The organism is Metaclostridioides mangenotii (assembly GCF_018917235.1).
Lineage (GTDB): Bacteria > Bacillota > Clostridia > Peptostreptococcales > Peptostreptococcaceae > Metaclostridioides.
The window spans coordinates 1-115,343 of record NZ_JAHLOF010000003.1 but is presented as its reverse complement, the minus strand read 5'-3'; the positions used below and the strand labels follow the sequence as shown (position 1 = coordinate 115,343).

Below are 115,343 nucleotides of genomic sequence, written 5' to 3'. Positions count from 1 at the left end.
GACTTTATAATAAAAGAAATATGGGGGCCATACACAAATGAGAGTCAGACACTTAGAGTTAATATGGCAAATATTAGACGTAAAATAGAATCAAATCCTGGAGAACCAAAATATATTCTAACTGAGATGGGTGTTGGTTATAGAATGGTAGATGAAATTTAATTTTATAAGAAATTTCAGAAGAGTACAATAATATCAAACTAAATTGAAATGAGGGAGAGATGTTATGAAGAATACAGTTATTGAAAAGTTTAAAAAGGGTGAAAAGAGTATAGGAACTTTTACACAACTTAAAAGTGCAACTGCGGTTGAGGCATTAGGTTATACTGATTTTGATTTTGTAGTAATTGATACTGAGCACACTCCTGTTGGAATTGAAAGTGCTGTTGAATATGTAGCTGCTGCACAAAATGCAGGGTTAACTCCAATGGTAAGAGTTAGTGGTATCTCAAGGGGCCCAATTCTTAGATTACTAGATGCTGGAGCTCAAGCTCTTGTAGTTCCGTGTATTGAAACAGTTGATGAAGTTAAGGAAATTGTTCAATATGCTAAATACACACCAATTGGATCTAGAGGATTTTGTCCAACAAGAGACGGAGGGTGGGGGTTTGCAGAACATGCATCTTCTGGAATTGAAAAATATATGAATTATTGTAATGAAAACACTCTATTAATACCACAGTGTGAAACTTTAGGCTGTCTAGAAAATATTGAAGAAATTGTTAAAATTGATGGTGTTGATGGAATTTTGATAGGGCCTTTTGATCTGTCAATTGCATTGAATAAACCTGCGCAGTTTGATGACTCTGATGTAAAAGGAGCTATTAATCGCATACTTAAGGCATGTAAAGATGCTGGAAAGATAGCTTTTATTTTTAGTGGAAATGTCGATGATGCAAATAATTACCTTGAAGAAGGTTTTGATTGTGTTGGAGTAGGTCTTGATCCAGTAGTTTACATTAATGCTTATAGAGATATAATCAAGAAATTAAAGTTATAGTTTAAGGGTACTAAAAATAAATTATTGCTTAATCTACAAATTAGTTGAAATTTATAGGGATAAAGGAGAAAACATGAAAACTAAAAAGATTTTATTTTTATTATTAACTATTTTGGTTACGGTAGGATTGACAGCATGTGCAAATAAAAAAGTTAATCCTAAAGAGGCAACTGAGGTTTTGATAAATTCAATGGTTTATCAGAAAAACGATGATATAGCTAAATATAAAGAGGTATTTAATGAAGATGCCACCAAATCTAAAAAGCAAGCAGAAGATGTGTTTGTAGAAAGCGTTAGCTCTTCATTATCTACTATGGGAATAATTGAAGGAAATAATGAAAAAGAAATAAAAGAGCTATGGAATGTTATGATGAATCAGGTAAAGGAAAAGACTTCGTACACAGTAGAAGTAGTAAAAGAGGATAATACTAATCCTGAACTAGAAGTTAAAATTAAAGGTCTTGATAGTGATAAATTAATGCAAGAATTTCAAAGTAAAATGACAGCAGAAGTTCAAAAAGATCCTGAAATAGCCAAAGATAAATTAAAACTTGGAAAGTTGTTTTTGGTTACTTTTAAAACAGTAGTACAGGGTGCAGTTGCTAGTGAAAATGAGGTAACCATTCCAGTTAAATTAGAACCTAATAAGGATGACGAAAGTAAGTGGCAAATTATTGATAAGAATAAAACAACTACAAAAATCTCCACGGCATTCTTTGATGGAAGATAATATAATAAATACTATTCAAAAAGACGTCTTTATGGTGTCTTTTTTATTTTTGTTTTCAGTAAAGGTGTTCATATGAACACCTTTTTATTATGTTATATTATAAGTTAGATGATTAGATATTTTATGTAGATATGTAAAAAATGGTTAATTAATATGATTTTAGACATAATAATTTATACATATTCTTTATTAAAACGTATGTTAAATAGGAGGCTAGAACACATGAATAAGAATAAAGCTCTAATTATAGTAGATTATCAATATGATTTTGTAGCAGATAATGGTGCATTAACAGTTGGAAAGGCAGCTCAAGATATACAGGAATATTTAGAGAACTTAGCAGATGGTTATGCTGAGGAAGATATATTTTTTACATTTGACGATCACGATATTGATGATTGGAAAAATAAAAAAACCCCGGAGTCTGAAGTTTTTAATGAGCATTGTATTAATGGTACTAATGGATATCAGATATATGGAAATATAAAAGGCAAAGATAATGTTCAAAACCATGTTAATAAAAAAGCGTATTGTCCAGACAAAAGTTTTTTGAAAAAAATAATAGACAATTATCAAAATATAACAGTTGTAGGTGTAGTAACAGATATTTGTGTGTTTCAAACAGTGATAGGTTTATACACTGTAGCAGTTAATTCTGGTAAACGTATAAATTTAAGTGTTGATTCAAATGCTTGTGCTTCATTTAATACAGAGCGAGAAAAATGGTCTATAGATTATATGAAAGAAGTACTTGGAATTAGTATTGTATAAACTATTCCCTATATTGTAGATTTTATTTTTAAAAGAATTAAAATTAATAATTATGAAATTTAAAAGTATCCCTTTATAAATAAAAGTACATTTACAAAGTGTATAAAATATTATATATTTATAACAAAATGAAGTGTAAGAATTTGACATACGGAATTAATAACTTGTTATATTAATAAATTTAGCGTATGTGAGGGGATATTTTATGGAAGAAATTATAATGGGATGTTGTGGCTGTATATGTAACGATTGTGTTTCATATCCAGATTCTTGTAAAGGATGTACTGTGATCAAAGGTAATGTAAGTTGGGCCTTATACTTAGGATTTGATAAATGTCCACTTTACAAGTGTTGTTATGATGAAAAGAATTTAAATAACTGTGGTCACTGTAATCAATATCCATGTGACATGTATAATGAACTTAAAGAGCCGAGTATGAATGATGCAAAGTATAACCTAGAATTGCATAAAGTAATTACAAAAGAGGAAAAAGTTAAAAATGTAAATTGACAAAACTGTACATAAATACCTTTTTTGCAGTTAAGTTTGTTATTTTGGAAAGTCTACCAATTCTATACATAATTTCTCCTGATCATTAGAGTCAAAAAAATTAATAATTAAAATTTATAAGCTGATCATAACAAAGATAAAATATATTACAATTAAATGAGCAAATAATAACACTGTAGATAATAATTGGGAAAGTGTGTATAATTAAGAGGTAGAATTTATAGAAAAGGTGATGGCATGAGTAAAAAAAAGTCTAAAAAGTCTAAAAAGTCTAAGAAAAATAAGAAAAATTATAAAAATAATAACACGGTAAATGCAAAAAAGGACGTTAAAGAAAAGGAAGTAGATCCATTAAATATTATTATCGCTAGATCACATATTGTTGTTGCTATTATATTATTAGTGTGTGCGGCACTAACATTTACTGATATCATTCCATTTAGTGTAATTGCAATCATAATGCTAGTTTCTCTTGTATTTCAACAGTGTCTTGTAGGTTACGGTTCATACAAACAGAAAAATTACTACAGAGTAGTTTACTCGATAGCTATGGTTGTTTTAATTATTGTTGCGTACCTGTTTATTACAGGAAAATTAGAATTGAGTTTTTTAAATAGATTTAATTTATTTAAAAAAAGTAATTAAATTAGTAAGACTCTTATAAAGAATATAATTATATAGATATGACTATATAGTATAGAACATTTTATTAGGATGGTGAATGCTATAGATGGGAAATTCATTGTTAAATGAGCTCAATGATGAGCAAAAATTAGCAGTACAACATGTGAATGGTCCCTGTTTAGTTGTAGCAGGGCCAGGTTCAGGTAAGACTAGAGTTATTTCACATAGATTAATAAATTTAGTACTAAATGAAAATATATCTCCAAAGAAGGTTTTGGCAATAAGTTTTACAAAGGCCTCTTCTACAGAGATGAAAAATAGGACCATATCTCTTAGCAACGATCACAGAATGAGCAGGATAAGTTTCGGAACTTTTCATTCTGTGTTTTTTAGGATATTAAGATATTTTGAAGGTTACGACTTAAATAGTTTGATAGATGATAAAACTAAATTGATGACAATAAAAAATATAATGAAAACTTTAAATATTGAGGATGCAGACAATAATGATGTTATTGGTGACGTTATAAAAGAAATATCTTATGTGAAAAATGAACTTATGAATCCTAGAGATTTTAAATCTAATGTAGTTGAAATAGATGACTTTGAAAAATTATATAATATGTATGAAAATATTAAATATGATATTAATAAAATAGATTTTGATGATATGCTTATAAAGACATATGAACTTTTAAAAAGAGATATAAACGCTCTAAATATGGTTAGGGATAAGTACAAATTCATTCTTGTGGATGAATTTCAAGATATAAATAAAGTTCAATTTGAAGTTATGAAACTTATATGTAATCCAGACAACAATATATTTGTAGTTGGCGATGAAGATCAAAGCATATATGGATTTAGAGGTGCAAGACCAGACTTTTTAATAGAGTTTGAGAAGTATTTTGGTAAGAGTGAAAAGATAGTTTTAGATTCCAATTACAGGTCGTATAGTGAGATATTGGAGGTTTCAAACAAACTTATCGAAAAAAATAAAAACAGATATGAAAAAGTAATAATATCAAAACTCGGATCTGGTGGAAATGTCAAATACATAAGTGCAAAGGATTCTGATGACGAGGCAAATATAATTATTAATGAAATTGTTAGAGATGTAGAGAATAGAAAAGCAAATTATAATGATTATGCAATAATTTATAGAAATAATATACAATCTAGGGCTTTTGTAGACATTCTTATAGATAGGAGGATAAATTTTTCTGTAAAGGATGTTCCAGTAACGATTTACGATCACTGGGCCTGTAGAGATCTAATTTCTTATTTAAAAATCGGTATAGAAAAAAGTAGCAATGAAGATTGGGTTAGGATAATAAACAAGCCTTTTAGATATATTTCTAGGGATAGTATAAACAAAGTCAAGAATGATGAAGATTTTTTATTTGCTCTCATAAATAAATGTGACCTTCACAAAAAGCAAGTAGAAACATTGGAAGATCTTGATATAGATATGAATTACATAAAGGGGTTAAGTCCTGAGTATGCTATATCATATATTCGAGAGACTCTAGATTATGACAGATATATACTTGACTACTGTACTAACAAAAAGATCAAAGTAAAGGATATAATGAATATTTTAATAGATTTTAGTGACTCAGCTAAAAATTACAAGACAACAGAGGAATTTTTAAATCACATAGAAGAAGTTAAATTAGAAATATCAAAAAAAGATAAATATGATAGCAATGGGATTATGCTCACAACCATGCACAGCGCAAAAGGTCTTGAGTTTAAGTATGTATATATTGTTGGAGTTGATGAGAAGACTATTCCATATAGCGATGAAAAAGAAAGGGATCCTGTTGAATTAGAAAAGCATATTGAAGAGGAAAGAAGGTTATTATACGTTGGTATTACTAGAGCGAAACAAAACGTATGTATAAGTTATCCTACATTTAAACACAACAAAAAAGTACAAGAGTCTATGTTTATTGAAGAAACTAAGATCTAATATAAATAAAAATAATTTCAAAAAAATCATTGACAAAGACAGATTATGAGAGTATAATCATATTAATAATTTAATAAATAAATTCAGAGAAGAAGAAAGTAACTAATATGGATTTTCAGCGAGTTGGGATTTTGGTGTGAGCCCAATAATGATATGTTATGTGAAGAGAGCTTCGGAGAAGATTATCAGAAAACAGTATGATAATAGGTAGCCCGCCTTAAGGGATTGAGAGGATAAGTAATTACTTATCAAGAAGAGTGGTAACGCGGATATATTCGTCTCTTAGTCATTTGACTAAGGGACTTTTTTAATACAAAAAATCACTATCTAATGTCGAATGGCTGAACATTTTCTTGAAGTATATTTTACTTATCAATAAGAGTGGTAACGCGGTAAATTCGTCTCTTAGTCGTATGGCTAAGGGACTTTTTTGTATTCAAAAAGAAGTAAATCCTAGTAGAATAAGTTTATTAATAAAACAGCAATAATAAGAAATTTAAGAAAAATATAAAATAAAAGATGAGAGGGGAAGCAATTATGAAAGGATTAAAAAAATTATTAAGTTTAGGTTTAGTGTTAGCGCTTACAGTAGGAGGAGTAGTAGGATGTTCATCTAAATCAAGTGCGAGTAAGTTAGATCAAATAAAAGAAAATGGTAAGTTAGTAGTTGGGTTAAATCCTGACTATCCACCATTTGAGTTTCCAAAGGTTGAAAATGGAAAAGATGAAGTCGCTGGTTTTGACGTAGAACTAGCAAACAAGATATCTAAAGAAATAGGTGTAGATGTAGAAATTAAAAAAATGGGATTTGATGGTCTTATAGGCGCTTTAAATGCTAATAAGATAGACATAATACTTTCAGGTATGTCACCAACAGATGAAAGAAAGAAGAGTGTTGATTTCTCAGATCTTTACTATGTAACTCAAAATGCAGTCATAGTAAGAGAAGGTGACGAAAATAAAGTAAAAACAGAAGATGATTTAAAGAAACTTAATGCTGGTGTTCAAAAAGGAACAATACAAGAAGAGTATGTAAGAGATACTTTAAAAATGGAAAATATGAAGTCTTTAACTAATGTTCCAGATCTAGTATTAGACCTTAAAAATGGAAAAATAGATGCAATTGTTGTAAATGAGACTGTTGGTATGATAAACACTAAACAGTACGACGGAATTAAGTTAGCTACTTCAGGATTAGGTGATAACGTAGAAGAAGGTATGGCAGCAGCTATAAAGAAAGATGATAACAACAAAGAGTATTTAGAACTAATAAATAAAGTAATAAAAGATTTAAAAGATAGCGGAGAAATAGATAAGATGTTAGAAGACGCTACTAATTTAGCTGCTAAGGGCGGCTCAAACTAATATTAACAATAAGTAGGAGATGTAATTATGAATTTTAGTTTTTTAAGTAAGTACTACCCGATGTTTATCGAAGGTACTATGACAACAATTTCAATATCTTTTGTAGCATTATTCTTTGGTGTATTTATAGGTTTGATTGTATGTCTAGCCAAAATATCAAAAAATAAACTTTTTAATATTTTAGCATCAATATATGTTGAAGTTATAAGAGGAACACCTGTAATGGTTCAAATATCTATAGTATACTTTGGATTGCCTCAGATCGGAATAGATTTTCCAAGTGAATTCGCAGCAGCAGCATTTACACTATCTGTAAATTCAGGTGCATATGTAGCTGAGATCTTAAGATCTGGAATTCAGGCAGTTGACAAAGGACAGATGGAAGCTAGTAGATCTCTTGGCCTTAACTACTGGAGTACGATGAGATATATTATAGTTCCTCAAGCTATCAAAAATGTATTACCAGCTTTAGCTAATGAGTTTATAAGTCTTGTAAAAGAATCTTCTATAATTTCTATAATAGGAGTTGTAGAGTTAATGTTCGTAGCAAGTATGGTTAGAAATACATCGTATATTGCGTTAGAGCCATTTATAGTTGTAGCAGCTATTTACTTTGTCTTAACATTTACACTGTCAAGGCTTGTAGGACTTCTGGAAAAGAAAATGTCTGTATCTAATTAGCATCTAATCTAATTAGTTTTAAATAATAAAGAATTATAAGGGAAAGTGATAATATGATTAGTATAAAAAATTTAGATAAAAGTTTTGGTAATGTTAAAGTATTAAAAAATATAAATCTAGAGATAAAAAAAGGCGAAATAGTCGTAATAATTGGACCAAGTGGATCTGGAAAAAGTACTCTTCTTAGATGCATGAATCTACTAGAAGTTCCTACTGGGGGACAAATTATATTTGAAGGTGAAAATATAGTAGATAAAAGTACAGATATAGATAAAATAAGACAAAGAATTGGTATGGTTTTCCAAAACTTTAACTTATTTCCGCATAAGACAATAATGAACAATATAAAATTAGCTCCTGTTAAGCTTAAAAAGTTAACGGAAAAAGAAGCGAATGATAAAGCAGAGTATTTAATAACTAGAGTTGGACTTAATGATAAAAAAGATGCTTATCCATCACAATTGTCAGGAGGACAAAAGCAAAGAATAGCAATAGCAAGATCACTTGCGATGGAGCCTGATATGATGTTATTTGATGAGCCTACATCAGCACTAGATCCTGAGATGGTAGGTGAAGTTCTAGATGTTATAAAAGAGCTTGCAGAAGAAGGAATGACTATGGCTATAGTAACTCATGAGATGGGATTTGCTAAAGAAGTAGCAGATAGAGTTATATTTATCGATCAAGGTAAAATACTAGAAGACGGAAGTCCGGAAGAAGTATTTAATAATCCTAAAAACGATAGAACAAAAGACTTTTTAAGAAAAGTACTTTCTTAGATAAAACTAAAAATTATTCTAAATAGATACAAATAAGAGCTATTCCAAGATATTGGGGTAGCTTTTTTTGTAAAAAAGATGTAAGTATTATTTATAGTAGTCTTTTTAAATATACGTGAGAGAAATAACATGAATATACTTTGAAAATTGCAAGAAGAATAGTCGCAAATTTCAAAATAACAAATTGGGTAATGTATTTACAATAAAGAAGTTATTAAAGTATATATTCGATGATATTAGGGGATTATTATATAGTAACAATTATAATAGAAAAACATTATTGATTATCATAAACAAATTATATAGCTTACGATGTAAATATTTATTAGACAAGTTTTACGGAAATGTTCGAATTTCTAAAAAAGTGCTATTAAGTAATACATAACGAATTGAAAATAATATAATTATAATACTAATTTTATTTATTCAAAAAACGAAAAAAGAGCTTGGGGTAAGCTCTTTTTTCTACGTTAGATTAATTCCCGTAATTAATCTTATTATAATAAATATAAAATATATCTTTATAAAAAGGGGATTGGGAATAGATATATTAACTAACTAGGGTTACCAGGGGGATAACCTTATTACATTATAATAAAAAAGGACAAAAAATGCAATGATATTAGCAATTTATTCTTAAAAATATTATTTTTCTTAAAACTAATGATAATATGCTAAAGGATTACTAATTTTGTGAACAAATTATCTTTTTATAATCTATAGTGTAAAAGCATATTAAAAATGATATAATAAAAAGATATGATTTATTGTAAATTGAACGAATTTATGAATATATTGTATTAAAATTGTTCGTATTTTATTATACTTCTGAATTTTTTAAACATTTGATTAATTAATATAAATATAAATATAAAATATTAAAGTAGGTGAAATATATTATGGATATATATCTAGATAACAGTTCTACGACAAAACCATATCCTCAAGTAGTAAATAAGATGGTTCAAGCTTTAGAAGTTGATTATGCAAACCCATCTGCTGCTCATAGTAAGGGAGTAGAAGTAGAAAAGGAAATTAAAAATATTAGACAGACTATTGCAAGATCTGTAGGAGCAAATGACAAAGAAATTTATTTTACATCTGGAGGAACTGAGAGTAACAATACTGTTATAAGGGGTGTAGCTTATTTAAACAAAAAGAGAAAAAATCATATTATTTCTACTAATATAGAGCATCCATCAGTTTTAAACACTTTAAAGGATTTAGAAGATGATGGATTTGAAGTTACGTATTTAGAAGTCGGCAAAAACGGAGTAATAGATTTTGAAGAGTTAAAAAAAGCAATAAAACCGACTACGTGTTTAGTGACAATAATGCATGTAAATAATGAAATCGGAAGTATACAGCCAATAAAAGAAATAGGTAAGTACCTTAAGAGTTTGGAAGAAAAAATATACTACCATGTTGATGCAATACAGTCTTTTGGTAAGATAGATTTTAAACCATCAAAATACAGTATAGATTTTATGAGTGTAAGTGGTCATAAATTCCACGGACCAAAAGGCATAGGATTTATGTATGTCAAATCAAACAGCAGAATGAAACCAATTCTGTTTGGAGGCGGACAAGAATCTGGAGTTAGATCAGGCACTGAAAATGTTCCAGGTATATATGGTATAGGAAAAGCTGTTGAAGTTTTATTTGAAGATTTGAACGGTAATATAGAAAAGATAAACTATTTAAAAGAACTCCTTAAGAAAGAAATACTTGAAAATATAGACAATGTAAAAGTCAACTCATCGGAAGACGGAGTTTGTCATATATTAAATGTATCTTTTATTGGAGCAAAAGGAGAGGTACTACTTCACTACCTAGAGCAAAAAGGAGTTTATGTATCGACAGGATCTGCTTGTTCTGCAAAGAAAAAAGGGAGCCATGTTTTAAATGCTATAGGGTTATCTCCTAAAGAAGTGGAAGGAACAATTAGATTTAGTTTGTCCGAACTGAATACAGAAGCTGAAATACTAGAAGCAGCAAAGATAATAAAAGAATCGGTAGATGATTTACGAAGTATAATGAATAGATAGTAGACAAAGATAATAATGTAATAAAAAAGTTAGAGAGACAATAGATGGGGTGTTAATAGTGTACAATATTTTAATAGTAAAATACGGAGAAATAGGCGTTAAAGGAAAAAACAGATACATCTTTGAAAATAAATTAATAAAAAATATAAAAAATATGTTAAAGCCAATTGGCAAATTTAATGTATATAAAGAATACGGAAGAATATATGTAGATTTAGAAGATTACGATTATGAAGAAATAATTGAAGAAGTTAGAAAAGTATTTGGGATAGTTGGAGTTTGCCCAGCAATAAGAGCAGAGAAAGACTACGATAAATTAAAAGAAATTGCTCTCGTGATGTTAGAAGAAAAGATTTCAGAGGGATATAGATCATTTAAGGTTGATTCAAGAAGAGGGGATAAGAACTTTAAATTGACATCTCAAGAAATGAGCGTAGATATAGGTGGATATTTACTTGCAAAGATAGATGGCAAAATAAAAGTTGATGTCAGAAATCCAGAAGTTAAAATATCATGTGAGTACAGAGAGAATCATACTATGGTGTACAGTGATACTATACCTGGATATGGAGGATTGCCACTTGGAACTAACGGAAAGGCAATGTCTTTATTATCAGGAGGGATTGATAGTCCAGTTGCAACATGGATGGTTGCCAAGAGAGGAATGGATGTTGAGGCAGTACATTTCCATAGTTATCCTTTTACAAATGAAAGATCTCAGGAAAAAGTAAGAGATTTAACAAAGATTCTTGCTAAGTACTGCGGTAGAGTAAGACTTCATAAGGTAAATATACTTGAAATACAAAAAGAAATAGCTACTCATTGCAATGATTCCGATACTACTATCTTATCAAGAAGATTTATGATGAGAATTGCTCAGGAGCTTGCAGAGAAAAGATACTGTGATGCTCTTATAACAGGAGAGAGTATAGGGCAAGTTGCTTCGCAGACTATTCACGGTCTTACTTGTACCAATGCTGTTGTAGATTTACCTGTATTTAGACCGCTTATCGCAATGGATAAATCTGATATAGTTGATATAGCGGAGAAGATTGGTACTTTTGAAACTTCTGTAATTCCAGAAGAAGATTGTTGTAGTTTGTTTGCTCCGAAGAAGCCTACAACTAAACCAAAGCTTGATAAAATTGAGGCAGAAGAGAGTAAGCTTGATGTTGAAAAGTTAATCCAAGACGCAATTGATAATGTTGAGGTTGAGGATATTGAATTTTAATTTGTAAATTCATAAAGCATGTATCTAGGAATAGATATATGCTTTTTTCTGTTGTATAATATATTAAACTAATCCCCTATATATCTAAAAATAGAGAATTGTTATTTAATGAATTATTAAAAGTTAATATAAATTAAAAAAGCAGTTTAGTGGGAGACAAGGTCTCATTCACTAAACTGCTTTTTAATTTATATTAACTTTTAAATTTAATAAAAAATATATTTTAAGTTTACTATTTATGCATTGTAAACTTCTACGCCAAACTGAGATATAATTTGACTTGCTTTCTTGATATCTTCCTTAGTTGCATCCGGAACTCCTTTGAGTTCATAATCTATGCCTAAGTTCTCCCACTTATGGATTCCCATAGTGTGGTAGGGAAGTAGTTCGACTCTTTCCACATTAGACAGTGACGAAACAAATTTCCCAAGGGCCTCCAAGTTTTCAGTAGTATCAGTTATTCCTGGAACAAGCACTTGCTTGATCCAAACGGGTATACCACGTTTATCTAAGTGTTTTGCAAGATTGATGGCTTTGTTGATACTAACACCAGTAAGATCTTTAGATTCTTTATCTATCATATGTTTTAGATCAAGTAATACAAGATCTGTATTGTCTAATATCGGATCTATAACATTAATATCTACAAATCCAGATGTATCTAGGCATGTATGGATAGAGTTTTCTTTTGCCTTCTTAAATAACTCATTTAAAAAATCAAGTTGTAATGTGGGTTCTCCTCCAGAAGCAGTGATTCCGCCTCCAGAGAATTTTCTGTATGATGAGTATTTAAGGGCATCTGTAATTATTTCATCAGCTGTGTATTCTTTGCCAAGACTTGGGTTCCATGTATCTCTATTATGGCAGTACTTACATCTCAATGGGCAACCTTGAAAAAATACTATATATCTTATTCCTGGTCCGTCAACTGTACCAAATGTTTCTATAGAATGAACTCTTCCTGTAGTCATAATTAGCTCATTTTTCCGTGGAATGTTCTGTTTATAACGTCTAGTTGTTGTTCTCTTGTAAGTTTAATAAAGTTAACGGCATATCCTGAAACTCTTATTGTAAGTTGTGGATATTCTTCTGGATGTTCCATAGCATCTTCTAAAGTAGCTTTGTCAAATACATTTACGTTTAAGTGATGAGCTTTTTGATCAAAATATCCATCTAACATTGAAGATAGATTTGATATTCTCTCATCCATATTTTTACCTAAGGCACCCGGTATTATTGAGAATGTATTTGATATACCATCTTGAGAGTACTCATATGGTAATTTTGCAACAGAAGATAATGATGCTAATGCACCACTTGTATCTCTACCATGCATTGGGTTAGCCCCTGGAGCAAATGGAGAACCAGCTTTTCTTCCGTCTGGAGTGTTACCAGTCTTTTTACCATACACAACATTAGATGTTATAGTAAGTATAGATTGTGTAGGGAAGGCATTTCTGTAAGTTTTATTTTTCTTGATTTTATTCATAAAGCTTTCTACTAAATAAACAGCTATATCATCTACTCTGTCGTCATTGTTTCCATATTTAGGATAGTCGCCTTCGATTTCAAAATCTACAGCTAGTCCATTTTCGTTTCTTATTGTTTTAACTTTCGCATGTTTTATAGCTGATAAAGAGTCAGCGCAAACTGATAATCCAGCCATTCCGCAAGCCATAGTTCTTAATACATCTCTATCATGAAGAGCCATTTCTAATGATTCATAAGAATATTTATCGTGCATATAGTGTATTACGTTTAGAGTATTTACATATAATGTAGCTAACCAATCTGCAAATGGCTCAAATCTTTCCATAACTACATCGTAATCTAAGTATTCTGAAGTTATTGGTTCAAATCTTGGGCCTACTTGCATGCCTGATAATTCGTCTTTACCACCATTTATAGCGTAAAGTAGAGTTTTTGCTAAGTTAACCCTTGCTCCAAAGAACTGCATTTGTTTACCAATCTTCATTGCAGATACACAACAAGCAATACCGTAATCGTCACCCCAGTATGTTCTCATAAGATCGTCATTTTCGTATTGTACTGAACTTGTGTCTATTGAGACTTTAGAGCAGAAATCTTTAAATCCTTTTGGTAAATTAGTTGACCATAGTACAGTTAAGTTTGGTTCTGGTGATGGTCCTAATGTATAAAGAGTGTTTAAAACTCTGAATGAATTTTTAGTTACTAAAGTTCGTCCATCAACTCCCATACCTCCAACACACTCTGTAACCCATGTTGGATCTCCAGAGAATAGGTTGTTGTAATCAGGTGTTCTTAAGAATTTGACCATTCTTAACTTCATAACAAAGTGATCCATTAGCTCTTGGGCTTCGTCTTCTGTTATTGTTCCGTTTTTTAAATCTCTTTCTAAGTATATATCTAAGAAAGATGATGTTCTACCAAGAGACATGGCAGCACCATTTTGGTCTTTCACTGCAGCTAGATATCCAAAGTATAACCATTGAACAGCTTCTTTTGAATTTATAGCTGGCTTAGATATATCGAATCCATAAGATTTTGCCATATCTTTTAATTTATTTAACGCACTTATTTGTTCACTTATTTCTTCTCTTAATCTTATTACTTCTTCATCTATACAAGATACTTCTAAAGATTTTTTTTGATCTTCCTTATCCTCTATAAGTATGTCAACTCCGTAAAGAGCAACTCTCCTGTAGTCACCTATAATTCTCCCTCTACCATAAGCATCAGGAAGACCAGTGATTATACCAGATTTTCTGGCCAATTTCATTTCTGGAGTGTAGGCATCAAAAACTCCTTGATTGTGAGTTTTTCTGTACTTAGTAAATATTTCTTTTACTTTTGGATCAAGAGTGTAACCAAAAGCTTCACAAGAACTTTCTACCATTCTTATACCACCATACGGCATAACAGCTCTTTTAAGTGGAGCATCAGTTTGTAAACCAACAATTTTTTCAAACTCTTGGTGTATATATCCAGGTTCATAAGCATCGATTGCTGATATAGTATCAGTGTCTACATCTAATGTACCATTATTATCTCTTTCTTTTTTGAATAAGGCTGTAACTTCATTCCATAGCTTTTTAGTGTTATCTGTTACTCCAGCTAAAAATTTATCATCACCTTCATAAGGGGTATAATTTAACTGAATAAATTCTCTAACATCTACTTCTTTGTTCCATCTTCCTTGTGTAAATCCTTGCCATGCACTCATGTAAATTGCCTCCTTAGATTCTATATTAAAGATACTAGAAAACACGAATTATATTTTTATATATTCTTAAAATGATCCGCAATTAATGAGAATGAATTTCATTTCGTTAGAATTTTCAAATAAATTATTTAAATTGAAAACTTAAGAATAATATTGTAATAATGTGTTATCAGAAAAGTATCTTTTGTTATCTAAGTAAATTATACCATATATTTTATTTGTTTAAACATATTTTATATAAACTTTAATAATGTAAACGCTATCATAAAAATGTAAACGCTATCATAAAATATAAAATACACATACATTGTGAAATTTTACGAAAAATTGAATTTTAGGGGTGATTATTTGTTTTTAACTGTTATTTTTTTTATGATAGGATTTGTATTAATTACCAAAGGAGCAGACATTTTTATCAATTGTACAGTTGAAATAGGTAGGAGAACAAATATTTCAGAAATTGTTTTAGGGGCGACAATTGTGAGTTTTGCCACAACGCTACCAGAGTTTACTGTCTCTTTATTTGCATCGATGGACGGCCATACTACTATGAGCTTAGGAAATGCTGTAGGGTCTATTATATGTAACACGGGTTTAGCATTGGGATTAGTTGTACTTATTAGTCCTTTTAAAGTAGATCGAAATATGTTTTTTCATAGAGCTGTTTTACTTATAGTTTCTTTAGTGGTTTTTCTTGTTTTAGGAATAGATGGAGAGATTAGTAAAGGTGATTCGGCAGTATTACTTTTAATATTTATTTACTATATGTACAGTAACTATAAAGGAATTAAAAATTCTAATGAAAGTAATAATAAAGAGCTTTTCGGAAGGTATTCTAGACATCTAAAGAGAAGCGAAGAAAGAAAATATGGTGGTTTTCATATAAGAGATATAATAAGGATAGGAAGTTTATTTATTGTTGGATTAATAATGATGATTATTGGCTCTAGGTTACTTATAAACAATGGAGTAAAAATCGCAACATTTATGGGAATTCCTCAGGCAATAGTAAGTTTAACTGTTATAGCATTAGGCACTTCGCTACCTGAACTTGTATCATCTCTTACAGCAATTAGAAAAAATCATCACTCAATTTCCGTAGGTAATATAATTGGAGCAAATACATTAAATTTACTTTGTGTAATAGGGGTATCGGCTATCCCAAATAGTCTACCTATATTATCTCAAAATAGACTTTTGGATTTTCCTTTTATGATATTACTTCTTATGATATTAGTAATTCCTACTTTATTAAAGCATAAATTGTATAGAATACAGGGTATTGCTATGCTTGGTACTTATATTGTATATCTCGGAACTTTGTATGCTATGTATATTATCTAACCTATCTACATAAAATATCAATTGCACAATACTATATTAAAGTATATAATGGATAGGTTAAGATAATTTATAACGGAGAGGAATAATATATGAATATAACAAAATTTGAAGATTTACAAATAAGTGAAGGGATAAAAAAAGCTATTTCTGAAATGGGATTTGAGGAGCCATCTCCTATTCAGGCTCAATCTATACCTGCTGTTCTAGCAGGGCAAGATATAATTGGACAAGCCCAAACTGGTACGGGAAAAACTGCGGCTTTTAGTATTCCAATTTTAGAGATGATCGATCCTAATGATAGAAGCTTACAGGCAGTTGTGCTTTGCCCAACAAGAGAGCTTGCGATACAAGTTTCTACAGAGATTAGAAAACTAGCTAAATACTGTCCTGGAATTAAGGCTTTACCAATTTACGGTGGTCAGGCCATAGATAGACAGATAAAATCGTTGAAATCTGGGGTTCAAATAATTATTGGAACACCAGGACGTACTATAGACCATATAAATCGTAGAACACTTAAAATGGACAATGTAAAAATGGTTGTTCTAGATGAAGCGGATGAAATGCTAGATATGGGATTTAGAGAAGATATAGAGATGATTCTTAGTAAAACACCTGAAGATAGACAGACAACTTTCTTTTCAGCGACTATGCCAAAAGGTATATTAGATCTAACGAAGAGATATCAAAAAGATCCAACTCATATCAAAGTTGTAAGAAGAGAACTTACAGTTCCAAATATTAAGCAGTACTATATAGAAACTAGAGCGGCAAATAAATTAGAGATATTATGCAGATTGGTAGATGTATATAATCCTAAACTTTCAGTAGTATTTTGTAATACAAAGAGAAAAGCAGATGAGTTAGTTGGTGATCTACAAGCAAGAGGATATTTTGCTGATGCTCTTCATGGTGATTTAAAACAAGCTCAAAGAGATATAGTAATGGATAAATTTAGACATGGCACTATAGATATTCTTGTTGCAACTGACGTTGCTGCTAGAGGAATCGATGTAGATGATGTCGAATGTGTATTTAACTACGATTTACCTCAAGACGAAGAATACTATGTTCATAGAATAGGTAGAACTGGTAGAGCGGGACGTGAGGGGATGTCATTTAGTTTCGTATTTGGTAAAGAAGTAAGAAAAATGAAGGATATAGAGAGATACACTAAATCTAAGCTAGTAAAACACAGCATACCTTCTATATCTGATGTTGAAGAGAAGAAAGTAAGTGCTTTCTTTAAAGAAGTAAATGAAACTTTAGAAAAAGGAAATTTAACTAAGCAATTGCAGTGGATTGAAGAGTATTGCGAGAATGTTGATTACTCAACTGTAGATGTGGCAGCTGCTCTTCTTAAATTATCTTTAGGAGAAGAGTTAAAAGAAGAGATAATAGAAGAAAAGCCAAGAAGAGAACGTGGAGAAAGATCACGTGGAGATAAAAAAGTTGCTGCTCAAAGTGGTATGATTAGACTATTCATAAATGTTGGTAGAAACCAAAGAGTTCAAGCTAAAGATATCGTTGGAGCTATAGCTGGAGAAGCTGGTATCCCAGGAAGATTAGTTGGATCGATCGACATATATGACAAGTATACTTTTGTTGAAGTACCAAAGAAAAATGCAATAACTGTACTTGAAAAAATGAAAGATATCAAGATAAAAGGTAATAAAATAAATATAGAAAAAGCAAATAAAAGAGATAACAAAAAAGATTACAAGGATTCCAAAAAAGAAGTTAAAAAAAGATACTAAGATAAATATTAATCTAAGAAACTAAATAAAAATAAATTAAAGTAAACTCGTAGCATTTGTTAACAGACATTTTAATATAGGGTCGATACCCGTTTATAAATATAGTAATTTTTAAGAGACAAAACTAGTCATTTTTCACTGAAGGATAAACAACTAGCTTATAGAACTGATTAAAAGTTACTATATTTTTATTTTAAGGAGGGGTATCGATGTTCACATATTCTTTTCAAGATAAGAATCTTTTTATAGAGTTTGATTGCTCGGAGCTTGATCATCATATTGCTAGTGAGATCAGAGAAGAGCTAGATGGGTTATTGAATGCCAATCAAGTCATGAATATCGTGTTTGATTTCGAAAAAATCAATTTTATGGATTCTTCAGGTATAGGAGTAATAATTGGAAGGTATAAAAAAATATCAAATGAAGGCGGAAAAGTTTCTGTTATAAATATTAATGATAGAGTAAAAAAAATCTTTGATCTGTCTGGGTTAAATAAAATTATTAGCATTTATGAAACGTATGAAGAAGCAGTAAGTTCTTTGTAAGGAGGAGTGGGTTATGAGTAATATTATGGAAGTAAAATTTTCTGCTAAATCTGAAAACGAAAGTTTGGCACGAGTTATAGTAGCATCATTTGCAGCAAAGCTGGATCCTACCCTAGATGAACTAGTTGATATAAAAACAGCCGTTTCAGAAGCTGTTACGAATTCGATTATTCATGGCTATGAAGAAGACGAAAATAAGTTTGTGTATTTAAGATGTGAAATTGATGGAGATACGATAAAAATTACAATTGAAGATGAAGGCTACGGTATAGAAAATCTTGAACAAGCTATGGAACCACTCTATACATCTAAACCAGAGCTTGATAGATCCGGTATGGGATTTACTGTTATGAAAAGCTTTATGGATGATGTGAATGTTAGTTCTATTAAAGGACGAGGAACTAGGATTGAAATGGCTAAAAAGGTAAATGCCTAAATAAAGTCCAAAGAGAATTGAGGTTTTATTATGGGGACAACTGCTACGAGAGAAGAAAAAAAGGGACTTCTTAGCCATGAAGAAACTCTTGAATTAATTGAGAGAGTTCAAAATGGAGATGAAGAAGCTAAAGAAATATTAATTTCAAGTAATTTAGGTTTAGTTAGAAGTGTGGTTTCGAAGTTTTTAAATATTGGGTACGATAGAGACGATTTGTTCCAACTTGGATCTATAGGATTAATTAAATCGATTTACAAATTTGATCCTAAATTTAATGTAAAGTTTTCTACATATGCTGTTCCGATGATTTTAGGTGAAATTAAAAGATATTTAAGAGATGACGGTATGATTAAAGTTTCTAGATCTCTTAAACAAATTGCTGTAAAAGCAAAAATGCAGAGTGAATTAATGACAAAGAAATTGGGTCGCGAACCTAGTGTTGAAGAACTCGCACAAAACTTAGATGTGGAAAAAGAAGAATTAGTTATGGCTCTTGAAGCAAATTTTAATGTTGAGTACTTGCATGGAGTCATACATGAAGAAGAAGGCGCACCTATATGCTTAATTGATAAGATAAGTATGCAAGGTGAGTGTGAAGAAGAAAAGGCAATAGACAATATACTTTTAAAAGATATTTTAAATAAATTAGAAAAACGAGAGAGACAAATTATTGTACTAAGGTATTTTGAAGATATGACTCAGAGTGAAATAGGTCAAATGCTTAATATATCTCAGGTACAAGTTTCAAGAATAGAAAAAAAAGTACTTTTAAAACTCAAGGAGTACATAAGTTAATATTTATAGTTAAAACTCTTAATTCTAGATTATAGAAATTAAGGGTTTATTTTTTTGTTTTTTACAGATAATAGTTGAGAGAGGTGTTTATATGGAAAATAAAAAATATAATGAAATTTACCTTGATGATAAAAAATATCAAGAGTATGTAGAAGAAATAGGTCCCAAACCTACTTATGTAAAAAACTATATAAATGCATTTGTTGTAGGGGGACTAATTTGTATTTTAGGACAGATAATAAATAATATTTGGGCTAACACTTTTGGATTGGATAAGCTAGCAGCAGCTACTTCGACGTCTATTACCCTAATATTTATAGGTGCGTTTTTAACGGGTCTAGGAGTCTACGATTTATTAGGAAAAAGAGCTGGAGCTGGTTCGATTGTTCCAATTACAGGATTTGCAAATTCAATAGTTTCACCTGCAATGGAGCATAAGCAAGAAGGATATGTAATGGGTGTAGGTGCAAACTTATTTAAAGTTGCTGGTCCAGTACTCGTTTATGGTATAGGCTCATCAATTCTATGTGGTTTTATTTACTATATTTTTTTAATGTTCAAATAAATTAAAAAAAATTTGTAAATTATTATTATTAATTAGTTGAAATAATTAAGGGTTAAATACTTAAAATGTTATTTTAAAGGTGTGGTGTTATGAAAAATAAGAGAATAGGTAGTAGAACAGTTAAATTAGAAAACATGCCGACAATAATATCAGCATCATCAATTGTCGGAAAAAAAGAGGGAGAAGGACCTTTAAATGAGTATTTTGATCTTATACTAACTGATGACATGTATGGAGAGGATAGTTGGGAAAAGGCAGAGAGCAAAATGCTTAAAACATCTATGGAGAATACAGTTAAAAGATCTGGAAAAAATCTTACTGATGTTGAGTACATGTTTGCGGGAGATTTGATAAATCAGATTACACCAGCATCTTTTGCAGCTAGAGAGTTAGACATACCATTTTTAGGAATTTATGGTGCGTGTTCAACAATGTCTGAAGGCATAAGTTTGGCTTCTATGATAGTTGATGGAGGTTTCTCAGATCTAGTACTCGCAGGAACGTCAAGTCACTATTGTACTGCAGAGAGACAGTTTAGGTTTCCTCTTGAATTAGGTAATCAAAAACCTATGACAGCTCAATGGACTGTAACTGGCTCTGGAAGTGTTTTAATAGCTCCAAGTGGAGAAGGGCCGAAGGTAAAGTATATAACTATAGGAAAAGTTGTTGACAAAGGTATCAAAGATGGAAATAATATGGGTGCAGCGATGGCCCCATCAGCGATAGATACAATATATTCATATTTTAAAGACACAAATGATGATCCAGATAGCTTTGATGTAATAGCAACTGGTGATTTAGGAACTTTTGGTAAAAAAATATTAGTAGATATATTAAAAGATAAAGGTGTAGATATTTCTAAAAAACATATAGACTGTGGTATTGAAATATTTGATTTAGAAAAACAGGATGTTCACTGTGGTGGTAGTGGATGTGGATGTTCAGCTACAGTGTTTACAGGTTATATTTATCAAAAGTTAAAAAATAAAGAATTCAATAAAGTAATGTTAGTGTCGACTGGAGCACTATTATCTCCTACAAGTACACTGCAGAAAGAGACTATACCATGTGTTGCACATGCTGTGGTAGTAGTAAATGAATAGGAAGTGATGTTATGTTGATGGAGTATTTAAGAGTATTTTTTGTAGGTGGGATAATCTGTTTAATTGCACAAATTCTGATGGATCAATTTAAGGTACAATCTCCTTATGTATTAGTAAGTTATGTTACAAGTGGTGTTGTTTTAAGCTTTTTAGGTATATACGGGCCACTAGTTAAATATGGAGCGGCTGGAGCAACAGTACCTATTATAGGTTTTGGGCATACGTTAGCGGAAGGTGTTAAAAAGGCAATTGATACGGATGGATTTATAGGAATATTTACTGGTGGTACTATAGCTACAGCAGGAGGTATAGCAGCAGCTATATTTTTCGGATATACAATGGCAGTTTTATTTAAATCAAAACCTAAACCATAGTTATTTAATTGAGCTATTTTAAATAAAATTTATTCTAAATGATTGTGTATATCGTTTACTTTTAGAAGAGCATTTTGTTTAAAAATAGCTCTTTTTTGTCGTTAATATACTCCCAAAATATCATTTTCTAAGATTTTTAGAACTTTTTAGTTATAAAAACACTACATTAGTTTCATTTTGATATTTAAATTGCAGTGATATAATAATTATAATTATTATTTTAGTTAACTAATGACAAAATTATTTTGAACAAAGACTAATCGATCCTTCAGTTATTCAGTAAGAGTAATGCATTAGACTTTTATTAAAAATAAGGGAGTGAACTAAATGGCTAATACAAATGGGACTAATAAAAATAATGTCTATGGTTGGTACATAGCAATATTAAGTGCATTTATAGGTTGCATGCTTTCAGCAGGGTTTCCGCAATTTTCTATGGCAGTAAGTTATCTGTCAGATAAGATGCAAGTTTCACAAGAAGTATTATTAATAGGTGATACAGTAAAGACTATAGCTGTTGTTATTTCTATGATGATATCGGGATTTTGTTTCAAAGCGCTAGGAGCTAAAAAAACTATAACGCTTGGAATGTTACTCACTGTAGTTCCACAATCAATTTTTCCTTACAACGATTCAGTAGTTATCTTCTTTCTACTAAAATTTATTCAAGGATTCACATCAATAATTTTTCCAGTATTTTTACTAATGATTATGGATTGGGTAAAAGATACCCAAACAGGAATAGCTACAGCAGCGTTTAATGGTATCTTTTACGGCGGTGGTGGTATTGGTGCTACATTTGCCGGGTTTGTTATCAATAAATGGGGTTGGGTAGCTTCATTCCACGCAATTACAATAACTACAACTGCAATATGCTTACTTTGGATTTTTACTGTTAAAGAGAGAAAACATTCTGCAAGTGAGATAGCAAAAGAGGAAGTAGTTGTAGTTAAACTTCATGACCAAAGTAAAGATAAAAAAAGTGTATCTATCGCAGATTTGTTAAAAATACCGGCAGTATATTGTTTGATACTTGCATTTATACCTACGACATTTGCAGTTCAAGCTATTTCGGTAGATTTACCTCTTTATGGAAATTTTCTAGGGTATGGTGAAATTCAAAATGGTAGTCTAGGAGTAGCAGTTACAATCGGAATGATAACAGCCTGTTTAATTTCAGGTAAATGTTCAGATTACTTTGCATCTAAGAGCAAGAATAAAGCTATAGGAAGAATAGGTGTGTTGATGGCTGGATCAATAATTATAGTTGCATCAATTTTAGTATTACTAATATCATCTTCAGGAAGCTTTGGCGTACTTTATGCAGCAGTACTGTTCTTCTCTTTTGGTGCTTCTTGGGGACTTGGAGTTTTTTATTCAGTACTTCCCGATATATTTAACGAAGATACACTTACAATATCAACAGGGTTTATAGGAGGATTTGGAGATATGATGATGCCTATTGCACCATTTATTGTTGGAGTTATGTTCGGTGTTAAAGGTTTGTGGACAATAGGTTGGGGTGTATGTGCTGCACTTGCTTTAATAGGTGTGTTAGCTTGTCTAACTCTAATCAAGATACTATCAAAAAATAAAGGTGAATCAATCGCGTAATTATGGCGATTCCGATTAATTTGTGTAGTTGTTTGTATATATAAATATAGAGCAGTTTTTATATTAGTTTGATCGGAATTGCTATAAATATATAAAAGTAATCTTAAAATTAATTAAAAGAAGGAAGGAGTATTATTATGGGAAGATTTTTGAATGTAGGGATAATACAAATGCCAGTAAATGAAGATACTGTAGTTAATTTAAAGTATATTGAACAAAAAACAAATGAATTAATGTCAGCTTATCATAAACCGGAGCTGATAGTTGGAGTAGAATGTATGGAGAGTTTCACAGCTCAATACATTCCAGGACCAATGACAGAGTTTTTCAGTAATATAGCGAAAAAACATGGGATATATTTTATACCTGGTAGTATGTATGAAAAACATAATGATTTACCAAAAGGAAAATTCTATAATTCAGCACCTATTTTTAACCCTAAAGGTGAACTTGTAGATGTATATCGTAAAATGGCTCCATGGAGACCTGCAGAGGATATTACAGAACCCGGTAAAAGATATGTTGTATTTGATATCCCAGAAAAAAATACAAAGGTTGGAGTTCAAATTTGTTATGATTTAAATTTCCCAGAGATTTCGAGAAATGAAACATTAATGGGAGCAGAAGTACTTGTCAAATTGACCCTTGATCCTCAAGAACTTTATGGATTAAATAAAAATGTACATTTTACACGTGCATTAGAGAATCAAGCATACTTAGTTTCTACAAATGCTGTAGGATTTTTCAATGGAGCTCATCTATATGGAAATTCATTAATTGTAAATCCAGAAGGACATTTATTATGGGAAGCAGGTCAAACCGAATCAGTATGTACAGTAACACTAGACTTAGATTTAGTAAAAAGAACTAGAGAGTACGGAACTATATTTATGGATCATTATTTACAGCATTTAAGAGATTATAACTTCCCGATGCCATATGCAGATGATGTAACTAAAGCGCCTCTATTTAAAACTCTCAGAAGAACTCCTACAAGTATATATAAATATGAAGAAGATGTAAAACAAATTGGAGTTTGCGAAATTGGAAATAGGAATCAGATAGATATAGATTTTGAACAACTAGAAAAAAATTTAGCAGAATTTTTAGAAAAGTAGATTATTTTATTTGAGTTAGATATTAATAATACTTTACATGCCTTGGTTTTTAATTTTTAAGAAATCTCAAGAATTATTATATAAATTCTTGAGATTATTTATGTATATATTCTGATTCGTAATTAAACATAATTTAACAACTATGTTTAATAGTCCTTTATAAAATTATATTAATATAATTGTGGAGGTGTTAAGTAAAATAATTATTTTTTAAAATAGCAATGAAAGAAAATTAAGAACTTTTTTGAAGTAACAATTTTAATAGTTGAGTTCTATTTGATACTCCTAATTTGTTATATATATTCACAATATGTTTTTTTAGAGTATTAACAGAAATATAAAGTCTTTCTGAGATTTCGCTGTTAGTTAAATTATCAAGCATGAGTTTTAATACTTCAGATTCACGTCTAGTTAAGTTATATTGAGTTGAAAGATTATTAGTCAGACAATTTCTTTGGGTATAAAGAAATTTATTTTTTGATATTTTAGGTACATAAAAAGTTTTGTATAAGCATAGTGATAAATGTGTTTTTAAAGTTTCTAGAATAAAGATATCTCTCTCTGAATAGTCCCCAAATTCCTTTGAGTTATAAAAAGATACAACGCCCATAAACTGATTATTATGCGATAAGATTAGTTGAACACAGTAATGGAGATCTTTAGTTTTGTAGTACTTTTGGTAGTATTCCGTATTAATTCTGATTTCTTCTAACATAAAATCTGTTTCTTTATAAACCATACATCGACCAGATATCATGATATCTTTTAAGTAGTCTAAATCCTGTCCATTTAAAAGATACTCTTCAAGATCTTCCATTGTGAGACTACCATGATTCATTGGGTACGAAAGAAAACCATCTTCGTTATAGTCTGATAGAAAAAAACAAGTTGCAGTACTAGGAATTAATAGGTTAATCTGTTCTAGAAATATTTTTTCAACTTCTTGATGATTTTCTGCTAAGTTAATTTTGTAAATAATATCATTTAGCAGTATCCATTCATTAGTAGTAAGCATTTTGGACATATAATCACTTCCTGAATTTTTCATTTATTATAGCATAAATCATAATAAACTTAAATGATAGTTGCATTACAGATAAAAATTTAAATAATTTTCTATAGATTACAGTGTAAAATTTTCTCGGTTATATTATATATAATTAAACATAAAGAAGGAAATTAGTTAAAAAAATAAAAGACACTCAAAAGAGTGCCTTTTACTTTTTTATTATTCAGTAACTCCACCAGTACCGCCAGTGCCACCGCCAGCTTCTCCGCCACCAGTACCACCAGTGCCGCCACCAGTACCACCAGTGCCACCACCAGTACCACCAGTGCCGCCACCAGTACCACCAGTTTCGCCGCCACCAGTGCCACCGCCGCCAGTACCACCAGTGCCACCGCCACCAGTACCACCTGTATTACCATCACCATTACCAGTTGGTGGATTTCCACCATCTCCATCGCCATTTCCATTACCTTGACCATTATCTTGATTTTCTTCATTATCAGGTCTATTTTGGTTAGTTTGTGGAGGAGAAGGTTGAGAGCTATATCTTGATGGTGCCGTACCTTCAATAAATGCAGCTTTCGATCCAGTAGATTGTCTACCGCCATCAGTTAAATTAATCTTAGCGAAGTATATTTTATCTGGAACTTCGAAATCTGCAACATCTAAGTTTTTGTGTACTTTAGTCATAACTTTTGACCATAAAGATGCAGCTGTCCCACTACCGCCGCCAACTTTTCTACGAGGAATAGATTTTTTATTTTCATCCATACGTGAGTCATCACCTATATACGTAGCTCCAACGTAGTAAGGTGTATAGCCAACAAACCATACGTCCTTAGTATTATTTGTTGTACCAGTTTTACCTGCAGCAGGCATACCATTAGATATAGCTGCTTTCTTACCACCACCTTCATTAATAACTCCCATTAGCATATCAGTCATTACATAGGCAACTTCAGGTTCAACTACCTTATGCTCAGCAGGAGTATTTTTAACTAGAAGCTGTCCATCGAAAGTAGTGATTGTAGTAAATACAGTAGGCTCTATATATACTCCGCCATTAGCAAGAGTACCGTATGCTGCTGCCATTTCTAACGGAGAAATACCTTTAGTCATACCACCTAGTGTTAGAGCAGAGAACTGTCTGTCTCTTGCATCAACTTTACTGTCTTTTACAGTCGTAATACCAAAATTTTTCAAGTAGTCAATCATAATATCGATACATTCTTCTTTTGTATCTCCAAGCATCTCAGCAGTCTTAACTGCTATTGTGTTTGATGAAAATTCTAATGCTTTACGGACACTCATAGAACCTTTACCAGATGTTGTTGTCTTTGGACTCCATCCATCATGGTCAAACTTGTATCCACCTTGCTGGTCACTAAGTTTAGTTGATTGAGTAATTTCAAGAGTATCTATTGCAGGTGTATATACAGATAGAGGTTTTATAGTGGATCCGGGTTGTTGAGGAATTGTAGCTCTGTTTAAAGCTTTCCTATTCTTAATATTTCTACCACCTATTAAGCCTCTTATTTCACCATTTTTATAATCTAGTATTACCATACCTGATTGAGGTTGAATTACACCATCTTCACCGACTATATTGTTAGGGAAGTTGCTTTTTTTATCATATTCTTCTTCTATAGACTCTTGTATTTTAGGGTCTATAGTAGTGTTTATTGTAAGACCACCATTATAGTATAAGTTTTTAGCTTCATCTTCAGTATTACCTTGATCTATAAGAGCTTGTACAACTTCTGATTCTATATAGTCTTCAACAGAGTTTGCAACACTTTCTTTTTTATCAGGAAGTTTTATTTTTATTTCCTCTGCTATAGCTTCGTTGTATTGGGCTTGAGTTATTTTGTTAAGAGAAAGCATTTTATCAAGAACAACTTTTTGTCTAGCTTTAGCATCAGGGTTATTTATTGCTTTTCTAACAACCATTGTTCCAGCTTTTAATTGTTTGTATTCGTCACTTGATATGAGATCCCAACTATCTAACTTTTCAACCATATCAAAATCAACTTGTGTTGGATCATCCAAATCATCATCAGGAGTATTTATAAATAACAATAATTTGTTTTCTAAATCAGACTTAGTTTCGTTTCCATCTAATTTTGAAGTCTTATATGCTGAGAATCTAGATGGATTTTTAGTTGATCCAGCAAGTAATGCTGATTCAGCTAATGTAAGATCTGCTGCTGACTTATCAAAATATCCTCTTGCTCCAGCTTCCGCGCCTGATAACCCTTTACCTACGAAGAATGTATTTAAGTAAATCTCAAGTATCTTATCTTTTTTAACAGTTTTACTCATTTCATATGCATAGTAGATATCCTTTATTTTACGAGGAAGACTTTGTTCACTTGTTGTCAGCAACATCTTTGATACCTGCATAGGTATTGTACTACCACCTTGTTTAGTGCCTGTTATGGTCTTTAGTACAGATCTCGATAAACCTTTTATGTCTACTCCGTTATGATCATAAAAACGCTCATCTTCAATAGATATTACAGCATCTTGCAAGTGTTTTGAGATCTGGTCTATCGCAACTGGAGTTCTTTTATTTATGCTTGGAGCAATAGCCAAATTTTCTCCATTTGCATATTTAATTGTTGTAGATTGATGAGTTTGTTTATCAAGAAGAGCTTCTGTAACAGGTTGAACATCTCTTAATGATGCAAAAACCAAACCTGCAGTTGAAGCAGCACCTACAACAAATAAAACTAAGAATACTATACCTGCTATTCTTAGATTTCTAAATTTATCTCTCTTTTTAGGCTTTTTAGGCTTAGATTTCTTTTTTAATTCACTAGAGTTGCCTCCACTGTTGGAAGAAGAACTTACTTTTTTTCTTCTTATCTTGTTTTGGCTATTCTCATTATCATTGTTCATAAGTTTAACCTCCTTACTTAATCCAATATTATAACATAAACGGGAGTATAGTTGTGTATTATATCAGAAAAAATGACTTCACTGTAACATTTAGTAAAACGTACATTAAGATTTTACCATATATTAGTCATAAATTTATATAATTATTTTTTCCAAAAATTACTTTAAATACACCTTTTAAACAAAAATTCATATTTAATACATATAAATAAATATAGGGGGTGATTTTATGGCCAGAAAATCTAATTTAAAAGATAAAAGCATTAGAAAACTGATTTTAGTATTTATAATGATTTTTATATTATCAGTGTTAATCGGTAGCTTTATATACATAGATAAAACACTTAGACCGACAATTACAGTACTTGCAGAGACAAAAGCTTTAGAACTAGCGAATAGATCTATTAACCAGGCAGTTGCTGAATTAGTAGAAGGAAAAATTAATTACGAAGATCTAATGGATGTGCAGTTAGATAACGAGGGTAAAATAACAATGATACAGGCAAATACTATTATGATGAATGAATTAGCATCTGCTGTTGCACTAGAGATTCAGGATGAACTTAAAAAAGGAAAAACATCAAGTGCTTATATTCCAATAGGGACTGCACTTGGAAGTCCTATTCTCGCAAAATATGGTCCTAAATTGGAAATTTCAACCGAGCCAATAGGAACTATATCTGTAAACTTTAAAACTAAATTTGAATCATCGGGAATTAACCAAACTAGACACAGAATTTATCTTGAAGCTAAAACACAAGTAAAAGTTATTATTCCATTAATAACATCGACAAAAGAAATTAAAGCACAAATACCAATATGTGAGACTATAATAGTTGGTGATGTTCCGGATAGTTATGTAAATATACCAGATCAAGATATAAAAGAAGTGATTCCTAGCAACCCTGGTAGCTCTAGTAATACAAAAAACAATACAAAAAATAATTAATTTTTTAATTATATAATTTACAAAAATATAAAAAAATAAAAATTTATATAACAAAATAGTATTAAAAATCCAAAAAAACAAATAATACTATTAAAGAATAAATTTTTGTATTTTTTCATACCAACAAAAAATTAAAGGAATTGTCTCAATGATAATATTACATTGAGACAATTCCTTATAAAAAATTAAATTAATAAGTTATAACTTTACTACAACATCCACTTGATATAAAGGCCATAACCGACAGATGGATCATTTTCAACTGCATGTGAGACGGCACCAATTATTTTATCATCTTGTACTATTGGAGTTCCACTCATACCTTGAACAATACCACCAGTTTGCCTTAAAAGGTCTTTATCAGTAACTTTAATTTTAAAGCTTTTACATTTAGGTTCATCTTGATTTTCAATACTCAAAATTTCTATATCGTATTTTTTAGCCCTGTTATTTTTAGTTCCTAAAATAATTTGAGCTTTACCAGGTTTAACTTCATTTAATTCAGCTACCTTATACTGCTTAAATTTGGACATGTCAAAATTATCTATATTTCCTTTTATACCAAATTCAGTATTTTCATGAAAGTTACCTATTATATCAAGTCTTTTTGCATTTATACAACCAACTTTGCCCTTTGCTGATCTTTCTATTTTAATATCTTTAGTAGTTGATACAGATCCATCCTTTATTGGAATTTTTCTAGAGTTGTATATGCTAATAGGATGTCCGACTGCACCAAATCTAAAAGTTTTTGGATCTATATAAGTTAATGTTGCGAAACCAGAAAGCAAATTGTTAAAACTGGTTTCCTCTAGTACTTCTCTCGTACAGCTAGTTGTAATAATTTGACCTCCTCTGTTCACAGTTAGATCAATTTCTTTACCATTAGGTAAAGAAGAGAGAATTGTTTCAAAATTTTTATATCCATCAAAATTTTTATTGTCTATCTGCATCAAAATATCTCCTGTTTTTATTGAAGAACCTTCTACAGTGTCACTGACAATTAAGTCTTTCAACTCGGCATCAATTTGAAGAACATTTCCTATAGGTATTAAGAAATCTGGTTCACTTTTTTCTGGATTTTCTGCATAAATAAAATTATTTGAGAAAAAATATAGTAAAAATAGTAATGTAAAAATTATTAAGGTTTTTACTTTAGTTGAAATCTTATAACTACTTAACATATAACACCTTCTCTCTTAAAAATTTTTAAGTCAAAATTAATAAGATGCCTTGATATTATATTGTGCAGGATTGAATTTTTAATCCTTGGTAAACTGACACAGTAAATCCGTTGATTTCATAAAAAGAAAAAATATAAAGAATGAATATGTGTTTTAATTGAATACAGAAAATTAGATATTGATAAAGCACGAATATCAAAGAAAGGATAAAAAATGAAAAATTACAAATTGCTAGTTACTGCCATTATTGCTATTGGTATTATACTATTGGGAACATCAAATCCTTATGTAAAATTTGATAAAGTTACCAACTTAATCAATAGAGGAGTTTCGTCAAATAAAGAAATCTTAATTTATATCGATCCAGGACATCAAGAAAAAGGTGATAGTAATTTAGAACCAATTGCACCAGGTTCTCCCAATAAAAAACCAAAAGTGTCATCTGGAGCAACTGGAGTTGCTACAAAAAAACCTGAATATGTTTTAAATCTAGAAGCATCTACAGTTTTAAAAAACATTCTTGAAAGTAAAGGTTTTAAAGTTAAAATGACGAGAGAAGCCCATGATGTAAACATAAGCAATGCGGAAAGAGCAACTCTAGCAAATAAAGATAAAGCAGATATGGTTATTAGGATACATGCAGATAGTTTAGATAACTCAGGAAAAACAGGAACATCAATTTTAATACCTCAGGAAAATGGAAAATATACTTCATCTATATACGAATCTAGTTACAAATGCGCGGAGCTTATAAAATCTAGTATGGAAAAATCTAATATTCAAGTTAATGGAATTTTTCAAAGGGATGATTTAACAGGATTTAACTGGTCGCAAGTTCCTGTAGTTTTAGTAGAAATGGGATTTTTAAGCAACTATAATGAGGATCAAATGATGTCAAATCCTAAATATCAGAGAAAATTGATGCAGAGTATAGCTGATGGTATAGAGAAAAATTTTAAAACAGATAATAAGCAAAATAAAAACTAAAGAATGTTTAAAATAACCCCTGATAAGTAATGTAAGAATTTTTACGATTAATGACTAAATTTCGTAGTTCTTACATTATTTTTATTTAAAACACCGGTATAGCTTGAATAAAATCGAAAATAACTATAATATAGAATAGTAAAATTTTTTAGAGGGGTGTTAAAATTGCTAGTAGCAGAAAATATCAACCATGGATTTGGAGCGAGAACAATACTTGAAAATGTATCATTTAGACTTAGAAAAGGCGAACACATTGCTTTAGTAGGTGCAAATGGTGAGGGTAAATCAAGTTTTTTAAATATAATTACAAATAAATTAATGCCTGATGCAGGTGAGATAAGATGGTCTTCTAGAGCTACTGTAGGCTATCTAGATCAACATACAGTACTTAGTAAAGGTAAAACTATTAGAGAAGCGCTTAGAGAGGCATTTAAGAATATGTACGATCTAGAAAAAGAAATGATAGATATATATGACAAGATGGGTGAAGCTACTGATGATGAGATGGCAAAATACTTAGAAGATACGGCTGAGATCCAAACAATTCTTGAAAACAGTGGTTTTTATATAATAGATGCAAAGATACAAGAAGTAGCAAATGGGCTTGGATTAGGCGAAATTGGGCTTGATAAAGATGTTACAGATTTAAGTGGAGGACAGAGAACAAAAGTTTTGCTTACAAAACTTCTGTTAGAAAATCCTACTATACTTGTACTTGACGAGCCGACAAATTACTTAGATGAGGATCATATAACTTGGTTAACAAAATATTTACAAGAATACGAAAATAGTTTTGTGCTTGTATCACATGATATAGATTTTATAAATAATACTTGTAATGTCATATATCATCTAGAAAATGCAGAGCTTAATAGATATAAAGGAAACTACGATGAGTTTGTAAGGCTTAATGAGATTAAAAAACGACAAGAGGAGCAAGCTTATGATAAGCAAGTTGAAGAACGAAAAAGATTGGAAGATTTCGTCGCTAGAAATAAAGCAAGAGTAGCTACACGTGGAATGGCAAATAGTAGACAAAAACAGCTTGATAAAATGGATATACTCGAAAGACCAAGAGAAAAAGTTAAACCTACTTTTGAATTCAAAGAAGCAAGAGCTTCAGGTAAGATACTGTTTGAAACTGAAAATCTCGTGCTAGGATACGATGAAGCACTAACTAAACCATTAAATTTTATGCTAGAAAGAGGGAGAAAAATTGCTCTTAAAGGTATGAATGGTATTGGTAAATCTACTTTATTAAAGACAGTATTAGGTATAATAAAGCCATATGATGGAAAAGTTGAGTTAGGTGACTATATAGAACTTGGATACTTTGAGCAAGAAAGCTCTAGAGAAAATTCTAATACTCCAATGGATGAGGTATGGCAAGAATTTCCAGGATTATCAAACTTTGAGGTTAGACAATCACTTGCAAAATGTGGACTGACTAATGATCATATAACTAGTCAAATGAGAGTTTTAAGCGGTGGAGAAGCTGCAAAGGTAAGACTATGTAAAGTTATGTTAAAGGGAATAAATTTCTTAGTACTAGATGAGCCGACGAACCACCTTGATGTAGAGGCTAAAGATGAGCTTAAAAAAGCAATAAAAAACTTTAGAGGAACAGTACTTTTAGTAAGTCATGAGCCTGAATTCTATATGGATATAGTTGATGATGTTTGGAATATAGAAGATTTTACAACAAAAATAGTTTAATCTTTTGGGGAGGGAAAACTATGGATGAAATCGATAAAAACTATAGTTCAATTAAAATAGAAAAAAGAAAAGTTAAAATTATTTATATTATTACTGAAAAAGATTGGTTAGAGATAAATAAACTTTTTTATAAAATATATGGCAAGAAAAGAAAGATATTTCTTTGGCTTATGACAGCACTAACTTTAATACTATTTATTTATAGAACTTATACAGTATATGAACTTTATATAAATAATATAAATCGTTTTCAGACAATTGGAAGTTTAAATAAGTATTTAGTTAATGTTGGCCTACTGTTTATAATTTTCTTATGGATGTTGTGGCTAAACGTTATAGATGATAGAAGGGGTATCAAAAAAAGCTATCGTATGAATAAAGCTGTTCTTGCAGAATGTGAGTTAACTTTTGATGATGAAGGTGCGATTTCAAAAAGGGAATCTACATGTAAAAACTATAAATGGGATGCAGTAGAGAATGTATTTGCTTTTAAAAAGTATATATTAATAATGTTTACTAGAAATCAGGGATATTTTTTAAAAAGAGAAGATATAGCCAAAGATGATATAGAAACTCTTATGAGCATAATAAATAATAACTGTGATGGTAAAGTACAAGTTTTTGATAAATAAAATATAAAAGCATAGTCAAGTTTTATTGGCTATGCTTTTTTTCTTATACTATAATTTTTAGTATATTCAACTATTAATATACAGCGGAAGAGCAGAGAACAGAAATGCATACAAGTCGTTAAATATGCTATAATAAATCAATAGGAAGGATGGTGTAAGGGGTGAACAAAGGCTTAAATATACTATTTTCTATATTTTTTAGTTTATTGATAATTGGCGCAGCAGTTAGGATAACTGTAGGTTTTAGAGATCTTTATTACTACGATATCGATAAATTAAAAATAACAGAGATGTCAGGAATGTCAAAACAAGATATAAAGCTAAACTATGATTACCTAATCGACTACAATCTAAATAAAAAAGTAGATAGTTTTAAGTTGCCAACTTTACCATCATCTGAGTTTGGAAAAATTCATTTTGAAGAAGTTAGAGAGATTATCCAAAATGTAATAAAGTTATTTTACATATGTATCGTAGTTTGTTTATTTGGAACAATATTAAGTGTTAAAAAGAAGAATATTGATATACTTAAAATAACATCTATTTCTTTAATAGTAATGCCTATTGTGGTTTCAATTCCTATATTAGTAAATTTTGAAAGAAGTTTTGTTGTTTTTCATGAGTTGCTTTTTAGTAATGATTACTGGATATTTGATCCAGCGTTGGATCCTGTAATTATGATGCTACCAGAGCAGTTTTTCTTGCATGCAGGGTTAATGATTTTAATTTTAATACTTTTTACAAGTATTTTTCTATATTTATCTTATAGATTTTTTAGAAGGAAGTTGACAAGGTAATAGAAGATTTAGTATATATGGCATTTAAAACAGCTGAACATGCAGATGGAGATGAACGTATTTTGGTTAGTAGGCTTAGAAAGTCAGATTGTTATAGCCATAGAACTAAAAGAAGACTCGTTACGAGAGTAAAAGTTCATATCATTTATGCAAAAGAGTTTTATTAGGAATATTCTAGAAATAAATTTAGACATAGATAAGAAAATCTGTTATAATATGTTTGGAATTCAATATGTAAACAGAAAGGGATGAATTGAGGTCATGAACATATAATCTATTTTATTGATTTAAAGTATTATTAATTGATTAAATCTGTGTATACAGATTTGGTTTTGTGATGCTTAAATTAAGGAGAGTAGATTATATATTGACTAGTTCATGTCTAGCTCAGTTTTTATGCCCTTTTTTGGTAATCTCTCCTTAATTAAGTTTTAATAAGGAGAGATTTTTTATTACTATAACATACATGTATTTAAGTTAATAAATAGATGAGATATAAAGTTTTAATCTTTTTTGCTAGCAATCTTAACAATATCTTGGAATCTACTCATTATGTACTCGTAATTATTCTTTTTATGTGGCAACATACATTTAGAGCAGTCTTTTACTCCGTTTTCCATAAAATTTGGATTACCGCCACAATTTTTACCTAGTGCATATAGTGGGCAGTAACAAAACAGACAGTTAAATTCATCAGGCTTATCTGTTTTATGGCATGGGAAGTATTCGCAGTCTTTGTGATTGAAAAATTTATAGTTATCAGTCATTTTGGTCCTCCTTAATTATATAAAAAATATTTTAATTTATAGTAAAACATTTATTGGCGATAATAATATTATACAATAATTATTATGAGATACATATGTATGTATATTCAAAATAATAATTCTAATGTTATAATTATCAAAAGCGATAGAATAAGTTTAATTCAAGAGGTGAACGTATGGAAAAAATGGAATTATTAGAAAAAGAACATGAGAAGGCATTACTTGTAGGATTGAACTTGACTACAAATGTCAAAAGAAGTGATGATATTGATATAAATGATTCTATGAAAGAATTAGAAGAACTTGCAAAAGCAGCAGGTGCAGAAGTCGTTGGGAGCTTAATTCAAAACAAACAATCAATAGATGCGGCATTTTATTTAGGAAAAGGTAAGATAGAGGAAATTGCTGCTTATTCTAAATCTTTAGATGCTTCTTTAGTTATATTTAACGATGAACTTTCTGGTTCACAAATAAGAAATATAGAAGATGCTGTAGGAGTCAAAATAATTGATAGAACTACACTGATATTAGACATATTTGCGCAGAGAGCGATGAGTAAAGAAGGTAAACTTCAAGTGGAATTAGCTCAGCTTAGATATAGACTTCCAAGACTTTATGGAATGGGAGGTCAAATGAGTAGAACAGGAGCAGGGATTGGAACTAGAGGTCCTGGTGAGCAGAAGCTAGAAGTTGACAAAAGACATATACTAAATAGACAATCGGATATAAGAAAAGAGCTTAAACTTGTCAAAAAAAATAGAGAAACACAGAGAATACAAAGAAAGAAGTCTAATACTCCTATTGTTGCATTAGTTGGTTATACAAATGCAGGAAAATCGACTCTTCTTAACGAATTAATTAAAACACATAAAGATTATCATCAAGATAAGGAAGTTTTTCAAAAAAATATGCTATTTGCAACACTCGATGTTACTCTAAGAAAAGCTAGCTTGCCAAATAAAAAAGAATTTTTAGTGGTTGATACAGTTGGATTCGTAAGCAAACTTCCTCATGATTTAATAGAGGCATTTAAAGCTACCCTAGAAGAGGTTCAATATGCAGATCTAATTCTTCATGTTATCGATGCTACAAATGAAAGCTTTGAGATCCAGCAAAAGACTACAGACAAAGTACTTAAGGAGCTGAATATCGAAGACAAGAAACAAATCCTTGTTTATAATAAAGTAGATAAATTAGAGTTAGATATATATCCTAAAAACCAAGAAGATGTGGTATACATTTCAGCAAAACAGGGCATAAACATGGATAAACTTATGAATATGATCGAAGAATCTTTAATGGATGATATGTATGATGTTAATTTACTTCTTCCATATGATATGGCCAATGTATTTAGTGAGCTTAAAAATAAATACACTATTGAGAAATTTGAATATGTAGAAGATGGTATAGAAGTAAGTGTAAGTTTGAATGAAAAAGATTTTAATACTTATCAAAATTTTATTTTAGAGAAGTAGGTAAGAAATGTGAGAATATCTTGGGAGAATATAGATGTAATAGATGACTTTTTTATAACATATCTTCTATATAAAGAGTCAAAGTCAGTTCCGCAAATAAGCATAATTAGAAATTTATCAGAAGAAGAGGTTAAGGATCAGATTATTGAGGCAAAGTTAGCGATTAGAGAGTATCAAAAAGAAAAAGGTAACCAAAAAGAAGATTTACTTGATGAATTCTTGAAGTTAAATAAATCCAACAGGCTTGATTTTATGGATAGCTTAGATGATAAAAAAATGTTATACTTTAAGAGAAGACTCTTTAAAAGAATAACTGAAGAGAAAAATGCTGAAGATCTTATATCGCTTATATGGGCGACAGGCGAACTTAAAGACTCTAGGTTTTTAGATTTGCTTCATCAACTTACAGATCATAGACATTCAGATGTTAGAAGAATAACTTATTCAGCCCTTAGAAAGATAGGATCAAAGGAAAGCAAAGAGTTTTTAGAGAAGGGTCTATATGATTCAAACGCTCAAACTAGACAGTATTCGGCAAAAGCACTATCAGAAATAGGCGATGACGTTAGTTTGAAGATATTAAAGCGTTTAAGTTCACAAAACAAAAACTCAGAAAAAGGTTATGTATTGAGAGCATATGATGAGGCAATCAATACCTTAGAACAACATAAAATTTAATATAACTTACTAATGCTAATCATAATGTATCTCTTAAAATCAAGACTATTTAATTATTTGGGAGGGGTTAGAAATGATAGTTAGACGTTGTGCAGGTGGAGTAGTGTTTTACGCAAATAAAGTACTGTTATTAAAAAACGACAGAGGAGAGTGGACTTTACCAAAGGGGAAAATTTCTGGGGGAGGTTTACCTTTTGAAAGCGCTGTCGAAAGAGTTAAACATGAATCCGGAATTACGGCTTATATGGTAGATATTGCTGGTGACACAATGTATGAATTTTTCTCAAGAAGTAGACAGCAAGAGGTATGTAACGCAGTTATGTGGTATGTAATGGAAGCGGAAGATACGAAGTGTGTACTTGCTCCTGAATTTAGTGACGGTGGATTTTATAAACTTAAAGATGCATTGGGGATGCTCACTCACAGTAAAGAAAAAGCATTAGTTGAAATATCATATAAAAAATATAAAGATCTTAAAAAATTAGTATCAGAAAAAGAAAATGTAGCTTACTAAAAATGCAGATAAAACCAAAAGAGAGGGATCGAGTCCTCTCTTTTATTTTTTGAAACAAGAGAATCTAAAAAATTTATTCTAAAATAAATAGATTGGAGGTAACTATGGCTTACAAAACACTTCATGAATTTGGAATGGACGTAGTAGAGATAGAGAGATCCAGATTCCTAGGATATGCAAAACCGATAAAGACTGAAGCAGAAGCAATTCAATTTATAAATGAGATTAAAAAGAAACACAAAGATGCTACACACAATGTTTGGGCATACATTGTTGGAGAAAATATGAATATACAGAGATACAGTGATGATGGTGAACCACAAGGTACAGCTGGGATTCCTACATTAGAGGTAATAAAAAAAGAAGATTTAAGAGATGTAGTAGTTGTAGTTACTAGATACTTCGGAGGTATTAAACTAGGTGCTGGCGGTCTTGTTAGAGCATATACTAGAGGTGCAAAAATAGGACTTGAAGCGGGAAGAATAATAGATAAGGTTTTGTATCAAGAGGTAAAGATAGATCTCGATTATACTTTACTTGGAAGAGTTCAAAATGAGATAATGAACTTAGGATTTTACATAAAAGATATAGTTTATGAAGATAATGTAAATATACTTGTATATTCTAAAATAGAAAATATAAAGTCGTTTACTAAAAAAATAGTAGATATAACTAGTGATAAATGTAAAATAGTATTAGGAGAGGAATTCTACTTATCAGAAGAGAATGGAATTATAATTGAATAAAAAAGAATAGAGTGATCAGAACATACTTTAGATTTGGTATGTTCAATATCACTCTATTTTTATTTGTAATGTTAAACCCATATACACAACTTATGTTTTTGAAAAACCCTTTTTAATTTCTAAAAAACCAACAATAAGCAAAAATATACCAAACAATCTCTTTAGTATATCAGCTTTTATATGTGTAGAAAGTAAAGAACCAAACATAGCTCCTAAAATTCCGAACAAAGCGATAGGTATAACTATTTTAATAATAACATTTTTATTTTTTATGTGTATTAAAAGAGCTACAAGTGTCATTGGGATTGAAGCGAGTAAATTCACACTTTGTGCAATTTTAGTATCAATTCCAGCTAGTAGTACAAGTGCAGGAATTAATATTGTTCCGCCTCCTAGCCCCATACCACCGATTATACCTGCAATTAAACCTATCAGTGTATAAAACATTCTAAAACACCATCCTTAAAGCTGCAATTATCATTATTAACCCAAAAGAAATTCGAAGAAATTTACCCGTTACTTTGCTAAGAAGTTTTGCCCCTATATACCCTCCTATAATACTACCTATCGCAACCTTGATAGTTAAATTAGTATCGTATATTCCAGAGGAAACATAAAAAATAGAACTTGTTGTAGTAAGGAAAAATATTATAGCTAACGCAGTTGCATGAGATTTATGCTCTTCTGTTTTTCCTATATTGTTTAATATAGGAATTAATAAAATTCCTCCGCCTGAGCCAAATAACCCATTAACAAAACCGGAAAAGAGACCTATAATAGTGTTTATAAAATTGAATTCTGTATCTTTAATTTTGATATTTTTCATTTAATCACCTATTATTTAAATTGCCCAAAACTGATAATTATATTACTTAATATATATATAAATATAATTATCAGTAATTGATAGTATATTAAAGACGATACATCGTATTGATTGTCAAAATTTGTGATATAATATGACTATAAAAAATAGATAGTTTTTAGAGGAGAAGAGAGATGAGCACAAGAAGAGAACAGATAAATAGTACAGTAAAGTGGATCCAAGAAAAAGTAAAAGAGTCGCATTCTAAAGGCTTAATTGTTGGAGTTTCTGGTGGAATAGATTCTGCTGTAGTTGCTTATTTAATAAAAAAGGCATGCCCAGAAAATTCTTTAGGAGTAATAATGGATATAAAAAATAGTTCTGTAGATATGGAAGATGCGCTAAAAGTTATCAATGGATGTGGTATAAAACATCTAAACTTAGATTTACTTACTCCGCATGAAAATATTTTGAATATTGTGGTTCAAGGCCTTGAAGAAAACGATTTATTCAAAGAAGACTACCTTAGAATAACTGATGCAAATCTTAGAGCTAGACTTAGAATGAGCACTATATACGCTATAGCAAATAATTTAGGATACTTAGTAGTAGGAACAGATAATGCAGCTGAGTTATATACGGGATATTTTACAAAGTATGGAGATGGTGGCGTTGATATACTTCCACTTGCAAATTTATCGAAAGCAGAAGTTTACGAATGGGCTAAAGATCTTGGAGTTGATGACAGCCTTATAAATAAAAAACCATCTGCTGGACTTTGGGAAGGACAGACTGATGAAAATGAAATGGGTACAACTTATGATATGATAGATGAAGTAATAAATGGAAGAACTGAAGAAGTACCGCAAAAAGATTTAGATATTATAAATAGATTGCATAAAACTAGTGAGCACAAAAGAACAACTCCCCCAAAACCACCGAAGTTCTAATTTACTAATAAAGAGATATATGATAAAATCTACAATGGAGTTAAATTTCAATATTTAATAATTTGAATAATAATTATACGTATAAGGAGTGGTATTATGGGACGTATAGGGAATATTATCAACAGAAAAGGAAAGCAAGATGCCCAAAGAGCTAAAATATTTACAAAACATGCTAGAGCTATAGCAGTTGCAGCCAAAGAAGGCGGAGGAGATCCGGAATACAATGCAACACTAAAGACAGCTATTGAAAAAGCTAAGGCAGATAATATGCCAAATGATAATATAGATAGAGCGATAGCAAAAGGTGCTGGTGCAGGTGCTGGTGAAAACTTTGAAAATATAGTATATGAAGGATACGGACCTGGTGGAGTAGCAGTTATTGTAAACACTCTAACTGACAATAAAAATAGAACAGCAGGGAATGTAAGATTCTACTTTGATAAGAATGGTGGAAATCTAGGAACTTCTGGCTGTGTTTCATTTATGTTTGATAGAAAAGGACAAATACTAGTTGCATCTGGAGATGGAGTAAGTGAAGATGAACTTATGGATACAGCACTAGAAGCTGGAGCAGAAGACTTTATAACAGAAGAAGAAGGATATGAAGTAGTAACAGCACCAGAAGATTTCAATGCAGTAAGAGATGAGCTAAAAGCTAAAGGATATGAATTTTTAAGTGCAGATATTAAAATGATCCCACAAATGACTTCTAAATTAACTGAGGAAGATCAATTAAAAATGATGGACAAACTTATAGATATGCTTGAAGAAGATGATGATGTACAAGATATCTATCATAACTGGGAAATGGAATAGGTATTTGCCAAAGATTGAAATATCAACACTTATATCTTTCTAGCATCTGTTTAATTGTATAAAACTGGCTTTTATGAGCTTCTATTTAAGATATATGTTTGAAATTAAGTGTAAAATTGTAATGATGTACGTACAGATAGTTAAGGTATATGTTTTTGACTTTAATTACTATGTACGTTCGGAGAGTTAAGATATACGACACCTCCAAATCATGTTTGCATAGTGTATGTGAATATGATTTGGAGGTGTTTTTTGTGCTTATAGAAGATATCTATAAAGAGTACATTTGAGAAATTAAAGTAAGGAACTATACAGAAAGAACAATTAAGGGATATAAGAATATTTGAATAAGGTAGCAGGAGATAGGGGTAGCAATTATATGGAGGAGAAGAAGATTGAATTTAAGTTAGAAAAAAATAAAGCCATAAAAGAATTAGATTATATCAATATTTATTGTAATAGGTTATACTGTTAGAAAATAAATAATTTACTTGGAGGAAATTAATGAACGATAAAATAAAAAAAGAACTTATTAGTTGGTTCAAAACAATATGTATATCAATGTTTTTAGCTATTGGAATTACTCTTTTCATCAAACCTACAGTAGTTAGTGGAGAATCGATGTATCCTACATTAAATGATAAAGAATACTTAATTGTTAATAGACTTTCATATCTTAATGATGTTCCAAAAAGAGGAGATATTATTGTTTTTAAAACAGATTTAATTGACCATAAAACAAACAAAAATAAAAATCTAGTTAAAAGAGTAATTGCATTACCAGGTGAACATGTAGTTATTAAAAATAGTGAAGTTTTTATTGATAACGAAAAGTTAAACGAAAGTTATTTACATGGAGTTTATACAAATGGGGAGGTAGATATGATTGTTCCTCAAAATTACATATTTACTATGGGTGATAATAGACCTAAAAGTAAAGATAGTCGACAAATTGGTGCTATCAATTTAGATGATATAATTGGAAAAATTAGCATAAGGTTATATCCATTTAATGAAGTTGGAACAGTAGAGTAAGTAAATATAAATTTTGCTTCAAAAATTTAGAAAAAATTTAGATCCCGCAAACGACTTCTCAATTAACTGAGGAAGATCAATTAAAAATGATGGACAAACTTATAGATATGCTTGAAGAAGATGATGATGTACAAGATATAAAACTGGATTTTATTAGCCTTTTATTATGATATGATGTACGTACAGAGAGTGAAGATATACTACACCTCTGAGATATGTTTATATAAGTGATAATACTATATAAATATGCTTGGAGGTGTTTTTTACGTGCTTATATATGATGTTTAATATTAAAAAACATAAGGAGTTTTTATCGTATTGTGGCACAGAGGAGTACTGCCTAAATAATACATATATTAATGCCAGAAATAGCTGTATAGTAGCTCTTTTGGTTGATACTGGAGTTATAATTTCTGAACTGTGTTATAATAAAATTAGAGATGCGAGAGAGATTTCTCTAGCATTATATCCTTCTTTTATTAAAATTTCTATTTTCTCTTTCAATTGTGGTAAGGTGTTTACATCTCATAGTTAGATTTCCTTATATATAAAATTTTATGCCGCAACATAGTGTTACATGTAAAGCGCTAACTATGAGCTTTTTTAATTTGTCGTACTTGATTATACAATTCGTTTTTTATATAAAATTTGTTATTATTTTAGATTTTATCAAAAAATAGGACTAGTATAGTAAATTTCGCAATAATTAGTTTTGGAGGGAAGTGTTTGAGTGTTACCAAAGTTATTTAGAATGAAGAAAGAAAATGAACTAACAAAGGAGCAAATGGGTAAGGATATAGTAGCAGGAATTATAGTTGCTATAATAGCTCTTCCATTATCTATAGCTTTAGCCATATCATCTGGAGTATCTCCAGAAAAAGGACTTATAACTGCTATATTTGCAGGATTTGTAATATCTTTTCTAGGTGGTAGTAAGGTTCAAATCGGTGGACCAACAGGGGCATTTGTTGTAATAGTTTATGGTGTAGTTAAAACCTATGGAATAACTGGACTTATAACGATCACAATGATGTCAGGAATTATATTGGTAGTTATGGGACTACTTAAATTTGGATATTTAATAAAATATGTACCGCAAACTATAACAGTAGGGTTTACTAGTGGTATAGCAGTAACGTTACTTACAACTCAGTTGAAGGACTTCTTTGGACTTAGAATAAAAGATGTACCAGCTGAATTTATAGAAAAGGTAGGAAGCTATATACATAATATATCTACTTTTGATATAGTATCATTTCTAATAGGATTAGCATGTATTTTAATATTAGTTTACTGGCCTAAGGTAAACAAAAAAATACCAGCTTCAATAATAGTATTAATATTATCTACTTTACTTGTAAACCTATTTAATCTACCAACTGATACAATAGGTTCTAGGTTTAATGAAATATCATCATCTATACCAAAACCACAAATACCGCATATTGATTTACAAACAATTACAACTTTAATAAAACCAGCTATAACGATTGCTTTGCTAGGTGCGATAGAATCGTTACTTTCTTGTGTAGTTTCTGACAATATGATAAATGATAAGCATGATTCTAATATGGAACTTGTGGCACAAGGACTTGGAAATATGGCATCTTCAATATTTGGTGGGATTCCAGCAACTGGAGCTATAGCTAGAACAGCGGCTAATGTTAGAAATGGGGGTAAAAGTCCTATATCAGGTATGGTACATGCTATAACATTATTACTTATAATGGTTGTATTAATGCCTCTTGCTAAACTTATACCAATGACAACACTAGCGGCAATACTTATAGTAGTTTCTTATAATATGGGAGAATGGTCTCATTTTAGAAAGTTATTATCTTCAAGTAAATCGGATGCATTAGTATTAGTTGTAACATTTGTATTTACAGTAGTATTTGATTTAGTATTTGCAATAGGAGTAGGTATGACCATACATTATGTATTGAAATTCGTAAAAAGTAGAAGAAAAAAAGAAGAGGATGAATTGAAAGCGGCTTAATACACTAAGTGATTTTTTAATTTACTATGTACGTTCGGAGCGCAAATGAATGCGACACCTCCAAATCTGTTTACATGATGTATGTGAATATGATTTGGAGGTTTTTTTTGAGATTATAAATGATCTCTATAGAGAGTATATTTATGAAATTAAAGTAATGAATTATACTAAATGGACAGTTTATACAATACTGATTAACAAGCCCTTTTTTAAAAGATAATTATTAAATATATAATATATAACTAGTCGTAAAATAAGTTTTTTGGAATTGACTAGCTATTACCTAAGTAATATGTAAGATTATTAGCAATAAGTGCAACAAAGCATGAATTTGTAGAGAATTATTTATTTTTATAGTATATTGAATTTAAGAATGGAGGAGACAATGAAAATTAATATTTTAATAGATAAATTTTTAAATAAAGACGAAATTGAAATTAAAGTAAGTCCTGAGAATATAAACCTAGGACAAGATTTAAAAAAATACGTAAGACAAAATTCAAATTTAACAGTTATAAATGCGACAAATGATAAAAAACTCCAAGTAAATATCAATGATATCTTAGAATTTCATTCAGATGGGCATATGTGTTGTGTAAAGATGAAATCTAAAAAAGTTTACTTAATAAACAAGCGATTAAAAGAAATAGAAAAGTTAGAGTATGCACATTTTATAAAAATCAATAATCAAACAATCATTAATTTAAATGAAATTAAGGAATTTTCATCTGCACCAAACGCAAGATTAGAAGTGATACTAAGTGATGGAGCATCTCACTTTGTAAATAGACACTATGTAAAAATAATAAAGGAGAGGTTATTATGAATAAACAATTAAAATCATCTTTTTTTCAAACTTTTTCAATTACATTTATATGGATTTTATTATTAATATCTATATTTTTAAATGATATAACATTTTCAGTTAATTATACATGGAATCTAGTAGGTATAAGTGCTATTTCTGCGAGTATATTCGGTATAATGTACCCAGCCTTATGGAATTTCTCATCTATGAAAGCTTTTAACAAAATTGCTATATCATCTATTGTAAATACATTAGGCGGATTAGTTGCAGTTTGGTTATTTTCAATTTCTATGTTTAACTTTATAAAACCATGGATAATTGGTATATTTATACTTACAGTAATAGGTCATATTATCAGTTTTTATTTTTACTCAAAGTGGTATAATGATAAAAATTCTGATGAATTAAATAATTTATTAAAAAAATAACCAGTTACTAACTTTTACTTTTATCAAAAACTAAAATAACAAAATAGTGATTGATATTATTTGCAAAGGTATAGTAAAACGAATGTTAATAATACGACACCTCCAAATCTGTTTGCAATGTATGTTATATATGATTGGAGGTGTTTTTTGTGTTTATAGATGCTTTGGATAGATGGACGTTTTTATTTATAACTCATAATAACGAAATAGCTAACAGTGCAGATAATATTATAAAAATTAATGATGGTAAAATTACTTCCTAAAAATTATTGGTAAAAAGAGATGTTATCATAAATATATAGGTCTGCTCTTGTTTCAATTTGAAGTCTAAGAAAAACTACATTTTAGTTTATATAAAGAAAAAAATAAACAATAAATGGAAAAATAATTGAAATTATTATTATTATTAGATTTAAAAATGAATTTTTGCTAAATTATTAAAGTATTTTATCGTTTATAGAATTATTATTTAATTTGCTGTATTTTGTATGTATTGACATCAAAATTTAACTGATATAAAATTAAGTTAAGATATATAGCTGATTACATAACAATTTAATGTAAATATAATATAGTAGCTATATAATTAAAACAAATTAGACAGGAGGATGTGTAGTATGAGTAAAAAGAAAGTGTTAGTGCCAATAGATGGAACAGAGAGAAGTATGCATTCCCTGGAATTTATAAAAGACATATTTGATAAAGATGAAGTAATTATAGAAATCATGAATGTTAAGGAGCTAGTTTTTGTAGATGGTATATCATTAGCTGAAGAAATTAAAAATTCTGAAGCGCTTGGTAGAAGAATACTAGATAAAGCAGTTGATATAATGGGAGATTACGAGGTAAAAGTTCACTTTACTTTTGGATATGCTGGAGATGAGATTATACGAAAAGCTAAAGAAGAGAACTTCGACTATATAGTAATGACTAAATCAACTAAAAAAGGGTTAACAAGAATGATAGGATCTGTTACAGCTAGCGTAGTGAAACAAGCGAATTGCATAGTAATGATAGTTCCAGAGTAAATTAATTAATTTTTAATAGAATAAACATTTTGCATTTGAGAATATTAGACCTTAAGTAGAAATTATCTACTTAAGGTTTTTTTGTACAGAGTTTTATTTATTAGCTTGACATTATTTATAATGTAATATACTATATAAATAATAGTAGTAATGATTACTACTTTTAAAATGTATATATACCAAGGAGGATTTTAAATGAATTTAAAAGGAACTAAAACAGAACAAAACTTATTAAATGGATTTGCTGGAGAGTCTCAAGCGAGAGTTAAGTATTCTTTCTATGCTTCTCAAGCTAGAAAAGAAGGATACAATCAAATAGCTGATATATTTGATGAAACATCTCATAATGAGAAAGAACATGCTAAGTTATGGTTTAAAGCTTTACATGACGATGGTATACCTCAAACTGCACAAAACTTAAAAGATGCAGCTGCTGGTGAAAACTATGAGTGGACGGATATGTATGCAAAATTTGCAGCAGATGCTAAAGAAGAAGGATTTACAAAGTTAGCTTACTTATTCGAGGCTGTTGGCGCAATAGAAAAAGAACATGAAGAAAGATACCTAAAACTTTTACAAAATTTAAATGATGGTACAGTATTTAAAAAAGGTAACACTGTAGTTTGGAAATGCCAAAACTGTGGACATATACATGTAGGTACAGAAGCTCCTGGATTATGTCCAGTATGTGCTCATCCTCAAGCGTTCTTTGAAGTTAAGTCAGAAAACTATTTATAAGAAATTGATGATATAGTGAAATTTTCTAAACAAAGGGATATGATCTTGGAAGCTGTAAGGGAAAGTGTTGAGCACCCTACAGCTGATTGTATCTACGAAAAGCTGAAAAAGGACAATCCACATTTAAGCTTGGGTACAGTCTATAGAAATCTATCGCAATTATCAAGGAATGGATTAATTAATAAGGTAAGTTTTCCAGGTGAGGCTGATAGATTTGATGGCATGCTTAGTAAACACTATCATTTTAAATGTAATGTATGCGGGAAAGTACTAGATATAAAATCAGATAAAATTTCAAATTTAAATGATTGTATAGCTAGGGAAAAGGGTATAAAGATAACATCAAGCAATATTAGCTTCAATGGCATTTGCTCTGATTGTGAAAATACAGAAATTAATACAGGGGAAACCGGAGAAATATAAAATAAAAAAAGAGAATATTGGAGGGATCGATTATGAGTACACCTAAATTTTATTATTGTGAGTCTTGTGGAAATATAGTAGAAATGATAGAGGATTCAGGAATAGAGCTAGTATGTTGTGGGGATTACATGCAGGAATTAGAACCAAATACTACAGACGCTGCTAATGAAAAACACGTTCCTGTAATTGAAGTGAATGGAAATACTGTTAAAGTAACAGTAGGAAGTACAATACATCCAATGGGTGATGAACATCATATATCTTGGATAGTACTTTATACAGAAAATGGATGTCAACGTAAATACTTAGATCCAAACGGTAAACCAATAGCTACATTTGAGTTAGCGGATGGAGATAAAGCTGTAAGTGCATACGAATACTGTAATCTACATGGATTATGGAAAGCTGATGTTTAGAATTTAATATATAAAATACAAATAAAAGGTTGTCTCATTTATGAGGCAACCTTTTTGATTTTCTATATATAAAATATATAAAAATGATTAATATTTTTATTTTATTATTATTTTTAATTTATAACCTAGACTTCTCGTCTATCTATTTTAAAACCAAGTCTTTTTTCTATCTCATATAACATATTATTGTTCTTTGGAGAGATAAAGGTACAAGTATAACCTTTTTCACCAGATCTTCCGGTTCTACCCATTCGATGTATATAGTCTTCGTATTGTTCTGGGATATCATAATTGTAAATTGAATCGACTCCGCCTATATCAAGTCCTCTAGATGCAACATCTGTAGCTATTAAATACTGCACTTTTAGATCCCTGAAAGACTTCATAGTTTTCTCTCTTTTAGCCTGACTTATATCACTATGGATTTTATCGCAGTTAAAACCTCTTTGCTTAAGCTCAGCGTCTAATTTATCTACTCTTCTTTTAGTTCTACAGAAAATTATTGACATAAAAGGGTTGTCTTCTTTTAATGTTGTTACTAATGCATCTAATTTTTTTCTATCAGTAGTTTCAACTATTTCTTGTTTTATATTTGGAAGAACTTCGGTAGAAGTATCTATAGATATAATTTCAGGATTAACCATATATCTGTACATTAGTTTCTTAACTTGAGAATCTATAGTAGCAGAAAAACAAAGGTTTTGCTTATTTTTAGGAGTTTCCTTTAAAATTGCTTCTATCTCGTTTTTAAAACCTATAAATAACATCTGGTCAGCTTCATCTAAAACAAACATTTTTAATTTGCTAAGATCTATTGTCTTTCTATTAATATGATCTAGAAGACGTCCTGGTGTAGCAATAACCAGCTGTACATTACCTTTTAATTTATTTATTTGACCCGAAATATCTTTACCACCATATGCTGCAAGTATATTTATTTCTTTTGCCTTACTTAGCTTTTTAGCTTCTTCAGTAATCTGTAGTGCAAGCTCTCTTGTAGGAGTTAGTATAAGTGCTTGAACGTTTTTACTGTCGGCCGAAATCTGTTCGAATATCGGCAGTAGAAACGCTAGAGTTTTTCCAGTACCAGTCTTTGCTTGAGCAATAATATCTCTACCATACATTATTGGAAGTATGCTTTTTTCCTGTATTGGAGTTGGAGATTCTATTCCATTTTGCTTTAATACATTTATCATATTATCGTTTATTTTTAAATCTTTAAAATCCATTAAATTACCCCGCAATTTATTTATAATTTATAGCTATCTAATAATATCATACATGAGGAGCTATATCAATATTATTGCTTTTTAAGAGAAAATGATGCTTAATTCAAAAATTATTCAGAATTATTTTTTTAATAAGTGCTAAAATATCTGTTAAGACTAGGTTAAAATAAGAAAAAATAATTAATAAAATTAGTAAAATTACACAAAAAATATTAATAAATATGCATTTTATAGCTTAAATTATGCAAAAACTTTATTAAAAAAGAAGTTTAATAATTGATCAAAAATGTAGTGCAAATTTGAGAATTAAATTATATAATAGAATAAATAAATGAAAGATTAAAAAAACATCTTGCAAAATTTCGCAAAATGAACAAATTCAAAATTAGTATTCAAAAGTTAGTCGATAAAATGAAATATAAAAAAATTAGGGGGTCATAACATGAGCTTGATAGGAAAAGAAAATGGTAGAAAAATAAGAATAGTTGATACAACACTTAGAGATGGAGAGCAAACTGCGGGAGTAGTATTTGCAAACAGAGAGAAGATAATGATTGCGGAGATGCTGAGCGATCTAGGTATTGATCAATTGGAAGTTGGTATTCCAACTATGGGTGGAGATGAACTAAGAGCAATAAAAGATATATGCAATAGAAATTTGAAATCTAGTATAATGGCCTGGAATAGAGCAGTAATTTCAGATATTGAAAAATCTATAGAATGTGGAGTTGATTCAGTTGCTATATCAATATCTGTTTCAGATATACATATAGAGAATAAACTTAGAACTTCAAGAGGTTGGGTACTAGAAAATATGGCCAAAAGTGTTGAATTCGCTAAGAAAAATGGACTTTATGTATCTGTAAATGGAGAAGATGCTTCAAGAGCGGATATCGATTTCTTGACAGAGTTTATAGAAATAGGTAAGCAAGCTGGAGCTGATAGATTTAGATATTGTGATACAGTAGGCATAATGAATCCTCAACAAATTGGAAAAAATATAAAGACACTATATGATAGAACAAACTTTGACATAGAAATGCACACTCATAATGATTTTGGTATGGCGACTGCAAATGCACTGTCAGGAGTAGAAGCTGGTGCTAATTATGTTGGAGTAACAGTGAATGGATTAGGTGAAAGAGCAGGAAATGCAGCTTTAGAAGAAGTTATAATGGGACTTAAATTTTTATATGGATACAATGCAGACAATATAGATACTACTAAGTTTAAAGGAATCTGTGAGTATGTTTCGCAAGCTTCAAGCAGACAACTTCCAATATGGAAAGCAGTTGTTGGCGATAATATGTTTATTCATGAATCTGGAATACATGCCGATGGTGCTTTAAAAGACCCGCAAAATTATGAAGCATTTGATCCTAAAGAAGTAAATTTAGAAAGAAAAATTTTAATAGGAAAACATTCTGGTAGAGCTTCAATAGTAAATAAATTAAACGAATATGATATTCATGTGACACCAGAGATAGCAGGTAAAATATTAGAAGCCGTAAGAGCAACTTCAATTAGATTAAAGAGAAGTTTAATGGATAAAGAAATAATACATCTATACTGTGATGTTGTAGCAAAAGAAGAAACAATAAACACTGAAGTTGTGGGAGGTTAAGAATGGGAAGAAATATAGTTTATAAAATACTAAAGAAACATTTAGTTGAGGGAGAACTTGTAGCAGGAAACTCTATAGGTATAAAAATAGATCAAACACTTACGCAGGACTCAACGGGAACTATGGCTTACTTACAATTAGAAGCTATGGAAATAGATAGAGTTAAAACTAAGCGTAGTGTAGCATTTGTAGATCATAATATGTTACAACAAGGATTTGAAAATGCTGACGACCACAAGTACATTCAAACTGTAGCAGATAAATACGGAGTGTTATTTTCTAAGCCTGGAAATGGAATCTGTCACCAGGTATTTTTAGAAAGATTCTCAACTCCTGGTGATACTCTTCTGGGATCTGACAGCCATACTCCTACTGCTGGTGGTGTTGGAATGCTAGCGATGGGAGCAGGAGGATTAGATGTTGCAATAGCTATGGCTGGTGGAACGTATTATATAAATGCACCTAAAGTCTGTAAGGTTAATTTAATTGGTAAGTTAAATCCAATGGTTTCATCTAAAGATATTATACTTGAAGTACTTAGAAGAGAAACTGTAAAGGGTGGAGTAGGCAAAGTTTATGAATATGGAGGTGAAGGTCTAAAGTACCTTTCAGTACCTCAAAGAGCAACAGTAACAAATATGGGTGCTGAACTAGGTGCTACAACTTCTATATTCCCAAGTGATGCTAAAACAAGAGACTTTTTTAAAGCTCAAAATAGACTTGATGAGTGGGTTGAGTTAAAGGCTGATGATGATGCAACTTATGATCAAGAAATAACAATAGATTTATCTGAGTTAAAGCCACTTGCAGCGAAACCACATAGCCCAGATAATGTAGATGAGATATCAAATATTGGTGAAATAAAAGTAGATCAAGTTGCTATTGGAAGTTGTACAAATTCATCGTATGAAGATTTAATGAAGGTATCACAGATATTAAAAGGAAAAAAAGTTCATAAAGATGTTAGTTTGGTAATAGCTCCAGGATCTAGACAAGTAATGGAGATGATAGCAAGAAATGGAGCGTTAGGAGATATCATAAGTGCTGGAGGTAGAATATTAGAAAATTCGTGTGGACCTTGTATAGGTATGGGACAGTCTCCTGGTACTGATGCAGTTTCTCTTAGAACATTCAATCGTAATTTCTATGGTAGAAGTGGCACTCTTAGTGCAGATGTTTACTTAGTTAGCCCAGAAACTGCAGCAGTAAGTGCATTGGAAGGAGTGTTAACTGATGCATCAAAATACGAAATAACTTTTATAGATTTAGATGTTGATAAATTTTTAATTGACGATAGCATGATAATAAAGCCTTCAGAAATTGGTAATAATGTAGATGTTGTTAGGGGACCGAATATCAAACCATTCCCTGTTAGTAAAGAGTTAGAAGAAAGTATATCTGGAAATGTAGTACTAAAAGTTGAAGATAATATAACAACAGATCATATAATGCCTTCAAATGCTAAGCTACTACCATTTAGGAGTAATATTCCGTACCTATCAAATTTCTGCTTTAACACAGTAGATGAAGCCTTCCCTGACAGGGCCAAAGAAAATGGTGGAGGATTTATTATAGGTGGTGAAAATTACGGGCAAGGATCTAGTAGAGAACATGCTGCACTTGCACCTCTATATTTAGGCGTTAAAGGAGTGCTTGTAAAGAGTTTTGCGAGAATACACAAAGCAAATCTTATAAATAGTGGAATTGTTCCGATGGAATTTCTTAATGAAACTGATTACGACAAAATTAATCTATTAGATAAATTAGAATTCCCTAATATTTTGAATAAATTAGATAGTGGTTTAATTGAAATTAACAATCTTACTACTAATGAAAAGATATTAGTAAAGGTAGAGCTGTCTGATAAAGAAGTAGAAGTACTAAAAGCAGGTGGAAAACTAAACTACACAAAAAGAGAAACAGCAACTGCAAAATAAATAACTTTTACTAAAAGACAATCAAAAAAATACTATCAAAAAATATTGGAGGTACTAAGATGTACAAAGTTACGTTAATTCCAGGAGATGGAATAGGACCAGAAGTTTCAGGTGCTATGGTTAAAGTTGTAAAAGCTGCTGGTGTTGATATAGAATGGGATAAAGTAGAAGCTGGAGAATCTGTAATGGAAGAATACGGGACTCCTCTTCCTGATTATGTAATAGAAAGTATAAAGAGAAATAAAATAGCAATAAAAGGTCCTATTACTACGCCTGTAGGTAAAGGGTTTAGAAGCGTAAATGTTACACTGAGACAGGCGCTAGATTTATATGTGAATCTAAGACCTATAAAAAGTTTTAAAGGAATAAAGTCAAGATATGAAGATGTAGATTTAGTAGTTGTAAGAGAGAACACAGAAGATCTATATGCGGGTATTGAACATAAAATAGGTAACTATGGTGCAGAGAGTATAAAGCTTATCACGAGACCTGCTTGTGAGAGAATTGTTGACTTTGCTTGTAGATATATTAAAGAAAATAATAGAAAAAAACTAACAACTATACATAAAGCAAATATAATGAAGCTTACTGATGGTCTATTTTTAGAGGTTGCAAGGGAAGTTTCTGAGCAAAACGGTGTAGACCATGATGATGTTATAGTTGATGCAGCAGCTATGAATTTAGTTTTAAATCCAGAAAACTACGATGTTATGGTTATGTCTAATCTTTATGGTGATATACTTTCTGATTTAGGCGCTGGGCTTGTTGGAGGTCTTGGTATAATCCCGAGCGCCAATATAGGCAAAGAAGTAGCAATATTTGAAGCTGTACACGGTAGCGCACCTCAAATAGCGGGACAAAATAAAGCTAATCCAACAGCTCTTATACAATCTGCAATTATGATGCTTAGACATATAGGAGAACAGGACAAAGCGTTAAAAATTGAAAATGCACTTGAGCAAGTATTTTTGAAAGGTGAAAATTTAACTGTTGATTTAGGCGGAAGTGCTTCCACAACTGAGTTCGCAGACGAAATTTGTAAATATTTATAAATATTTAAGTGTTATTAATTAAAAGAGTATCTTTAGTCATATTGACTAATGATACTCTTTTAATGTATTTTTGAATTGAAGCTTTTAACTACAAATAAAAAGCTCTAAAATAAAAGCAAATAAAAAACTTGAAAGGTGGTAGAGAACTATATGATGGATATGCTTAAGAATAGAAGAAGTATTAGAAAGTACAAAGATAAGTCTATAGATAAAGAGACTGTAGAAAATTTATTTAAAGCAGGTTTATTAGCACCTACATCAAAGAATTCTAAATCTTGGGAGTTTATTGCAGTTGAAGATAAAGAAATTCTTAAAAAAATTTCTGAAAGTAGAGAAAATGGTGCAGCAAGATTTTTAGAAAATTCGCCTTTAGGAATTGTTATATTGGGAAATGAAGAAAAAAGTGATGTCTGGGTAGAAGATGCTTGTATAGCAGGAGCTTTTATACAATTGCAAGCTGTATCTTTGGGTCTTGGTTCATGTTGGATTCAAGTTAGAAATAGATTGTATACACAGAATGAAACTACAGAAACTTTTATAAAAAATCTATTAAACATACCGGAGAATTATAGAATTGAGTGCATTATATCTGTCGGATACCCAGATGAAGTTAAAAAAGGCTATGAAGATTCACAACTAAAATTTGAAAAAATTCACTTTAATAGGTTCTAGAAATATAATTTACGACAAAGATTTTGAAGTGTGTTGTTAGAAAATTAATCAACTTGTTAGAATTTAAAAGAATTTAACTATATATTTATAATACCATTTAGAAGGGTTTGAAGCTCCTCAATAGAAGTTATTGTCTATGATTGATACATAACGATAGAAACGAAAAGAGGAGGTAAATATGGCTATTTTTAAAACTAAAGAAAAAAAAGACTGGAAGCAAGATTACATTAAAGACTTTAATAACATGAGAGAAACATATGAACAGAAATTAAAAACTAAACAAGAAGAGATAGACTTATTAAAGTCAGAAATTGAAAGATTTAAGGATCATAGAAATTACCTTAAGCCTAAAGAGAAGCAGATTAAAGATTCTGATATAAACATTATAAAAAATCTAAGGCAAAATGGAAAGAGTTATAGGGAGATTTCAAATGTTACCAATTGGAGTAAGGCTACAGTAAGTAGAGTTTTAAATGGAATGTACGATGAATGATACAGCTATATTTAGAGTTACCAATAGTTTTATTCGTTTGGTAGCTCTATTTTTTTGTGATTTTCTTTGTTCTTGATAATTAAAGGCTAATACCATATAATTTTAAATTAACAGATAAAATATTTTTTATGTGAATATGTGTATAAATAATAGGTATAAGTCTTTTAATATACGACAAATAGGAGGCATTTATGGGCTTAATAATTAAGGATTATAGCTTGTTGTGCAATCAAGGCTCCTCTGATCACAATGAAGATGTAGTTGGAATAACACCGGCTGGTGCTTGGGTTTTGGATGGAGCGACTGGATTAAATGGAAAAAATTTTGTTTCAACAAATAGTGATGCAAGATGGTATGTGCAATGGTGGAATCAGTATTTATATCAAAATATTTCTAATGACACAACACTTAAATGTATCATGCAAAAAGGAATAGAAAAAATATCGGTTGATTATAGAAAAAGGTTAAATGGAACAAATGTAGAGAAACTGGATCTGCCTTCGAGTTCCATTGCAATATTAAAATTTCACAATGATAAAATAGAGTATTTGATGCTTGGCGACTGTTCTTTATTTGTGAAAAATGGAATAAGCCAACTTATTAAGGATAAAACGGTATGTGAATTTGATAACCTAGTTTTTGATAAAATGATAGAGATAATAAAAACTAGTAATAAGCCTTTTGAGGAAGTAAGAGATGAAGTTCAAAATATAATAGTTTCAAATCGATTAAAAAAGAATATTGATGGAGGGTATTGGATTCTTGATTTTGATAAAAAATCTATAGAGAAATCACTTCACGGTTATTTAAATATAAATGAAAATTCGTCCATTATGTTAGCTAGTGATGGATTTACATGTGCCTGTGAGAGATATGGACTATTTACTGAAGAGGAAATTTTAGAGGTAGCAGAAAAGCATGGCATTGAATACATTTATAATTTAGTTAGAAAGTTTGAGGATGAAGATTCAAATGCAATGAAAATACCCAGATTTAAGATAAAAGATGATTCATCATGTGTTTACTTTAACCTAAATTTAGAGTAGAAAAGAATAGATAGATACTTTTACAAGGGGGGGTTAAGGTGAACATTCTTCATATAATAACACAAAAACCTAATAGTACTGGAAGTGGGGTTTATCTTACAGGGATAGTTGATGGATTTAGAAAAATGGGGAATAAGCAGGCAGTTATTGCGGGAATCGATATTGAAGACGACAATAGATATTTTGATGAAAGTGTTGATTTTTATCCTGTTTTGTTTAATAAAGCTCCACTAGATTTTTCTGTTGTAGGTATGAGCGACTCAATGCCGTATAAAAGTACTAGATATAGGGATTTAAAAAAATGTCAGGTACAGGCTCTAAAGGACGAATTCCAAAAAAACATAGAAATAGCTGTGGAAAAATTGAGACCGGACATAATTATATGTCATCATCTATACTTATTGACATCATTTGTGAGAAACTTAATAAAGGATATTAAGGTTGTGGCAATATGCCATGGTACCTGTTTAAGACAACTTAAAACAATAGATCTAGAGAGCGATTACATAATAGATGGAATAAGAAAATTAAATGCCGTATTTGCTCTTCACAATGTACAAAAGAATGATATAATAAGTACATTTTCTATAGATGCAGATAAAGTAAAGGTAATTGGTAGCGGATATAATGAAAAAATATTTTACAATAGAAATTATCAATTATCGACCAAAAAAATATATATAAGTTATGCTGGTAAGATTTGTGAATCAAAAGGTCTAAAATCTTTAATAAAAGCCCTTGGTCTTCTAAAATATCCAAGTGATTTTATAGAGTTAAATTTTGCAGGTGTAGGTAGTGATGTTAAAACTTACAATGAAATTATAGAATTAGCTAAAGGTTGTAAATATAAAATAAATTTTGTTGGAAAGCTAAAACAACATGATCTAGCTGAATTGTTTAATAAATCGCAGTTGTTTATACTACCATCTTATTACGAGGGTTTACCTGTGGTTGTTTTGGAAGCATTAGCTTGTGGAGACGATGTTATACTAACTGATATTTCAGGAGTAAGAGATTGGATTGGAGATAAAATAAATAGATCTGGTAAGATAGATTATGTTGAGCTACCTAGTATGATTGGACAGGGATTACCTAAGTGTGATGAATTATCCAGTTTTGAAAAAAGATTAGCAAAATCAATAGATAAAAGTGTGAAAAGAATTATTCATAAAACTAATATGACAAATGTAGATATGTTTGACAAGACATGGGACGCTTTAACTGTTAGGATTTATGAAATAATAATAGATAATAAACTATAAATTTAGTAAAAGAAAATTGGACATATTATTGAATTAAAAATGAAATATATAAAACCCCTAAAGATAATACAGTTAAAATCTATATTTACTTTAAGGGGTTTTTTATAATTATTTTGTTTTAACTTTATGTATTTAAAAAAAAGATATTTATAAATTTTATTTTGATAACTCAAAATAACTTTTAAAGTTTTGTATATTGTATTTGCATAAACATATTAGATTAGTTAAATATATCAAAGTAGAGTGGAGACAATGTTAATTTTATTAATTAAAATTTTTATCTTAAATAAATTATTGCAATTAATTTCATGTAATAGTATAATCGAATAATATATTACATGAAGATTGTTAAACCAAAATGATAAGTAAGGAGGAACTAGTATATGAGTGGAAAATTAGGGCTTATTGGTAATTTTGCAAGTGAATGGATTAGATACAGTAGTTATGAATATAAAGAAAATGAGAGTAGAGAATTGTATATAGTACCTGCTGATGAAGCAACTTTTGAACTTTTCAATCCATTCGATGTGGCTGATATCATAGTAGTTGATATACTGCAAATTGGTGAGTATGCTCTATCTGGTGATAAAGATGAATCAAAAGAAACTAATTTAAAATATATGATACTTGAATTTTGTGAAAAGTATGGACTTCTTGGACTTGCCTATTCAAGCGTTTATAATAGAAATATAGTTGATGAAGATAAAGTATTAATGGTAGAAAAAAACTATATAACTAAAGAAAGTATACTTGATGCGACTGAATATATAAATAAATTTTTACCATTTATAAAAGATGAAGATCTTTATTTTAGGAAATTTAAACGTGGAGTAGACGTCAAGAAAAGTGAAGATTCTCCTAAGTTTTTTGGAAAGAGACCGTTAATTTTAGATGTAATATTTTCAAAGTTTTATGCAGAGAGATACGATTGGATATTAAGTTTTGCCAAAGATATAGCAAGACACTTTAGACAAATGCTTGTATATGGAAACTCATCAAATCACCTTACAGATGCTGTTACCATAATTTCTGGTGGATTCAATCCTCAAAAAATAGGGTTTTCTATAACATATCTAGATAAAGCTAATATTGCTTGGGAGTTTGATTCATTAAAAACTACTATTGAAACAATATATGCCTTTGCGATTACAGGAGAGAATTCACATTTAAACAAATGTAAATATTGTGGAAAAATATTTATACCTTCTCGTGCTAAGTCTCAGTATTGCTCACCATCATGTAGAAATTGTGCTAATGTTAATAAAAGTCGTCAAAGAAAAAGCTTAGAAACAAAAAAGCTTAATAAGTAATAAAATAATTTAATTTAATAATAAAAAAGTATTTAATTAAAAAAAGATCCTCTATGTATAAATCATTTTACATAAGGATCTACTTTTTTTGTATCAAACGTAAAAATGAAAATATGTATTTTTATCACCTTATTATTGACAATAAATAAAAAAAGTATTAACATAAAAGGTATGACAAAAATCACAAAAACATTATAATATTACAATTATATCATAGCACAAAATGGAAAATAAGTCAAGTAACTATTAAAAGAGATTTATAAGAGGTGATAAAATGATTACTCCAAGTGTAATTGATATTATGAATGAAGGTTTAAACATAGTATTACAAAATGATTTATTGAAATTAAATGAAAATTCATTTGAGTATGGTTTAAAGTTATCAAAGGAAGATGTAGAAATAATAGTTGAGTGGAGAGAAACATCATTAAAACATATGGGTAGGATTGATCTGGGGATAGATGTTACGAAGAAGATTGTTGAATTCATATACAAATCACAATACACAAATCGAGAGGATTATCTTGAAGCAGTTGTTGATTTACAAGATATATTTTATTACCTTAAAAATGAGACATTAGAATTAATAAGTGATGATGATGCCATAGAATTAATCAGCGATATGCATGAAACATTTTGTGGCGAAATAAAAAATATTCAGGCAGAAGTTGAAGATTATTCAAAGAAATTTAAATTTAATTTAGAGGGGTAGGGTGATATTATGGAGCTACAGAGTATATATGGAAGTTACTTAGATAAATCAAATTACGGGAAGAGCAAATTTACTATTGATATCTTAAATTATGGTTATAAGATTGATTTAATAAGCAAGGAAGATATATATAGAATTCAATCAGAAGTAGCTAAATTACTAAGAAACTTAATTTTAAAGTCTACCAAAGGACAAAGTAGCTCAATTAAAGTTGAGTCTGCGGAGCAGATTATGAATTCAATTTGGTATGCACTGGATGCTTTTTGTATTAAATTTGAATCTGTTGAGGAAATATCCGATAAATTAATTAAAAAGAGTCTAGTAGAAATTTACACAGAAGGAATAAAAATAATTAAAGAAGAATTCGATATGACAAAAAGTCACTTTGAAGAGTTGCTAAAAAATGATGCTATATCAAAGTTTGAAAATATGGCGTATAGAGACACTATAAATGAGGCATTTCCTACTTTTTTTAAAAAATATAATTATGAGTTTGCAGCTAACAATACTATGGCTACAATAGATTATCCTTTAGCAATTGAAGATAATTTGACAATTGAAGGACTTGTTTATATGAAAAATTATTTAGATTGTTTAGTAGAAGAGAATAAATTTATCAAACTTCTTCAAGAAAAAAGTCTTCAGCACTTATTAGATGAATACAGTAAGTACTATAAGATTGACTATCGAGTTGTGCTAATAAATATATTTGAAATAGCAATTTGTAATATGATATTTTGTTGCTTTATAAATAAAGATATAAGTGATTTAGTAATAAATAATTACGAGTTTGAACATGTAGAACTAGTTTTATACAGTTTAGATAAAAATAAAATGGAAGAAGCTATAAAAGAGAAATTAGAAAAAGCTATTAAGGCAATAATTGAAAAACTAGATATAAGTGATACAAAATTAATAGATTATTTATATAAATTTAAGCCAAAATTTTTAGGTCAATTGATGACTTCTATAGATAATAAATTACTAAAAAACATGTTGATTGTAGAAAAAATAGACGAATTGAATCAAGAAGAGGTTATTATTATAAGTGGTGATAAAAATATGGATGATAAATCCTTTAGAGACTTGTATAATAAAATATTAGAAAGCCAAAATAAAGTTGAGAAAATAAATCTTATAGTTTCTAACATTAATTCAAGAAAAGATTTTATAGATATACTTGAATCAAACTGTCTATTTAAAGAGGAAATAGAATTTTTATTTAGTAAATTAAGCAATTTAGAATTATCATTATTAGGGACTGTAGTATTTTATGATGTGATCAGGGCTGGTCAATTAGATTTATTGACTGAATTAATAAAAACTATAAATACTGATACTGAATGGAAAGATATATATTTAAAATATGTTAAGAGTTTAAAATTAGAAAGTATAAACGAAATTGAAGAATTTATTAATAAAAGAATAGCTATAGAGTATTAAGTCTAATTCTCTATAGCTATGATATAACATAACTTTTTATAAAATAATTTATAAATTTTACATCATTCCAATATACATACCAATAAAATATGGTATAAGCCAAATAATCCAAACTACAATACTAAATTTATGAAAGAATTTCTTTTTATCTTCATCATTTTTGTAAAGTACATAAGTAGCCCAAAGTGCATGGAATAACATAAGAACTATAGCTAAAAGCCCGGTAATTCCATGTAGATTTTGAGTTAATCCACTTGATTGAAATGAAACATTTTTTGCAATACTACTCATAGTCATAGTACCTGCAGTATCACACAATAATCCAAACCAAAATATTATAACATGAGATTTTTTTAAAATTTTAGCTTTTCTTTCTCCAAATACACCTATTGTATAAAATATTAAAGCGGATGTAATAAATACAATTGCTAGTATTAATTTTGTATCCATAGTTTAAGCCTCCTAGATTTTAAATAATACTTTTTTAAGACAATTAGCTAGTTCTTCTAGATCATCTTTAGAACATTTTTCAAATATTGAATCGAAGCTATGCTGCATTTTGTTTTTAAATTCAAATGCAAACTTCTCTCCTTTTAATGAAAACTTTATATATGTATTTCTGTGATCCGTATTTCTTTTAAACTTCTCTATAAATCCATTTTTTTCAAGTCTAGTAACTATTCCGGAAACCGTACCTTTTGTTAGATGCATTTCATCGCAAAGTTGAGAAACTGTAAGCTCTCCATTGTGAGCTAGTAATTTTATAACCATAATTTGTTGATGTGTTAGATTTTCTTGTTTAAAATTATCTTCAACTGTATTAATTGTTTTTGAGTAGAGTTCTTTTAACAACATAGCTATTTTAAAACTATCAGTATGACCTTTCATATAAATCTCCTTTTTAAAAAGTTTGTATGCAAACTAATATACAGTATTATTATAATTTAGTCAACTATCAACTAAGTAAAATTTTAGTATTAATTTATCGAAATTTATAAATCGAAAGTTTATAAGTATTTACTCAATCACATTTACATTAAATATCTATAATGTTAAAATTTAGATGTATTTATAAATTGAAAATAGATAGAAAAAGTTTATATTTAATTAGAATATAAAAGTAAACACTTTGCTTGAGGTGTTTATTTTTTGCTAAAAGGTAGGTGACAAACTTGTGGGTAGATTAATAAAAAATATCTTTAAATCTGTATTATTTATTTTTGTGTTGTCGGTAATAGTATTTTATATTTCAAGATTAGCACCTGGCGATCCACTAGTTTCATACTACGGTGATAGTGTTAATCGTATGAGCACGCAACAAAAAATCGAGGCAACAGAGAGATTAGGTTTGAATAAGCCAATATATATTCAATATAAAAAATGGGTTATTAATGCCTTAAATGGTGATTTTGGTATTTCATTAAAATATAAAAGAGGTGTTTTAGTTGTTATTAAAGAAGTTTATGCTAATACACTAGTGTTAGGTGGAATTAGTTATGTACTGACTTTCGTTCTATCTCTTATTCTTGGTATATTTTGTGCATTAAGAGAAAACAGTTTTATTGATAAAGTTATAATTAGAATAGGTACTGTAATTAATAGCATTCCTACTTTTTGGATGTCTTTAATTTTAATTTTAGTATTTAGTATAAACTTAAAACTACTCCCTACAAGTGGAGCATATTCAATTGGTGAAGATAGAGATATATTTGATAGGATAATGCACTTAATTTTACCACTGACAGTTATGGTAATAAGTCATTTGTGGTTTTATGCTTACATGGTTAGAAATAAGTTAGTTGAGGAGATTAGACAAGATTACGTCATTTTATATAAGACAAAAGGTTTAACAGAAAGGGCTATAGTATATAAACATTGCCTAAGAAATATATTACCGTCTTATATTAGCATGGTAGCAATTTCTGCACCTCATATAATTGCTGGTACATATGTTGTTGAAACCATATTTTCATATCCAGGTTTGGGAACTTTGTGTTTTGAAAGTGCCAAATATCATGATTACAATATGTTATTAGTATTATGTTTAATAACAGGGGTAATAGTAGTGTTAATTAATTTAATCGCTGACTTTGTGAATATAAAAATAGATCCAAGACTAAATTTTGATAGGGGTGAAAATGTTGCATCGCTTCTATAACAAAATCGAAGATCTTCCAATGATATCTTTGAGTTTTATTACACTGATAATTCTAGGGTGTATAATTATACCTTTTTTATGTAAAGTTGATTATGGATATATGGATTTAAGCAAGACTAATATGAGTCCAAATAGAGACTTCTATTTTGGAACTGATACTCTCGGACGAGATGTTTTTAGTATGATATGGTATGGAGGTCGTATTTCTCTATTTATAGGAATTATGTCTACAATTATATCTACTTGCATTGGTGTTTTATATGGAAGCATAAGTGGATTATCTGGAAAGAGTGTGGATAATTTACTTATGAGGTTTTGCGAGATTGTGCTAAGTATACCTACGATACTAATTATTCTCTTTGTACAGGGTACATTTGGGAGAAACAATGTAGTTTCTGTATCAATAGCTATAGGTATTAGTAGTTGGATGAGTATTGCTAAGATTGTTAGAATTGAAATAAAGCAGATTAAAGATAGTGAATTTGTCTTAATGTCTAGGCTTATGGGAGGAAGTTTTTTACATTTATTAAAAGTCCATCTTATACCCAATTTTATACCATCAATAATGTTTATTGTGGTGAGCAATATTGGGAGTGCGATACTTATAGAATCAACTCTTAGCTTTTTAGGTTTAGGACTACCTGTTGAAATTATATCTTGGGGGAGTATGTTATCTCTGTCAGAAGGAGCCTTATTGACAAATTCTTGGTGGATTGTGTTTATTCCTGGAATTTTTATTGTAGTAACTTTAGTCTCAATTACTAACATAGGAAATTTTATTAGAGAAAATTCTAATAAAAAGTATAGGAATTTTTAGTATAAGTAGTAAAGTATGGTATAGATAATATTATTTAAGCTATTTAAGATAATATATAATTCTATATAAAATGTAAAATAAGGTGGAGGTAGTATTATATGAAAAAAATGAAAATTTTTTTAGTATTAATAATGTCTTTTTTATTGATAGTGGGATGTTCAAATCCTGCGGGGAGTAAAGATAAATCATCGACCAATGAAAAAGTTTTAGTGTATGGTAGCAATGATTATACAAGTATAAATCCTGCACTGTTTGAACATGGAGAAATTAATTCGCTTATTTTTAATGGTCTTACAGCTCATGATAAAGATAACAAAATTATACCTTGTTTAGCAGAGAAGTGGGATTATAATGAGTCTAACAATACATATACATTTAAACTTAGAAAAAATGTAAAGTGGCATGATGGGAAGAGATTTACAGCAGAAGATGTGAAATTTACTATTGAATCAATTATGGATCCTAAAAATGCTTCTGAGATTGCATCAAATTATGAAGATATAATTAATATAGATGTAAAAAGCGAAAGTGAAATAACATTAGCCCTTAAAACACCAAATACAGCCATATTAGATTATTTATCTGTGGGAATACTTCCAAAACATAAACTTGAAGGAAAAGAACTTATGACAGATAGCTTCAATCAAAATCCTGTTGGAACAGGTCCATTTAAGATAAAAAAATGGGATAAAGGCCAAAGTATTACATTATTAAAAAATAAAGATTATTTCGAAAAAGCTCCAAAACTTGATAAAGTCATATTTAAAATAGTTCCTGATGATAAAGCTAGAACTATTCAGCTAAAAGCAGGGGAGATAGACTTAGCTCAAGTTGCTCCGAAAGATATACCGATTTTTAAAGATCAAAAAGGATTTAAAACTGATATTATGAAAACGGCAGATTATAGAGGGATACTATATAATCACAACGGAGGTTTTTTTAGTATGGATATAGCCAAGGGTCTTCCTAATGCTCTTAGTTATGCAATAGATAGAGATTCTATTATAAAAACTATACTTTTAGGCTATGGAGAGTCGTCTTATTCACCACTTCAATTAGGAGAATACAATAATCCAGACATAGAAAAATTTGAGTATAATACCTATAAGGCAAAAGAAGAAATAGAAAAATTGGGATGGAAAAAGGGTAAAGATGGTGTGTATGAAAAAGATGGCGTAGATCTAGAGTTTGAGATCACAGCAAGTGAAGATGATGCGGTAAGAGTTGATATGGCTAAAGTATGCGCTCAACAACTTAAGAAAATTGGAGTAAATGCAAAAGCTACTATATCTACTGAGCTCGATTGGGAAAATCAAGATGCGACAATAATTGGTTGGGGAAGCCCATTTGATCCAGATGATCATACATATAAAGTTTTTGGAACTGATAAAGGATCAAATTTAAGTGGATATTCAAATGAAAATGTTGATAAAATTCTACAAAGTGCCAGAGAGACTGAAGATAATGATGAGAAGATAAGATTATATAAAGAATTTCAAAGTGAAATCACAAAAGATATGCCTTATACTTTTATAGCATATATCGATGCTGTTTATATATCTAAAGACAATATAAAAGGGCTCAATAGTGATAAAGTACTTGGACATCATGGAGTAGGCATATTTTCTAACATAGCTGATTGGGATATAAATTAGTGTCTAGAATTGAGGTGAAGGATTTGAAATGGGCAAACACATTGCTTTGTATAGAAAACTTAACTGTTAACTTCACAACTCAACAAGATATAATAAAAGTCTTAGATGGAGTTTCTGTAGATGTAAAAAAGGGAGAGATATTAGCAATAGTAGGGGAATCTGGAAGTGGAAAATCCACTCTTTGTAAAACTATTTTAGGTATACTTCCTAAAAATGCATATATTAAATCTGGAAGTATCGAGTTTGAGGGAGTGGATATGATTGATAAAGCCGAGTCTAATAGTATTGGAAAAATATCAAAAGAAGATAAATACAGTAAATTAATTAAAAAGATAAGATCTGTTGATATCTCTATGGTATTTCAAAATCCTGCCTCATATTTAGATCCCACTTTGACTATTGGAAAACAAATTGTTGAATGTATAATAGCAGTAAATAGGATACCTAAACGGGAAGCTAAAATTAGAGCATTGGAGTTAATAGATGTTGTGGGGATTGATAATCCAAAGAAAAGATTCGAACAATATCCATACCAACTATCAGGAGGTATGTTACAGAGAATTTTATTGGCCATTGCAATATCAAATAATCCAAAGTTGCTTATTGCAGATGAACCTACAACATCACTAGATACAATAGTTCAGAAACAAATTGTAACACTTATGACAAACATTCAAAAAAAATACAATACATCTATAATATTTGTTACTCATGACTTAATACTAGCAAAGAGTATTTCTGATAGAATAGCGGTTATGCATGATGGAGAAATATTAGAAGTAGGAAATAATTTGGAAATTTTTAATAATCCGATTAACTCATATACAAAGGATCTTTTAAACTCCTTAAAATCTGTTGATATTAAAGGGGGAGACGGAAGTTAATATGAAGAATCAAATGGCAGATATAAATTTATTAGAAGTTAAAGATCTCTGTAAAAATTACTACTATAAAAATCATGAGATAAAGGTTATAAAAGATATAAACCTTTCTGTGTGTAATAGAGAAATATTGGGATTAGCAGGAGAATCTGGATCAGGTAAGTCTACTCTTGCTAGATTAATAATGAATATAGAAAAGCCAACGAGTGGAAGTGTTTACTTCGAAGGAAAATGTATTTCTGATAAAACTATTTATAGAAAAAATAGAAATTATATTTGTAAAAGTATGCAATTATTATTTCAAAACTCTGGTGCAGCATTAAATCCTAGGATGAAAATTGGTGATATCATTTCAGAACCTTTGAAAATACAAAAATTATACTCGAATAAGTCTGAAATTAATTTTAAAGTAGAAGAAGTTTTAGACATAGTTGGTTTAGATAGAAGTTTTATTGATAAGTATTCTTTTGAGTGTTCAGGTGGAGAGAAACAAAGAATTTGTATTTCCAGAGCAATAATTACTTCACCAAAATTTATAATTGCTGATGAAACTATTACATCTTTAGATATTATATCGCAACTAAAAATTACAAATCTTTTTAAACAAATAGTTGATACCTTAGGGGTGAGTATTGTATTTATATCACATGACTTATCAATGTTAGGAAAAATTGCGGATAGAGTAGCTATTATTAAATCTGGAAGTTTAGTAGAGTTTAATACCTCAAAAGAAGTTTTTAATAAACCTAAAAGTGAGCATACAAAAGAACTATTATCTTCAATACCAAGTATTTAGTGTATAGTATATATAAGAATTGAAATTATTTATAACTAAAAAATAAGTTTAAACATCTCAAATATAATATAAATTAAATAAAAATAGTAAGTGATACCTATTAAAAGTAGTATTTCCTAATTTTAACAAGATGATATCTCTTACTATTTTTATTTTATATTGTATTGAATAACTTTACAATACTTAGACTTCTGCTACGATCTTTCCTGTAAATCTAAGGTCATATCCTCCGATTCCTTCTATTTCAGATTTAAACTCTTGAGAATTAATTATTGAAATAATATTTTTGTAAACTGGGTTTAGAAAATCTTCTTTCTTAATAACTAGATCATATCTTTCTATTTGTATTGGTATAAAGTCTATGTTACTTACTTGTAAAGCTGCTTTTTCGTTTCCAATTCCAACATCTGCAAGGCCTCTTGATATTGCACTAGCTACCCCTAAGTGAGATGTCTCTTCTTTATTATATCCGTTAAGTTTGTATGCATCGACATTTAAAGTTCTCATTATTCCATCTAGCAGTATTCTAGTACCTGAACCTTTCTCCCGATTAATAATAAATACATCTTGTCTAGTCAAGTCTTCCCATGCATTTATATTTTTGGGATTACCTTTAGCAACATAAAAGCCTTGGGTTCTACAAGCAAGGTTAACCAAAATACATGGAACAGCAGGCAGTAATTTTTTTACAAATGTTGTATTGTATTCATTTGTTTCAAAATCCCATAAGTGAGAAGATGCAATAGATACCTTATTATGGTAAAGTTCATTTAAGGCATTATAACTTCCGATATTAGATCTAAAAGTTTTAACACCTTCTGAGTTTTCTTCTATATATCTTGCGAGTATGTCTAGGATAACATCTTGTCCAGATATTATTATGTCTTGGGTAGAGTCAACAGTAGCGCTATTAATTATATGGTTACTTGCTACATTAAAACTTATTTTTTTATCGACTGAATTTGTAAAAGACTGTGAATTTGAGACGCTAGATGTTTTCTGCCTTTCAATGTATTCTTTGACATCTTTTGTATCTATTCTAATTTTTTTACCGACTTTATAAGATGGGATTTCCCCTCTTTTAATCATTTCATAAACTGTGTTTTTCGTTATTTTAAGTAAATCAGCCACCTCTGCAGGTGTTAATGAAGATAATGGTTCCATAACGCACCTCCTAACTCTATTCTATCATTAAACTATACATTATTATAATAGATTATATCAATTTATACTACAAAAGAAAGATTTTCTTGATAAATACGATAAATGAATATATAATTATATTAAACGTGACAAAACATAACGAAACATGTCTATTTGTCTCGATTGTAAATTAGAAGGTATAAAGGAGAGTTGAAAATGAAAAAAAGTTTAGGTATTTTATGTTTAGTTTTATGTCTATCCATAGGATTAGTAGCATGTTCAGGGAAAGATGATTCAAAAAAAGAAGTAGCAAAAGATAACAATAATAAAACTGAAACAGTTGAGTTAAATATTTCTGCTGCTGCAAGTCTCAAAGAAGCAATGGCAGAACTTGAAAAAGAGTATAAAAAAGAAAATGATAATGTAAAACTTACAGTTAATTTTGGTGCATCAGGATCACTTCAACAACAAATAGAGCAAGGAGCACCTTGTGACGTGTTTATTTCTGCAGGTAAAAAGCAAATGGATGCACTTGATGAAAAAGATCTGATAGTAAAAGAAACTAATAAGGGATTAGTTGAAAACGATTTAGTATTAATTGCTCCTAAAGACAGCAAGTTAGAAAAAATAGATGGAATCACTGCAAATGATGTTAAAAAAATTGCAGTTGGTGAGCCAGAAAGTGTTCCAGCTGGTAAATATGCAGATGAAGTTTTGACAAATTTAAAGCTTAAAGATCAATTAAAAGACAAACTTGTATTTGCTAAAGATGTTAAAGAAGTATTAGCTTGGGTTCAATCAGGTGAAGCGGACGCTGGGTTTGTATATTTAAGCGATACAATAAAAAATGATAAAATAAAAGTAGTTGCTACAACAGAAGCAGATACTCATTCACCTATTACATATCCAATAGCAGTAATAAAAGACAGCAATAAAGTTGATGAAGCTAAAAAGTTTGAAGAGTTTTTATTAAGTGATAAAGGTCAAACTATATTAGAAAAATACGGATATAAAAAAATAGCTAAATAATTCATTATGTTACTTGTCTTTAAAAAATACAATATATAAGTTACAATAAATAGTGAAATTGGCTTTGATACAAAAGTTAATTTCACTATTTTTTTGAGATATTAATATATTTTTAATTTAATAAATAGTTTATCGTTCTATATATATAGAAATAATATATATGTACTAGTTTTACATTAGGAGGAGAAATATGATTACAGACTGGGCACCACTTTGGATATCAGTAAAGACATCTCTTCTTGCAACTGTTATAACATTTGTAGTAGGGATCCTAATTTCGTATGCTATGGCAACATATAGAGGAAGATGGAAGGGGTTAATTGATGGTGTATTTACATTGCCATTAGTACTCCCTCCAACAGTTGTGGGTTTTTTCTTATTATTAATATGTGGAAAAAATGGCTTTGTAGGAAAAATATTTTTAACTATGGATAAAAATATAATTTTTAGTTGGAGTGCAACAGTTCTTGCGGCTGTAGTTGTATCATTTCCAATGATGTACAGATCGTCCAGATCGGCCTTTGAACAAATTGATGATAATATGTTGTCAGCTGCTAGGACTTTAGGTTTAAATGAATGGAAAGTTTTTACCAAAATTGCAATCCCATTGGCTTTACCAGGGATAGTAGGGGGATTAGTTTTATCTTTTGCAAGAGCATTAGGAGAGTTTGGTGCAACTCTAATGATTGCTGGAAATATTCCAGGGAGAACACAGACTATGCCTTTAGCGATATTTTTTGCAGTAGAAGGTGGGGATATGAATAAAGCAATGATGTGGGTTATTATAATTGTATTAATGTCTATTGCTATGATATTGTTGCTTAACTATTGGTCTGATATACAACAAAAAATTGTAGGAAAGAGAGGAAGATAATGAGCTTATATGTAGAAATCGAGAAAGAATTACCCTCTTTTAAACTAAAAGTAAAAATAATTCAAAGCAAAGGAATATTAGGATTCTTAGGGGAATCTGGTTCTGGAAAGAGTATGACATTAAAATGTATAGCTGGACTTGAAAAACCAACTAGAGGAAAAATAATACTAAATGATAGAGTTTTATTTGATTCTGATAAAAACATAAATATACCAACTAGAGATCGAAATGTTGGTTTTTTATTTCAAAACTATGCTCTATTTCCACATATGACAGTTAGCCAAAATATCGAGTTGGGACTTAAAAATTTAGATAAGAAAGAAAAAAGAAAAATTTCTAGCTATTATTTGGGAATAGTTGGACTTAAAGGTATGGAGGAAAGATTCCCTTGGCAACTATCTGGAGGACAACAACAAAGGGTTGCTCTATCAAGAGTTCTTGCTACTTCTCCTGAAATACTACTTTTAGATGAACCTTTTTCTGCTCTTGATCATCATTTAAGAAGTAATATGGAAAAAGAACTTTTAAATTTGATAAAAGATTACAGTGGAGATATACTCTTTGTAACGCATGATATTGAAGAAGCATACAGGGTATGCGATGATATTATTGTTTACGATAGTGGCATTGGTGTAAATAAGAGAGACAAAAAATCACTATTTGATAGACCGCAATCTTATTCAGAAGCTAAAATTACTGGATGTAAAAACATATCTAAAGCTAAGAAAACAGGTGATTGCACTGTGTTTGCTCTAGATTGGGGTATTGAGCTTACTGTACCAGAAATTATTTATAGAGATATTGAATACATTGGGATAAGAGAACATGATATAGTTGTTAGAGATTTTTTTACTGATTCAGAAAATATATTTAGTTTTAATTTAGTATATACAGTTGAGAATCCTTTTAGTTTTAAATTGTATTTTAATAATTTAAAAGAGAATAATAAAAGCATTGAACTCTATAATAATAATTGCAATGTTCAAGTAGATATAGAAAAGGATAACTTTAAATACGAAAAAAATGATACAGTATACTTAGAATTTCCCGAGGATAAGTTATTTTGCATTTAATAAAAAACATATAATATTTTAATTAACATAAAAAGATATCTGATTGAGAAAATATACTCGATTGGATATTATTTTTTTATTACACTTGTTTATATTGAACCAAAAGATTAAGAAATAGACTAATTGAATAAGAGAATTGGTATATTTGATAAGTAAAAGGGGCTACCTCAAAAGTAAATTAATTACATTTGAGGAGTCCCATTTGTATTAACATTATTTAATAAAAGTAATTCCTTCGCTTTTAGGCTTCTCTATTCCAAGAGAGTCTAAAGTAGTTTCATTTATGATAGTCTCAGTTTCTTCTAGAGTTGAAACTGGAACACTAGCAATTTTTTCACCTTTTAATATTTTTACTGCATCTTCTCCAGCTTTGTATCCAAGTTTTTCGTAGCTTATACCATTACATGCTAGAGCACCGTTTTTAACATGAGCTTCCTCGGCACCAATAACTGGAATTTTATTTTCCGTTGCAATTTTAGAGATAATAGGCATTGAAGATGCAACTAAATTATCAGTAGGAGTGTATATAACGTCTACTTTTCCTGCTAAACTAGAAACAGCTTGATTAACTTCGTTTGATGTTGTTATTCCTTTTACAACTACAGTGAATCCATTTTTCTCTGCTTCTTTTTTAAATTCATCTATTTGTATTTTAGAATTTATCTCACTTGTATTCCCAATTATTCCAACAGTTTTAGCATTCGGAGCTAAATCTTTTATAAGTGTAATTGCATTTGAGACAGGTATAAAATCAGAAGTTCCTGTTACGTTCCCTTCAGGTTTATCAGGATTTTTTACTAAACCAGCTTCTACTGGATCAGTTACAGCTGTAAATAGTATTGGGATATCCTTAGTTGCATTAAAGGCAGCTTGTGCAGATGGCGTAGATATAGCGAATATTAAATCTTTTTTATCTGATGCGAACGAACTCGCTATAGTTTGAGTAGTGGGCATATCATTTTGTGCATTTTTAAAATCTATATCTATATTTTTTCCTTCTTCAAATCCATTATCTTTCAATGCATTTATAAATCCTGTTTTTGTAGCATCAAGTGCTGGGTGTTCGACAAGTTGAGTTATACCTATCTTCTTTGTATCACTTCCATTTTTGGTGTTATTGTTATTTGCTGAAGTATTCTTACTTGAACATCCTGTAAGAATCGTCCCTACAAGTACAGATGTAAGTGCTAGACTAATTGCCTTTCTTTTATTTATCATAATAACCCTCCTAATTTTATTTGTATATTTAATGATTATTTTTTTTATCTTATAACTTATAAAGTAACTTATATTAAAATACTCAACTAAACAAAATATAAAGTTAAATTGTATTTATACTGCGTACTCAAATCTGTTGAGGATCTCTTCAATACTTAGTTTGCATTTTTCTGTTTGTTTAACGTCTAGAACAATTTTCCCCTTATGTAACATAATCAGCCTATCTCCGTATTCTAGAGCATGTTTAAGATTATGAGTTACCATAAGGGTTGTTATTTTCTTTTCTCTCACAATCTTATTTGTAAGTTCAATGACCTCATTTGAAGTTTTGGGATCAAGTGCAGCAGTATGTTCATCTAATAGCAGTACAGATGGATCTGTAAGACATGATATTATAAGAGACAATGACTGTCTTTGACCACCAGATAAATACATAACTTGAACATCTAAGTATTTTTTTAGATCCAATGAGACACCTTCTAATAAACCTTCTAAGAATTCTTTTTTATATCTTAAGCATCTTTTTAAATTTAAAAGATTTCCTTTATTTAGCGCAAGTGAAAGATTTTCTCTTACAGTCATAGACGGACATGTTCCTAGACTTGGATCTTGAAACACTCTACTTATTATTTGAGTTCTCTTATGTTCAGGAGCATTTGTTATATCTTTATCGTCAACAAGTATTTCTCCTGAAGTTTGTTTTATAAGTCCAGAAATAATATTTAAAAGAGTTGATTTTCCAGTACCATTACTGCCGATGATTGTAACGAATTCACCTGAATCTATTTTCAATGACAAGTCTCTAAAAATTGTATTTGAATCTCCATAGGGGTTGTCAAAAGTCTTTGATATATTTTTAATCTCTAGCATTTACGCCACCACCTTTTCTTTTTCTTGTTTCTTTTTAGGAAATTTTAAGTTGCTCGCAGATAAAAATGCAACTATAACTAATGCTGTAATCAGTTTTAAGTCTGTCGGTAGCATACCTCTTTGCATTGCGTAGTAAATAGTAAATTGATAGATAAAAGCACCTACTACTATTGAAGTGGTATTGTTAATAAACTTAAACTTATTAAATAGAGTTAAACCTATTATTATTGATGCAATCCCTAGTACTAGCGTACCAGTACCCATATTCACGTCTGTAAATCCTTGGAATTGAGCCATAAGAGCACCAGCAAGTGCTATAAGTCCATTTGATATCATAAGTCCTAATATTTTTATATAGCCAATATCTATTCCTAGTGATTTTATCATTTGTGAATTATCCCCAACTCCCTTTAGTGTATAACCTATACTAGTTTTTAAAAATAAATCCAGAAATAATTTACAAATTATTAAAAATATAAGTGCTAGTAAAACAGGTGATGATTCAGAGTTAAATAGATGCTTGTAGCTAAAGAGCGGGATATTTGATTTTCCCATTATTCTTAAATTTACAGAGTAAAGCATACCCATTACAAGAATCCCAGATAGTAGATTTGTAATTTTAAGCTTTACATGTAGCAAACCTGTAATCATTCCAGCTAATGATCCACATATAACCGCAAGCAAGGTTGCAGGAACTGGATTCATACCTCCCATTAATGATGCAGCTACTACTGATGCTCCTAGAGTGTAACTCCCATCTGCTGACATATCTGGAAAATCCAGAATCTTGTAGGTAATATAAACACCTATGGCCATAATTGATAAAATTAAACTTTGCGTTATTACTGATAAAATACTGCTCATATTTAGAACCCCCTTAAAAATTTATATACAAAAAAGCCACATAGAGTAAAGTACTATGTGGCTACAACGAAAAAGCCACATAGTTTTATCTACGTGGCTTTTTTATATATTATATGAAAACTATATATAAACAAAATTCTATAACCAACATAGATACAATCCCAATTCGATTTGTCGACGGGTTTGCATCTATTTTGTATAGTTACAAACCCTATAAGTATTGGCTATAGTAATAATATTTGTTATTGTTTAATAAAGTAATCATAATTATCTCTCCTTAAAATTTTATTAATATAATTGTCAGAAAGTTTTAACTCTCTTGGCTTATCGATTATTATAAAATAGAAAATAATAAAAGTCAATAATAAACTTTAAAAATTTTCACATAATATTAAGATATAATGTTATAATTAAATCAATATAATCTCATATTATATTATAGGGTATTAGACATAAAAAGAGGGAGGATATACTATGCAATTGATATGGTTAGGTGTTGCGATTGTTTTTGGAATAGCAGAACTTTTGACACCAAGTCTTACACTAATTTGGTTCAGTTTAGGTGCTGTAGCTCTCATATTTTTGAGTATGGTGATTGAGAACCTATTTATTCAGATTTTGATATTTGCTATTATTTCATTTACTATGCTATTTATAGCGACAAAGTATTTTGTAAAAAAAGACAGTAGCTATAAGTATAATACAAACTTGCAGGCAGTACTTAATGCTAAAGGTTATGTTAAAGAGGATATACTTCCTAATAAAACAGGGTTGGTAATAGTAGATAGAGAAGAGTGGACAGCAATCTCATTTGATAATGAAAAGATTGATAAGGGAAGCAAAGTTGAAGTGTTGAAAATAGAAGGTGTAAAGCTAGTTGTAAAAAAGTCTGAATTTGCAACTGAAAAAGCTGAGATATAGGAGGGAATAGATATGTTATTAATAGGGATAGTGATTGTATTGGTTGCTGTAGCAAGTATATCTTGCATAAGAGTAATTCAACAATCTAGAATGGGTATTATTATGAGGCTTGGGAAATTCCACAAGGCTGCAGACACAGGGGTACATTTTTTAGTTCCATTTTTAGACAGAATGGCGTATGTAATAGACTTAAGAGAAATTGTTATGGATTTTCCACCACAACCAGTTATTACTAAAGACAACGTTACTATGCAAATAGATACAGTTGTTTACTACAAAGTAACTGATCCAGTTGGGTATGTTTTTGAAATAGCAAATCCAATTTCGGCCATAGAAAATTTATCGGCAACTACTCTTAGAAATATTATCGGGGAATTAGACCTTGATGAAACTCTTACTTCAAGAGATATAATTAATGCAAAGATGAGATCTATATTAGATGAGGCAACTGATAAATGGGGTATTAAGGTAAATAGAGTTGAGCTAAAGAATATAATGCCTCCTAATGATATACAAGTTGCAATGGAAAAGCAGATGAGAGCTGAGAGGGAGAGACGAGAATCTATCCTACAAGCAGAAGGTAATAAAGCATCTGCAATTCTACAAGCAGAAGGAGATAAGCAATCTGCTATTCTTAGAGCAGAGGCTACAAAAGAAGCTATGGTTCGTGAAGCTGAAGGGGAAAAGGAATCTGCTGTACTAATAGCACAAGGTGAGGCAGAAGCTATAAGACAAATGGCAATAGCTAAAGCACAAGGTGAAGCAGAGATGATTTCAAGAACCCAAAAAGCTACAGCGGACGGCCTTAGATTAGTATTTACAGCTATGAAAGAGTCCAATATAGACGACAACATGCTTGCACTTAAATCTATGGAAGCACTTGCCAAACTAGGTGAAGGAGATGCTACTAAGTTGGTATTACCTTCGGATACAGTTAATTTACTTGGAACATTTAAGGGAATTAAGGAAGTTATGACTGATGATAAAAAAGTAAACTTAGAGAAGGTTGGAAGTAAATTAGTTGAAAAATTAGAAGAACAATAATATAAATAAAGACCTGTGTGATAAGTAAAAAAAATACTAATCACACAGGTCTTTTATTTTACTGAATACGTTTTTTGATTCATAAATTGTATCTATTCAAATATATCGGATATATATCGTATTCTTTCCTTTCAGAAAAATTTTCTTAATATATAGCTTTTTAGCAATAGATTAGATATCATACATAAAGAATTTTACTCCTTATAACTATATATATTGTTTTTACAAATCTAACTATCTTGTATATTTGTGTCATTACTATCGGTATTAGCGTTAGCCTCGGTTAAAGTTTTAGATAAATTTGCCCCCATTACTCCTATGAGTATAATAAATACACCAATTATATGTATAAAAGTTATATTTTCTTTTAAGAAGACCGCTCCTGCAAATACTGCAACTACAACACTTAGATTTAGATAAACTCCCATTTTAGAAGCTTCTAATTTAGATAGTGCGTAATTTGATAAAACAAAAGTAATTAATGAAGACATTATACCTAGGTATAATACTGATCCAATATAATCAAAGCTAGCTAGAGGAGCGAAATATGAAATTATATCGGATGTAAATAAATGCTTGATTATTGCGATGGCATTAAAGACAATACATCCCAAAAGAGTCATTACATAGGTCATTTGTATAACACTGTATTCTTTTGCGTCTCTTCTTGCCATAACATTGTATAAAGAAAGCGATAATGATGATATAGTAAGCAAGATTATACCTAAAAGGTGTCTAGAATCAATACTTTTACCTTGTGCTATAAATACAAATAAAACACCAAACATTGAGATAAATGTAAATATCTTTTGTTTTAAACTAGGTTTCTCTTTTAGAAGAATAATTCCAAAAATCATTGTGAAAATTGGTATCGTAGATTGTATTATACCTCCTTCAGATGATGAGGACATAGAAAGTCCAAGTAACTGCAGAGAAAAGTATAAAACAGGAGATACAAAGCTAAGTGGTAATAATGCGATAATATCAGATTTAGATACTACCTTCCCTTTTTTTGCTATAATTGTATATAAAAAAATTGCTATAAAAGCTAAACCGAACCTATGTGCTAGTATGTCTATAGTATTTCCATCGATTAAAGCTATTTTGCTAAATAAGAAAGATAATCCTATAATTATTGAATACAAAACAGCTGATATACTTCCTTTAATTGTATCGTTCATAAATACCTCCCATTTTTATTTTTATTAATTACCATATCTCTATTGTAGTATTTATTTAGATTATTTTAAACAATTTAAATAAAATAAAAAATATAAATTAAGCAACTTAAAATATCAAGCGAGGATACATCCTTTGGTTCTATATTTTATTAATTTATACAATACAAACAACTATTATTATAAATTTCTATATAAGTTATAATTAAAATAATTAACGTAAATAATCCGAACATTTTTAATTTTTTTAACAAAAACGTTAAATTTTAATTAAATTTAAAACTTATCTACAATTTTAGTTTTCTTGTGATATAATAATTCTGGATTGATAAAAATGACAAAAAAATTTAACAGGGGGTGGCGTTGATGTTTCAATTTGAAACTCAGATTCATAAACTAAGACATCAGGTTTTGACTGCAGTTGCTAAGCTTGGAAAGGACGATAATTTAACAAAAGAAGCAATAGAGAAGATACCTCATGAAATAATACCAGGAGATAAAGCTATATATAGATGTTGTGTATACAAGGAAAGAGCTGTCCTTTTAGAAAGAGCTGAGAGAATAGCTGGTGTCAAAGATAGTGGAGAAATACCGAACCTTGATACAGAAGAAATAAAAGAAGGCGAACAAATAATATATATATTAGAATCAGCATGTGATAGATGTCCAATAAATGAGTTTACCGTTACAGATTTATGTAGAGGATGTCTTGCACATAGATGTAAGGAGGCATGTAAGTTTGGCGCAATAACATATGTCAATGGAATGGCTTATATAAATCACGATTTATGTAAAGCTTGTGGTATGTGTAAAAAAGCATGTCAATACGATGCTATATCTGAAGTTGTTAGACCTTGTAAAACTGTATGCCCTACTTCAGCCCTAGGTTTTGATAGAGATAATATGAAAGCTGAGATAAATGAAAAAATGTGTGTAAATTGTGGTGCTTGTATGGTAGCCTGTCCATTTGGAGCTATTTCAGATAAGAGTCTTATAGCATCAGTAGCAAAAAAACTAGTTGAAGAAAAAAATATGTATGCTGTTGTTGCACCAGCCATAACCGGACAAGTTGATCCTAATATTACTTATGGTCAAATAAGAAGTGCAATCAAAAAATTAGGTTTCGTAGATATGATAGAGGCTGCATGTGGAGCAGATGCTGTAACTGCACATGAAAGTGAAGAATTCGCTGAAAGAATAAGTAATGGTGATCAATATATGATGAACTCTTGTTGTCCAGGATTTTTAGATTATGTAGAGAAATCTTTCCCAAAACAAGTTGATAAAATTTCTCATACAGTTTCACCTATGATAGCAGCGGGTAGATTTATTAAAAAAGAAGATCCGGATGCTAAAGTAGTATTTGTAGGACCTTGTACTGCTAAAAAGAGCGAAGCAGCAAAACCAATGTTAAGAGACGCAGTTGACTATGTTCTAACTTTTGAAGAACTTATGGCTCTGTTTGACGCATTTGATGTGGATATGGCTATGTGCTCAAATGAAGAGGTTGATGAAGCATCTATATTTGGTAGAGGATTCGGTGCTGCAGGTGGTCTTACAAAGGCAATAGAAAACTATGTAACTGAGAAAGGTCTAGATATAAAATTTGATCCTGTTAAAGTTTCTGGAGCAAAAGAAATCAAAAAGACAATGAGTATGGCCAATGTAGGTAAGGTTACAGGAAACTTTATAGAAGGTATGATGTGTGAAGGTGGATGTATTAATGGATCAGGAAAGTTCTTCTCAGGAAGCAGATCTAAAAATACATTTGACAAAAAGAATTCACAAGCATCTAAGAAAAGTGTATTAGCCAATGAAGAGATAAAGAAATTTGAAGATATAAATTTAGATAGATTAAAATAACATTTTTTGTAGTAAATTATATAGAACAATAATGGCAGGAAATAGCAACAACGAAGACATGGCAGGAAATAGCAACAACGAAGACGATCACAGCTTGGAGTAAGGGCTGTAACTTTCGTCTTTATTGTTGTTTTATTTCCTGCCTTTTCCTGTTATATTATTCTACTAATTAACATTTGTAAAGAAATCAAAATATAGAAAAAATCATATAGAATACAATTATTACATAATAATTAAATGAAAACTACATTTAAAAGAATGGTATTGATAAAATAAAGTTAAAGATATCTTTATCAAATTTGCTTATGTTTATTGCATTGAATTATCGTTAAGGTTGATATATAATGTAGTTCAAGATATTTAACACATTAAATAATTTACTAGGAATAGAGGTATAAAATGAGTGGATACATTGAATTTAAAAATGTTGAAAAGACATATCAAATGGGGGAAGTAGACATAAAAGCACTCAGTGGGGTAAATCTATCAGTTGAAAAAGGGGAGTTTGTAGTTGTAGCTGGAGCGAGTGGTGCTGGGAAGAGTACGATACTAAATATTTTAGGTGGAATGGATAGACCCACAAAAGGTCAGATAATAGTTGATGGCAACCGTATAGATTCATGCACTGATAAAGAGCTTATTACATATAGAAGATATGATATAGGTTTTGTATTTCAATTTTATAATTTAGTACAAAATTTAACTGCTAGGGAAAACGTAGAGCTAGCTACTCAAATATGTAAAGATCCGCTAGATATAGATAAGATAATTATGGCTGTAGGATTAGAGGAAAGAAAGAATAATTTTCCTGCACAGATGTCTGGTGGGGAGCAACAAAGAGTAGCGATAGCTAGAGCATTAGCAAAGAATCCAAAGCTTTTACTATGTGATGAACCCACAGGAGCACTTGATTATAATACGGGAAAATCTATTTTAAAGCTGCTTCAAGATACATCTAGGGATATGGGGATGACTGTAATAATAATTACTCATAACTTAGCACTTACTCCAATGGGTGACAAAGTAGTTAAAGTTAAAAATGGTAAAATTGAAAGTGTAGAGATAAATGAAAATCCTACTCCTGTAGAAAGGATAGAGTGGTAAAATGAAAAATGTTTTAACTAAAGACATTTTAAGAGACATCAAAGGGTCGCTAGGTAGGTTTTTATCTATATTATTTATAGTAGCATTAGGTGTCGCATTTTTCTCTGGTATTAAAATATCTCCTATAGTAATGAAGAATACGACTGACAGTTATTATGATAAATACAATCTTATGGATATAAGGCTTTTATCAACTCTTGGATTAACAGATTCGGATGTTGATGAAATAGAGAAAATAAAAAATGTTGATGGAGTTTTTCCTACGTATTCTATAGATGTAGTATCAAATTATAAAGATCAAGAAAAGGTTTTCAGAGTTCACGGCTTGCCAGTATCTAATGAAAATAATAAAAATAAGGACTACATCAATAGAGTTAAAGTTGTAAAGGGAAGACTTCCCGAAAAATCTGGAGAATGTGTAGTTGAGGGGCTTGGTATAGAGAACTTCGATATTCCAGTAGGAAGTAAATTAAAACTAGGATCTGGAAAAGATGAAAAACTAGTTGAAAGTATGAAAAGCACTGAATACACTGTTGTAGGACAGGTTCAGACTCCATACTATACTACTCATGAAAATGAGGAGAGTAGCATAGGAAGCGGAACGGTTTCTGGATTTATAATGGTGCCCCAAAGTGACTTCGACATGGAAGCTTACACAGATATATTCCTGACTGTAAAGGGTGCTAAAGAGAAAAATTCATATAAGGATGATTATTTTGATTTAGTAGATGAAGTTTCGGATGAATTAGATTCGATATCAGGAGCAAGAATAGATGCTAGGTACAATGATGTAAAAAAAGAAGCAAATGATAAATTAGTGGACGGTAAAAAGGAATTTGAAGACAAGAAAAAAGAAGTAGAACAGAAGTTATCAGATGCAGAAAAAAAATTAAAAGATTCAAAACGAAAATTAAAAGATGGAACTCAACAATTAAAATCTAAAAAAATAGAAGTAGAAAATCAAATAAAAAATGGTAAAGCGGAAATTATTAAAGGCGAAAAAAAACTTGAAGCTGGATACAGTAAATATGAGCAAGCTAAAAGCCAGTTTGATGTTAATAAGGGTAAAATAGAGAGTAAAATTACGGCTGGCAAAGAAAAATTAAATGAAGTAAAATCTGGAATAGATAAAATAAGCTCAACAATTTCACAGCTAGAAAACCAGCTAAATAATGAAAATTTAACCGAAGATCAAAAAAATACGATACTTTCTCAGATTTCCAGTCTTAAAAAGGAATTAACCATTGTTACTTCAGAGTACGAGAAAGGTAAACAAGAATTGAATGAAAGTGTAACACAATATGAAAATGCTAAATCTCAGTTATCTAGTTCAAAAATAAATTTAGATCTTAATAAGGAAAAATTAGAATCAGCCAAGTCAAAGATTAAATCTATGGAACAAAAGTCTAAGGTCGAGTTTGAAAAAGCAGAAAATGAGATGAAAATCGCTAAAAATAAGATTGAAAGTGGCTGGTCTGAGCTAGAAGAAGCGAAAAATAAGGCTAATGATGAGCTTGTAAAAGCAGAAAATAAATTAAAAGATGCTGAAGATGAAGTGGCAAAGCTTAAAAAGCCTGAGTGGTATATATTAGATAGAAATAGTTTAAGTTCATATGTACAATATTCTCAAGCAGCTGAAAACATAGATGCACTTGCGTCAATATTCCCTGTATTCTTCTTTTCTGTAGCTGCTTTAGTTTCACTTACAACTATGACTAGAATGGTTGATGAGCAAAGAATAAATATAGGTACTTTAAAGGCCCTAGGATACAGTCAAGGTAAGATAGCGCAAAAGTATATTGTATATGCTCTAAGCGCAAGTTTTATGGGTAGCATTTTAGGGATAGCGGTTGGATACACAGTTTTTCCAATAATAATTTACAATGCTTATAGGATGATGTTTATTGTTCCACCTGCAGTACTAGAATTCAATATACCAATAGCTTTAGGAGTTACTGTGGTTTCTGTACTAATAACTTCGCTTGCTGCGTACTTTAGTTGCAGAAAAGAGCTCAAAGAGACTCCTTCAGTTCTTATGAGACCAAAAGCTCCTAAAAATGGTAAGAGAATAATGCTAGAGAATATTCCATTTATATGGAACAAAATTAGTTTTATTGGAAAAGTTACAATCAGAAATTTAATTAGATATAAGAAGAGATTTTTGATGACAGTACTAGGAATTGCAGGATGCTCTGCTCTTATACTGACTGGATTTGGTATAAAGGACTCTATAAAAATGATTGTGGATAGACAATTTGGTGCAATTTACAAGTACGATATGATGGTAACGCTAGACAGCAATTCTAAGTATAGCGAAATCAAAAAAGCAGATGAATATATATCAGAAGATAAAAGAATATCAGATTATCAGTTTGCCAATCTACAAAATGGTGATATTAAAAGTGTAAAAGATAAAAATAAAATTTCAATATATATCCCTGATGATTCTGAACATATGAAAAAATTCATAGTTTTAAAGGAAAGAGAATCACAAAAACCAGTTAAAATAGAGAAAAAAGGTGTAGTTCTTACAGAAAAAGTAGCGAATAACCTTGGAGTCAAGGCTGGTGACAAAGTAGAATTAACAAATGATAAAGATAAAAAGGCTGAGGTATTGATCACAGGTGTAGTTGAAAACTATGTTTCACATTATGCTTATATGTCAAAAGATTATTATAAAGAGGTATTTGGTAGAAATATAAATTTCAATAGAGTATTAGGAAATGTAAAAGATATTTCTAAAGAAAATGAATCCTCTATTTCAAAAGATTTAATTACAGATTTAAAAGTAAAAGGAGTAAGTTTTACTACAGGAATCAAAGATAACTTTGGAGATACTGTAAATAATCTTAATTATGTAGTTTTAATAATGATACTTTCTGCAGGAGCTCTTGCATTCGTAGTCTTATATAATCTAACGAATGTTAATATTTCTGAGAGAATTAGAGAAATAGCTACTATTAAGGTATTAGGTTTTTATGATAACGAAGTATCTGCGTATATATACAGAGAGAACATATTGCTAACAGTAGTAGGTACATTTGTAGGATTAGGTTTAGGAAAAGTGCTGCATAGATTTATTATGGTTACACTTGAAGTAGATAATCTAATGTTTGGAAGAGTTATAAGTTTTAAGAGTTATATGTTGTCAATAGTTATAACATTACTGTTAGGTTTAATAGTTAACTTTGCAATGTATTTTAAGCTAAAAAAAGTTAAAATGGTAGAATCTTTAAAGTCAATTGATTAACATTTTAACAGCTACCAACATAGTATAGTTTAGGAGTTAAAACTCCAATTAAAATCAACTAGGAGGTAGCATTATGTTAGATAGATTCTTTGGCGGCGGATGTGGAAATGATTTCTTTGGCGGATGTGGATGGTGGATAATAATTTTATTCTTCCTATTCTTAGCATTCCAAGACTGTTGGGAAGATATAGAAATATGTGATTGGATACCATTCTTGATATTACTACTAATAGTTATATCTTGTGGACAGTGCGAAGATGAATGTGGATGCTAATAGTTAGTTAGAAAAATACTTACACGTAAGAAATATTTTGGAAATCAGAATAATATAAGTACTTGGAAGGTAGTATATTACTACCTTCTTTTTTGTGTGCAAATAAAAAGCATTTTTTAGACACAAAACAATCTTGAAAAATAGATTCTATAAATGTATAATTTAAAGTTGAGTTAAAAAATTTAAATTAAATGTGAAATGATATTTCATGTAACAAAAATATAAAAAAACAATTTATTTTAGTGAGGTGTTGAGATGAAAATAGGATTTGACCATGAGAAATATTTACGAGAGCAGTCTAAATATATACTTGAGAGAGTAAATAATTTTGACAAACTCTACTTAGAGTTTGGAGGTAAGCTTACTATGGACCTTCATGCAAAGAGAGTTTTACCTGGATTTGATGAAAATGCTAAGATAAAAGTTTTACAACACATGAAAGAAAAAGTTGAAGTTGTTGTATGTGTTTACGCAGGGGATATTGAGAGAAATAAAATAAGAGGCGATTTTGGTATAACTTATGACATGGAAGTTTTAAGATTAATTGACGATTTAAAGGGTTATGAGTTAGATGTTACAAGCGTTGTTATAACAAGATATGATGGACAACCAGCAACTACAGTATTTATCAATAAGCTTGAAAACAGAGGTATAAAAGTTTATAAACACTATGCAACAAAAGGTTATCCATCTGATGTAGATATTATAGTTAGTGAATCGGGTTTTGGAGCAAATGATTATATTGAAACTACTAAACCTATAGTTGTAGTAACTGCACCAGGTCCCAATAGTGGAAAACTTGGTACATGTCTTAGCCAATTATATCATGAAAGCAAGAGAGGTAATGCAGTTGGATATTCAAAATTTGAAACATTCCCAGTTTGGAACGTACCACTAAAACACCCACTTAATATCGCTTATGAGGCGGCTACAGTTGATTTGAAAGATGTAAATATGATCGACTCATTCCATCTTGAAGAATACGGAGAAATGGCTGTAAACTATAATAGAGACCTAGAATTATTCCCTGTACTTAAAAAAATAATAGAAAAGATAACAGGAGAAGAATCAATTTTCCAATCTCCTACAGATATGGGTGTAAACCGTGTAGGATATGGTATAATAGATGATGAAGTAGTAAGAAAAGCTTCTATAGAAGAAATAATAAGACGTTACTTTAAAACTGCGTGTGAATGTAAAAAAGGACAAGTAGATATAGGTGCTCTAGACAGAATGAAGATAATTATGGAGGAACTTAATCTTAAACCTGAGGATAGAACAGTTGTTGCTCCAGCTAGAGAATACAGCACAAAGCTAAAAGAACACGCACTAAAGAATGATACTTGCCCAGTTGTAGCTTTAGAGCTTGAAGATGGAAAAATAATTACAGGGAAGTCATCAGACTTAATGAATGGTACGGCAGCAGCAGTACTAAATGCAATTAAGTATTTAGGAGATATATCAGATGATATGCATTTAATATCACCAGTAATACTTGAGCCGATTATCAACTTAAAGTCAAATGCTCTTTCAAGTAAAAGTGCATCATTAAGTTGTCAAGAGATACTAATGGCACTAAGTATATGTGCTGTTACGAATCCTACTGCACAATTTGCTATGGAAAAATTGGATCAATTAAAAGGTTGCCAAGCTCATTCAACAACAATTTTAAGCCTAGATGATGAACAAACTTTTAGAAAGTTAGGTATAGATGTTACTAGTGATCCGGAATATCAATCACAAAACCTTTACTACAATAGCTAGTCATTATTATAAAATAGAATTTCATTATATATAATAACACCTGTGGATGTGACGAAATTTAAAGTTGCAACCATAGGTGTTTTTTATACATAAATAATGAAAGTATCGATTATAATACTGATAAATAATAAAAATAATGCAGGGAAAAAAGAAGAAAATCTGTAAAAAATCTAATGAAAATCTAGGTGATTTTAACTATTTAGTATTAGATAAAACAATTATGTAACCTTACAGTTTGTTTACAGGATTTATTTCTTGTGTTATAATTTTAATGAAGCAACTTATGAACAAAATATAAGTTGCTTGTACAATAAGGAGATGAATTATATGATAGAGATAAAAAATGTTACAAAAAAGATTGGTAATAAGACGATTTTAAAAGATATTTCCCTATCAATTGACACAGGTATGTTAGTTGTCCTTATAGGTTCGAGTGGTTGTGGAAAAACAACAACATTAAAACTCATAAATAAACTTATAAAACCTACATCAGGAGAAATATATATTGATGATAAACCAATTTCAAAACAAAATGAAATAGAGCTTAGGAGAAACATTGGTTATGTTATACAAAATACAGGTTTGTTCCCACATTTAACTATAAAAGAAAACATTGAGCTTATTCCTAGATTGAAAAAGGAAAAATCAATTGAAGAAATAGTGCAAACTACTAAAGATCTACTAAAGATGGTCGATCTAGACAGCGAAGAATACTTAAATAAATACCCTTCAGAACTAAGCGGTGGTCAGCAGCAGAGAATAGGTGTTGTTAGAGCAATAGCTACAGATGCAGATATAATACTTATGGACGAGCCATTTAGCGCACTAGACCCTATAACGAGAACAACACTTCAGGACGAATTGTTTACTCTTCAAGAAGAGCTTAAGAAAACAATAATATTTGTAACTCACGACATGGATGAAGCATTAAAAATAGCAGATAAAATTTGTATAATGAAGGATGGTCAGATTGCACAATATGACACTCCAGAAAATATACTTAGAAATCCGGCAAACGACTTTGTAAAAGATTTCATAGGAGAAAATAGACTTTGGGATAACCCAGAGTATATAAAAGCAAGAGATATAATGATCAAAAATCCAATTTCTGTTAAAGGAAACAGAAGGGTTACACAAGGTATAGAGATAATGAGAACAAGTAAAGTTGATAGTTTACTTATTGTAGATAAAGAAGATCATTTAAAAGGAATAGTAACTGTAAAAGATATAAAAGCAACTTTAGATAAGACGGAGACTTTAAAAGATATAATGTCAATAGACCCACTTTGTGTAAATGAGGGCGACAGTTTGGTTGAGATACTAGAAGTTATGAACAAAAACTCAGTAGGATACATTCCAGTTGTATCATCAGAAGGTATATTGGTTGGTCTTATTACTAGAAGTAGTTTACTTTCTGTCTTAAGTGAACAATTCCTTGAGATGGAGGTGAGTATACTTGGATAGTTTCTTAAATTTCGTAGTTCAACAAAAAGGAAAAATAATAGATTTGTTAGTACAACATGTTAGCTTAACAGCAACAGCAATAGTAATAGCCATATTAGTAGGTGTTCCACTTGGAATACTGATTTCGAGAACACCAAGACTCAGAAAAATTATATTAGGATTTGTAAATTTAGTACAAGCAGTTCCTTCTATGGCACTTCTTGGATTGCTAGTTCCAATACTAGGTATAGGAAGTAAACCCGCTATATTTACAGTTGTAATTTATTCATTACTTCCAATAGTTAAGAACACTTACATTGGTATAACGAGTATAGACCCAGTAGTCTTAGAATCAGCAAAAGGAATGGGACTTACAAGGAATCAAACCTTATTTAAAATACAATTTCCGTTAGCGCTTCCAATAATAATGGGAGGGGTTAGGATATCAGCAGTAACGGCAGTAGGACTTATGACACTTGCCGCATTTATAGGAGCTGGAGGTCTTGGATACCTAGTATTCTCTGGTGTTCAAACAGTAAACAACAATATGATACTTGCAGGAGCAATACCTTCATGTATACTAGCTCTTTTTGTAGATTACATATTCTCACAAATTGAGATTGCAGTTACACCAAAGGGACTTGACTTAAAAAGAGGTAAGAAGAATTTTATAGGATTAAAAGTAGTAAGTGCAATACTTATTGTTACAATAATATTTACAGCAGTAGTACCTGCATTTACAGGAAAAAAAGATACAATAACAGTAGGATCTAAAAATTATACTGAGCAATTAGTTCTTGGTAATATGTACGCAGACCTAATAGAAGAGCATACAGACTTAAATGTAGAAAGAAAATTAAACCTGGGTGGAGCATCAGTAACATTTAACGCTTTAGATAGCGGTGAACTTGACATGTATGTAGACTATACAGGTGTACTTTTATTAAATGTAATGAAACACGACATGGTAAGAGATCCAGACAAAGCTTATGATACAGTAAAATCAACGATGGAAAAGGATCATAAACTTACGCTATTAGATCCTATAGGATTTAACAATACATGGACATTGGCAATGAAACCAGAGCTAGCAGACAAATACGGTATAAATACAATGTCTGATTTGAGTAATTACAGTAAAGATTTAATACTATCTTGTACACTTGAATTTGAAAATAGAGAGGATGCATATGTAGGATTATCAAAACTGTATAACATGAAATTTAAAGATGTAAAAGCAGTAGATGGAAGTCTTAGATATTCTGCAGTAAATCAAGATGAAGCTCAAGTTATAGATGCAAACTCAACAGAAGGTTTAGTTAAGAAATATAATCTAAAGATACTAGAGGATGATAAAGGATTCTTCCCTCCATACTATGCAGCTCCAATAGTTAGAGAAGATACTTTAGAAAAATATCCAGAGCTTAAAAAGGTTTTAAATATGTTATCTGATAAAATAGATGATAAAACAATGATGGATCTAAACTATCAGGTAGATGAGGAAGGTAAATCACCAGAAGATGTAGCACATGACTTCCTAGTAAAAGAAGGATTAATTAAGTAAACAAATAATTTGAATAAATATATATAAAAAGGATGCGACATTATAATGTCGCATCCTTTTTATTTATATTTAACTAGAAAAATTTATATAGATAAATGATCAATAAAAAACAAACGTAAGACTCCTCTCATATTAAATATAAAACCAGTAACCATTGGTGAATTAGTGAATATATTAAAGTATAAACACAAATCCGTCTAAATTTAAAGCGAGGGGGAAATAAAATGTTATCAGATAATTACAAAAAAGTTAATCAAGTTCTTGCAATAATATTATTTGCAAACTTAACTGTGGCAATATTAAAAATATGTATAGGAAACTCTATTAAAAGTGCAAGTATGACTGCAGATGGATTTCACTCTCTCTCTGATGGAACTTCTAATATAATTGGACTTATAGCTGTATTTTTTGCCTCTAGACCTAAAGATGAAAATCATCCATATGGACATAAGAAGATTGAAGCAATTGCTAGCTTAATTATAGGTTTGATGCTATTATTTATAGGTATTAAAATTATATTTACTGCATTTTACAACTTGCAAAATCCGGTAGAACTATCTATAAGTACCTTGAGTTTAGTAATTATGATATTAACACTTACTGTAAATATATTTGTATCTGCATACGAGTTCAAAGTGGGTAAAGAGTTAAATAGCCAGATTTTGATTTCAGATTCTGTACATACGAGAAGTGATATATTTATTTCTATAGGTGTTTTATTTACTCTTTTGGGCGTTAGACTTGGTTTACCAGGAATAATAGATCCAATAGTATCACTTGGGGTATCAGTATTCATTATAAATTCTTCCTATGAAGTTCTCAAACCCTCTATCGGTATTTTGATAGATGGAGCAGCCGTTGATAAAAGTAAAATAAAGGAGCTTGTATTTGAATTCAATGAGGTTAAAGATGTTCACAATATAAGAAGCAGGGGGAGTAAAAACGATCTACATATAGATATGCATATAATGGTAGATCCATTTATAAGTGTGGAAGATTCACATAAATTAGCGCACAGAATAGAAGAAGAAATAAAGACGGAGATAAATAAAAATACTCAGGTAATAGTTCATATTGAACCATTTTATAAACTATAGGTATTATATAAATTTTATTTTTATGTATGAAGTAGAAGATTATTATATAGATCTTCTACTTTTTTATTTGTTAAATATAGAAAATTTACTCTTAATTTGTTATAGTGAAAGAGCATAAAATATACTAATTTAGTAGAAAAAACTTACATGGAGGGGTTATATGAATAGTAAAGGTTCAAATTTAGGAGAAGAAAAAATATCAAGACTTCTCTTTAAATTGGCAACTCCGGCAATAATCGCGCAGCTAGTAAATGTGTTATACAATATTGTTGACAGGATATTTATAGGAAGAATGGAGAACGGTGGTATAGCTATGGCTGGAGTAGGTGTTTCGTTTCCTATAATTCTCATAATATCCGCGTTTAGTGCCCTTGTTGGAATGGGTGGTGGTCCGCTTGCTGCTATCAAAATGGGTGAAAAAGATAATGACGGGGCAGAAAAGATCATAAGCAATAGTTTTTCGATACTCATTATTGTCTCTGTAATATTAATGTTAGTATTCCAAATCAATAAAGAAAATTTACTATGGTTATTTGGAGCTAGCGAATCGACAATAGCGTATGCGAGCGATTATCTTGGTATATATCTATGGGGAACTTTATTTGTACTTGTATCTATGGGGATGAATCCTTTTATAAATACTCAAGGTTTTGCAACAACAGGGATGATTACAGTAGTTATTGGAGCAATTATTAATATTATATTAGATCCTATATTTATTTTTGGGTTAGGAATGGGAGTAAAAGGAGCAGCATTAGCTACTATTATAGCTCAAGGAGTATCAGCGCTATGGGTACTTCTATTTTTGTTTGGAAAGAAAAGTATAATAAAAATTAGAACAAAATACCTTAGACCTAACAAAACTGTAGTAATTGGAGTTTTGGCGTTAGGGGTATCTCCATTTATTATGCAGGCAACAGAGAGTCTGGTTTTAGTGTCTTTAAATAGTAGACTTCAACTTTATGGTGGAGATTTAGCAGTTGGGGCTATGACAATAATGAGTAGTATAATGCAAATAGTTATGTTGCCAATTGTAGGACTTATGCAGGGAGCACAACCTATTATGAGCTATAACTATGGAGCTAAAAATTTTGATAGAGTAAAGTCTACATTTAAACTATCTATTTTGCTTTGTTTTTCATTTGCGTTTATAATGTGGTTGACATTAATGTTATTTCCAGAAGTATATGTTAGTATATTTAATAATGACAAAGAGCTTTTAAGTATGACCAGCTGGAGTATGAGAATTTATTTTGCAGGTATTATGACTATAGGGGTCCAAATATCGTGTCAACAGACATTTTTAGCTCTAGGAAAATCAAAAATATCTTTTTTATTAGCTATATTAAGAAAAATCGTACTTTTAGTTCCACTTATATTTATACTACCTTTATTAATAGAAAACAAATTATTTGCAGTATTTTTAGCTGAGCCTATAGCAGACATAACAGCTGCTGTGGTTACATTTACATGTTTTATGATATTTTATAAAAAAACATTATCAAATATTGATGAATAATATAATTTGATATAAGAAATTTATATGTATTTCATATATTAATGGTATAATGTTTACATATGCTTATTAAATTAGAGAAAGGATGTAGAGTATGGATCAAGAACTTACAATGGAAGAGTTACTTGCACAGCAAGAGCAAGAACTAGATAAAGTAAAAGTGGGAGAAATAATCACTGGAAAAATTAACAACGTTACAAATGAAGTTGTTCAATTAGATTTAGGTAATGGTTTTGATGGAATTATATCATTAGATGAATTAAATATAAAAAAAGGAACATATCCAAATGAAGTATATAGTGTTGGAGATGAAATGAGTGCAGTAATAACAAAAGTGTCACAAAAAGATGGGACAATAAAACTTTCAAAGTTACAAGCTGATAAAAAAGCTGACTTAGTTCACTTACAGAAAGCTTATGATGAACACAGAATAATTACAGTAAATGTTGAAAAAAATATTGATAAGGGAGTATTTGCTACGTTTAAATCATACACTTTATTTATTCCAATATCACAATTAGATACAAAATTTATAACAGATACATCTAAATATGTAGGAACAAATTTAGAAGTTTATATAAAAGAATTAGATCTTAAAAAGAATAGACTAGTTGCTTCTCACAGAGATGTATTACAAGAGAGACTCGACAAAGAGAAAGAAGATAGAAAAATTAGAATAAAAACGGAAAGAGAAGCTGAAAAAGCCAGAATTAAACAAGCTAAAGAAGATTTATTCAATTCTCTTGAAGTTGGCCAAAAGAAAGATGGTAAAGTTACAAAGATAATGTCTTATGGAGCATTTATTGACATAGGTGGATTAGAAGGTTTAGCGCATATTAAAAATCTATCATGGACTAGAGTAGATGCAGTTGAAGATGTTCTATCAGAAGGTCAGGATGTTGAAGTATTTGTTTTAGATGTTGATAAAGAAACTAAAAGGATAGCGTTAGCATTAAAAGATATAAACAACGATCCTTGGGATCTTATAGCTAAAGAAATTAGCGTTGGAGATATAATTGACGTTAAAGTATTAAGAATAATAGAAAATGCTGCATTTGTTCAAGTTTCTGAAGGCGTAGATGCATATCTACCTATATCTGAACTTAGCGATGACAGAATAGCTAAAGTTAGTAATGTTGTAAATGTAGGGGATGAAATAAAAGTAAAAGTTCTAGAATTTAAACCAAAAAATAAGAGAATGTTAGTATCTATAAAAGAAGCCAACAGAGAGCCTGAAGAAGACATCTCTGAATTTTTAGAGGTAGAGGGTTCTCTAGGAAGTATAGGAGAATTATTCAAGGATAAATTCAAAGACTTAGATATATAGTAAGGCGTTTTTAACGAGGTAAAAATACTTATATTTTTATTTAGATCTAAAGAAATAGCTGTCTCGTTTAGAGACAGCTCATTTTAATTGATGTAGAATAGCTACTACTATTGTATCAATTAAATTAATTTGATAATAATATTATAGTAATGCTATTATTGAAATTTTGAGGAGGAAAAGATGGCAAAATCAATTTTAGACTTGCATTGCCATACTGTTGATAGTGGACATGCTTATAGTACAGTTAAGGAAAATATAGAGATAGCTTCTAAAAAAGGGATTAAGTTTTTAGGAGTCTCTGATCATGCTCCAAATATGCCTGGAAGTGGACACCCATTTTATTTTCAAAATATGTATGTAATACCAAGAGACGTAAATGGTGTTAAGATTCTTAGAGGTATAGAGGCTAATATTATTGACTTTGATGGAGGTATTGACGTAAGTGATGAGATATCTTTAAAAATGGATTATATGATAGCTAGTTTTCATATGCCGTGCATCACTCCAGGAAATATAGAACAAAATACTAATTCGATTTTGAAAGTTATGGAACATGAGAAAGTTAAAATTATAGGACATCCTGATGACAGTCAGTATCCAATTGATTATGAAAAAATAGTTATAAATGCTAAAGAAAAAAATATATTACTAGAAGTAAATAACTCTTCTTTGAACCCGAACTCTTATAGACGATGTGCTAAAGAAAATGGAGCTAAGATGCTTAAACTTTGTAAAGAATATGGAGTAAGGATAATACTGGGTAGTGATGCTCATATTTGCTATTCTGTTGGAGATTTTTCAAATGCATTAGAATTATTAAAAGAAGTGGATTTTCCAGATGAACTAGTTATAAATTATAATGAAGATGAGATTATTGAATTCTTCAGAGTGGATTTTTAGAAATACAATTATAATATTGGGAGTGAATATTTTTGGGTAAGAATAAGTTTTTACATATAAAGCATTCAGATAGAGGATACTTTAGAAAAGCTACAGTTATAAGCATGGTAACTTCGGTGGCTTTACTTGGTTTAGCCTTTGTAGCATATAACTTTAACAAAATAATGTACTTTGCATTAATTTTACTTGCAGTTTTTGCTTTTAGACAAGGCCGTGAGTTTACAAACAAGCATGATAAAGAAATATATTTATCAATAGATAACTATGCGATAGATATAAATAATAAGTTCATGTTTATGATAGGACAAAAAAGAAATGTAAGAATAAGCTTTTGGGATATTAAAGAAATCAATATAATAGGTAGAAAACTTGAAATAATAACAGATAAAGGTAAATCAAAAATATTTTTAAATGCTATAGATGCTGAGAGTGAAAGTAAGCTTCTACATAAACTTGGTAAAAGGGTTAAGATAAAAATTGACGAAGCAGAAGTTGAATAGCTAAAGGAGGTATTGGGGTTGAAATATAAAGTAACTAAAAAGCAAAATGTTAGTAAATCTTGTATTGTTTGTGGAATAAAAAATAATCTAGGACTTAAAACGGGTTTCTATGAATTAGAAAATGGTGAACTAGTAGCAATTTGTCAGACTAAAGATTGGCATCAAAGTTATCCAGGTAGGCTACATGGAGGTATGACAGCTGCATTGCTAGATGAAACAATTGGAAGAGCAGTGAGTATAAATGACGATCAGATATGGGGTGTAACTGTATCTTTAGAAATTAAGTATAAAAAGCCTGTACCATTGGATGAGACTATTAAAGTTGTTGGTAGAATAACAAAAGAAAACAGAAAATTATTTGAAGGTACAGGAGAGATAATACTTCAAAATGGAGATATAGCTGCTACTGCACATGGAAAGTATATGAAAATGCCAATAGGTCAAATTTCTGAAACAGAGCTTGATGAGGAAGAATGGCTAAGTGTAGAAGACACAGAAAAAGTTGAGTACATAGAGATTTAAAAATTATTTATTATAAAAAGATCACGATTAAATAAGAAATGGCGGATTTTATTTAATCGTGATCTTTTTGTTTAAAAATATATTGAAAAATATTTCATGAATATAAACTTAAAGATTTGAGAAATTTATTATAGAATTCACTATTTTGAGCTAATACAGCGATTGTACAATGTGATAGATATTTTTTTATCAATCGATACCAGATTATATTACAAAGATAAAACTTTGTTTAGCGAGTAAAGTTTGATATACTATGTAATAAGGATTAATTAGAATGGATTTTAATGCAAAAAATTAAATGATAAGAAGTTATAAATATAGAAATGCTTTATATTTCAAGCAGGAGGAACAATGGATAATAAATTTTTACCAATAAGTATTCAAGATATAATTGATAGAGGTTGGAGTGATCTTGATTTCGTTTTAGTAACAGGTGATGCTTACGTAGACCACCATAGCTTCGGTACGGCTATTATATCTAGAGTGCTAGAAAAACATGGATATAAGGTTGGAATTATAGCTCAACCTAATTGGAAGAATGTAGATGATTTTAAAAGGCTTGGTAAGCCTCGTTTAGGTTTTTTAGTTAATAGTGGAAACATGGATTCAATGGTAAATCACTACTCGGTTAGTAAAAAACGTAGACAAAAAGACTTGTATTCTCCAGGTGGAGAAATGGGTCACAGACCTGATTTAGCAACAATAGTTTACTGCAATAAGATTAGAGAAGCGTACGGAGATATTCCTATTATTATTGGAGGAATAGAAGCTAGTCTTAGAAGATTTGCTCATTACGATTACTGGGGAGATAGAGTTAGAAAATCAATGCTTATCGACAGTGGAGCAGATGTTCTAGTATATGGTATGAGTGAGAAACAGATTGTAGAGGTTGCTGATGCTTTAAACGATGGATATGACAGGAAATATATAAGACATATAGATGGAACATGTTATGTGTCAGACAGTTTAGATGAGATCTACGACGATTATATATTGATTCCATCTTATAAAGATGTATGTCAAGATAAAAAAAGATACGCTGAAGCGTTTAAAATACAATATGATGAACAAGATCCTTATAGAGGAAAAGTACTTGTTCAAGAACATTCGGGAAAGTTTTTAGTTCAGAATAAACCTGAAAAACCTTTAAATAGAGAAGAATTAGATGAAGTATATTCACTTCCATACGCAAATACTTACCATCCAACTTATGAAGAACTAGGCGGAATACCTGCTATTCAAGAGGTTAAATTCAGTATAGTAAGTTCGAGAGGATGTTTTGGAAGCTGTTCATTTTGTGCAATAACATTCCATCAAGGTAGAGCAGTACAAAGTAGAAGTGAAGATTCTATAGTTGATGAAGCTATTCAAATAAGTAATCTTCCGGATTTTAAAGGCTATATTCATGATATAGGTGGGCCTACAGCAAATTTTAGAGAGCCTGCTTGTAAAAAACAGATAACAAAAGGTGCTTGTAAGAATAGACAATGTCTATATCCATCTCCATGTAAAAATATGGATGTCGATCATACAGACTACTTAAAAGTATTAAAAAGAGTAAGAAATTTACCAAATATAAAAAAAGTATTTGTTAGATCAGGAATAAGATATGATTACGTTATGGCTGATAAAAGTGATAAATTTTTAAAAGAACTTGTTGAACATCATGTCAGTGGTCAGTTAAAAGTAGCACCTGAACATATTTCTGAAAATGTATTGGATTATATGCAAAAGCCCGCTGGTAAAACTTATTCGAAGTTTAGTAAAAAATTCTTCGAACTGAACGAAAAGTTAGGTAAAAAACAGTTTTTAGTTCCTTATTTGATGTCTAGTCATCCGGGAGCTACATTAGATGATGCTATACAACTAGCTGAATACTTAAGAGATATACATTATCAACCAGAGCAAGTACAGGATTTTTATCCTACACCAGGAACTCTATCTACAACAATGTTTTATACTGGGCTTAACCCTATAACAATGGAAGAAGTATATACTCCAAAAAGCAAGACAGAAAAGGCAATGCAAAGAGCTCTTCTTCAATACAGAGCCCCAAGAAATTATAAATTAGTTCATGCAGCTTTAACTAAAGCCAATAGAGAAGATTTAATCGGTTTTGGACCTAAATGCTTAATTAAACCTCCAAGTTATAAAAGTGGTGAGTTTAGAAATAAAGATAGAAGATTAAATAGCAATAAAGGAAATAAAACTAAGATGAATAAGACGGGTAAAGTGGCTAAGACAGCTAGGAAAAAGAGACAGTAAATATTTTTATTTTGTAAACATATACAATCAAACTTAGATTGAGGGGGAAAAAATTTGAAAAGGGTAATATATCTGCTATTATTAGCTATGCTTATTGTAGTTATAGTGATAGGCTGTAGTAAAAGTGCTGATGAAGAAAAATCGGTCAAAGACAGAACTTCTGTAGTTAGGGAGGTTAAAGTTGCGACATTAGATGGACTGCCAGCCGTTTCAGTTGCAAAACTTTATAATGAAACTCCTAAGATTAAAGAAGGATATGAGACAAAATATATTATCAATGATGATAAAGAGGAACTATTCAACTCTCTACTAGAATCAAATGTCGATATAGCTATTGTTACGCCAGACATGGCTGCGAGGGCATTTAATCAAAATGGTAAATATAAGATTATGGGCACAATTGGAATGAGTCCATACTATTTTGTTTCAAATGAAGAGGGTGTAAATAGTATTTCTGATTTATCAGGTAAAGAAGCAGTTAGCGTTACTTACGGAGACGCTACTGATGATGTCATTCAGCTAGCTTTAGAAGATAATGGAGTAGACTCTGAAGACGTAAATATAAAACAACTAGATATCATGGATTATTATCGATCAGAACAAAATTTAATTTCAGAAATCGAGACAAATAAACCACTAAATGCCTTTATACCGGAGCCTATTCTTACAACATTGCTTGTGAAAAATGCAGATAAAAATATAAGAATTGTAAAAAGTATTAATGATTCGTGGAAAGAGAATTATTCTAATTCAAAAGGTTGTCCACAGTATACTATTGTTGTAAGGGATGATTTTTTAAATACTAATAAGGACTTTGTTAATTCTTTTGTTGGGCAAGTATCTACTAGTACAGATTGGGCAATAAAAAATCCATATGAAACAGAAAAATATGTTCATGAAATGGATGTGTCACCAAAGCTTAGTATAACAAAGGAAACTCTTGAGAGATCGAATTTAAAATACATACCAATCAATAGTATGATAGCGGATTATAATAATTACTATAAAAAAGTGTTTAGTTTATCGAATAAATTAGAGGATGAAAAATTACCAGATGAGTCGATCTATTATTTAGGAAACTAATAAATATAATTTTTTATAGGGTCATTTAGAGTACATATGTATTCTAAATGGCCCTATTTTACTATAAAGTGCTTCAGTGCTTTATGGGAAGAATATAATAAATATACATAAAAGTATCATTGTCTAAAAAGGTTGAGAAATTAGCATAAAAATGATAAAATATAGATATAAATACGAATATTCTATTAGAAATGTAGGAGGTAAGTTCGTTTGAAAAAAATAAGTTCGGAAAAAGTTATCGAAGCTGTGAAACAGCTATGTATTGAAGCAAATCTTTATCTAGGATCAGATGTTATAAATTCATTCGAAGAAAACCTAAAACTAGAGAAAAGTGATGCTGGAAAAAATATACTAGATATATTAATTGAAAATGCTAATATAGCTAAAGAAAACAATATACCAATTTGTCAAGATACTGGTATGGCAGTTTTTTTTGTTGAAGTTGGACAAGAAGTTGTAATTGAAGGAGATACACTTACTGAAGCTATCAATGAAGGTGTAAGGAGAGGGTATACAGACGGATATTTAAGAAAATCAGTAGTAAGTCCAATTGATAGGATTAACACAAGAGATAACACACCTGCAGTAATCCATTATGAAATGGTAAAAGGAGATAAACTAAAGATTGAATTTGCAGCCAAAGGTTTCGGAAGTGAAAATATGAGTAAAATGAAAATGCTAAAGCCATCTGATGGCGTAGATGGGATTAAGAAATTTATATTAGAAACAGTATCAGAGGCTGGCCCAAACCCATGTCCGCCTATGGTTGTTGGAGTAGGTATAGGAGGTACTGTAGATAAGTGTGCTCAAATTGCTAAAAAAGCCTTATTTAGAGAAATAGGAAAAAGAAGTGAAGTTAAAAATATAGAAGAGTTAGAAAATGAATTACTTGAATCTATAAATAAACTTGGAATTGGTCCTCAAGGTTTGGGTGGTACTACAACCGCACTGGATATACATATAGAGACCTTCCCTACACATATTGCAGGACTTCCTGTTGTTGTAAATATCAACTGCCATGCATCTAGACATAAAGAGATTGTATTATAGGAGGGTATTATGATAAATTTAAATATGCCTGTTACGAGGGAAGATATAGAAAAATTAAACTGTGGTGATACAGTTAGCATAACTGGAACACTTTATACTGCAAGGGACGCTGCACATAAAAAATTGATAGAATGCATTAATTCAAATGTAGATCTTCCATTTGATGTGGATGGACAAGGAATATATTATGTTGGCCCGACGCCTGCAAAACCAGGAGAAATAATAGGGGCAGCAGGACCAACTACGAGCTATAGAATGGACGATTTAACAGTGCCTTTACTTAAAAAAGGTCTTAGAGTTATGATAGGTAAAGGAAAGAGAAATCAGACTGTTATTGATGGAATGAAAAATTATGGTGCTGTATACCTAGCTGCTATAGGCGGAGCAGGTGCTTATATATCAAACTCAATAAAAGAGTGTGAAATAATAGCTTATGAAGAGCTTGGAGCAGAAGCAATCAGAAAGATCGAAGTAAAAAATTTACAACTTATAGTAGCGATAGATAGTAGAGGTAATAATATATACGAAATCGGAAGAAAACAATTTGAAATAAATTAATAATTGTTTAAACGATAAAAGAGAAAATAAGTAACTTCAGGAGGATTAGAATGTCTAAAAATTATTCGGAAATGGCACTTAAAATGCATGAAGAAAATGAAGGAAAAGTTGGTTTAGAGTGTAAAGTACCTGTAGATAGTATGGAAGATTTATCTGTAGCATATACTCCAGGTGTAGCTGAACCTTGTGTAAAGATACATGAAAATAAAGACGATGTATATAAATATACATCTAAAGGGAACCTTGTTGCAGTAGTTAGCGATGGTAGTGCAGTACTGGGTCTCGGCGATATAGGTGCAGAGGCATCTATTCCAGTTATGGAAGGTAAATCGATACTATTTAAAAAGTTTGGAGACGTAGATGCATTTCCTATTTGTTTGAGTACAAATGATGTAGATGAAATAGTTCAAACTGTCAAACTGATGGAGCCTGTGTTTGGTGGAATAAATCTTGAAGATATATCTTCTCCAAGATGTTTTGAAATAGAAAATAAATTGAAAGAATGTTTAGACATTCCAGTTTTTCATGACGATCAACACGGTACAGCAATAGTTGTTGCAGCAGCTATTATTAATGCGATAAAGCTAATAGAAAACAAAAATATAGAAGACTTAGAGATAGTTATTAATGGATCTGGTGCTGCAGGAATTGCAATAGCTAAGATATTACTTGGAATGAACGTAAAAAATATTATTTTATGTAATAGAAGTGGGGCTATTGAAGCGGATATGCAGAGACTAAACTGGGCTCAAAGAGAAATGCTTGAAATAACAAATAACAATAATGAAACAGGTTCATTAAAAGATGTTATTAAAGGAAAAGATGTTTTTATTGGTGTATCTGCAGCGAAAGCTTTGACGAAGGAAATGGTAGAAAGCATGGCTGATAATCCGATTATATTAGCAATGGCTAATCCAGTTCCAGAGATAATGCCAGAAGAAGCTAAAGAAGCAGGTGCATTCGTAATGGGTACAGGGCGTTCAGATTTTCCAAATCAAGTAAATAATGTTTTAGCTTTCCCTGGTGTTTTTAGAGGAGCATTGGATGTAAGAGCTAGTGAAATAAACGAAGAGATGAAAATTGCAGCAGCGCACGCAATTGCAAACACAATAACTGATGATGAGATTTCAGTAGACTATATACTTCCCGATATTTTTAATAAATATGTTACTAAAAATGTTATAGAAGCAGTAAAAGAGGCTGCTATAAAAACAGGTGTAAATAGAATATAGGGCATAAAGATGTAATGATCTTTTATAATCTAACCTTCAATAAAGATTGATGATAGATATATCAAATATTAAAGTAAATATAAAGATAAAACCACCTATTATAGGTGGTTTTATACTTTTTACTATAAAATTATTTTAAATAAGTACCGCTTTCATCTTGGGTTATAAGATCCTTTTTCATAAGTACACCAAGAGCGCGTTTAAAATTCTTTTTACTAGAATTGAATAGAATTGATATATCCTTAGGATCTGATTTATCGTTAAATCTCATAAATCCATCTGCGCCTTCTAAATAGTTAACAATCTTCTTTTCAAGATCATTTAACTCATCTTTTCTTTCTTGTCGTGGAGTAAGACCTAATTTTCCATCCTCATAGATTTTTATTATTCTAAGACCTTCTAGTGTATCTCCTTCTTTTAGTTCACTATAATATTCATTGTGAAGTATCACTGCTGCATATTTGTTGTCTACACAGATCATAGCGGAATTGTTAGTCTGGAAACCATATACTATTCCATTTACAGTATCTCCTATTTTGTAAACATGATCAGTAGCTAAATGCAAGTCGATATCAGTAGTGGCAGCTATTCTTTCACTTTTATCTAAATAGATATAAAATAAATATTTTTCATCCCTAAATATTGGATAAGTTTTTTCCTTAAATGGGACAAGTATATCTTTTGTAAGCCCTATATCTACAAAGCTCCCTATATCAGTATTGTCTACTACTTTTAAGTAAGCGACATCTCCTACTTTTGCAATTGGTGGTATTAGAGTAGCTGCAATTCTATCATCAGAGTCTTTAAAGATAAACACGTTGACTTCGTCTCCTATATCAACTTTGTTATCTCCAAGTAATCTATTGTGAAGAAGAATATCATCCTTTGTGTTATTAGTCATTCCATCTAGAAAATAACCAAAATCTGTCTTCCTTTTTACTATAAGTTTATTAAAATTTCCTATTTCTATCAAGTAATTCACCTCTTATATATTATCTTCTTATCTTATAATAACATACAAAATTCAGTAATAATATACAAAAAATAGGTTGATGCCGCAAAATTGCCACATGTTAATTTTACTTTTATAAAGAATTATACTAGAAAACTGATATAATTTATTTTAGTAATAGTTAGGAGGTATTTATGTCAAAACTTATATATATAGCTGATGATGAAGAAAATATAAGAAAGCTTGTTAAAAAGTTTTTAGAAGATGATGGTTATGAAGTTAAAGATTTTGTTAACGGAAGCGAGCTTTTAGAAGAGTTTTTTATTAAAAATAGCGATTTCGTAATTTTAGATATTATGATGCCAGGATTAGACGGATTTCAAGTATGTAGTAAACTTAGAGAGATAAGTACTGTTCCAATAATAATGTTAACTGCAAGAGACACAGATATAGATTATATTGCCGGACTTACTTTGGGAAGTGATGACTATTTTACAAAACCATTTAGCCCAATGGCACTAGTAATGAGAGTAAGATCTATTTTTAGAAGAATTGAGTTTGAGAAAAATCAACTAAAAAAATTTAATTCAAATGTTACAAATGATCAAAATAATTCTGGAGTAGTAGGAAATTTTGAACTTAAATTTGGTGATGTAGTAATAGATGAAAGGAGTAAAATTGTGAAATACGGATATGATGGGAATAATATATATTTAACTCCAAATGAGTATAATTTAATAACCTATCTATTTAAAAATTGTGATAGAGCTATTTCTAGAGAAGAATTATTAGATAAAATTTGGGGGTATAATATTGAAGTTGAAACTAGAGCTGTTGATGATACTGTAAAAAGGCTTAGAAAAAAGATTTCTAATACAAATATAAAAATAGAAACAGTGTGGGGATATGGTTTTAGATTAAAGGAAAATATTGATGATTGATATAATAAAATCTAATATTATAAAATTTAAAGGAAAAAAACTAAGTATAAAGTTTAGGATATTAGCTAGTATAATATGCTTAATAACAGTAGTATTTTTAGCGATCATTGTGTCTTTTAATTTGCTAGTAAATAGATATATTGATTCTAGTGCTAATGAACAGCTAATAAGAGCTAGAAAGAGTGTAGAAAAAATAGACGATATGCCTAAACCTATAAAACCACCCACAGATCAGAATACAGAAGAACCGAGAGAAATTTCTGATTTTATGAGAGATGTGCAAGAAAAAGTTAGGCTTGCTGAGATAGAATCAGAATCAAACGCTATGGTAATAAATTCTAATTATACATTGTTAATTCCAAATAGATACAATGATTTTTTAAAAGATATAACAGAGATGGAGAATTTAAATAATGAACTTAAAAATAAAAAATTTGATTTAAATACGAAAGAAAACAGAAGAGTATCCACTAAAAGCAGAGATTATTTTGTATCAAGTGTTAATATATCCAATAGAAATGAGATAGATGAACAGTATCTAATTATTTTTATCGATATATCTAGCACGATTACTTTAGCGAAAAGAATTAACTTTGTACTATTACTAGTAATGTGTGTTGCAGAAGCTCTTTCTATAATTATAGCTACTATTTTATCAGAAAAAATTGCTAAACCTATAAAAGAACTATCTGGATTTGCAAAGCAAATAGGAGAGGGTAACTTTAGTACAAGGGAAAGTGATTATTTAGATGAAGAGCTTTCAGAATTATTTAAAGTTATGAATAAAAGTGCTGAATATCTTGATAAATACGATAAAGAGCAAAAAACTTTTTTCCAAAATGCTTCTCACGAACTAAGAACTCCACTTATGTCGATAAAGGGTTATGCTGAAGCGATAAAATACAATGTGATAGAGAAAGATGAAGCTAGTGATATAATCTTAGAAGAGAGCGATAGACTAAGTGATATGGTAGAAGATCTTTTATATATATCTAAAGTCGACAATATCTCAAAAAGTTATGTAATGAATGAATGTGATTTAAGAGAAACTCTGTCAAACTGTTGTATAAAATTAAATGCAAGAGCTATAAATAATAAAATTGAATTTATATATGATTTTGATGCCAGACCAGTACTCCACAATTGCGATGAAAAGTATCTAGCAAGAGCATTTCTCAATCTAATTGAAAATTGCTTAAGGTACGCGAAAAAGAATATATTTATTAGATGTAAGTATATAGATGATTATATAAATATATCAATTGAAGACGATGGTGAAGGTATTTCAAAAGAAGATTTACCACATATATTTAATAGATTCTACAAAGGCGAAGGTGGCAAACATGGAATTGGGCTTTCAATAGTTGAATCTATAGTTATAAAACACAATGGCTCTATAGAGGCATCTAATAGTGATATAGGTGCTGTATTTACAATTAAATTTCCAACATACTAATACTAAAGTATAACCTATAGGATTCCGGGGAGATATTCACCCATGAATTCTATAGGTTATTTTATTTAAAGCGTATATTTTGCCACAAATTTGCCGTTGTTTTACGGAGAAATGGGGTAAACAAGTGACATATAATAAAAAAGCAAGAGGAGGGAGATATTTAAATTAAGTTAGTAAATAGATTATGTTATATAGAGTAAATACTGCGAAAGGAATGGTTGCATGAAGAGTAATTTTAAATACAGATTTGAGATAAAACATATAGTAAGTGAAGCTGATGTAATTTCTATAAAGTCAAAACTATGTAGAATAATGAACAATGATCAGAATTCATCTAAAAACGGAAAATACACTATTAGAAGTCTATACTTTGATACCCCAAAAAATAAAGCTGTAGCAGAAAAGCTGGATGGAGTTCCTTATAGAGAGAAGTTTAGAATTAGATTTTATAATTACAATTCAGATTTTATCAAATTGGAAAAAAAGATTAAAAATAATGGTATGACTTTAAAATTTTCTGCATCAATTACTAAAGATGATGTGGAAAAAATCTTAAATAATGACATTGAGTTTTTAAAACAAAGAGAAGATAGTTTACTTAAAGAGTTTTACATAAAATTAAAACATACTATGCTACAACCGAAATCGATAGTAGATTATGAGAGGGAAGCTTATGTATACCCACTTGGAAATGTAAGAATAACTCTAGATAGTAATATTAGAAAGGTGGTGAATTCATTGGATCCTTTTGATTACAAATCAATAACAACACCTATAGTTGAAAATGATATGAGTGTGCTTGAAGTTAAGTATGATGAATTTATGCCTGACTTTGTTAGAGATTTGATTCAAATAAACAAATGTAGTAATACTGCTATGTCAAAGTATGTATCCAGTAGGCTATACATATAAGAACAAAAGTATAAATTAAAAAATTAAGAATAACTGATAGAAAAGAGAGGATGATTTTAAAATGACATTTAATGATATATTCAAATCTAGCTTTATAGAAAAAGTTTCGGGATTTTCTATAATTGACAGTGTTTTAGCTTTAGGAGCAGCATTTTTGATAGGTATGTTTATCTATTTAATATATAAAAAGACTTTTATGGGTGTTATGTACTCAAGACCTTTCAATGTTTCTCTAGTAGCACTTACAGTATTAACAACATTCGTTATACTAGCAGTTACATCAAATGTAGTGTTGTCTCTAGGTATGGTAGGAGCATTATCAATAGTGCGTTTTAGAACGGCTATTAAAGATCCGATGGATTTAGTATTTTTATTTTGGTCACTAGCTTCGGGAATAGTTTTGGGCGCTGGTCTTATACCACTTGCAGTATTGGGTTCAATGATTATTGGACTTATATTAGTTGTATTTTCTAACAAGACAATTTTATCTACACCATACATACTAATGGTAAACTGTGACGGTGAGAATTCAGAAAAAGAAACAATGGATTTGGTTAAAAGAATATTTAATAAATATCAACTAAAGTCTAAGAGTATCACATCAGAAAAAGGTATAGAACTTGTTATTGAAGTTAGAATGAAAGACGGTGAGACTGTTTTTGTAAACAAATTAAACAACGTATTAGGAGTATCTAATACAGTTCTTGTTAGCTATAACGGAGATTATGTTGGCTAGAGAGGAGTAATTTATATGAGAAAGAACAAAAATCTTGTGCTCCTGACAACTGTAATGGCAACATTTTTATGTGTAATAATTGGTTTATACAGTATTTCTGATGTAGCTAGTGTAGATTTATTTGATAATACATATATTGAAAAATATTTTGATAAAGAAAAGGTAATGGATATAAATCTTGATATATCAGAGGAAGATTTAAAAGATATGGATGAAAATGCCATTAAAGAAGAATTTAAACTAGGTAATATTACTGTAAACGGTGATATTTATAGTAATGTTGGTGTCAGAACTAAAGGGAACTCTAGTCTTACATCTGTCGCTAACAGTGATAGTGATCGTTACAGTTATAAGATAAGTTTTGATAAATACAATAATGGTCAAAATATGGAGGGACTAACTACACTGAACTTAAATAACAATTATTCAGATCCATCATACATGAGAGAATACATATCTTACAGTATATGTAAGGACATGGGGCTACCTACGCCAGAATTTGCATTTGCAAAAGTATCTATAAATGGTGAATATCATGGGCTTTATCTTGCAGTTGAAGATATAGGAGATTCATATCTAGAAAATAACTTTGGAAATACAACAGGAGAATTGTATAAAGCTGAGGAGAGAGCCTCTCTTGTTTATCAAAATGATGACAGTGAGAGTTATTCATCATTAGTCTACAAAGGTGATAAAAAGAACAATTCATGGTCAAATGTTACTAAATTACTTAAATCACTTAAAACTGGAGAAGATATAGAAAAATATTTAGATGTAGACTCAGTAATTAAAAATATTGCTATAAATACAGCTTTGTTGAATTTAGATAGTTACCAAGGAAATTTTGCACATAATTACTATTTGTATGAGCAGGATGGCAAGTTCACAATGTTACCTTGGGATTTCAATATGTCTTTTGGAGGCTTTGGAGGAGCTGGAGGTATGTCTAGAAAAGAAGATAATAATGGACAAGCAACTAAGAATAAACAAACACAAAATCAAACTTCAAATAAAGAAACTAATAATGAAAACTTAACAGACACTGGAGAGGAAAATAATCAGGAAAATGATATTCAAAATGACGTTCAAAGTATATATATAGACGAACCCACTACAGGAAGCATGGATGAACGACCTATGGTATCTACAATACTTAAAAATAGTGAGTACAAAGAGAAATACCATGAGTACTTAAATGAAATTGTCACAAAGTATCTAGATTCAGATTACATAGAGAACATGACAACAAAAGTAGCAGATTTAATAGACCCCTATGTTAAAGAAGATCCAACAATATTTTATAATTATGAGGACTTTAAAACAAATATATCATCAAAAGTAGAAGATAGTAGTGATAATAGGGGCCAAAAATCAACTCCAGGAATTTTAGAAGTATCTGAGAAAATGAGCGCTACAATAAAATCTCAGCTTTCAGGAGAGACATCCTCTGTAAAAGATAAAAATACGGAAGAGATATCAGAGGCATTTGCTGGTCCTCCGGAGGATATTGGAAGCATAAATGAATCTGATAAAAATGGAAAAAATGCAGATCAAAATGAAGATCAATCGCCAGGAAATGGTAATATGCCTCCTATGAATGGTAATGTACAACCAACAGAACTAGAGAACAATTCGAATGTCAGTGAGAATAGTAAAAAAGACTCCAATAACAATAATAATCAGCAAAATAGAGAAATGCCTAATGGAGAAAATAAAGCAGCTCCAACAGAAAGAGGTAACATTAAAATGGGTGGAGATCCTAATAGTATAGGTAATATTAAGCAAAATTTAATTATAGTTGGTATATCTATATCAATTATGATTATTATGTTAATATTTACAAAGTTATTAAAGAAGAGGAGAGTAATTAGATAAAATCTTATATATTAGTTTATTTACTCAAACAAATGTATAAGACTAAATATTTGATGAACAAAAGTGTAAATAGATTGAATGTGATTTTGAATACTTAGGAGAGAATGGCATGAAAGATTTTGAAGCTAAATTAAACAATATAACTATAGCAAAATCATTAGGAATTTTATTAGTGGTTAGCGGACATATTGGAGGAATATATCAGTATATCGGAATACCAATATATTCAACAAAGCCAGAAGAATTATTTCCTGCCTATTCATTTCACATACCGTTATTTATATTTTTATCGGGTTATTTCTTTAATCCTTCATATATTCATAATTTAAAAGTACTCGTATCAAAAAGGATTAATACTTTAGTTTTACCATACTATAAATGGAATTTATTCTATGGAGTATTAGTAACTATATTAATTAACACTAATGTTTTTAGCAATGCAAATACTATAACTCTTTACAACCTAATTATTGAACCAATCTTTGGTGCATATCAGTATAATTTAAATGGACCAGCCTGGTTTATGCTTTCCTTATTTTTTATTCAAATATTTTACACTCTTATAAAGAGAGTTTTAGAAAATAATAATGAGAAAGTTGATTTATACATTTTAATCGTACTCATTGTAGTTTCAATAGTATCAATTGTTATTTCTAATAATATAGAATTGAAACAACACGTATTACTATTATTCATATTTAGAACAAGTTTTGGCATTTTGTTTTTCCATTTGGGTTATTGTTTTACAACCTATATTAGAGATAAAATCCAATTTTCGTGGAAAAGTCTGATTATAATAATAACTGTTAAATTAATTTTTACTGTAATAGCAGGGAAAAACACAGTTTTTAGTATGAGGACTATGATTTTTTATAGAAATAACTTTTCTCCTATAATCGCATCAATGTTAGGTATACTGTATATATTAAATATTTCAGAACTTATATATTCAGTATTAAGTAAGAAAGATTTAATTCTAACGAGAAAAGTACTTAACTTTATTGGTACTAATACGTGTTCGATTATGATACATCACATGACTATAAATCTTGCAATAACACTTACTTTAAAGAAACTTGGTATTTCAGAAGGAATTTTAGGATCGAATACTCTGTTTGAGTTTATGATAAGACCAACACTTTGTTTTATTCTAGCAGTATATTTTGATAAATATATGAGTAAAATATTAGAGTTTTCTTACTCATTGGTAAAAAAATATAATTTTAGTTATAGTAAATAGCATAAAAGTATTTAGCACTCTTAATATTAAGAGTGCTTTTTTTATAGTAAATAACTATAAATAAATAATAATATTAAACATGTATAAAAAGTATCTGATTACTGAAAATATCAATATATCTATTTTTATATTTTTAAAAAAATAGTTAGAAAAACTAAACTTTTTAAATATTAATATAAACTTATTTTTAAAATAAACTACCAATATGTTTATATAACTTAATTACATGAAATATGTTAAAAATAAAAAAAACAAAAAAACCCTTGAATTTATCTGTGAATTTATATATAATTAGCTATGTTGTTTAGAAAAATTAAACTTAATGTTTAGTAAAATTAGGAGGCACAAAATGGATATCGGTGAAAAAATCAGAAGGCTAAGGATAGAGAAACAGCTGACCCAGGAAGAGTTAGCAAATAGATGTGAACTATCAAAAGGTTTTATATCACAGATTGAAAATAATTTGACATCACCATCCATAGCTACATTAATAGATATATTAGAAATTCTAGGTACAGATTTAAGAGAATTTTTTAATGAGAGAAATGATGAAAGGATAACTTTCACAAAGGACGATATGTTTGAAACTGAAGATGAGGAATTAAATTATAAGTTGAAATGGTTAGTACCTAATGCACAAAAAAATGAGATGGAGCCAATTATAATCACTCTAGAATCTTCAGGTAGATATAAGGAAGAAAAACCTCATGAAGGCGAAGAATTTGGATATGTATTGGCAGGATCAATATATGTCCATATGGGAAATAAAAAACTAAAAGTGAAAAAGGGAGAGAGCTTTTATTTTAGATCACGCGAAAATCACTATATTTCAAATGAAGGAAAAACTATAGCAAAGGTTCTTTGGGTGACTACTCCTCCCTCATTCTAAAAGAGAGGTGTTGGATAATTGGAAAACATAGTAGAATTAAAAAATATATCTAAGGCATATGAAGATAATATTGTCTTGGATAATTTCAACCTAGAGATTAGAAAAAATGAATTCTTGACATTACTAGGGCCAAGTGGTTGTGGAAAGACTACAACTCTTAAAATTATCGCTGGATTTGAATTTGCAGATGAAGGTCAAGTGATGTTTGAAGGTAAGGAAATTAGCGATGTTCCACCATATGAAAGAAGCGTTAATACTGTTTTCCAAAAGTATGCGTTATTTCCTCATATGGATGTTTATGAAAATATAGCATTTGGACTTAAAATTAAAAAAGTTGAGAAAAGTGTTATAGATCAAAAGGTAAAGGATATGCTAAAACTTGTGGCGCTTAGTGGATTTGAAAAAAGAAAAGTAGAATCCTTAAGTGGTGGTCAACAACAGAGAATTGCCATTGCTAGAGCACTAGTAAATGAGCCAAAGGTATTGTTACTAGATGAGCCATTAGGAGCACTGGATTTAAAATTAAGACAAGAGATGCAAATAGAATTAAAGAGAATTCAACAAAAGCTAGGAATAACGTTTATATTTGTAACTCACGATCAAGAAGAAGCATTAACGATGTCAGACACAATAATTGTAATGAACAAAGGGAAAATACAACAAATGGGTACTCCGGAGGATATCTACAATGAGCCAGAAAATGCTTTTGTAGCGAAATTTATCGGTGAAAGTAATGTTATAGATGGGGTTATGCTTGACGATTACAGAGTTAAGTTTTCTGGAGTCGAATTTGAATGTGTCGATAAAGGCTTTGAGAAAAATGAAGATATAGAAGTTGTTGTAAGACCAGAAGATATTAAGATGGTAAAGCCTGAAGAAGGAATGCTTAAAGGAAAAGTAATATCTTCTGTATTTAAAGGGGTTCACTACGAGATGGAATTAGATGAGAATGGGAGAACTTGGTTGATACAGAACACGAAAAATGCTGAAATTGGAACAGAACTAGGTATGGATATATATCCAGAAGATATCCATATAATGAAAAAAGTGAGAAGCTAATGAAGACAGTTCAAAAAAAATCAATATTAGCTTATCCTTATTTCGTGTGGAGTCTAATTTTTATAGTAATCCCCTTATTACTAGTAGTATTTTTTAGTTTTACTAAAGAAGTAGATACCGGATATGTATTTACTCTTGAAAACTACAAAGAAGTAATTAGTCCAATATACGCTAAGGTTTTTGGACGTTCTATAGTATTAGCTGGTGGTGCAACTTTGTTATGTCTTGTTATTGGATATCCTGTAGCTTATTTGATTTCAAAGTTTCCAGTAAGTAAAAGAGGTAAATTAATACTATTGTTTATTCTACCAATGTGGATGAATTTCCTTCTTAGAACTTATGCCTGGGTAGCAATACTGGGCAAAAACGGGCTTTTAAATACATTTTTAGGATTCTTCGGACTAGAAGGAATCAATATATTATACACAAATTATGCTGTACTTTTAGGTATGGTTTATAACTTCTTACCGTTTATGGTACTTCCTATATATACAGCTCTATCAAAAATGGACGAAGATCTTATAAATGCAGCACACGATTTAGGTGCAAACAATATCACAGTATTTAGAAAGATAATATTTCCATTAAGTTTACCTGGAGTATTTTCTGGAATAACTATGGTATTTATGCCAGCAGTAACGACATTTGCGATATCTAGACTTCTTGGAGGCGGAAAAGTTATGCTGGTTGGTGATCTAATTGAGCAACAATTTACAGTAGTAGGTGATTGGAATTTCGGTTCCGCAATATCTATGTTTATGATGGTGATTATCCTTATATCAATGGCTGTTATGTCTAAGATGGATGATGATTCAGGCACGGAAGGCGGTGGATTCCTATTTTAAAATTAAAGAAAATTATATCTAATGTATATTTATTCTTAGTGTTTTTATTCTTATATGCACCAATAGGTGCACTAGTACTATTCTCATTTAATGATTCTAAGTACATGTCTAAATGGGATGGATTCACTTTTAAGTGGTACGGCCAATTGTTCCAAAATGAAGGGATAATGAGTGCGCTTTATTATACAGTTACCATTGCAGTTTTAGCATCTGTTATAGCAACTATAATAGGTACTATTAGTGCGATAGGGATTGTAAAAATGAGAGGTAAAAGTAAAAAAATAATCTTAAATATAAATTATATTCCGATTTTAAATACAGAAATTGTTACAGCTGTTGCTTTGATGAGTCTATTTATATTTGTAAAAATGGAATTTGGATTTATGACTATGCTTTTATCTCACATAATGTTCTGTATTCCTTATGTAATACTTTCAGTTTTACCTAAGATTAAACAACTTCCTGAAAATATTGAGGATGCTGCTATGGATTTAGGGGCTACACCTATGTACGCTCTTAGAAAAGTTATTCTTCCTCAAATAAAGCCAGGCATAATTTCAGGTTTTCTGATAGCTTTTACAATGTCTATAGATGACTTTATAATAAGTTTCTTCAATACAGGAAATGGTGTAAGTAACTTATCTATAGAGATATATGGTATGGCCAGAAGAGGAATAAAACCAGAGATAAATGCTTTATCTACAATAATGTTTACAGTTGTTTTGGTACTACTTTTATTATCAAATAAAAAACAGTCTATAGTAGGAGGGGATAAAAAATAATGAAAACTAAGAAAATATTATCTCTTTTACTAGTATTAATTATGTCTATAGCTATGTTTACAGGTTGTAAAAAATCTACAGATACTTCTAAGAAGGTACTATATGTATATAACGTAGGTGACTATATTGATGAATCGCTTCTTAAGAAGTTTGAAAAAGAAACTGGTATCAAAGTTCAATATGAGACGTATGATACTAATGAAATGATGTACCAAAAAGTAAAAAGTGGGAGCACAAACTACGACTTAGTTTTTCCATCAGATTACATGGTTGAAAAGATGAAGAATGAAGACCTATTAGAAAAGATTGATTTTAAAAATATACCAAACTTTAAATATATAGATGATGGATTTACAAATCCAGAGTATGATAAAACCAATGAGTACAGTGTCCCTTATATGTGGGGAACACTAGGTATACTCTATAATAAAAAAGAAGTTAAAGAGCCTATAGATTCCTGGGATATACTATGGGACTCTAAATATAAAGGTAATATGATGGTATTTGATTCTGTTAGAGATACTATGGGTATAACTCTCAAAAAATTAGGATACAGCATGAACAGCACTAATCCTAAAGAAATCGAAGAAGCAAAAAAACTATTATTAAAGCAAAAAGATTTAGTTTTAGCTTATGTAAATGATGAAGGAAAAGATAGGCTCCTTGGAGAAGAAGTAGCTATGGGAATGATATATTCTGGGGATGCAGTTACTCTAAAGGATGAAAATCCTAATTTAGAGTACGCTATACCAAAAGAAGGTAGTAATAAATGGGTAGATGCAATGTGTATTCCTAGTACAAATAAGAATAAAAAAGAAGCAGAAATGTTTATAAACTTCTTATTAGATCCTGAAAATGCAAAGGTTAATACTGAATATATAGGCTATTCTACGCCGAATAACGGAGCTATAGATCTTTTAGATGACGAGATTAAAAATGATCCAGTTGCTTACCCTTCAGATGAAATTTTAGATAAGTGCGAAACTTTCATTGATATTGGCAATAGTATTAAGCTTTATGATAAAGCATGGATAGAGTTAAAATCAAAATAAATAAAAGGATATTACAATAGCCTAATCGGCTGATTGTAATATCCTTTTTCTTATTAAGTAGTTTGTTTGATTAGTTAAATATAATTTTTCATTTATAAAGTCTCACTTTCAAATATTCTCATGCTTTTTAATAATGCATAACACACTAATTGACTCCAAGGTAGAAGAAATATTTTATAAAAATATAAATGGATTTTATATTTAGGGAATGATATATTCTTTTTAAATTGGTATAAATATGTTAAAATTATTAAAATAAATTCATTTATATTGATAGGAAAGGATGATTATGGCTACTAAGACTGAGAAAAGTATAAAAAGAAATAAAAGAAGAAATAGCGGATTCAAACGAGGCATGAAAAAAATCTTTATAACCTTTGCAACTGTGCTTAGTATAATTGTCTTATTCAATGTTACCAAAACTCTTGAAGATATTTTTGGCAGAAAAAACATTGAAAATTCAAAAATTGAGTATTATGTCAATATTGCCGATGAAGTTAGTGAAAGTAAGGCTCAAGTTAGCTGGAAAGAAATTTTGGCTATAGAATCAGTAAAAAATGATGGTGATTTAAGCGAGGTACGAAAGAGTGAAAGTATAAAAATTGGTGAAAAATTCTTAGTAAAAGATAAAGACAAATCTGGAAATACCTTATATAAAGTAAAAAAGCTTGATGATGTATTAAATGAACTGCAATTTAATGATGTTCAAAAAGAAGAGGTAAAGCAAAGTATTACTGACCTAGAGTATGTTTTTTTAGGAAAGACACTTTCAGAGAATGATTATAGAATCTTATTTATAAAAGACATGGAAGATGCAGCAATACAAAACTATTATGAATATGGAATACTCCCTTCAATAACTATAAGTCAAGCAATATTAGAATCTGGATGGGGTAACTCTGCTCTAACAAAAAAAAGCAATAACTTATTTGGAATAAAAGCAGATAATAGATGGAATGGTGAAAAAGTTGGAATTGAGACAACTGAAAATTATGATGACAAAATAGTAGCTAACTTTAGATCATATAAATCACAAAAAGAATCAGTAAGAGATTATGGAAAGTTTTTAACAGATAATAGCCGCTATAGTAAACATGGTTTGTTTAACTCAAATTTCTATGTAGACCAAGCCCAAGCTCTTGAAGATGCTGGTTACAGTACTAAAATCAATGAAAATGGAGAGAAGATATACGCAGATATGTTAATAGGAGTTATAAAAAACTACAATTTACAGCTTATAGACAACAAAGTAATGGAAAAATAAAATAAAAATAAAAAAATTGTAAAAAAGTGTTGACTCATGACAGAATAGATGATATTATTATTACTGTGCTCAAGAGAAGCACGAGAAACAAAAGAAACTTATAGTAAATACAGAAATTGTATTAAAAGAACATTGAAAATTAAACAGTAGGTTAATTTATAAGAAAACAAGAAATAAACCATATAAAGCCAGATATTTTGATAACAATAGTATCTGAGCCATCAAATTTTTTTTGAGAGTTTGATCCTGGCTCAGGATGAACGCTGGCGGCGTGCCTAACACATGCAAGTCGAGCGAACCCCTTCGGGGGAGAGCGGCGGACGGGTGAGTAACGCGTGGGTAACCTACCCTG

At 30.1% G+C, this 115,343-nt stretch carries 109 protein-coding genes, 1 rRNA gene, 1 pseudogene and 1 other annotated feature (1 of these 112 running past the window's edge); of the genes and pseudogenes, 94 read left to right on the top strand and 17 right to left on the bottom strand.

Going from position 1 to position 115,343, the window contains the following annotated elements; genetic code table 11:
* The 12 genes from KQI18_RS05895 to thiI all read left to right on the top strand — a co-directional run.
* Nucleotides 1-162 carry the final stretch of a response regulator gene (locus tag KQI18_RS05895; protein WP_216466777.1) on the top strand. The gene continues 543 nt to the left of window position 1, outside the view, so only the last 162 of its 705 coding nucleotides appear in the window; its start codon lies beyond the left edge, outside the window; its stop codon occupies nt 160-162.
* A gap of 64 nt (nt 163-226) precedes the next feature.
* A complete protein-coding gene (locus KQI18_RS05890) occupies nt 227-1,000 on the top strand; it encodes an HpcH/HpaI aldolase family protein (RefSeq protein WP_216466775.1) in 774 nt (257 codons plus the stop codon).
* Nucleotides 1,001-1,073: 73 nt separating this feature from the next.
* Nucleotides 1,074-1,730 (top strand): DUF5105 domain-containing protein, encoded by a 657-nt coding sequence (locus tag KQI18_RS05885; RefSeq protein WP_216466774.1) that lies wholly within the window; start codon nt 1,074-1,076, stop codon nt 1,728-1,730.
* A 222-nt stretch (nt 1,731-1,952) separates the two neighbouring features.
* On the top strand, nt 1,953-2,501 hold the full coding sequence (locus KQI18_RS05880; RefSeq protein ID WP_216466772.1) for a cysteine hydrolase family protein: 549 nt from the start codon (nt 1,953-1,955) through the stop codon (nt 2,499-2,501).
* Nucleotides 2,502-2,706: 205 nt separating this feature from the next.
* Complete coding sequence (locus KQI18_RS05875; RefSeq protein ID WP_216466771.1) at nt 2,707-3,012, top strand: DUF3795 domain-containing protein; 306 nt, start codon at nt 2,707-2,709, stop codon at nt 3,010-3,012.
* Between the two features lie 237 nt (nt 3,013-3,249).
* Entirely contained in the window at nt 3,250-3,657 is a 408-nt protein-coding gene (locus tag KQI18_RS05870; RefSeq protein ID WP_216466770.1) for a hypothetical protein, read from the top strand.
* Nucleotides 3,658-3,742: 85 nt separating this feature from the next.
* Entirely contained in the window at nt 3,743-5,611 is a 1,869-nt protein-coding gene (locus tag KQI18_RS05865; RefSeq protein WP_216466768.1) for an ATP-dependent helicase, read from the top strand.
* Nucleotides 5,612-5,688: 77 nt separating this feature from the next.
* Nucleotides 5,689-5,897, top strand: a binding site (T-box leader).
* 251 nt (nt 5,898-6,148) lie between these two features.
* Nucleotides 6,149-6,976 (top strand): transporter substrate-binding domain-containing protein, encoded by an 828-nt coding sequence (locus tag KQI18_RS05860; protein ID WP_216466766.1) that lies wholly within the window; start codon nt 6,149-6,151, stop codon nt 6,974-6,976.
* Nucleotides 6,977-7,003: 27 nt separating this feature from the next.
* Entirely contained in the window at nt 7,004-7,657 is a 654-nt protein-coding gene (locus KQI18_RS05855) for an amino acid ABC transporter permease (protein ID WP_216466764.1), read from the top strand.
* A gap of 53 nt (nt 7,658-7,710) precedes the next feature.
* Nucleotides 7,711-8,436 (top strand): amino acid ABC transporter ATP-binding protein, encoded by a 726-nt coding sequence (locus tag KQI18_RS05850; protein ID WP_216466762.1) that lies wholly within the window; start codon nt 7,711-7,713, stop codon nt 8,434-8,436.
* A gap of 899 nt (nt 8,437-9,335) precedes the next feature.
* Nucleotides 9,336-10,484 carry a cysteine desulfurase family protein gene (locus tag KQI18_RS05845; protein ID WP_216466760.1) on the top strand — a complete coding sequence of 383 codons (1,149 nt, stop codon included), beginning with the start codon at nt 9,336-9,338 and terminating at the stop codon, nt 10,482-10,484.
* 58 nt (nt 10,485-10,542) lie between these two features.
* Nucleotides 10,543-11,715 carry a tRNA uracil 4-sulfurtransferase ThiI gene (gene thiI, locus KQI18_RS05840; protein ID WP_216466758.1) on the top strand — a complete coding sequence of 391 codons (1,173 nt, stop codon included), beginning with the start codon at nt 10,543-10,545 and terminating at the stop codon, nt 11,713-11,715.
* A 236-nt stretch (nt 11,716-11,951) separates the two neighbouring features.
* On the opposite strand, the gene pflA is transcribed toward thiI, so the two are convergent.
* Together pflA and pflB are read right to left on the bottom strand one after the other, a co-directional pair.
* The gene (gene pflA, locus KQI18_RS05835) at nt 11,952-12,686 is read right to left on the bottom strand and encodes a pyruvate formate-lyase-activating protein (RefSeq protein WP_216466756.1); all 735 of its coding nucleotides are present in this window, start codon (nt 12,684-12,686) and stop codon (nt 11,952-11,954) included.
* A gap of 2 nt (nt 12,687-12,688) precedes the next feature.
* On the bottom strand, nt 12,689-14,920 hold the full coding sequence (gene pflB / locus KQI18_RS05830; RefSeq protein WP_216466754.1) for a formate C-acetyltransferase: 2,232 nt from the start codon (nt 14,918-14,920) through the stop codon (nt 12,689-12,691).
* Nucleotides 14,921-15,268: 348 nt separating this feature from the next.
* Here pflB and KQI18_RS05825 point away from each other — a divergent pair, with 348 nt between their 5' ends.
* The 10 genes from KQI18_RS05825 to KQI18_RS05780 all read left to right on the top strand — a co-directional run bounded on the left by KQI18_RS05825 (nt 15,269) and on the right by KQI18_RS05780 (nt 24,571).
* A complete protein-coding gene (locus tag KQI18_RS05825) occupies nt 15,269-16,264 on the top strand; it encodes a calcium/sodium antiporter (protein WP_216466752.1) in 996 nt (331 codons plus the stop codon).
* Between the two features lie 89 nt (nt 16,265-16,353).
* Complete coding sequence (locus KQI18_RS05820) at nt 16,354-18,021, top strand: DEAD/DEAH box helicase (RefSeq protein WP_216466751.1); 1,668 nt, start codon at nt 16,354-16,356, stop codon at nt 18,019-18,021.
* A gap of 209 nt (nt 18,022-18,230) precedes the next feature.
* On the top strand, nt 18,231-18,566 hold the full coding sequence (gene spoIIAA, locus KQI18_RS05815) for an anti-sigma F factor antagonist (RefSeq protein WP_216466749.1): 336 nt from the start codon (nt 18,231-18,233) through the stop codon (nt 18,564-18,566).
* A 13-nt stretch (nt 18,567-18,579) separates the two neighbouring features.
* Nucleotides 18,580-19,002, top strand: coding sequence for an anti-sigma F factor (gene spoIIAB, locus KQI18_RS05810; protein WP_216466747.1), 423 nt, complete (start codon nt 18,580-18,582; stop codon nt 19,000-19,002).
* Between the two features lie 30 nt (nt 19,003-19,032).
* Complete coding sequence (sigF, locus tag KQI18_RS05805; protein ID WP_216466746.1) at nt 19,033-19,797, top strand: RNA polymerase sporulation sigma factor SigF; 765 nt, start codon at nt 19,033-19,035, stop codon at nt 19,795-19,797.
* Between the two features lie 91 nt (nt 19,798-19,888).
* The gene (gene spoVAC, locus KQI18_RS05800; RefSeq protein ID WP_216466745.1) at nt 19,889-20,362 is read left to right on the top strand and encodes a stage V sporulation protein AC; all 474 of its coding nucleotides are present in this window, start codon (nt 19,889-19,891) and stop codon (nt 20,360-20,362) included.
* An 89-nt stretch (nt 20,363-20,451) separates the two neighbouring features.
* Nucleotides 20,452-21,465: a stage V sporulation protein AD gene (gene spoVAD, locus KQI18_RS05795; RefSeq protein ID WP_216466744.1), complete on the top strand. Its 1,014-nt coding sequence runs from the start codon at nt 20,452-20,454 to the stop codon at nt 21,463-21,465.
* An 11-nt stretch (nt 21,466-21,476) separates the two neighbouring features.
* Entirely contained in the window at nt 21,477-21,839 is a 363-nt protein-coding gene (locus tag KQI18_RS05790) for a SpoVA/SpoVAEb family sporulation membrane protein (RefSeq protein ID WP_216466743.1), read from the top strand.
* Nucleotides 21,840-22,166: 327 nt separating this feature from the next.
* Nucleotides 22,167-23,453 (top strand): MFS transporter, encoded by a 1,287-nt coding sequence (locus KQI18_RS05785; protein WP_216466742.1) that lies wholly within the window; start codon nt 22,167-22,169, stop codon nt 23,451-23,453.
* 137 nt (nt 23,454-23,590) lie between these two features.
* Nucleotides 23,591-24,571 (top strand): carbon-nitrogen hydrolase family protein, encoded by a 981-nt coding sequence (locus tag KQI18_RS05780; protein ID WP_216466741.1) that lies wholly within the window; start codon nt 23,591-23,593, stop codon nt 24,569-24,571.
* 232 nt (nt 24,572-24,803) lie between these two features.
* On the opposite strand, the gene KQI18_RS05775 is transcribed toward KQI18_RS05780, so the two are convergent.
* Both KQI18_RS05775 and KQI18_RS05770 read right to left on the bottom strand, forming a co-directional pair.
* Complete coding sequence (locus tag KQI18_RS05775) at nt 24,804-25,595, bottom strand: response regulator transcription factor (RefSeq protein WP_216466740.1); 792 nt, start codon at nt 25,593-25,595, stop codon at nt 24,804-24,806.
* Between the two features lie 204 nt (nt 25,596-25,799).
* Complete coding sequence (locus KQI18_RS05770; RefSeq protein WP_216466739.1) at nt 25,800-28,481, bottom strand: transglycosylase domain-containing protein; 2,682 nt, start codon at nt 28,479-28,481, stop codon at nt 25,800-25,802.
* A 229-nt stretch (nt 28,482-28,710) separates the two neighbouring features.
* Between KQI18_RS05770 and yunB the strand changes: the two genes are divergently transcribed.
* Complete coding sequence (yunB, locus tag KQI18_RS05765; protein WP_216466738.1) at nt 28,711-29,430, top strand: sporulation protein YunB; 720 nt, start codon at nt 28,711-28,713, stop codon at nt 29,428-29,430.
* A 209-nt stretch (nt 29,431-29,639) separates the two neighbouring features.
* Here the strand turns inward: yunB and KQI18_RS05760 are convergent, their stop codons facing one another.
* Nucleotides 29,640-30,614, bottom strand: a complete 975-nt coding sequence (locus KQI18_RS05760) for a SpoIVB peptidase S55 domain-containing protein (RefSeq protein WP_216466737.1) — start codon at nt 30,612-30,614, stop codon at nt 29,640-29,642.
* A gap of 213 nt (nt 30,615-30,827) precedes the next feature.
* Here KQI18_RS05760 and KQI18_RS05755 point away from each other — a divergent pair, with 213 nt between their 5' ends.
* The 5 genes from KQI18_RS05755 to KQI18_RS05735 all read left to right on the top strand — a co-directional run bounded on the left by KQI18_RS05755 (nt 30,828) and on the right by KQI18_RS05735 (nt 34,913).
* A complete protein-coding gene (locus KQI18_RS05755) occupies nt 30,828-31,601 on the top strand; it encodes an N-acetylmuramoyl-L-alanine amidase (protein WP_216466736.1) in 774 nt (257 codons plus the stop codon).
* Between the two features lie 165 nt (nt 31,602-31,766).
* Nucleotides 31,767-33,317 carry an ABC-F family ATP-binding cassette domain-containing protein gene (locus KQI18_RS05750; protein WP_216466735.1) on the top strand — a complete coding sequence of 517 codons (1,551 nt, stop codon included), beginning with the start codon at nt 31,767-31,769 and terminating at the stop codon, nt 33,315-33,317.
* A gap of 20 nt (nt 33,318-33,337) precedes the next feature.
* Nucleotides 33,338-33,949, top strand: coding sequence for a YcxB family protein (locus tag KQI18_RS05745; protein ID WP_216466734.1), 612 nt, complete (start codon nt 33,338-33,340; stop codon nt 33,947-33,949).
* 161 nt (nt 33,950-34,110) lie between these two features.
* Nucleotides 34,111-34,746, top strand: coding sequence for a TIGR01906 family membrane protein (locus KQI18_RS05740; RefSeq protein ID WP_216466733.1), 636 nt, complete (start codon nt 34,111-34,113; stop codon nt 34,744-34,746).
* A 17-nt stretch (nt 34,747-34,763) separates the two neighbouring features.
* Nucleotides 34,764-34,913, top strand: coding sequence for a hypothetical protein (locus tag KQI18_RS05735; RefSeq protein ID WP_216466732.1), 150 nt, complete (start codon nt 34,764-34,766; stop codon nt 34,911-34,913).
* A gap of 336 nt (nt 34,914-35,249) precedes the next feature.
* Here the strand turns inward: KQI18_RS05735 and KQI18_RS05730 are convergent, their stop codons facing one another.
* Entirely contained in the window at nt 35,250-35,513 is a 264-nt protein-coding gene (locus tag KQI18_RS05730; protein WP_216466731.1) for a cysteine-rich small domain-containing protein, read from the bottom strand.
* Between the two features lie 176 nt (nt 35,514-35,689).
* Here KQI18_RS05730 and hflX point away from each other — a divergent pair, with 176 nt between their 5' ends.
* The 4 genes from hflX to KQI18_RS05710 all read left to right on the top strand — a co-directional run bounded on the left by hflX (nt 35,690) and on the right by KQI18_RS05710 (nt 38,929).
* Nucleotides 35,690-36,991, top strand: a complete 1,302-nt coding sequence (hflX, locus tag KQI18_RS05725; protein ID WP_236887659.1) for a GTPase HflX — start codon at nt 35,690-35,692, stop codon at nt 36,989-36,991.
* 9 nt (nt 36,992-37,000) lie between these two features.
* Nucleotides 37,001-37,669, top strand: coding sequence for a HEAT repeat domain-containing protein (locus tag KQI18_RS14435; protein ID WP_216466730.1), 669 nt, complete (start codon nt 37,001-37,003; stop codon nt 37,667-37,669).
* A 73-nt stretch (nt 37,670-37,742) separates the two neighbouring features.
* Nucleotides 37,743-38,183 (top strand): NUDIX domain-containing protein, encoded by a 441-nt coding sequence (locus KQI18_RS05715; protein ID WP_216466729.1) that lies wholly within the window; start codon nt 37,743-37,745, stop codon nt 38,181-38,183.
* A gap of 104 nt (nt 38,184-38,287) precedes the next feature.
* Nucleotides 38,288-38,929: a YigZ family protein gene (locus tag KQI18_RS05710; RefSeq protein WP_216466728.1), complete on the top strand. Its 642-nt coding sequence runs from the start codon at nt 38,288-38,290 to the stop codon at nt 38,927-38,929.
* A 90-nt stretch (nt 38,930-39,019) separates the two neighbouring features.
* Here KQI18_RS05710 and KQI18_RS05705 read toward each other — a convergent pair whose 3' ends face one another.
* Nucleotides 39,020-39,376, bottom strand: coding sequence for a sulfite exporter TauE/SafE family protein (locus KQI18_RS05705; protein WP_216466727.1), 357 nt, complete (start codon nt 39,374-39,376; stop codon nt 39,020-39,022).
* 1 nt (nt 39,377) lies between these two features.
* Entirely contained in the window at nt 39,378-39,755 is a 378-nt protein-coding gene (locus KQI18_RS05700; protein ID WP_216466726.1) for a sulfite exporter TauE/SafE family protein, read from the bottom strand.
* 173 nt (nt 39,756-39,928) lie between these two features.
* Between KQI18_RS05700 and nadE the strand changes: the two genes are divergently transcribed.
* The 11 genes and pseudogenes from nadE to KQI18_RS05650 all read left to right on the top strand — a co-directional run bounded on the left by nadE (nt 39,929) and on the right by KQI18_RS05650 (nt 48,375).
* The gene (nadE, locus tag KQI18_RS05695) at nt 39,929-40,684 is read left to right on the top strand and encodes an NAD(+) synthase (protein ID WP_216466725.1); all 756 of its coding nucleotides are present in this window, start codon (nt 39,929-39,931) and stop codon (nt 40,682-40,684) included.
* A gap of 96 nt (nt 40,685-40,780) precedes the next feature.
* Nucleotides 40,781-41,500, top strand: coding sequence for a YebC/PmpR family DNA-binding transcriptional regulator (locus KQI18_RS05690; RefSeq protein WP_216466724.1), 720 nt, complete (start codon nt 40,781-40,783; stop codon nt 41,498-41,500).
* A 504-nt stretch (nt 41,501-42,004) separates the two neighbouring features.
* The gene (gene lepB / locus KQI18_RS05685; protein WP_216466723.1) at nt 42,005-42,535 is read left to right on the top strand and encodes a signal peptidase I; all 531 of its coding nucleotides are present in this window, start codon (nt 42,005-42,007) and stop codon (nt 42,533-42,535) included.
* Nucleotides 42,536-42,576: 41 nt separating this feature from the next.
* A pseudogene (locus KQI18_RS14490) lies at nt 42,577-42,705 on the top strand (YebC/PmpR family DNA-binding transcriptional regulator); the annotation flags it as partial.
* 560 nt (nt 42,706-43,265) lie between these two features.
* Nucleotides 43,266-44,534, top strand: a complete 1,269-nt coding sequence (locus KQI18_RS05680) for a SulP family inorganic anion transporter (RefSeq protein WP_216466722.1) — start codon at nt 43,266-43,268, stop codon at nt 44,532-44,534.
* Nucleotides 44,535-44,919: 385 nt separating this feature from the next.
* Nucleotides 44,920-45,360, top strand: coding sequence for a LytTR family DNA-binding domain-containing protein (locus KQI18_RS05675; RefSeq protein ID WP_216466721.1), 441 nt, complete (start codon nt 44,920-44,922; stop codon nt 45,358-45,360).
* Nucleotides 45,357-45,770: a hypothetical protein gene (locus KQI18_RS05670; protein WP_216466720.1), complete on the top strand. Its 414-nt coding sequence runs from the start codon at nt 45,357-45,359 to the stop codon at nt 45,768-45,770. Before KQI18_RS05675 ends, KQI18_RS05670 begins: the two co-directional genes overlap by 4 nt.
* Before the next feature lie 617 nt (nt 45,771-46,387).
* Nucleotides 46,388-46,798: a universal stress protein gene (locus KQI18_RS05665; RefSeq protein ID WP_216466719.1), complete on the top strand. Its 411-nt coding sequence runs from the start codon at nt 46,388-46,390 to the stop codon at nt 46,796-46,798.
* A gap of 195 nt (nt 46,799-46,993) precedes the next feature.
* Nucleotides 46,994-47,536 carry a rubrerythrin gene (gene rbr / locus KQI18_RS05660; protein ID WP_216466718.1) on the top strand — a complete coding sequence of 181 codons (543 nt, stop codon included), beginning with the start codon at nt 46,994-46,996 and terminating at the stop codon, nt 47,534-47,536.
* Nucleotides 47,537-47,551: 15 nt separating this feature from the next.
* Complete coding sequence (locus KQI18_RS05655; RefSeq protein ID WP_216466717.1) at nt 47,552-47,959, top strand: Fur family transcriptional regulator; 408 nt, start codon at nt 47,552-47,554, stop codon at nt 47,957-47,959.
* A gap of 32 nt (nt 47,960-47,991) precedes the next feature.
* Nucleotides 47,992-48,375, top strand: coding sequence for a desulfoferrodoxin family protein (locus KQI18_RS05650; protein WP_216466716.1), 384 nt, complete (start codon nt 47,992-47,994; stop codon nt 48,373-48,375).
* Nucleotides 48,376-48,500: 125 nt separating this feature from the next.
* Here KQI18_RS05650 and KQI18_RS05645 read toward each other — a convergent pair whose 3' ends face one another.
* Nucleotides 48,501-49,604 (bottom strand): DEAD/DEAH box helicase, encoded by a 1,104-nt coding sequence (locus KQI18_RS05645; protein WP_216466715.1) that lies wholly within the window; start codon nt 49,602-49,604, stop codon nt 48,501-48,503.
* Nucleotides 49,605-50,046: 442 nt separating this feature from the next.
* On the opposite strand from KQI18_RS05645, the gene nifV reads away from it, so the two are divergent.
* The 10 genes from nifV (at nt 50,047) to KQI18_RS05595 (ending at nt 61,155) form a co-directional block, all read left to right on the top strand.
* Nucleotides 50,047-51,228: a homocitrate synthase gene (nifV, locus tag KQI18_RS05640; protein ID WP_216466714.1), complete on the top strand. Its 1,182-nt coding sequence runs from the start codon at nt 50,047-50,049 to the stop codon at nt 51,226-51,228.
* Between the two features lie 2 nt (nt 51,229-51,230).
* Nucleotides 51,231-53,165, top strand: coding sequence for an aconitate hydratase (locus tag KQI18_RS05635; RefSeq protein WP_216466713.1), 1,935 nt, complete (start codon nt 51,231-51,233; stop codon nt 53,163-53,165).
* A gap of 59 nt (nt 53,166-53,224) precedes the next feature.
* Nucleotides 53,225-54,217 carry an isocitrate/isopropylmalate dehydrogenase family protein gene (locus KQI18_RS05630; protein WP_216466712.1) on the top strand — a complete coding sequence of 331 codons (993 nt, stop codon included), beginning with the start codon at nt 53,225-53,227 and terminating at the stop codon, nt 54,215-54,217.
* Nucleotides 54,218-54,367: 150 nt separating this feature from the next.
* Nucleotides 54,368-54,889 carry a nitroreductase family protein gene (locus KQI18_RS05625; protein ID WP_216466711.1) on the top strand — a complete coding sequence of 174 codons (522 nt, stop codon included), beginning with the start codon at nt 54,368-54,370 and terminating at the stop codon, nt 54,887-54,889.
* Nucleotides 54,890-55,067: 178 nt separating this feature from the next.
* A complete protein-coding gene (locus KQI18_RS05620; RefSeq protein WP_216466710.1) occupies nt 55,068-55,382 on the top strand; it encodes a helix-turn-helix domain-containing protein in 315 nt (104 codons plus the stop codon).
* A gap of 191 nt (nt 55,383-55,573) precedes the next feature.
* The gene (locus tag KQI18_RS05615) at nt 55,574-56,428 is read left to right on the top strand and encodes a hypothetical protein (protein WP_216466709.1); all 855 of its coding nucleotides are present in this window, start codon (nt 55,574-55,576) and stop codon (nt 56,426-56,428) included.
* A gap of 38 nt (nt 56,429-56,466) precedes the next feature.
* On the top strand, nt 56,467-57,690 hold the full coding sequence (locus KQI18_RS05610) for a glycosyltransferase family 4 protein (protein ID WP_216466708.1): 1,224 nt from the start codon (nt 56,467-56,469) through the stop codon (nt 57,688-57,690).
* A 383-nt stretch (nt 57,691-58,073) separates the two neighbouring features.
* Nucleotides 58,074-59,000 carry a recombination protein NinG gene (locus KQI18_RS05605; RefSeq protein WP_216466707.1) on the top strand — a complete coding sequence of 309 codons (927 nt, stop codon included), beginning with the start codon at nt 58,074-58,076 and terminating at the stop codon, nt 58,998-59,000.
* 274 nt (nt 59,001-59,274) lie between these two features.
* Nucleotides 59,275-59,712, top strand: coding sequence for a DUF6323 family protein (locus KQI18_RS05600; protein WP_216466706.1), 438 nt, complete (start codon nt 59,275-59,277; stop codon nt 59,710-59,712).
* A 9-nt stretch (nt 59,713-59,721) separates the two neighbouring features.
* A complete protein-coding gene (locus KQI18_RS05595; protein WP_216466705.1) occupies nt 59,722-61,155 on the top strand; it encodes a DUF6179 domain-containing protein in 1,434 nt (477 codons plus the stop codon).
* Between the two features lie 57 nt (nt 61,156-61,212).
* On the opposite strand, the gene KQI18_RS05590 is transcribed toward KQI18_RS05595, so the two are convergent.
* Together KQI18_RS05590 and KQI18_RS05585 are read right to left on the bottom strand one after the other, a co-directional pair.
* Nucleotides 61,213-61,605, bottom strand: coding sequence for an HsmA family protein (locus tag KQI18_RS05590; RefSeq protein ID WP_216466704.1), 393 nt, complete (start codon nt 61,603-61,605; stop codon nt 61,213-61,215).
* Nucleotides 61,606-61,617: 12 nt separating this feature from the next.
* Nucleotides 61,618-62,043 carry a MarR family winged helix-turn-helix transcriptional regulator gene (locus KQI18_RS05585; protein WP_216466703.1) on the bottom strand — a complete coding sequence of 142 codons (426 nt, stop codon included), beginning with the start codon at nt 62,041-62,043 and terminating at the stop codon, nt 61,618-61,620.
* Nucleotides 62,044-62,329: 286 nt separating this feature from the next.
* Here KQI18_RS05585 and KQI18_RS05580 point away from each other — a divergent pair, with 286 nt between their 5' ends.
* The 5 genes from KQI18_RS05580 to KQI18_RS05560 all read left to right on the top strand — a co-directional run bounded on the left by KQI18_RS05580 (nt 62,330) and on the right by KQI18_RS05560 (nt 67,462).
* Nucleotides 62,330-63,313: an ABC transporter permease gene (locus KQI18_RS05580; protein ID WP_330654364.1), complete on the top strand. Its 984-nt coding sequence runs from the start codon at nt 62,330-62,332 to the stop codon at nt 63,311-63,313.
* A complete protein-coding gene (locus KQI18_RS05575) occupies nt 63,297-64,130 on the top strand; it encodes an ABC transporter permease (protein ID WP_236887658.1) in 834 nt (277 codons plus the stop codon). The genes KQI18_RS05580 and KQI18_RS05575 overlap by 17 nt, the downstream gene beginning before the upstream one ends.
* 98 nt (nt 64,131-64,228) lie before the next feature.
* A complete protein-coding gene (locus KQI18_RS05570; RefSeq protein WP_216466701.1) occupies nt 64,229-65,785 on the top strand; it encodes an ABC transporter substrate-binding protein in 1,557 nt (518 codons plus the stop codon).
* The gene (locus KQI18_RS05565) at nt 65,785-66,669 is read left to right on the top strand and encodes an ABC transporter ATP-binding protein (RefSeq protein ID WP_216466700.1); all 885 of its coding nucleotides are present in this window, start codon (nt 65,785-65,787) and stop codon (nt 66,667-66,669) included. The genes KQI18_RS05570 and KQI18_RS05565 overlap by 1 nt, the downstream gene beginning before the upstream one ends.
* Nucleotide 66,670: 1 nt before the next feature.
* Complete coding sequence (locus tag KQI18_RS05560) at nt 66,671-67,462, top strand: ABC transporter ATP-binding protein (protein WP_216466699.1); 792 nt, start codon at nt 66,671-66,673, stop codon at nt 67,460-67,462.
* Between the two features lie 183 nt (nt 67,463-67,645).
* Here the strand turns inward: KQI18_RS05560 and KQI18_RS05555 are convergent, their stop codons facing one another.
* Nucleotides 67,646-68,626 carry a substrate-binding domain-containing protein gene (locus tag KQI18_RS05555; RefSeq protein ID WP_216466698.1) on the bottom strand — a complete coding sequence of 327 codons (981 nt, stop codon included), beginning with the start codon at nt 68,624-68,626 and terminating at the stop codon, nt 67,646-67,648.
* A gap of 195 nt (nt 68,627-68,821) precedes the next feature.
* Between KQI18_RS05555 and modA the strand changes: the two genes are divergently transcribed.
* The 3 genes from modA to KQI18_RS05540 all read left to right on the top strand — a co-directional run bounded on the left by modA (nt 68,822) and on the right by KQI18_RS05540 (nt 71,581).
* Nucleotides 68,822-69,634 carry a molybdate ABC transporter substrate-binding protein gene (gene modA / locus KQI18_RS05550; protein WP_216466697.1) on the top strand — a complete coding sequence of 271 codons (813 nt, stop codon included), beginning with the start codon at nt 68,822-68,824 and terminating at the stop codon, nt 69,632-69,634.
* Nucleotides 69,635-69,824: 190 nt separating this feature from the next.
* Nucleotides 69,825-70,508: a molybdate ABC transporter permease subunit gene (gene modB, locus KQI18_RS05545; RefSeq protein ID WP_216466696.1), complete on the top strand. Its 684-nt coding sequence runs from the start codon at nt 69,825-69,827 to the stop codon at nt 70,506-70,508.
* Entirely contained in the window at nt 70,508-71,581 is a 1,074-nt protein-coding gene (locus KQI18_RS05540; RefSeq protein WP_216466695.1) for a sulfate/molybdate ABC transporter ATP-binding protein, read from the top strand. Before modB ends, KQI18_RS05540 begins: the two co-directional genes overlap by 1 nt.
* 213 nt (nt 71,582-71,794) lie before the next feature.
* On the opposite strand, the gene KQI18_RS05535 is transcribed toward KQI18_RS05540, so the two are convergent.
* The 3 genes from KQI18_RS05535 to KQI18_RS05525 all read right to left on the bottom strand — a co-directional run bounded on the left by KQI18_RS05535 (nt 71,795) and on the right by KQI18_RS05525 (nt 74,533).
* Nucleotides 71,795-72,799: an ABC transporter substrate-binding protein gene (locus KQI18_RS05535; RefSeq protein WP_216466694.1), complete on the bottom strand. Its 1,005-nt coding sequence runs from the start codon at nt 72,797-72,799 to the stop codon at nt 71,795-71,797.
* A gap of 114 nt (nt 72,800-72,913) precedes the next feature.
* The gene (locus KQI18_RS05530) at nt 72,914-73,669 is read right to left on the bottom strand and encodes an ABC transporter ATP-binding protein (protein WP_216466693.1); all 756 of its coding nucleotides are present in this window, start codon (nt 73,667-73,669) and stop codon (nt 72,914-72,916) included.
* Entirely contained in the window at nt 73,670-74,533 is an 864-nt protein-coding gene (locus KQI18_RS05525; RefSeq protein ID WP_216466692.1) for an ABC transporter permease, read from the bottom strand. It abuts the gene before it with no gap.
* Between the two features lie 474 nt (nt 74,534-75,007).
* Here KQI18_RS05525 and KQI18_RS05520 point away from each other — a divergent pair, with 474 nt between their 5' ends.
* The gene (locus KQI18_RS05520; RefSeq protein ID WP_216466691.1) at nt 75,008-75,454 is read left to right on the top strand and encodes an NfeD family protein; all 447 of its coding nucleotides are present in this window, start codon (nt 75,008-75,010) and stop codon (nt 75,452-75,454) included.
* 12 nt (nt 75,455-75,466) lie between these two features.
* Nucleotides 75,467-76,498: an SPFH domain-containing protein gene (locus KQI18_RS05515; RefSeq protein WP_216466690.1), complete on the top strand. Its 1,032-nt coding sequence runs from the start codon at nt 75,467-75,469 to the stop codon at nt 76,496-76,498.
* A 230-nt stretch (nt 76,499-76,728) separates the two neighbouring features.
* Here KQI18_RS05515 and KQI18_RS05510 read toward each other — a convergent pair whose 3' ends face one another.
* Nucleotides 76,729-77,679, bottom strand: coding sequence for a DMT family transporter (locus KQI18_RS05510; protein WP_216466689.1), 951 nt, complete (start codon nt 77,677-77,679; stop codon nt 76,729-76,731).
* 363 nt (nt 77,680-78,042) lie between these two features.
* Between KQI18_RS05510 and KQI18_RS05505 the strand changes: the two genes are divergently transcribed.
* The 18 genes from KQI18_RS05505 (at nt 78,043) to KQI18_RS05420 (ending at nt 100,988) form a co-directional block, all read left to right on the top strand.
* On the top strand, nt 78,043-79,539 hold the full coding sequence (locus KQI18_RS05505) for a 4Fe-4S dicluster domain-containing protein (RefSeq protein WP_216466688.1): 1,497 nt from the start codon (nt 78,043-78,045) through the stop codon (nt 79,537-79,539).
* Nucleotides 79,540-79,938: 399 nt separating this feature from the next.
* A complete protein-coding gene (locus tag KQI18_RS05500; RefSeq protein ID WP_216466687.1) occupies nt 79,939-80,643 on the top strand; it encodes an ABC transporter ATP-binding protein in 705 nt (234 codons plus the stop codon).
* Between the two features lies 1 nt (nt 80,644).
* Nucleotides 80,645-83,893: an FtsX-like permease family protein gene (locus tag KQI18_RS05495; RefSeq protein WP_216466686.1), complete on the top strand. Its 3,249-nt coding sequence runs from the start codon at nt 80,645-80,647 to the stop codon at nt 83,891-83,893.
* A 73-nt stretch (nt 83,894-83,966) separates the two neighbouring features.
* Nucleotides 83,967-84,167 (top strand): hypothetical protein, encoded by a 201-nt coding sequence (locus KQI18_RS05490; RefSeq protein WP_216466685.1) that lies wholly within the window; start codon nt 83,967-83,969, stop codon nt 84,165-84,167.
* Nucleotides 84,168-84,422: 255 nt separating this feature from the next.
* On the top strand, nt 84,423-85,931 hold the full coding sequence (locus KQI18_RS05485) for a DUF1846 domain-containing protein (RefSeq protein WP_216466684.1): 1,509 nt from the start codon (nt 84,423-84,425) through the stop codon (nt 85,929-85,931).
* A 327-nt stretch (nt 85,932-86,258) separates the two neighbouring features.
* Entirely contained in the window at nt 86,259-87,395 is a 1,137-nt protein-coding gene (locus KQI18_RS05480; protein WP_216466683.1) for an ABC transporter ATP-binding protein, read from the top strand.
* Nucleotides 87,388-88,938: a glycine betaine ABC transporter substrate-binding protein gene (locus KQI18_RS05475; RefSeq protein ID WP_216466682.1), complete on the top strand. Its 1,551-nt coding sequence runs from the start codon at nt 87,388-87,390 to the stop codon at nt 88,936-88,938. Before KQI18_RS05480 ends, KQI18_RS05475 begins: the two co-directional genes overlap by 8 nt.
* A gap of 224 nt (nt 88,939-89,162) precedes the next feature.
* Nucleotides 89,163-90,035 carry a cation diffusion facilitator family transporter gene (locus KQI18_RS05470; RefSeq protein ID WP_216466681.1) on the top strand — a complete coding sequence of 291 codons (873 nt, stop codon included), beginning with the start codon at nt 89,163-89,165 and terminating at the stop codon, nt 90,033-90,035.
* Nucleotides 90,036-90,195: 160 nt separating this feature from the next.
* The gene (locus tag KQI18_RS05465) at nt 90,196-91,554 is read left to right on the top strand and encodes an MATE family efflux transporter (RefSeq protein WP_216466680.1); all 1,359 of its coding nucleotides are present in this window, start codon (nt 90,196-90,198) and stop codon (nt 91,552-91,554) included.
* 91 nt (nt 91,555-91,645) lie between these two features.
* The gene (locus KQI18_RS05460; RefSeq protein ID WP_216466679.1) at nt 91,646-92,878 is read left to right on the top strand and encodes a 30S ribosomal protein S1; all 1,233 of its coding nucleotides are present in this window, start codon (nt 91,646-91,648) and stop codon (nt 92,876-92,878) included.
* A gap of 180 nt (nt 92,879-93,058) precedes the next feature.
* Nucleotides 93,059-93,778 carry a phosphatase gene (locus tag KQI18_RS05455; protein WP_216466678.1) on the top strand — a complete coding sequence of 240 codons (720 nt, stop codon included), beginning with the start codon at nt 93,059-93,061 and terminating at the stop codon, nt 93,776-93,778.
* A gap of 32 nt (nt 93,779-93,810) precedes the next feature.
* Nucleotides 93,811-94,278: a hypothetical protein gene (locus KQI18_RS05450; protein ID WP_216466677.1), complete on the top strand. Its 468-nt coding sequence runs from the start codon at nt 93,811-93,813 to the stop codon at nt 94,276-94,278.
* An 18-nt stretch (nt 94,279-94,296) separates the two neighbouring features.
* Entirely contained in the window at nt 94,297-94,800 is a 504-nt protein-coding gene (locus KQI18_RS05445; RefSeq protein WP_216466676.1) for a PaaI family thioesterase, read from the top strand.
* A gap of 351 nt (nt 94,801-95,151) precedes the next feature.
* Entirely contained in the window at nt 95,152-97,065 is a 1,914-nt protein-coding gene (locus tag KQI18_RS05440) for a YgiQ family radical SAM protein (protein ID WP_216466675.1), read from the top strand.
* A 54-nt stretch (nt 97,066-97,119) separates the two neighbouring features.
* A complete protein-coding gene (locus KQI18_RS05435; protein WP_216466674.1) occupies nt 97,120-98,148 on the top strand; it encodes an ABC transporter substrate-binding protein in 1,029 nt (342 codons plus the stop codon).
* A gap of 210 nt (nt 98,149-98,358) precedes the next feature.
* On the top strand, nt 98,359-99,198 hold the full coding sequence (locus KQI18_RS05430; RefSeq protein WP_216466673.1) for a fumarate hydratase: 840 nt from the start codon (nt 98,359-98,361) through the stop codon (nt 99,196-99,198).
* A gap of 9 nt (nt 99,199-99,207) precedes the next feature.
* The gene (locus KQI18_RS05425) at nt 99,208-99,756 is read left to right on the top strand and encodes a Fe-S-containing hydro-lyase (RefSeq protein ID WP_216466672.1); all 549 of its coding nucleotides are present in this window, start codon (nt 99,208-99,210) and stop codon (nt 99,754-99,756) included.
* Between the two features lie 50 nt (nt 99,757-99,806).
* Complete coding sequence (locus tag KQI18_RS05420; protein ID WP_216466671.1) at nt 99,807-100,988, top strand: NAD(P)-dependent malic enzyme; 1,182 nt, start codon at nt 99,807-99,809, stop codon at nt 100,986-100,988.
* Nucleotides 100,989-101,118: 130 nt separating this feature from the next.
* Here the strand turns inward: KQI18_RS05420 and KQI18_RS05415 are convergent, their stop codons facing one another.
* On the bottom strand, nt 101,119-101,961 hold the full coding sequence (locus KQI18_RS05415) for a S1 RNA-binding domain-containing protein (protein WP_216466670.1): 843 nt from the start codon (nt 101,959-101,961) through the stop codon (nt 101,119-101,121).
* Between the two features lie 173 nt (nt 101,962-102,134).
* Here KQI18_RS05415 and KQI18_RS05410 point away from each other — a divergent pair, with 173 nt between their 5' ends.
* From KQI18_RS05410 to KQI18_RS05350, 13 genes are all read left to right on the top strand, one after another.
* A complete protein-coding gene (locus KQI18_RS05410) occupies nt 102,135-102,881 on the top strand; it encodes a response regulator transcription factor (RefSeq protein WP_216466669.1) in 747 nt (248 codons plus the stop codon).
* Nucleotides 102,874-104,337: a HAMP domain-containing sensor histidine kinase gene (locus tag KQI18_RS05405; protein ID WP_216466668.1), complete on the top strand. Its 1,464-nt coding sequence runs from the start codon at nt 102,874-102,876 to the stop codon at nt 104,335-104,337. The genes KQI18_RS05410 and KQI18_RS05405 overlap by 8 nt, the downstream gene beginning before the upstream one ends.
* A gap of 222 nt (nt 104,338-104,559) precedes the next feature.
* Complete coding sequence (locus KQI18_RS05400) at nt 104,560-105,249, top strand: polyphosphate polymerase domain-containing protein (protein ID WP_216466667.1); 690 nt, start codon at nt 104,560-104,562, stop codon at nt 105,247-105,249.
* Nucleotides 105,250-105,310: 61 nt separating this feature from the next.
* Nucleotides 105,311-105,985: a DUF4956 domain-containing protein gene (locus KQI18_RS05395; RefSeq protein ID WP_216466666.1), complete on the top strand. Its 675-nt coding sequence runs from the start codon at nt 105,311-105,313 to the stop codon at nt 105,983-105,985.
* Nucleotides 105,986-106,000: 15 nt separating this feature from the next.
* Nucleotides 106,001-107,860, top strand: coding sequence for a CotH kinase family protein (locus tag KQI18_RS05390; protein ID WP_216466665.1), 1,860 nt, complete (start codon nt 106,001-106,003; stop codon nt 107,858-107,860).
* Between the two features lie 109 nt (nt 107,861-107,969).
* A complete protein-coding gene (locus KQI18_RS05385) occupies nt 107,970-109,100 on the top strand; it encodes an acyltransferase family protein (RefSeq protein WP_216466664.1) in 1,131 nt (376 codons plus the stop codon).
* A 349-nt stretch (nt 109,101-109,449) separates the two neighbouring features.
* The gene (locus KQI18_RS05380) at nt 109,450-109,989 is read left to right on the top strand and encodes a helix-turn-helix domain-containing protein (protein WP_216466663.1); all 540 of its coding nucleotides are present in this window, start codon (nt 109,450-109,452) and stop codon (nt 109,987-109,989) included.
* 18 nt (nt 109,990-110,007) lie between these two features.
* The gene (gene potA, locus KQI18_RS05375; RefSeq protein ID WP_216466662.1) at nt 110,008-111,048 is read left to right on the top strand and encodes a spermidine/putrescine ABC transporter ATP-binding protein; all 1,041 of its coding nucleotides are present in this window, start codon (nt 110,008-110,010) and stop codon (nt 111,046-111,048) included.
* A complete protein-coding gene (locus tag KQI18_RS05370; protein ID WP_216466661.1) occupies nt 111,048-111,893 on the top strand; it encodes an ABC transporter permease in 846 nt (281 codons plus the stop codon). Before potA ends, KQI18_RS05370 begins: the two co-directional genes overlap by 1 nt.
* A gap of 104 nt (nt 111,894-111,997) precedes the next feature.
* A complete protein-coding gene (locus KQI18_RS05365; RefSeq protein WP_216467099.1) occupies nt 111,998-112,675 on the top strand; it encodes an ABC transporter permease in 678 nt (225 codons plus the stop codon).
* Nucleotides 112,672-113,727, top strand: coding sequence for an ABC transporter substrate-binding protein (locus KQI18_RS05360; RefSeq protein ID WP_420372066.1), 1,056 nt, complete (start codon nt 112,672-112,674; stop codon nt 113,725-113,727). Before KQI18_RS05365 ends, KQI18_RS05360 begins: the two co-directional genes overlap by 4 nt.
* 289 nt (nt 113,728-114,016) lie before the next feature.
* The gene (locus tag KQI18_RS05355) at nt 114,017-114,991 is read left to right on the top strand and encodes a glycoside hydrolase family 73 protein (RefSeq protein ID WP_216466659.1); all 975 of its coding nucleotides are present in this window, start codon (nt 114,017-114,019) and stop codon (nt 114,989-114,991) included.
* 228 nt (nt 114,992-115,219) lie between these two features.
* Nucleotides 115,220-115,343, top strand: a 16S ribosomal RNA gene (locus KQI18_RS05350); the annotation flags it as partial.

Bases quoted from the DNA above. Each gene is read 5' to 3' on its own strand.
- KQI18_RS05460 (WP_216466679.1), top strand. From the start codon at position 91,646: ATGGATCAAGAACTTACAATGGAAGAGTTACTTGCACAGCAAGAGCAA.
- KQI18_RS05630 (WP_216466712.1), top strand. From the start codon at position 53,225: ATGTACAAAGTTACGTTAATTCCAGGAGATGGAATAGGACCAGAAGTT.
- KQI18_RS05485 (WP_216466684.1), top strand. From the start codon at position 84,423: ATGAAAATAGGATTTGACCATGAGAAATATTTACGAGAGCAGTCTAAA.
- KQI18_RS05770 (WP_216466739.1), bottom strand. From the start codon at position 28,481: ATGAACAATGATAATGAGAATAGCCAAAACAAGATAAGAAGAAAAAAA.
- KQI18_RS05420 (WP_216466671.1), top strand. From the start codon at position 99,807: ATGTCTAAAAATTATTCGGAAATGGCACTTAAAATGCATGAAGAAAAT.
- KQI18_RS05510 (WP_216466689.1), bottom strand. From the start codon at position 77,679: ATGAACGATACAATTAAAGGAAGTATATCAGCTGTTTTGTATTCAATA.
- yunB (WP_216466738.1), top strand. From the start codon at position 28,711: ATGGCCAGAAAATCTAATTTAAAAGATAAAAGCATTAGAAAACTGATT.
- KQI18_RS05690 (WP_216466724.1), top strand. From the start codon at position 40,781: ATGGGACGTATAGGGAATATTATCAACAGAAAAGGAAAGCAAGATGCC.
- pflA (WP_216466756.1), bottom strand. From the start codon at position 12,686: ATGACTACAGGAAGAGTTCATTCTATAGAAACATTTGGTACAGTTGAC.
- KQI18_RS05860 (WP_216466766.1), top strand. From the start codon at position 6,149: ATGAAAGGATTAAAAAAATTATTAAGTTTAGGTTTAGTGTTAGCGCTT.
- KQI18_RS05710 (WP_216466728.1), top strand. From the start codon at position 38,288: ATGGCTTACAAAACACTTCATGAATTTGGAATGGACGTAGTAGAGATA.
- KQI18_RS05890 (WP_216466775.1), top strand. From the start codon at position 227: ATGAAGAATACAGTTATTGAAAAGTTTAAAAAGGGTGAAAAGAGTATA.
- KQI18_RS05525 (WP_216466692.1), bottom strand. From the start codon at position 74,533: ATGAGCAGTATTTTATCAGTAATAACGCAAAGTTTAATTTTATCAATT.
- KQI18_RS05395 (WP_216466666.1), top strand. From the start codon at position 105,311: ATGACATTTAATGATATATTCAAATCTAGCTTTATAGAAAAAGTTTCG.
- KQI18_RS05625 (WP_216466711.1), top strand. From the start codon at position 54,368: ATGATGGATATGCTTAAGAATAGAAGAAGTATTAGAAAGTACAAAGAT.
- lepB (WP_216466723.1), top strand. From the start codon at position 42,005: ATGAACGATAAAATAAAAAAAGAACTTATTAGTTGGTTCAAAACAATA.
- KQI18_RS05455 (WP_216466678.1), top strand. From the start codon at position 93,059: ATGGCAAAATCAATTTTAGACTTGCATTGCCATACTGTTGATAGTGGA.
- KQI18_RS05635 (WP_216466713.1), top strand. From the start codon at position 51,231: ATGGGAAGAAATATAGTTTATAAAATACTAAAGAAACATTTAGTTGAG.
- KQI18_RS05780 (WP_216466741.1), top strand. From the start codon at position 23,591: ATGGGAAGATTTTTGAATGTAGGGATAATACAAATGCCAGTAAATGAA.
- KQI18_RS05715 (WP_216466729.1), top strand. From the start codon at position 37,743: ATGATAGTTAGACGTTGTGCAGGTGGAGTAGTGTTTTACGCAAATAAA.
- KQI18_RS05515 (WP_216466690.1), top strand. From the start codon at position 75,467: ATGTTATTAATAGGGATAGTGATTGTATTGGTTGCTGTAGCAAGTATA.
- KQI18_RS05600 (WP_216466706.1), top strand. From the start codon at position 59,275: ATGATTACTCCAAGTGTAATTGATATTATGAATGAAGGTTTAAACATA.
- spoVAD (WP_216466744.1), top strand. From the start codon at position 20,452: ATGAAAAATAAGAGAATAGGTAGTAGAACAGTTAAATTAGAAAACATG.
- KQI18_RS05585 (WP_216466703.1), bottom strand. From the start codon at position 62,043: ATGAAAGGTCATACTGATAGTTTTAAAATAGCTATGTTGTTAAAAGAA.
- KQI18_RS05440 (WP_216466675.1), top strand. From the start codon at position 95,152: ATGGATAATAAATTTTTACCAATAAGTATTCAAGATATAATTGATAGA.
- KQI18_RS05870 (WP_216466770.1), top strand. From the start codon at position 3,250: ATGAGTAAAAAAAAGTCTAAAAAGTCTAAAAAGTCTAAGAAAAATAAG.
- KQI18_RS05410 (WP_216466669.1), top strand. From the start codon at position 102,135: ATGTCAAAACTTATATATATAGCTGATGATGAAGAAAATATAAGAAAG.
- pflB (WP_216466754.1), bottom strand. From the start codon at position 14,920: ATGAGTGCATGGCAAGGATTTACACAAGGAAGATGGAACAAAGAAGTA.
- KQI18_RS05530 (WP_216466693.1), bottom strand. From the start codon at position 73,669: ATGCTAGAGATTAAAAATATATCAAAGACTTTTGACAACCCCTATGGA.
- KQI18_RS05465 (WP_216466680.1), top strand. From the start codon at position 90,196: ATGAATAGTAAAGGTTCAAATTTAGGAGAAGAAAAAATATCAAGACTT.
- KQI18_RS05820 (WP_216466751.1), top strand. From the start codon at position 16,354: ATGAATATAACAAAATTTGAAGATTTACAAATAAGTGAAGGGATAAAA.
- KQI18_RS05380 (WP_216466663.1), top strand. From the start codon at position 109,450: ATGGATATCGGTGAAAAAATCAGAAGGCTAAGGATAGAGAAACAGCTG.
- KQI18_RS05400 (WP_216466667.1), top strand. From the start codon at position 104,560: ATGAAGAGTAATTTTAAATACAGATTTGAGATAAAACATATAGTAAGT.
- nifV (WP_216466714.1), top strand. From the start codon at position 50,047: ATGAGCTTGATAGGAAAAGAAAATGGTAGAAAAATAAGAATAGTTGAT.
- KQI18_RS05675 (WP_216466721.1), top strand. From the start codon at position 44,920: ATGAAAATTAATATTTTAATAGATAAATTTTTAAATAAAGACGAAATT.
- KQI18_RS05700 (WP_216466726.1), bottom strand. From the start codon at position 39,755: ATGAAAAATATCAAAATTAAAGATACAGAATTCAATTTTATAAACACT.
- KQI18_RS05670 (WP_216466720.1), top strand. From the start codon at position 45,357: ATGAATAAACAATTAAAATCATCTTTTTTTCAAACTTTTTCAATTACA.
- KQI18_RS05865 (WP_216466768.1), top strand. From the start codon at position 3,743: ATGGGAAATTCATTGTTAAATGAGCTCAATGATGAGCAAAAATTAGCA.
- KQI18_RS05470 (WP_216466681.1), top strand. From the start codon at position 89,163: ATGTTATCAGATAATTACAAAAAAGTTAATCAAGTTCTTGCAATAATA.
- KQI18_RS05775 (WP_216466740.1), bottom strand. From the start codon at position 25,595: ATGTCCAAAATGCTTACTACTAATGAATGGATACTGCTAAATGATATT.
- KQI18_RS05370 (WP_216466661.1), top strand. From the start codon at position 111,048: ATGAAGACAGTTCAAAAAAAATCAATATTAGCTTATCCTTATTTCGTG.
- KQI18_RS05560 (WP_216466699.1), top strand. From the start codon at position 66,671: ATGAAGAATCAAATGGCAGATATAAATTTATTAGAAGTTAAAGATCTC.
- KQI18_RS05620 (WP_216466710.1), top strand. From the start codon at position 55,068: ATGGCTATTTTTAAAACTAAAGAAAAAAAAGACTGGAAGCAAGATTAC.
- spoIIAA (WP_216466749.1), top strand. From the start codon at position 18,231: ATGTTCACATATTCTTTTCAAGATAAGAATCTTTTTATAGAGTTTGAT.
- KQI18_RS05535 (WP_216466694.1), bottom strand. From the start codon at position 72,799: ATGATAAATAAAAGAAAGGCAATTAGTCTAGCACTTACATCTGTACTT.
- KQI18_RS05595 (WP_216466705.1), top strand. From the start codon at position 59,722: ATGGAGCTACAGAGTATATATGGAAGTTACTTAGATAAATCAAATTAC.
- KQI18_RS05880 (WP_216466772.1), top strand. From the start codon at position 1,953: ATGAATAAGAATAAAGCTCTAATTATAGTAGATTATCAATATGATTTT.
- KQI18_RS05570 (WP_216466701.1), top strand. From the start codon at position 64,229: ATGAAAAAAATGAAAATTTTTTTAGTATTAATAATGTCTTTTTTATTG.
- KQI18_RS05365 (WP_216467099.1), top strand. From the start codon at position 111,998: ATGTCTAAATGGGATGGATTCACTTTTAAGTGGTACGGCCAATTGTTC.
- modB (WP_216466696.1), top strand. From the start codon at position 69,825: ATGATTACAGACTGGGCACCACTTTGGATATCAGTAAAGACATCTCTT.
- KQI18_RS05615 (WP_216466709.1), top strand. From the start codon at position 55,574: ATGGGCTTAATAATTAAGGATTATAGCTTGTTGTGCAATCAAGGCTCC.
- spoVAC (WP_216466745.1), top strand. From the start codon at position 19,889: ATGGAAAATAAAAAATATAATGAAATTTACCTTGATGATAAAAAATAT.
- KQI18_RS05735 (WP_216466732.1), top strand. From the start codon at position 34,764: ATGGCATTTAAAACAGCTGAACATGCAGATGGAGATGAACGTATTTTG.
- KQI18_RS05490 (WP_216466685.1), top strand. From the start codon at position 83,967: ATGTTAGATAGATTCTTTGGCGGCGGATGTGGAAATGATTTCTTTGGC.
- KQI18_RS05500 (WP_216466687.1), top strand. From the start codon at position 79,939: ATGAGTGGATACATTGAATTTAAAAATGTTGAAAAGACATATCAAATG.
- KQI18_RS05590 (WP_216466704.1), bottom strand. From the start codon at position 61,605: ATGGATACAAAATTAATACTAGCAATTGTATTTATTACATCCGCTTTA.
- KQI18_RS05385 (WP_216466664.1), top strand. From the start codon at position 107,970: ATGAAAGATTTTGAAGCTAAATTAAACAATATAACTATAGCAAAATCA.
- KQI18_RS05755 (WP_216466736.1), top strand. From the start codon at position 30,828: ATGAAAAATTACAAATTGCTAGTTACTGCCATTATTGCTATTGGTATT.
- KQI18_RS05705 (WP_216466727.1), bottom strand. From the start codon at position 39,376: ATGTTTTATACACTGATAGGTTTAATTGCAGGTATAATCGGTGGTATG.
- hflX (WP_236887659.1), top strand. From the start codon at position 35,690: ATGGAAAAAATGGAATTATTAGAAAAAGAACATGAGAAGGCATTACTT.
- KQI18_RS05785 (WP_216466742.1), top strand. From the start codon at position 22,167: ATGGCTAATACAAATGGGACTAATAAAAATAATGTCTATGGTTGGTAC.
- KQI18_RS05605 (WP_216466707.1), top strand. From the start codon at position 58,074: ATGAGTGGAAAATTAGGGCTTATTGGTAATTTTGCAAGTGAATGGATT.
- KQI18_RS05850 (WP_216466762.1), top strand. From the start codon at position 7,711: ATGATTAGTATAAAAAATTTAGATAAAAGTTTTGGTAATGTTAAAGTA.
- rbr (WP_216466718.1), top strand. From the start codon at position 46,994: ATGAATTTAAAAGGAACTAAAACAGAACAAAACTTATTAAATGGATTT.
- KQI18_RS05355 (WP_216466659.1), top strand. From the start codon at position 114,017: ATGGCTACTAAGACTGAGAAAAGTATAAAAAGAAATAAAAGAAGAAAT.
- KQI18_RS05505 (WP_216466688.1), top strand. From the start codon at position 78,043: ATGTTTCAATTTGAAACTCAGATTCATAAACTAAGACATCAGGTTTTG.
- KQI18_RS05855 (WP_216466764.1), top strand. From the start codon at position 7,004: ATGAATTTTAGTTTTTTAAGTAAGTACTACCCGATGTTTATCGAAGGT.
- KQI18_RS05425 (WP_216466672.1), top strand. From the start codon at position 99,208: ATGATAAATTTAAATATGCCTGTTACGAGGGAAGATATAGAAAAATTA.
- KQI18_RS05520 (WP_216466691.1), top strand. From the start codon at position 75,008: ATGCAATTGATATGGTTAGGTGTTGCGATTGTTTTTGGAATAGCAGAA.
- KQI18_RS05760 (WP_216466737.1), bottom strand. From the start codon at position 30,614: ATGTTAAGTAGTTATAAGATTTCAACTAAAGTAAAAACCTTAATAATT.
- KQI18_RS05875 (WP_216466771.1), top strand. From the start codon at position 2,707: ATGGAAGAAATTATAATGGGATGTTGTGGCTGTATATGTAACGATTGT.
- KQI18_RS05845 (WP_216466760.1), top strand. From the start codon at position 9,336: ATGGATATATATCTAGATAACAGTTCTACGACAAAACCATATCCTCAA.
- KQI18_RS05745 (WP_216466734.1), top strand. From the start codon at position 33,338: ATGGATGAAATCGATAAAAACTATAGTTCAATTAAAATAGAAAAAAGA.
- KQI18_RS05790 (WP_216466743.1), top strand. From the start codon at position 21,477: ATGTTGATGGAGTATTTAAGAGTATTTTTTGTAGGTGGGATAATCTGT.
- KQI18_RS05540 (WP_216466695.1), top strand. From the start codon at position 70,508: ATGAGCTTATATGTAGAAATCGAGAAAGAATTACCCTCTTTTAAACTA.
- KQI18_RS05665 (WP_216466719.1), top strand. From the start codon at position 46,388: ATGAGTAAAAAGAAAGTGTTAGTGCCAATAGATGGAACAGAGAGAAGT.
- KQI18_RS05730 (WP_216466731.1), bottom strand. From the start codon at position 35,513: ATGACTGATAACTATAAATTTTTCAATCACAAAGACTGCGAATACTTC.
- KQI18_RS05650 (WP_216466716.1), top strand. From the start codon at position 47,992: ATGAGTACACCTAAATTTTATTATTGTGAGTCTTGTGGAAATATAGTA.
- KQI18_RS05390 (WP_216466665.1), top strand. From the start codon at position 106,001: ATGAGAAAGAACAAAAATCTTGTGCTCCTGACAACTGTAATGGCAACA.
- KQI18_RS05480 (WP_216466683.1), top strand. From the start codon at position 86,259: ATGATAGAGATAAAAAATGTTACAAAAAAGATTGGTAATAAGACGATT.
- KQI18_RS05555 (WP_216466698.1), bottom strand. From the start codon at position 68,626: ATGGAACCATTATCTTCATTAACACCTGCAGAGGTGGCTGATTTACTT.
- spoIIAB (WP_216466747.1), top strand. From the start codon at position 18,580: ATGAGTAATATTATGGAAGTAAAATTTTCTGCTAAATCTGAAAACGAA.
- KQI18_RS05495 (WP_216466686.1), top strand. From the start codon at position 80,645: ATGAAAAATGTTTTAACTAAAGACATTTTAAGAGACATCAAAGGGTCG.
- KQI18_RS05645 (WP_216466715.1), bottom strand. From the start codon at position 49,604: ATGGATTTTAAAGATTTAAAAATAAACGATAATATGATAAATGTATTA.
- sigF (WP_216466746.1), top strand. From the start codon at position 19,033: ATGGGGACAACTGCTACGAGAGAAGAAAAAAAGGGACTTCTTAGCCAT.
- KQI18_RS05405 (WP_216466668.1), top strand. From the start codon at position 102,874: ATGATTGATATAATAAAATCTAATATTATAAAATTTAAAGGAAAAAAA.
- modA (WP_216466697.1), top strand. From the start codon at position 68,822: ATGAAAAAAAGTTTAGGTATTTTATGTTTAGTTTTATGTCTATCCATA.
- KQI18_RS05885 (WP_216466774.1), top strand. From the start codon at position 1,074: ATGAAAACTAAAAAGATTTTATTTTTATTATTAACTATTTTGGTTACG.
- nadE (WP_216466725.1), top strand. From the start codon at position 39,929: ATGAGCACAAGAAGAGAACAGATAAATAGTACAGTAAAGTGGATCCAA.